The 113,968-nt window shown below is 58.8% G+C and carries 109 protein-coding genes, 2 riboswitches and 1 other annotated feature (1 of these 112 cut by a window edge); of the genes, 87 read left to right on the top strand and 22 right to left on the bottom strand.

What is annotated here, in order from left to right; translation table 11 throughout:
- Positions 1–682 precede the first annotated feature (682 nt).
- From ACFFT4_RS28225 to ACFFT4_RS28235, 3 genes are all read left to right on the top strand, one after another.
- Positions 683–1,630: an ABC transporter permease gene (locus ACFFT4_RS28225; protein WP_378052426.1), complete on the top strand. Its 948-nt coding sequence runs from the start codon at positions 683–685 to the stop codon at positions 1,628–1,630.
- Between the two features lie 39 nt (positions 1,631–1,669).
- Positions 1,670–2,584, top strand: coding sequence for a carbohydrate ABC transporter permease (locus ACFFT4_RS28230; RefSeq protein WP_378052427.1), 915 nt, complete (start codon positions 1,670–1,672; stop codon positions 2,582–2,584).
- Positions 2,585–2,647: 63 nt separating this feature from the next.
- Positions 2,648–4,357, top strand: a complete 1,710-nt coding sequence (locus tag ACFFT4_RS28235; RefSeq protein WP_378052428.1) for an extracellular solute-binding protein — start codon at positions 2,648–2,650, stop codon at positions 4,355–4,357.
- Between the two features lie 237 nt (positions 4,358–4,594).
- On the opposite strand, the gene ACFFT4_RS28240 is transcribed toward ACFFT4_RS28235, so the two are convergent.
- The 4 genes from ACFFT4_RS28240 to mnmL form a co-directional block, all read right to left on the bottom strand.
- Complete coding sequence (locus tag ACFFT4_RS28240) at positions 4,595–5,104, bottom strand: hypothetical protein (RefSeq protein ID WP_378052429.1); 510 nt, start codon at positions 5,102–5,104, stop codon at positions 4,595–4,597.
- A 122-nt stretch (positions 5,105–5,226) separates the two neighbouring features.
- Positions 5,227–6,195, bottom strand: coding sequence for a type I phosphomannose isomerase catalytic subunit (locus ACFFT4_RS28245; RefSeq protein WP_378052430.1), 969 nt, complete (start codon positions 6,193–6,195; stop codon positions 5,227–5,229).
- Between the two features lie 28 nt (positions 6,196–6,223).
- Complete coding sequence (gene mnmM, locus ACFFT4_RS28250; RefSeq protein WP_378052431.1) at positions 6,224–6,802, bottom strand: tRNA 5-(aminomethyl)-2-thiouridylate-methyltransferase MnmM; 579 nt, start codon at positions 6,800–6,802, stop codon at positions 6,224–6,226.
- A 479-nt stretch (positions 6,803–7,281) separates the two neighbouring features.
- Positions 7,282–8,244, bottom strand: a complete 963-nt coding sequence (mnmL, locus tag ACFFT4_RS28255; protein WP_378052432.1) for a tRNA modification radical SAM protein MnmL/YtqA — start codon at positions 8,242–8,244, stop codon at positions 7,282–7,284.
- A 322-nt stretch (positions 8,245–8,566) separates the two neighbouring features.
- Here mnmL and ACFFT4_RS28260 point away from each other — a divergent pair, with 322 nt between their 5' ends.
- From ACFFT4_RS28260 to ACFFT4_RS28275, 4 genes are all read left to right on the top strand, one after another.
- Positions 8,567–8,752: a hypothetical protein gene (locus ACFFT4_RS28260; RefSeq protein WP_378052433.1), complete on the top strand. Its 186-nt coding sequence runs from the start codon at positions 8,567–8,569 to the stop codon at positions 8,750–8,752.
- 142 nt (positions 8,753–8,894) lie between these two features.
- Positions 8,895–9,266: a GntR family transcriptional regulator gene (locus ACFFT4_RS28265; protein WP_378052435.1), complete on the top strand. Its 372-nt coding sequence runs from the start codon at positions 8,895–8,897 to the stop codon at positions 9,264–9,266.
- Positions 9,263–10,156, top strand: coding sequence for an ABC transporter ATP-binding protein (locus ACFFT4_RS28270; protein ID WP_378052436.1), 894 nt, complete (start codon positions 9,263–9,265; stop codon positions 10,154–10,156). Before ACFFT4_RS28265 ends, ACFFT4_RS28270 begins: the two co-directional genes overlap by 4 nt.
- Entirely contained in the window at positions 10,153–10,833 is a 681-nt protein-coding gene (locus ACFFT4_RS28275; protein ID WP_378052437.1) for a hypothetical protein, read from the top strand. The genes ACFFT4_RS28270 and ACFFT4_RS28275 overlap by 4 nt, the downstream gene beginning before the upstream one ends.
- A 230-nt stretch (positions 10,834–11,063) precedes the next feature.
- Here ACFFT4_RS28275 and ACFFT4_RS28280 read toward each other — a convergent pair whose 3' ends face one another.
- Positions 11,064–11,864 (bottom strand): YitT family protein, encoded by an 801-nt coding sequence (locus ACFFT4_RS28280; protein ID WP_378052438.1) that lies wholly within the window; start codon positions 11,862–11,864, stop codon positions 11,064–11,066.
- A 103-nt stretch (positions 11,865–11,967) separates the two neighbouring features.
- Complete coding sequence (locus ACFFT4_RS28285; protein ID WP_378052440.1) at positions 11,968–12,330, bottom strand: hypothetical protein; 363 nt, start codon at positions 12,328–12,330, stop codon at positions 11,968–11,970.
- 87 nt (positions 12,331–12,417) lie between these two features.
- Between ACFFT4_RS28285 and ACFFT4_RS28290 the strand changes: the two genes are divergently transcribed.
- Positions 12,418–13,053, top strand: coding sequence for a phosphatase PAP2 family protein (locus tag ACFFT4_RS28290; RefSeq protein ID WP_378052442.1), 636 nt, complete (start codon positions 12,418–12,420; stop codon positions 13,051–13,053).
- Between the two features lie 244 nt (positions 13,054–13,297).
- Here ACFFT4_RS28290 and ACFFT4_RS28295 read toward each other — a convergent pair whose 3' ends face one another.
- On the bottom strand, positions 13,298–13,699 hold the full coding sequence (locus ACFFT4_RS28295) for a cupredoxin domain-containing protein (RefSeq protein WP_378052443.1): 402 nt from the start codon (positions 13,697–13,699) through the stop codon (positions 13,298–13,300).
- Between the two features lie 139 nt (positions 13,700–13,838).
- Between ACFFT4_RS28295 and trmB the strand changes: the two genes are divergently transcribed.
- On the top strand, positions 13,839–14,606 hold the full coding sequence (trmB, locus tag ACFFT4_RS28300; protein ID WP_378052444.1) for a tRNA (guanosine(46)-N7)-methyltransferase TrmB: 768 nt from the start codon (positions 13,839–13,841) through the stop codon (positions 14,604–14,606).
- Positions 14,607–14,917: 311 nt separating this feature from the next.
- Here the strand turns inward: trmB and ACFFT4_RS28305 are convergent, their stop codons facing one another.
- Positions 14,918–15,442: a phosphatase PAP2 family protein gene (locus ACFFT4_RS28305; RefSeq protein ID WP_378052446.1), complete on the bottom strand. Its 525-nt coding sequence runs from the start codon at positions 15,440–15,442 to the stop codon at positions 14,918–14,920.
- Here ACFFT4_RS28305 and ACFFT4_RS28310 point away from each other — a divergent pair.
- The 5 genes from ACFFT4_RS28310 (at position 15,441) to rplT (ending at position 18,731) form a co-directional block, all read left to right on the top strand.
- The gene (locus ACFFT4_RS28310) at positions 15,441–15,860 is read left to right on the top strand and encodes a hypothetical protein (protein ID WP_378052447.1); all 420 of its coding nucleotides are present in this window, start codon (positions 15,441–15,443) and stop codon (positions 15,858–15,860) included. The genes ACFFT4_RS28305 and ACFFT4_RS28310 overlap by 2 nt on opposite strands.
- An 88-nt stretch (positions 15,861–15,948) precedes the next feature.
- Positions 15,949–17,187 (top strand): glycosyltransferase family 2 protein, encoded by a 1,239-nt coding sequence (locus tag ACFFT4_RS28315; RefSeq protein ID WP_378052449.1) that lies wholly within the window; start codon positions 15,949–15,951, stop codon positions 17,185–17,187.
- 239 nt (positions 17,188–17,426) lie between these two features.
- Positions 17,427–18,017, top strand: coding sequence for a translation initiation factor IF-3 (gene infC / locus ACFFT4_RS28320; protein WP_378052451.1), 591 nt, complete (start codon positions 17,427–17,429; stop codon positions 18,015–18,017).
- Positions 18,018–18,033: 16 nt separating this feature from the next.
- Positions 18,034–18,234 (top strand): 50S ribosomal protein L35, encoded by a 201-nt coding sequence (rpmI, locus tag ACFFT4_RS28325; protein WP_094045461.1) that lies wholly within the window; start codon positions 18,034–18,036, stop codon positions 18,232–18,234.
- 137 nt (positions 18,235–18,371) lie between these two features.
- Positions 18,372–18,731: a 50S ribosomal protein L20 gene (gene rplT / locus ACFFT4_RS28330; protein ID WP_378052452.1), complete on the top strand. Its 360-nt coding sequence runs from the start codon at positions 18,372–18,374 to the stop codon at positions 18,729–18,731.
- 163 nt (positions 18,732–18,894) lie between these two features.
- On the opposite strand, the gene ACFFT4_RS28335 is transcribed toward rplT, so the two are convergent.
- Both ACFFT4_RS28335 and ACFFT4_RS28340 read right to left on the bottom strand, forming a co-directional pair.
- Positions 18,895–19,524: a YfbR-like 5'-deoxynucleotidase gene (locus ACFFT4_RS28335; RefSeq protein ID WP_378052453.1), complete on the bottom strand. Its 630-nt coding sequence runs from the start codon at positions 19,522–19,524 to the stop codon at positions 18,895–18,897.
- Between the two features lie 117 nt (positions 19,525–19,641).
- Positions 19,642–20,385 carry a sulfite exporter TauE/SafE family protein gene (locus ACFFT4_RS28340; protein WP_378052454.1) on the bottom strand — a complete coding sequence of 248 codons (744 nt, stop codon included), beginning with the start codon at positions 20,383–20,385 and terminating at the stop codon, positions 19,642–19,644.
- Between the two features lie 206 nt (positions 20,386–20,591).
- Here ACFFT4_RS28340 and ACFFT4_RS28345 point away from each other — a divergent pair, with 206 nt between their 5' ends.
- A complete protein-coding gene (locus ACFFT4_RS28345; RefSeq protein WP_378052455.1) occupies positions 20,592–20,858 on the top strand; it encodes a hypothetical protein in 267 nt (88 codons plus the stop codon).
- A gap of 48 nt (positions 20,859–20,906) precedes the next feature.
- Here ACFFT4_RS28345 and ACFFT4_RS28350 read toward each other — a convergent pair whose 3' ends face one another.
- The gene (locus ACFFT4_RS28350; RefSeq protein WP_378052456.1) at positions 20,907–21,347 is read right to left on the bottom strand and encodes a GNAT family N-acetyltransferase; all 441 of its coding nucleotides are present in this window, start codon (positions 21,345–21,347) and stop codon (positions 20,907–20,909) included.
- Between the two features lie 504 nt (positions 21,348–21,851).
- Between ACFFT4_RS28350 and ilvB the strand changes: the two genes are divergently transcribed.
- The 13 genes from ilvB to ACFFT4_RS28415 all read left to right on the top strand — a co-directional run bounded on the left by ilvB (position 21,852) and on the right by ACFFT4_RS28415 (position 36,939).
- On the top strand, positions 21,852–23,597 hold the full coding sequence (gene ilvB, locus ACFFT4_RS28355) for a biosynthetic-type acetolactate synthase large subunit (protein WP_378052457.1): 1,746 nt from the start codon (positions 21,852–21,854) through the stop codon (positions 23,595–23,597).
- On the top strand, positions 23,594–24,079 hold the full coding sequence (gene ilvN / locus ACFFT4_RS28360) for an acetolactate synthase small subunit (RefSeq protein WP_378052458.1): 486 nt from the start codon (positions 23,594–23,596) through the stop codon (positions 24,077–24,079). Before ilvB ends, ilvN begins: the two co-directional genes overlap by 4 nt.
- A gap of 153 nt (positions 24,080–24,232) precedes the next feature.
- On the top strand, positions 24,233–25,225 hold the full coding sequence (ilvC, locus tag ACFFT4_RS28365; RefSeq protein ID WP_378052459.1) for a ketol-acid reductoisomerase: 993 nt from the start codon (positions 24,233–24,235) through the stop codon (positions 25,223–25,225).
- Between the two features lie 135 nt (positions 25,226–25,360).
- On the top strand, positions 25,361–26,911 hold the full coding sequence (locus tag ACFFT4_RS28370; RefSeq protein WP_378052460.1) for a 2-isopropylmalate synthase: 1,551 nt from the start codon (positions 25,361–25,363) through the stop codon (positions 26,909–26,911).
- Between the two features lie 19 nt (positions 26,912–26,930).
- Positions 26,931–28,127 carry an aminotransferase-like domain-containing protein gene (locus ACFFT4_RS28375; protein ID WP_378052461.1) on the top strand — a complete coding sequence of 399 codons (1,197 nt, stop codon included), beginning with the start codon at positions 26,931–26,933 and terminating at the stop codon, positions 28,125–28,127.
- 1,041 nt (positions 28,128–29,168) lie between these two features.
- Positions 29,169–30,248, top strand: coding sequence for a 3-isopropylmalate dehydrogenase (leuB, locus tag ACFFT4_RS28380; RefSeq protein ID WP_378052462.1), 1,080 nt, complete (start codon positions 29,169–29,171; stop codon positions 30,246–30,248).
- Between the two features lie 188 nt (positions 30,249–30,436).
- On the top strand, positions 30,437–30,862 hold the full coding sequence (locus ACFFT4_RS28385) for a hypothetical protein (protein ID WP_378052463.1): 426 nt from the start codon (positions 30,437–30,439) through the stop codon (positions 30,860–30,862).
- A 371-nt stretch (positions 30,863–31,233) separates the two neighbouring features.
- Positions 31,234–32,613, top strand: a complete 1,380-nt coding sequence (locus ACFFT4_RS28390) for an ATP-binding protein (protein WP_378052465.1) — start codon at positions 31,234–31,236, stop codon at positions 32,611–32,613.
- A gap of 74 nt (positions 32,614–32,687) precedes the next feature.
- Positions 32,688–34,007 carry an MFS transporter gene (locus ACFFT4_RS28395; RefSeq protein WP_378052466.1) on the top strand — a complete coding sequence of 440 codons (1,320 nt, stop codon included), beginning with the start codon at positions 32,688–32,690 and terminating at the stop codon, positions 34,005–34,007.
- 205 nt (positions 34,008–34,212) lie between these two features.
- Entirely contained in the window at positions 34,213–34,587 is a 375-nt protein-coding gene (locus ACFFT4_RS28400) for an IDEAL domain-containing protein (RefSeq protein WP_378052468.1), read from the top strand.
- Between the two features lie 150 nt (positions 34,588–34,737).
- Positions 34,738–35,013, top strand: coding sequence for a HesB/YadR/YfhF family protein (locus tag ACFFT4_RS28405; protein ID WP_378052469.1), 276 nt, complete (start codon positions 34,738–34,740; stop codon positions 35,011–35,013).
- A 108-nt stretch (positions 35,014–35,121) separates the two neighbouring features.
- Positions 35,122–36,090: an aldolase catalytic domain-containing protein gene (locus tag ACFFT4_RS28410; RefSeq protein WP_378052470.1), complete on the top strand. Its 969-nt coding sequence runs from the start codon at positions 35,122–35,124 to the stop codon at positions 36,088–36,090.
- A gap of 192 nt (positions 36,091–36,282) precedes the next feature.
- Entirely contained in the window at positions 36,283–36,939 is a 657-nt protein-coding gene (locus ACFFT4_RS28415; protein WP_378052472.1) for a hypothetical protein, read from the top strand.
- On the opposite strand, the gene ACFFT4_RS28420 is transcribed toward ACFFT4_RS28415, so the two are convergent.
- Positions 36,936–39,368, bottom strand: a complete 2,433-nt coding sequence (locus tag ACFFT4_RS28420) for an MMPL family transporter (protein WP_378052473.1) — start codon at positions 39,366–39,368, stop codon at positions 36,936–36,938. The genes ACFFT4_RS28415 and ACFFT4_RS28420 overlap by 4 nt on opposite strands.
- Before the next feature lie 425 nt (positions 39,369–39,793).
- Here ACFFT4_RS28420 and ACFFT4_RS28425 point away from each other — a divergent pair, with 425 nt between their 5' ends.
- The 14 genes from ACFFT4_RS28425 to zapA all read left to right on the top strand — a co-directional run bounded on the left by ACFFT4_RS28425 (position 39,794) and on the right by zapA (position 60,076).
- Entirely contained in the window at positions 39,794–41,908 is a 2,115-nt protein-coding gene (locus ACFFT4_RS28425) for a putative bifunctional diguanylate cyclase/phosphodiesterase (RefSeq protein ID WP_378052474.1), read from the top strand.
- A 368-nt stretch (positions 41,909–42,276) separates the two neighbouring features.
- The gene (locus ACFFT4_RS28430; RefSeq protein ID WP_378052476.1) at positions 42,277–43,950 is read left to right on the top strand and encodes a copper resistance CopC/CopD family protein; all 1,674 of its coding nucleotides are present in this window, start codon (positions 42,277–42,279) and stop codon (positions 43,948–43,950) included.
- Between the two features lie 52 nt (positions 43,951–44,002).
- Positions 44,003–44,872 carry a sensor histidine kinase gene (locus tag ACFFT4_RS28435; RefSeq protein ID WP_378052477.1) on the top strand — a complete coding sequence of 290 codons (870 nt, stop codon included), beginning with the start codon at positions 44,003–44,005 and terminating at the stop codon, positions 44,870–44,872.
- Positions 44,869–45,552 (top strand): response regulator, encoded by a 684-nt coding sequence (locus tag ACFFT4_RS28440; RefSeq protein ID WP_378052478.1) that lies wholly within the window; start codon positions 44,869–44,871, stop codon positions 45,550–45,552. The genes ACFFT4_RS28435 and ACFFT4_RS28440 overlap by 4 nt, the downstream gene beginning before the upstream one ends.
- Positions 45,553–45,688: 136 nt before the next feature.
- Positions 45,689–46,324: a YcnI family copper-binding membrane protein gene (locus ACFFT4_RS28445; RefSeq protein WP_378052479.1), complete on the top strand. Its 636-nt coding sequence runs from the start codon at positions 45,689–45,691 to the stop codon at positions 46,322–46,324.
- Positions 46,325–46,383: 59 nt separating this feature from the next.
- Positions 46,384–46,487, top strand: a riboswitch (TPP riboswitch).
- A gap of 311 nt (positions 46,488–46,798) precedes the next feature.
- Complete coding sequence (gene thiC, locus ACFFT4_RS28450; protein ID WP_378052481.1) at positions 46,799–48,562, top strand: phosphomethylpyrimidine synthase ThiC; 1,764 nt, start codon at positions 46,799–46,801, stop codon at positions 48,560–48,562.
- Positions 48,555–49,862, top strand: a complete 1,308-nt coding sequence (locus ACFFT4_RS28455) for a ThiF family adenylyltransferase (RefSeq protein WP_378052482.1) — start codon at positions 48,555–48,557, stop codon at positions 49,860–49,862. Before thiC ends, ACFFT4_RS28455 begins: the two co-directional genes overlap by 8 nt.
- On the top strand, positions 49,840–50,760 hold the full coding sequence (gene thiE, locus ACFFT4_RS28460) for a thiamine phosphate synthase (protein WP_378052483.1): 921 nt from the start codon (positions 49,840–49,842) through the stop codon (positions 50,758–50,760). The genes ACFFT4_RS28455 and thiE overlap by 23 nt, the downstream gene beginning before the upstream one ends.
- Before the next feature lie 14 nt (positions 50,761–50,774).
- On the top strand, positions 50,775–51,587 hold the full coding sequence (locus ACFFT4_RS28465; RefSeq protein ID WP_378052822.1) for a thiazole synthase: 813 nt from the start codon (positions 50,775–50,777) through the stop codon (positions 51,585–51,587).
- On the top strand, positions 51,584–52,900 hold the full coding sequence (gene thiO, locus ACFFT4_RS28470) for a glycine oxidase ThiO (protein ID WP_378052484.1): 1,317 nt from the start codon (positions 51,584–51,586) through the stop codon (positions 52,898–52,900). The genes ACFFT4_RS28465 and thiO overlap by 4 nt, the downstream gene beginning before the upstream one ends.
- The gene (thiD, locus tag ACFFT4_RS28475; RefSeq protein ID WP_378052486.1) at positions 52,897–53,763 is read left to right on the top strand and encodes a bifunctional hydroxymethylpyrimidine kinase/phosphomethylpyrimidine kinase; all 867 of its coding nucleotides are present in this window, start codon (positions 52,897–52,899) and stop codon (positions 53,761–53,763) included. The genes thiO and thiD overlap by 4 nt, the downstream gene beginning before the upstream one ends.
- A gap of 47 nt (positions 53,764–53,810) precedes the next feature.
- Positions 53,811–54,080 (top strand) — a binding site (T-box leader).
- 43 nt (positions 54,081–54,123) lie between these two features.
- Complete coding sequence (gene pheS, locus ACFFT4_RS28480; RefSeq protein WP_378052488.1) at positions 54,124–55,158, top strand: phenylalanine--tRNA ligase subunit alpha; 1,035 nt, start codon at positions 54,124–54,126, stop codon at positions 55,156–55,158.
- A 37-nt stretch (positions 55,159–55,195) separates the two neighbouring features.
- Positions 55,196–57,637 carry a phenylalanine--tRNA ligase subunit beta gene (pheT, locus tag ACFFT4_RS28485; protein ID WP_378052490.1) on the top strand — a complete coding sequence of 814 codons (2,442 nt, stop codon included), beginning with the start codon at positions 55,196–55,198 and terminating at the stop codon, positions 57,635–57,637.
- 111 nt (positions 57,638–57,748) lie between these two features.
- Positions 57,749–60,076, top strand: a complete 2,328-nt coding sequence (gene zapA / locus ACFFT4_RS28490; protein ID WP_378052491.1) for a cell division protein ZapA — start codon at positions 57,749–57,751, stop codon at positions 60,074–60,076.
- 147 nt (positions 60,077–60,223) lie between these two features.
- Here zapA and ACFFT4_RS28495 read toward each other — a convergent pair whose 3' ends face one another.
- Positions 60,224–60,598, bottom strand: a complete 375-nt coding sequence (locus ACFFT4_RS28495) for a cupredoxin domain-containing protein (protein ID WP_378052492.1) — start codon at positions 60,596–60,598, stop codon at positions 60,224–60,226.
- A gap of 202 nt (positions 60,599–60,800) precedes the next feature.
- Positions 60,801–61,157 carry a phage holin family protein gene (locus ACFFT4_RS28500; protein WP_378052493.1) on the bottom strand — a complete coding sequence of 119 codons (357 nt, stop codon included), beginning with the start codon at positions 61,155–61,157 and terminating at the stop codon, positions 60,801–60,803.
- 138 nt (positions 61,158–61,295) lie between these two features.
- Here ACFFT4_RS28500 and ACFFT4_RS28505 point away from each other — a divergent pair, with 138 nt between their 5' ends.
- The 4 genes from ACFFT4_RS28505 (at position 61,296) to cysK (ending at position 65,659) form a co-directional block, all read left to right on the top strand.
- Positions 61,296–63,662: an endonuclease MutS2 gene (locus ACFFT4_RS28505; protein WP_378052494.1), complete on the top strand. Its 2,367-nt coding sequence runs from the start codon at positions 61,296–61,298 to the stop codon at positions 63,660–63,662.
- Between the two features lie 15 nt (positions 63,663–63,677).
- Complete coding sequence (locus tag ACFFT4_RS28510; protein WP_378052495.1) at positions 63,678–64,097, top strand: DUF350 domain-containing protein; 420 nt, start codon at positions 63,678–63,680, stop codon at positions 64,095–64,097.
- Between the two features lie 111 nt (positions 64,098–64,208).
- Entirely contained in the window at positions 64,209–64,739 is a 531-nt protein-coding gene (locus tag ACFFT4_RS28515) for a hypothetical protein (protein WP_378052496.1), read from the top strand.
- Positions 64,740–64,741: 2 nt separating this feature from the next.
- On the top strand, positions 64,742–65,659 hold the full coding sequence (cysK, locus tag ACFFT4_RS28520; protein ID WP_378052498.1) for a cysteine synthase A: 918 nt from the start codon (positions 64,742–64,744) through the stop codon (positions 65,657–65,659).
- 66 nt (positions 65,660–65,725) lie between these two features.
- On the opposite strand, the gene ACFFT4_RS28525 is transcribed toward cysK, so the two are convergent.
- Positions 65,726–66,391 (bottom strand): transposase, encoded by a 666-nt coding sequence (locus ACFFT4_RS28525; protein WP_378052499.1) that lies wholly within the window; start codon positions 66,389–66,391, stop codon positions 65,726–65,728.
- Between the two features lie 670 nt (positions 66,392–67,061).
- Between ACFFT4_RS28525 and ACFFT4_RS28530 the strand changes: the two genes are divergently transcribed.
- The 15 genes from ACFFT4_RS28530 (at position 67,062) to ACFFT4_RS28600 (ending at position 79,435) form a co-directional block, all read left to right on the top strand.
- Entirely contained in the window at positions 67,062–67,196 is a 135-nt protein-coding gene (locus tag ACFFT4_RS28530) for a hypothetical protein (RefSeq protein ID WP_378052500.1), read from the top strand.
- Between the two features lie 171 nt (positions 67,197–67,367).
- On the top strand, positions 67,368–67,589 hold the full coding sequence (locus ACFFT4_RS28535) for a hypothetical protein (RefSeq protein WP_378052502.1): 222 nt from the start codon (positions 67,368–67,370) through the stop codon (positions 67,587–67,589).
- Between the two features lie 18 nt (positions 67,590–67,607).
- A complete protein-coding gene (locus tag ACFFT4_RS28540; protein ID WP_378052504.1) occupies positions 67,608–67,970 on the top strand; it encodes a spore coat protein in 363 nt (120 codons plus the stop codon).
- Positions 67,971–68,104: 134 nt separating this feature from the next.
- On the top strand, positions 68,105–68,596 hold the full coding sequence (locus ACFFT4_RS28545; protein ID WP_378052505.1) for an Lrp/AsnC family transcriptional regulator: 492 nt from the start codon (positions 68,105–68,107) through the stop codon (positions 68,594–68,596).
- A 38-nt stretch (positions 68,597–68,634) separates the two neighbouring features.
- Positions 68,635–69,864, top strand: coding sequence for an aminotransferase class I/II-fold pyridoxal phosphate-dependent enzyme (locus ACFFT4_RS28550; protein ID WP_378052507.1), 1,230 nt, complete (start codon positions 68,635–68,637; stop codon positions 69,862–69,864).
- Positions 69,865–69,970: 106 nt separating this feature from the next.
- A complete protein-coding gene (locus ACFFT4_RS28555) occupies positions 69,971–70,225 on the top strand; it encodes an aspartyl-phosphate phosphatase Spo0E family protein (protein WP_378052508.1) in 255 nt (84 codons plus the stop codon).
- Between the two features lie 44 nt (positions 70,226–70,269).
- Complete coding sequence (locus ACFFT4_RS28560) at positions 70,270–70,953, top strand: P-loop NTPase family protein (RefSeq protein ID WP_378052509.1); 684 nt, start codon at positions 70,270–70,272, stop codon at positions 70,951–70,953.
- Complete coding sequence (locus ACFFT4_RS28565; protein WP_378052510.1) at positions 70,928–71,506, top strand: cob(I)yrinic acid a,c-diamide adenosyltransferase; 579 nt, start codon at positions 70,928–70,930, stop codon at positions 71,504–71,506. Before ACFFT4_RS28560 ends, ACFFT4_RS28565 begins: the two co-directional genes overlap by 26 nt.
- A 4-nt stretch (positions 71,507–71,510) precedes the next feature.
- Complete coding sequence (locus tag ACFFT4_RS28570; protein ID WP_378052512.1) at positions 71,511–72,482, top strand: RluA family pseudouridine synthase; 972 nt, start codon at positions 71,511–71,513, stop codon at positions 72,480–72,482.
- Positions 72,483–72,518: 36 nt separating this feature from the next.
- Positions 72,519–72,869 (top strand): arsenate reductase family protein, encoded by a 351-nt coding sequence (locus tag ACFFT4_RS28575; protein WP_378052823.1) that lies wholly within the window; start codon positions 72,519–72,521, stop codon positions 72,867–72,869.
- Positions 72,854–74,056: an aminotransferase class I/II-fold pyridoxal phosphate-dependent enzyme gene (locus ACFFT4_RS28580; RefSeq protein ID WP_378052513.1), complete on the top strand. Its 1,203-nt coding sequence runs from the start codon at positions 72,854–72,856 to the stop codon at positions 74,054–74,056. Before ACFFT4_RS28575 ends, ACFFT4_RS28580 begins: the two co-directional genes overlap by 16 nt.
- Before the next feature lie 14 nt (positions 74,057–74,070).
- Positions 74,071–74,955 carry a 5'-3' exonuclease gene (locus ACFFT4_RS28585; protein WP_378052514.1) on the top strand — a complete coding sequence of 295 codons (885 nt, stop codon included), beginning with the start codon at positions 74,071–74,073 and terminating at the stop codon, positions 74,953–74,955.
- A gap of 345 nt (positions 74,956–75,300) precedes the next feature.
- Complete coding sequence (locus tag ACFFT4_RS28590) at positions 75,301–76,593, top strand: Gfo/Idh/MocA family protein (protein ID WP_378052516.1); 1,293 nt, start codon at positions 75,301–75,303, stop codon at positions 76,591–76,593.
- Positions 76,594–76,608: 15 nt separating this feature from the next.
- Entirely contained in the window at positions 76,609–78,015 is a 1,407-nt protein-coding gene (gene uxaC / locus ACFFT4_RS28595; RefSeq protein WP_378052517.1) for a glucuronate isomerase, read from the top strand.
- Between the two features lie 55 nt (positions 78,016–78,070).
- A complete protein-coding gene (locus tag ACFFT4_RS28600; protein ID WP_378052518.1) occupies positions 78,071–79,435 on the top strand; it encodes a phosphodiester glycosidase family protein in 1,365 nt (454 codons plus the stop codon).
- Positions 79,436–79,625: 190 nt separating this feature from the next.
- On the opposite strand, the gene ACFFT4_RS28605 is transcribed toward ACFFT4_RS28600, so the two are convergent.
- Both ACFFT4_RS28605 and ACFFT4_RS28610 read right to left on the bottom strand, forming a co-directional pair.
- Positions 79,626–79,901, bottom strand: coding sequence for a hypothetical protein (locus tag ACFFT4_RS28605; protein ID WP_378052519.1), 276 nt, complete (start codon positions 79,899–79,901; stop codon positions 79,626–79,628).
- Positions 79,902–79,966: 65 nt separating this feature from the next.
- Positions 79,967–80,263, bottom strand: coding sequence for a DUF3055 domain-containing protein (locus ACFFT4_RS28610; protein WP_378052520.1), 297 nt, complete (start codon positions 80,261–80,263; stop codon positions 79,967–79,969).
- A 245-nt stretch (positions 80,264–80,508) separates the two neighbouring features.
- Between ACFFT4_RS28610 and ACFFT4_RS28615 the strand changes: the two genes are divergently transcribed.
- The gene (locus ACFFT4_RS28615; protein ID WP_378052521.1) at positions 80,509–81,504 is read left to right on the top strand and encodes an HRDC domain-containing protein; all 996 of its coding nucleotides are present in this window, start codon (positions 80,509–80,511) and stop codon (positions 81,502–81,504) included.
- Between the two features lie 100 nt (positions 81,505–81,604).
- On the opposite strand, the gene corA is transcribed toward ACFFT4_RS28615, so the two are convergent.
- Positions 81,605–82,540 carry a magnesium/cobalt transporter CorA gene (gene corA, locus ACFFT4_RS28620; protein ID WP_378052523.1) on the bottom strand — a complete coding sequence of 312 codons (936 nt, stop codon included), beginning with the start codon at positions 82,538–82,540 and terminating at the stop codon, positions 81,605–81,607.
- 371 nt (positions 82,541–82,911) lie between these two features.
- Positions 82,912–83,025: riboswitch (SAM riboswitch) on the top strand.
- Between the two features lie 92 nt (positions 83,026–83,117).
- Here corA and metA point away from each other — a divergent pair.
- The 4 genes from metA to mqnC all read left to right on the top strand — a co-directional run bounded on the left by metA (position 83,118) and on the right by mqnC (position 87,879).
- Positions 83,118–84,050 carry a homoserine O-acetyltransferase MetA gene (gene metA, locus ACFFT4_RS28625; RefSeq protein ID WP_378052525.1) on the top strand — a complete coding sequence of 311 codons (933 nt, stop codon included), beginning with the start codon at positions 83,118–83,120 and terminating at the stop codon, positions 84,048–84,050.
- 16 nt (positions 84,051–84,066) lie between these two features.
- A complete protein-coding gene (locus tag ACFFT4_RS28630) occupies positions 84,067–85,224 on the top strand; it encodes a PLP-dependent transferase (protein WP_378052527.1) in 1,158 nt (385 codons plus the stop codon).
- Positions 85,225–85,246: 22 nt separating this feature from the next.
- Entirely contained in the window at positions 85,247–86,434 is a 1,188-nt protein-coding gene (locus tag ACFFT4_RS28635; RefSeq protein WP_378052528.1) for a MalY/PatB family protein, read from the top strand.
- 308 nt (positions 86,435–86,742) lie between these two features.
- The gene (mqnC, locus tag ACFFT4_RS28640; protein ID WP_378052529.1) at positions 86,743–87,879 is read left to right on the top strand and encodes a cyclic dehypoxanthinyl futalosine synthase; all 1,137 of its coding nucleotides are present in this window, start codon (positions 86,743–86,745) and stop codon (positions 87,877–87,879) included.
- 241 nt (positions 87,880–88,120) lie between these two features.
- Here mqnC and ACFFT4_RS28645 read toward each other — a convergent pair whose 3' ends face one another.
- Positions 88,121–89,233 carry a GGDEF domain-containing protein gene (locus ACFFT4_RS28645; RefSeq protein WP_378052530.1) on the bottom strand — a complete coding sequence of 371 codons (1,113 nt, stop codon included), beginning with the start codon at positions 89,231–89,233 and terminating at the stop codon, positions 88,121–88,123.
- A gap of 118 nt (positions 89,234–89,351) precedes the next feature.
- Between ACFFT4_RS28645 and ACFFT4_RS28650 the strand changes: the two genes are divergently transcribed.
- The 19 genes from ACFFT4_RS28650 (at position 89,352) to ACFFT4_RS28740 (ending at position 110,429) form a co-directional block, all read left to right on the top strand.
- Positions 89,352–90,245 carry a putative sporulation protein YtxC gene (locus ACFFT4_RS28650; protein ID WP_378052531.1) on the top strand — a complete coding sequence of 298 codons (894 nt, stop codon included), beginning with the start codon at positions 89,352–89,354 and terminating at the stop codon, positions 90,243–90,245.
- A 371-nt stretch (positions 90,246–90,616) separates the two neighbouring features.
- The gene (gene thrS, locus ACFFT4_RS28655; RefSeq protein ID WP_378052532.1) at positions 90,617–92,557 is read left to right on the top strand and encodes a threonine--tRNA ligase; all 1,941 of its coding nucleotides are present in this window, start codon (positions 90,617–90,619) and stop codon (positions 92,555–92,557) included.
- Positions 92,558–93,438: 881 nt separating this feature from the next.
- Positions 93,439–93,960: an RNA polymerase sigma factor gene (locus ACFFT4_RS28660; RefSeq protein WP_378052533.1), complete on the top strand. Its 522-nt coding sequence runs from the start codon at positions 93,439–93,441 to the stop codon at positions 93,958–93,960.
- A gap of 45 nt (positions 93,961–94,005) precedes the next feature.
- The gene (locus ACFFT4_RS28665) at positions 94,006–94,134 is read left to right on the top strand and encodes a hypothetical protein (protein ID WP_378052535.1); all 129 of its coding nucleotides are present in this window, start codon (positions 94,006–94,008) and stop codon (positions 94,132–94,134) included.
- A 127-nt stretch (positions 94,135–94,261) separates the two neighbouring features.
- Positions 94,262–95,719 (top strand): methyl-accepting chemotaxis protein, encoded by a 1,458-nt coding sequence (locus tag ACFFT4_RS28670; RefSeq protein ID WP_378052536.1) that lies wholly within the window; start codon positions 94,262–94,264, stop codon positions 95,717–95,719.
- A gap of 178 nt (positions 95,720–95,897) precedes the next feature.
- Positions 95,898–96,995 (top strand): cell wall-active antibiotics response protein LiaF, encoded by a 1,098-nt coding sequence (gene liaF, locus ACFFT4_RS28675; RefSeq protein WP_378052537.1) that lies wholly within the window; start codon positions 95,898–95,900, stop codon positions 96,993–96,995.
- 3 nt (positions 96,996–96,998) lie between these two features.
- Positions 96,999–98,075: a sensor histidine kinase gene (locus ACFFT4_RS28680; RefSeq protein WP_378052538.1), complete on the top strand. Its 1,077-nt coding sequence runs from the start codon at positions 96,999–97,001 to the stop codon at positions 98,073–98,075.
- On the top strand, positions 98,072–98,743 hold the full coding sequence (locus ACFFT4_RS28685; protein ID WP_378052539.1) for a response regulator: 672 nt from the start codon (positions 98,072–98,074) through the stop codon (positions 98,741–98,743). Before ACFFT4_RS28680 ends, ACFFT4_RS28685 begins: the two co-directional genes overlap by 4 nt.
- Before the next feature lie 228 nt (positions 98,744–98,971).
- On the top strand, positions 98,972–99,385 hold the full coding sequence (locus ACFFT4_RS28690; protein ID WP_378052540.1) for a YugN family protein: 414 nt from the start codon (positions 98,972–98,974) through the stop codon (positions 99,383–99,385).
- Between the two features lie 248 nt (positions 99,386–99,633).
- A complete protein-coding gene (locus ACFFT4_RS28695) occupies positions 99,634–101,118 on the top strand; it encodes a S1C family serine protease (protein WP_378052541.1) in 1,485 nt (494 codons plus the stop codon).
- 82 nt (positions 101,119–101,200) lie between these two features.
- Positions 101,201–101,887 carry a response regulator transcription factor gene (locus ACFFT4_RS28700; protein ID WP_378052542.1) on the top strand — a complete coding sequence of 229 codons (687 nt, stop codon included), beginning with the start codon at positions 101,201–101,203 and terminating at the stop codon, positions 101,885–101,887.
- A 2-nt stretch (positions 101,888–101,889) separates the two neighbouring features.
- Positions 101,890–103,407 carry a sensor histidine kinase gene (locus ACFFT4_RS28705; protein WP_378052543.1) on the top strand — a complete coding sequence of 506 codons (1,518 nt, stop codon included), beginning with the start codon at positions 101,890–101,892 and terminating at the stop codon, positions 103,405–103,407.
- Between the two features lie 176 nt (positions 103,408–103,583).
- Positions 103,584–104,543: a 4-hydroxy-3-methylbut-2-enyl diphosphate reductase gene (locus tag ACFFT4_RS28710; RefSeq protein WP_378052544.1), complete on the top strand. Its 960-nt coding sequence runs from the start codon at positions 103,584–103,586 to the stop codon at positions 104,541–104,543.
- 42 nt (positions 104,544–104,585) lie between these two features.
- Positions 104,586–105,077, top strand: coding sequence for a DUF2062 domain-containing protein (locus ACFFT4_RS28715; RefSeq protein WP_378052545.1), 492 nt, complete (start codon positions 104,586–104,588; stop codon positions 105,075–105,077).
- Positions 105,078–105,238: 161 nt separating this feature from the next.
- The gene (gene aroF / locus ACFFT4_RS28720; RefSeq protein ID WP_378052547.1) at positions 105,239–106,300 is read left to right on the top strand and encodes a 3-deoxy-7-phosphoheptulonate synthase; all 1,062 of its coding nucleotides are present in this window, start codon (positions 105,239–105,241) and stop codon (positions 106,298–106,300) included.
- A 427-nt stretch (positions 106,301–106,727) separates the two neighbouring features.
- On the top strand, positions 106,728–108,152 hold the full coding sequence (gene glnA / locus ACFFT4_RS28725) for a type I glutamate--ammonia ligase (RefSeq protein ID WP_378052548.1): 1,425 nt from the start codon (positions 106,728–106,730) through the stop codon (positions 108,150–108,152).
- A gap of 214 nt (positions 108,153–108,366) precedes the next feature.
- Positions 108,367–109,455 (top strand): 3-phosphoserine/phosphohydroxythreonine transaminase, encoded by a 1,089-nt coding sequence (serC, locus tag ACFFT4_RS28730; RefSeq protein ID WP_378052549.1) that lies wholly within the window; start codon positions 108,367–108,369, stop codon positions 109,453–109,455.
- Positions 109,456–109,545: 90 nt separating this feature from the next.
- Complete coding sequence (gene trmL, locus ACFFT4_RS28735; RefSeq protein WP_378052550.1) at positions 109,546–110,007, top strand: tRNA (uridine(34)/cytosine(34)/5-carboxymethylaminomethyluridine(34)-2'-O)-methyltransferase TrmL; 462 nt, start codon at positions 109,546–109,548, stop codon at positions 110,005–110,007.
- A gap of 179 nt (positions 110,008–110,186) precedes the next feature.
- Positions 110,187–110,429, top strand: coding sequence for an AbrB/MazE/SpoVT family DNA-binding domain-containing protein (locus ACFFT4_RS28740; protein ID WP_378052551.1), 243 nt, complete (start codon positions 110,187–110,189; stop codon positions 110,427–110,429).
- A 111-nt stretch (positions 110,430–110,540) separates the two neighbouring features.
- Here the strand turns inward: ACFFT4_RS28740 and ACFFT4_RS28745 are convergent, their stop codons facing one another.
- Positions 110,541–110,690, bottom strand: a complete 150-nt coding sequence (locus tag ACFFT4_RS28745; protein ID WP_378052837.1) for a hypothetical protein — start codon at positions 110,688–110,690, stop codon at positions 110,541–110,543.
- 154 nt (positions 110,691–110,844) lie between these two features.
- Here ACFFT4_RS28745 and ACFFT4_RS28750 point away from each other — a divergent pair, with 154 nt between their 5' ends.
- On the top strand, positions 110,845–111,984 hold the full coding sequence (locus tag ACFFT4_RS28750) for an aminotransferase class I/II-fold pyridoxal phosphate-dependent enzyme (RefSeq protein WP_378052552.1): 1,140 nt from the start codon (positions 110,845–110,847) through the stop codon (positions 111,982–111,984).
- Here ACFFT4_RS28750 and ACFFT4_RS28755 read toward each other — a convergent pair whose 3' ends face one another.
- Together ACFFT4_RS28755 and ACFFT4_RS28760 are read right to left on the bottom strand one after the other, a co-directional pair.
- Positions 111,985–112,299, bottom strand: coding sequence for a Rieske (2Fe-2S) protein (locus ACFFT4_RS28755; protein ID WP_378052554.1), 315 nt, complete (start codon positions 112,297–112,299; stop codon positions 111,985–111,987). It lies immediately after the preceding gene.
- The gene (locus ACFFT4_RS28760) at positions 112,274–113,176 is read right to left on the bottom strand and encodes a DUF2161 domain-containing phosphodiesterase (protein WP_378052555.1); all 903 of its coding nucleotides are present in this window, start codon (positions 113,174–113,176) and stop codon (positions 112,274–112,276) included. Before ACFFT4_RS28760 ends, ACFFT4_RS28755 begins: the two co-directional genes overlap by 26 nt.
- A gap of 172 nt (positions 113,177–113,348) precedes the next feature.
- Here ACFFT4_RS28760 and ACFFT4_RS28765 point away from each other — a divergent pair, with 172 nt between their 5' ends.
- On the top strand, positions 113,349–113,968 hold the 5' end (the start) of the coding sequence (locus tag ACFFT4_RS28765) for an ATP-dependent protease PrkA (RefSeq protein WP_378052556.1). The gene runs 1,276 nt beyond the window's last position; only the first 620 of its 1,896 coding nucleotides appear in the window; it begins with the start codon at positions 113,349–113,351; its stop codon lies off the right edge, out of view.

Here is a 113,968-nt window from a genome sequence, read left to right on the forward strand (position 1 = left end):
ATCTGCCCTACATCCCCTCATATGATCTGACATCTAAACCCTGTGAAATCCTGCGAATGAGTGAGCATTCGTGAGAAAACCCCCTAAACCCGAGGGACGGTCTGACAGACCGTTAAGCAAGCCCATTCGAACAGTTGCCTACATTTAGCGTTCTGGGAGGCCGTTAAGCAAGCCAATTCGAGCAGCTACCCACTTTTAGCGGTCTGACAGACCGTTAAGCAAGCCCATTCGAACAGTTGCCTACATTTAGCGTTCTGGGAGGCCGTTAAGCAACCCCATTCGAGCAGTTGCCTGCTTTTAACGGTCTGACAGGCCGTTACACAGGCCAATTCGAGCAGCTACCCACTTTTAGCGGTCTGACAGACCGTTACTGGGCGGCTTCGACCGATTTTTTCCTCGATCTTTGCGCGCAGTCCGATCCCGCACAGCAACGGATAGCCGACCCAATAACCCCCAAATACATACCAATATAGATATAACGCACATATTACCCATATAAAAATCGAAAAAAAGACCATTTCCATAAGTCCTTTCACCTAATTTATGGGGTTAATTAAGAAAATGAGTAAATTGTTTTTATTTAAACGCTTGATAAGATATATTGAATATATTATACTATAATAGATTAGTGTAATCGCTTTCATATTGACGATGGCCGAATTCTGCAGGAGGTGGAGGAACAATGATTGTGAAGGAAGCGGCAACCGGGGTCTTGCCGATGAGAAAGAACAAGACATGGTCCAAAGTATGGAGTTTCAGACACATCTACTTATTCATGCTTCCCGCAATCGTCTGGTACCTGGTGTTTTGCTACTACCCGATGTACGGCATTTTGATCGCATTCAAGGATTTCAAATATAACATGGGGATCGTCGGCAGCCCCTGGGCGGGTTTCCGCTATTTCGAGCAGTTTTTGAACGATTCCAGTTTTTATTCGGTGCTCTACAATACGTTGTCGATCAGCGCCCTTAAGCTGCTGTTCGGATTTCCGGCGCCGCTGATTCTCGCTTTGATGCTGAACGCGGTCATGCGCAACAAAATCAAACGGATTTTTCAGACGATCTCCTATCTTCCGCACTTCGTATCCTGGGTAGTCGTCGTGACATTGATGCAGAAAATACTTTCGCCCAACGTGGGGCTGATCAACGATATCCGTGAAAAAATGGGACTGGACCCGATCTTCTTTATGGGCATGACGTCGTTGTTTTACCCGCTGGTCATCATTTCGGATATTTGGAAGGGGATCGGGTGGGGATCGATCATTTATTTGGCCGCCCTGACCAATATCGATCCGCACTTGTACGAAGCGGCGGAAATGGACGGCGCCGGCCGCTGGAGCACGCTGTTCAAAATTACGCTGCCCTGCCTGACGCCGACGATCGGCATCCTGCTGATCTTCTCCCTTAGCGGCATCCTGAACGCGGGCTTCGACCAAATCTGGCTCATGCAGACGCCCGCCACGATCAGCGTCGCGGAAATATTGGACACCTACGTGTTGAAAACGGGGATCCAGCAGGGGCAGTTCGCTTATTCTACGGCAATCGGCTTGTTCAAATCGTTCATCTCGCTGCTGCTGATCGTGGCCGTCAACAAAATATCCAAAAAGGTAAGCGACGTGTCGCTGTGGTAAGCGGACGAACACATCCAATGAACCGAAGGAGGCGCGGGTATGGGCGTAAGAAGAATGTCGGCAGCCGACAAAATCTATTCAGCCTTTAACTATGCGGTGCTGGTCTTGTTTTGCCTGACGGCCGTTTATCCCTTTATTTATTTTCTTGCGCTTTCGTTTAACGACGGCTACGACGCCATGAAGGGCGGCATCTACTTTTTCCCGCGGGTATTTACGTTCGAGAACTACAACAAGGCGTTCAACAATCCGCTGATCCTGAATTCCTTCATGATCTCCGTTTCCCGGACGTTTATCGTCACCGCAGGCTCCGTTCTGCTGACGGCTTTGCTCGCCTACGGGCTTTCGCGCAAAGGACTGCCGGGAAGGAAGTATATCGTCTTCTTCTTTTTCTTCACCACGCTGTTCAGCGGAGGGTTGATTCCGACCTTCATCATGTACCGGCAGCTGAACATCCTGAATACGTATTGGGTGCTCGTCCTGCCGATGCTGTACAACTTTTTTAACGCGATTATCATGAAAACCTTTTTCGACGGAATCCCGGACAGTCTCTCGGAATCGGCCCGGATCGACGGGGCCAGCGAGTTGTCGGTATTCGCGAGAATCATCCTCCCCCTGTCGCTGCCTGTGCTGGCTACGATATCCTTGTTTGTCGGCGTCGGCGTCTGGAACGATTGGTTTACCGGACAGTTTTTCATCCAGAATCAGGACCTCTACCCCGCGGCCACGTTCCTGAACAAAATGATCAGCGAAGCGTCCTTCCAGACCATGACGGGATCGGGCGGCGGCTCCAGCATCCAAAATATGAGCCAGTCCCAGATGGGGCTGCGCGGCGTAACTCCGGAAGCGCTCCGGATGACTTTTGTCATCATTATTACGACTCCGATCATCTGCGTGTATCCGTTCCTTCAGAAATATTTCGTCAAGGGCGTACTGGTAGGTTCGCTGAAGGAATAGCCGGCGGTATAAAAGGCGTGGCCTTTTATATAAAAAAATGAGCACACGAAAGGGGCTTGTCAAATGCGGAAGACAAAGTTGAAAAGTTCGCTTGGCATGACGCTTGTTATCTCACTGCTCTTACTGACTGCGGCGGCATGCAGCGGTGGCGGAGAAAGCGGCAGTTCGGGGACTCCCTCGGAAAGCGCGGCGACCTCGAGCGGCACGGAGCAGCAAGGATCGGAGGCGCCCAAACCGGCTACTCTGACCTATCTGAGCGCCTGGAACGGCGGCGGCGGAGCTTTCCCGCAGGATCAGGAGAACAACATCGTCGCCAAGACGATTCGCGAGAAAACCGGCGTAACGTTAAAGCTGGAATCGATTACAACCAGCGAAGTCGAAAAGCTGAACACGATTTTTGCTTCGGACACGGTGCCGGATCTCGTCAACGCCCCCTTCTGGTCGACGACGACAGGGGAAGGACAGGTCATCAAAAAAGCCGCCATGGAAGGGCAGCTTCTGGATTTGACTCCGTACCTCGATAAATATCCCAACGTCAAGAAATTGATGACGACCGGCGTGTCCAAGGACTTTTACGAATTCGAAATGAACAGCCCCGAGTTCGAGGGCAAGCAATATTTTATTCCGACGGAGACGCCGGACGGTACGCTGGAAAGCATTCATAACTGGAACTACGGTCTCTATGCCCGAGGGGATATTCTGAAGGCGCTAAACGTCAAGCCGGAGGATATCGATACACAGGATAAACTGTTTGATCTGTTGGTTCAGATCAAGAACGGCAACTTCAAGGATATCGGCGGAAAAGCGGTTATTCCTGCCGGCACCATGCACAACGGCTGGGATTACAACCGTTTCCTGATGGGGTGGTCGGATTACAACATTTCGGATTTCCGCGAAGAAGGCGGGAAGCTGACGTATTGGACCCTGGGCGAGGATCAAGAACCGAGACTGATGTTTATGAGAAAGCTGATCTCGAACGGTCTGTTCGACCCCGAAGCCTTCAGCAACACCGATACGACGGCCAACGAGAAGCTCGCTACCGGCAAGATGGCCGTGTTTGGAGCCCAACCCATATCGGATCAACTGGTTAAAACGCTCTATAAGACGAACCCGGAAATGCAGTACGAATTGCTCGGTCCCACGAAAAATAAAAAAGGGGAAATCGCGACGCAGGTAGAGACGCCCGGACGCGGCGGATTCCCGATCATTTTCCTGAGCGCCAAAATCAAAGATCCCGACGCGGCGCTGCGCTACCTCGATTATGTCAACAGCGAGGAAGGCCGTCTGCTCGCTTACTGGGGCATTGAGGGACAGACGTATACGATGGAAAACGGAATGCCTCGGTGGATTCCCGAAGTGAAGCAGAAGTATGACGATAATCCGGATTTGAAGCGCGACGAAGGCCTTAACTTCCTGCCGGGCAGATTTATTGGCGCCTTCTCGGACAATGTAACTTGGCCGCAGCCGGAAGACCAAAAGTCGCAGTCGAAAAAGCTGGAGGAAAGCTTCTCGCAGAGGTTGCCGATCAAAGTCATCGACAAGTCCAGAGCCAACTACCTGGCCAGGGAATGGCCGCAGTACGAGAAATTCCGGGAAACTACTAGCGTTTTGAATTTTGACACCGAGTTCCGAAAAGCCATCTTCGCGAAATCCGATGAGGATGCGCTGAAAATACTGCACGACATCCAGGACAAGTTCAGAGCCGCAGGCGCGCAGGAGATGGCCGATTTCGTAGCCGAAAAAGCTGCGGGGCGCGACGACATCGGTTTCTAATAACATGTAAAGAGGCTGTTCCATAAGACAATCAAGTTGCTGTAAAAGATAATCGATGAACAAGGTGCAAGGGGTATGTACCTCCTTCCGATGCTATACGCTCCTGAAATGAGAATGGTAAACCCGTGACAGGGTGATTTCAGGAGCGTATGAGGCAGTCTCCAGGAGGTACATACCCCTTCTTTGTCTATCGATTATCTCAAGCAACTCTGCTTATAGGACAGCCTCTTCGACATGTTACAGCGAGGAGGGAGGAGTAGCGGACGGCTCGTTCGGCTCGATCTCTTCGGCGGCGGGATCGGCAGCGTCGGTCGGCTCCTCGGCTTTCGCCGGCTCCTCGATTTTCGCCGGTTCCTTCACGATCCGGTCTATGGCGGCCGGAACGATCAGCGTCAGGACGTAAGCGAAGGTCATCCATACCGCATAAGCGTGATGCTGTCCCTCGGTGAACGAGGAGAACACCGAGCTGCGATGCCAGATGACGAACGCGTTCAGCAGCAGTCCGATAACCGCGGCCGCATACCCGAACCGGGAGGCGGAGCCGCGCTCTTTGACGAGCCGCAGTCTGACGATCAAGGCCAAGCCGATCAACAGCAGGAACGACAGCATTTCGAGCAGGAACAACGAAGTTCCGAAATAAGCTTCCCCGACTTCAAGCAGCACCCAGTCCCCGAACAGAAGGAAGAAAAGGGTGGGCACGGCCCATACCGCCAATCCGAGCCCCGCAATGATCAGTCCCTGCCGCATGGTTCATCTATCCTTTCGCAAATGGTCTGTCATTCTGCCCTATATTCGACAAGGCCGGACAAATTCCTTTCGATCTTGCGATTAGCGGAATGGGAATGGAACGGCCGCGTGCGCGGGCCGGTTCAAGGAACCAGGCTGCGAAGCACGGTCATCGAGCCGTCCAGCGTATAACCGCCCAGATTGGCGGGCAGCAGGAAGCAGTCTCCCGCTTGGGCGTCGACCATGCCGCTCTCCCAGCCGATCGTGCCGCTGCCTTCGCAGACGATGACGATGACGAAGCTGTCGGGCGTCGTGGACAGCGACCACGATCCGCTCACGATGCCTTTGTCCGTCTTGAAATAAGGCGATTTCGCCAGCGTCAGCCACTCTCCCGGGACGGCGGAGGACGTATCCATGCGTTCGGCGCCCGCGCCTTCGTAGGCGGTAACGTTCAGCGAGTCTTCGATGTGCAGCTCGCGAGGCTTGCCGTCGAGGCCCGGACGGTTGTAATCGTACAGCCGGTACGTCGTATCCGAGTTCTGCTGAATTTCCGCCACGAGCACGCCCGCGCACAGCGCGTGCACCGTTCCGGCCGGAATATAGAACGTGTCGCCGGCCTTGACGGATACCTCCTGCAAGCAATCCATGATCCGGTCTTCCTCGATCGCCTTCGCCATGGCTGCCCGGTCGACGCCCGGCTTCAGGCCGTAAATGATTTTCGCGTCCGGCTTGGCGTCCAGCACGTACCACATTTCCGTTTTGCCGAGTTCTCCTTGGGGGAGCTTCTCGTACGTATCGTTAGGGTGAACCTGGATCGACAAGTCGTCGTTGCAGTCAAGCAGCTTGATCAGCAGAGGGAAGCGGCCGTTGCCGGAAGCGCCCTTCGATCCGAACCAGGCTTCGCCGACCGCTTCGCGAATTTCGTCCAGCCCTTTGCCGGCGAACGCGCCGTTCGTGACGTGCGATACGCCGTTCGGGTGATCGGCGATCATCCAGCCTTCGCCGATCGCGCCCGCGGGTACCTCGAAGCCGAATTTCTCCAGCGCGCGGCCTCCCCATACTCTTTCCTTGAATTCCGGTTTAAAATGCAGCGGATAAGGTTGTACGCTCATTGTGTTATAGCCTCCTGATAGATGAATGTTATCGTTTGTTCAATGCGACCAGATAAGGCGAAGCCGGCTTTTGCGGAAAACGGTAGACGACCGCCTGCGCGACCGTCTGCGGAAGCCGGGCCGCCCAGCCTTCGACGGCGTCGGCCTCGTCCCTGCCGCCCTCGTGGCCCGGGTAGACGACGGCGGTCAGCGCTCCGCCGCTTCGCAGCAGCCGGATTGCCGCCTCCAGTGCCGCGAGCGTCGTGCCGGGCAGCGTAATCAAGGGAGACGAAGCGCCCGGCAAATACCCGAGGTTGAACATGACGGCGGCCACGCGGCCGTGCAGTTCGGCCGGGAGCGTCTCCTCCATCGTCTCGTGCCCGGCCAGGACAAGCTCCGCCGGAGCCAGCGTCCCGGCGTCCGGGTCGCCCGCCAGTCTGCGTCGCGTGCTCTCCAGCGCCTCCGCCTGCACGTCGAAGGCGAACACGCGGCCCCGCGGTCCGACCGTCCGGGCCAGGAACAGCGTATCCGAGCCGTTGCCGGCCGTCGCGTCCACGACGCAGTCTCCCGGCCCTGCCCGATCCTTTACCCAGCGCTGGGCTTGGCTAAGCACCGAGAGGAAGCCCATCAGCCTCGTCCCCTTTCCTAAGAGGTTCTTCAAAAAATCCGATTTTGATCACGAAGTAGTTCGGGAAGCAGGTTCGACATCGAATCTTGGACTCAGCCGGTTCTTCCGGTGCTCACGTAGCTTCCACTACGCTCCGCTCCTCATACCCGGTCTTCATCCAACCTTCTCGGTGCTGAAAACCGGACTTTTTGAACCTGGATTTGAAGAGGTCCTTCAAAAAATCCGATTTTGATCACGAAGCGGTTCGAGAAGCGGATTCGACATCGAATCTTGGATTCAGCCGGTTCTTCCGGTGCTCACGTAGCTTCCACTACGCTCCGCTCCTCATACCCGGTCTTCATCCAACCTTCTCGGTGCTGAAAACCGGACTTTTTGAACCTGATTTGAAGAGGTCCTTCAAAAAATCCGATTTTGATCACGAAGCGGCTCGGGAAGCGGATTCGACATCGAATCTTGAATTCAGCCGGTTCTTCCGGTGCTCACGTAGCGGCTTTCCAGGCTTTGCCCTGCCAGCTGTTGCGGCGGACGAGCTCGTCGTCGATGGCGTTCAGCACTTCCCACTTGCGCAGGCTCCACATCGGCCCGATCAGCAGGTCCCGCGGAGCGTCGCCCGTCAGCCGGTGCACGATCATGTCCGGGGGGAGCAGCTCCAGCGAGTCGACGACCAGCGATACGTATTCGTCCATATCCAGAAAACGCAGCAGCCCATCCTTCCATTGGCGAACCATCGGCGTCTTGCGCATCAGATGGAGCAGATGGATTTTGATGCCCTGCACGTCCATCCCGGCGACGGTCCGGACGGTGTCCAGCATCATCTCGCGCGTCTCTCCCGGCAGACCGTGGATAATATGCGCGCAGACGCGGATGCCCCGTTCCCGCAGCCGGCGCACGGCGTCGACGAAGCACTCCGTGTCGTGCGCCCGGTTGATGAGCCGCGAGGTCGATTCGTGAATCGTCTGCAGTCCCATCTCGATCCACAAATACGTGCGTTCGTTCAGCTCGGCCAAATAGTCGACGACATCGTCCGGAAGGCAGTCCGGTCGGGTCGCGATGGATAGGCCGACGACGCCTGGCTGCTCGAGAATGACCTCGTAATACTCGCGCAGCGTCTCCACCGGAGCGTACGTATTCGTGTAAGCCTGGAAGTAGCCGATGTATTTCGCTTCGGGCCACTTCAGATGCTGGCGGTCGCGGATTTTGTCGAACTGGGAGACAAGATCGTCGCGTCGGCTGCCCGCGAAATCCCCCGAGCCTCTTGTGCTGCAGAACGTGCAGCCGCCCGCGGCGATGCTGCCGTCCCGGTTCGGGCAAGTAAATCCGGCATCGAGCATCACCTTGAAAATTTTCGTTCCGAACGTCTCGCGCATTTCGTAATTCCACGTATGGAATCTTTTGTCCGTCCAAAGCAGGGGTGTGCGTTGGTCCGTTTCGGTTAAGGTCATCGTTGCATCCGTCCTTTGCAGAAGTCGGTATTATTGTAGCGAATATCGGGCCAAAATGCGAGAGGGGTCGTCGGCGGATGCCGCCATTCATTCCGAATTCCGATGGATCCTGCGCGGTTCCATTCCAAACGAACATCGATAACCGGACGGAAACCGCCGCTTTAAACTTGCAATACCTGACATGGTGTGTTATATTGAAAAAGCGACAAATCAACAAATAAACCTGACATCGCACAAGTTTTTGCAGCTTATTTCATGTCGGTTCCATATCTCGGGCAAGCTAGAAGCAAACCCACTATATCTACTTGGAGAGGTGAAGGCAATGAACGCAAGCGTACGGATTCCTCAAGGGGACGATACGGTCAAAGTCGAGTTGACGGTCAAAGAAATTATGGCGCTCGCAGGAGCCAAGTTTCCGAATAACCACAGCATCGAGATTTCGGCCAGGAAGAAGCTGAACCACGCCATCGAGGATCGTTACCTCGAAGAGAACAAGCAAACGCACTAACCGATCAAGAATACGCAATCAAAGGGCTAATTCCTATAAATTGGGGATTGGCCCTTTTTTGTTGTGCTTGCTTGACAGTTCGCTCCTTCGCATATATAGTTAACTACATGAGTAACTAACCGAATAACATGGTGGTGAGAAAATGTCTTTTCCGATGGACGACAGCCGCCCCATCTTCGTACAAATCGCCGAACGGGTCGAGAACGACATTCTGGAGGGCAGATTGCCGGAGGAGTCCCAGGTGCCCTCGACCAATCAGTTTGCGGCGTTCTATCAGATCAATCCGGCAACGGTCCTCAAGGGGATCAACTTGTTAGTGGATCAAGGAATCTTGTACAAAAAGCGAGGGATCGGCATGTTCGTGGCGACAGGGGTCAGAGAGATCATCATGGGCAAGCGGAAGGAACAATTTTACGAGCAATACGTCGTGTCGATGATCAAGGAAGCGGAAAAGCTCGGCATCACGACCGAGCAATTGACGGATATGATCAAGAGAGGGGCGAAGGAGCAATGACGACAATCGTAGAGATCAACGGGCTGTCGAAGCATTACGGCAACGTGAAGGCGGTGGACAACGTCAGTTTTAAGCTGGAGGAAGGAAAAATCTACGGACTGCTCGGAAGGAACGGCGCCGGCAAGACGACGATCATGCATATGCTGACGGCGCAAATCTTCAAGACGTCCGGCGAGCTCAAGGTATTCGGCGAGGAGCCTATCGAGAACGAAAAGGTGCTGAACCGAATTTGCTTCATTAAAGAGAGCCAGAAGTATCCGGATGCGTTCCGGGTGAAGGACGTGCTGAACGTATGTCCGCTGTTTTTTCCGAACTGGGATCGGGAATTCGCGTTGGCGCTCGTCGAGGACTTCCGTCTGCCGCTCAAGCGCAGAATGAAGAAGCTGTCCAGAGGGATGCTCTCCGCCGTCGGCATTGTCGTCGGATTGGCGAGCAGGGCTCCGCTGACGATTTTCGACGAGCCGTATCTCGGCCTGGATGCCGTCTCGAGAAATCTGTTTTACGACAAACTGCTTGAGGATTACGGGGAATACCCGCGCACGATCGTATTATCCACGCACCTGATCGACGAAGTGAGCCAACTGCTCGAGCACGTTTTGGTCATCGATGCGGGCAAGCTGCTGCTGAACGAAGAAGCGGAGACGCTCAGGGGCAACGCGTCCAACATTGTCGGAGCCGCCGCCCAGATCGAGCCATTCCTCAGCGGTAAAAAAGTCATTCATCGCGCCCCGTTCGGCGGCCTGCTGTCGGCGACGGTGCTGGGCCGGCTGAGCGAGCAGGACAGAAAGCGGGCGGCGGAGCTGGGACTGGAGATCGGACCGGTCTCGCTGCAGCAGATGGTCGTTCACATGACGGGCAGTAATGGCAATTACGAGGAGGTGGCGAAATGAACAGAGTTGCGGGTATCGTTAAGACGCATATGACCGACGCGTTCTCTTGGCTTATGCTTCCCTGGATCATTCTGGGCTCGAGCTTCGTGATCAACGTCATTATCGGAAGCCTGAGCGGCGAAGAGATCAAGACGGGCGGACTGGCGTCCATCTTCATCTATATGCTGGTGATCGGCATCATCAGCGTAGGACAGACGTTTCCGTTCCTGATCAGCTTCGGGGCCCGGAGAACGGATTATTTTCTCGGCACGACGGCGACGGCCGCACTGGTCAGCGTCGTCACGGCGGTTCTTCTGCTCGTGATCGGCTTCATCGAACGAGCGACGGGACATTGGGGCATCGACCTGTATTTCTTTAACGTCCCTTACTTGACCGACGGTCCGCTGCTTACGCAGTTCTGGGTTTTCTTCATCATTATGATGAATCTGTTTTTCTTCGGTTTCGTGATCGCCGCCATCTATCGCAGACTGGGCCGCAACGGAATGTTCGGGGTCTTCCTCGGAGTGGGACTCGTATTTACCGTCGCCTTCTACCTGATCAGCTATTACGACAATTGGGAGCCGATCTGGAACTGGATATGGGGCATATCGGTGCTTGAGCTGGCGAATCGTCTGCTCGTCCTGACTTTGCTCTACGCCGGCCTGTCCTATCTGCTGCTTCGCAGGGCGACGGCGTAAAGACGACGGGGCTGTCTTCAAAGCAATAGGCGAACAAGATTATCGATGACAAGAAAAAGAGCATCTATCTCCTGGAGCCTGCCTCATACGTTCCTGAAATTCCCCCCTTACGGGTTTACCAGTTCAAATTTCAGGATCGTATAGCAGCGGAAGGAGATAGATGCCTTTCAACATGTCCATCGATTATCTTCCAGTACGCCTTTGCTTATTTCCAAGACAGCCCCGTCGTCTTAGCGGTGAGCCGTGTGGAAGGCCAACGAACAGTCCGGATCGAGCGAACGGATGCAGCGGACGACGGACGCCTGCTCCATGCGGCTTACCGTGCACAGCATCAATGTTCCGCCGGCGGCTTTCTCGCTGTCCAGAAGAATGACCTCTTTTCCGTAGTTGCTGCGCAGCGCCTCGCGAATCTCGTCGCCGAACTCGCTCGTAATCCAGATCATCCGCGTCAACGAAAATCCGCTGAGCGCAAAATCGGAGCAGCGATAGGCCAGCAGGAAGGCGATAACCGAGTACATCGCCTCGTTCCAGCCGAAGACGAAGCCGCCGGCGAGCAGCACCGATCCGTTAAAGATCCAGTAGCCCCTGCCGATTCGGCCGGGGGCTTTCGCGTCCGACGTCATCGCCAAGCCATCTGCGGCGTCGAGGAAGCCGCCGTAACGCAGGACGATGCCGATTCCGAAGCCCAGGGCGACGCCGCCCGCCGCGGTCGAAGCCAGCGTGTGGTCGAGCGCCGCGGGAGCGGGATGCAGGAAGAAGGCGCTGAGCGACAAAATGGCCAATCCGCTAAAGGTCATCAGACGGGTCTGAACGTCCATCCTGCGGTAACGAAACAAAATAAACGGCAGATTAAGCAGGAACAGAAACAGTCCCAGACGCATTTCCGACAGGTAAGAGAAGATGGCGGAAGCGCCGGTCACCCCGCCGACGATCATGTTATGTGGGACGAGGAACAGCTCCAAGCCGGCCGCGCACAGGAGCGATCCGAACGTTACCCAGGCAAGCCGGCTTAAGATGCGCATGTTGGTCATGTCGGCATTCACCCTTTTCACCCTTGCGGGAATATTTGGTTTTATGGCGAAACGGCATTCCAAATAAGCTTCCCCAAGCTTGTCGGAGACGCAGGGGAACGTGCTAGATTCGTCCTAGTGAAGTCGTGAGTTTGAGCGGCATGAGCAGGAGCTTGCGCAATTCGGGCAGGTAAAGCGGAAGAGAGACGCATCTGCGCGCCGGGAAGGAGTATGAGGGATAAGCCGTAAAAATAAAACGGAAAATCAAAATCAGCAGAACGGCAAACGCCGCCTTGCCGATCTTGGATACGTTCGCGCGCTTGGTCGCTTTGACGCTGTTGGGCACGTCGTGGGCCAGAGAAGAACTCTCGGAGGTCAGAAAGTTGTCGCCGATCGAGACGGTCGGCATACAGAGCAGCACGAAAGCGGCCAGCAGGAAGAGGACGAACGATTTGCTGCGAAACGGCTGTAGCGTCGCGGTCGTCATTCCCGTGCCCCCTTTTATTTTCCGATAATCTTATGATACCATACGGAAGGCAAAATCCTCAATTCAATCGGGGCAAGGAGCGAGCGCGTGGAAGAGAAGTTGTATCGCAGGCCGTACCTGTGGACCCTGTTGGCCGTTCTATTATTTATCGCCGTCAGCTGGCTGGTCATGAAGGACAAGCTGGCGAGCTTCGACTCCGCCATTATCGGGGTCGTCCAGGGCTGGGAGTCGCCGGGGGCGACGCGAACCGCCGAGCTGTTCAGCCTGATCGGATCGACGGAAGGCGTTATCGTAATCGTCGTCGCAACCGCAATATTCCTGGCGTTCTCGCTCGGACATCGCAAGGAGCTGCTGCTGCTCGTGTTTTGCATCGGAGGGGCTCCTCTGCTGAATACGGCGCTCAAAATGATTTTTCGAAGAGAGAGGCCCGATCTGCACCGTTTGGCGGAAGAGCTGGGGTACAGCTTTCCGAGCGGACATTCGATGGCGGCGTTTGCGCTTTACGGAGTTTTGGCTTATTTGCTGTGGAGGCATGTTCCGGGAACGAAGGGGAGGTTTGCGCTGGTGTCGCTGGCCGCGCTGCTGGCGTTCTTCATTGGGCTGAGCCGGATTTACCTCGGCGTTCATTATCCGAGCGACGTGCTGGCCGGCTATTTGGCGAGTACGGTCTGGCTGGGGCTGGGCATAGGGCTGTTTGGCGCCTGGCTTCGCAAGCGGGACTAAAGAATTCAGCCCGACTGAAGGGGTTGTCCCGTAAGTCAGGTCGTACAAGATGATCGATGGGAAAAGAGAGAAGCATCTATCTCCTGGAGACTGCCTCATACGGTCCTGAAATCACCGATTAACGGGTTTACCTTTTCAGATTTCAGGATCGTATAGCATCGGAAGGAGATAGATGCGACTTGCACCCTTCCATCGATCATCTTTCGGTACGGATTTTTACTTACGGGAACAGCCCCTTCCAGGCTTATTCGACGACGATAAAGCCGGTCATCGCATCGTGGCCTTGTCCGCATTGGATCGAGCAGTGGAATTCGTAGCTGCCCGGCTGGTCGAGCTTGATTTCCTTCGTTTCGTTGTTCTTGAGCGAAACGTTCAGGTCGCTGACTTCGATGCCGTGAGCGCCTTGCGTATTTTCCAGCGTAAGCTTGAGCGTATCGCCCGCCTTGACGCGAATTTCCGCCGGCTCGAACTTCCAGTTGCTGGCCTTGATCGTGACCTCGTTGGCGGCTCCCGCTCCGCCTTCCGCGGGCGTCGTCGGACTGGGGGAGGGAGACGCTCCGTTGTTGGCGTTGTTTCCTCCGCACGCTCCGAGCGCAAACAGAGCCGCAAGCGCGCCTATCGCGATGATTCGTCGGGTCGTGTTCATTTGTAAGTATGGCCTCCTTAATGAATCCTTTTTCGTTAATATACCCCGGTTGCTCCCTTTACAACCGCCTGCAGTTTGGTCACAATAGAAGGCATTGAACGCTAAGCGGCTTATGGGGCCGCAGGAGGATAACGGACAGATGAGACTTCGCGGCAGGAAAAGCATGAGAGAAGATTTGGAGCGCCAGACCGATTTGATCGTATTCGAGCCTCGCAAGCTTAAGGGGCGGTGGAACGAGTTTTTCGGCAACGATCGGCCGATCCACATCGAATGCGGCATGGGCAAAGGCCAATTTATCAGCCGGTGGAGCGTGAACAATCCGGCTGTTAACTATATCGGCATGGACATGTACGACGAGCTGCTCAGCCGTGCGAGCGAGAAGGCGAGAGCGTTCTGGCGGGACGAAAGAAATTCCGATACGGTGCCGAATTTGGCGCTGGTCAGAGGAAACGTCGAATTTCTGGAGGAGATGTTCGAGGAGGGCGAGCTGGAGCGCATTTATTTGAACTTCAGCGATCCGTGGCCGAAGTCGAAGCACGGCAAACGCCGGCTGACGCATCCGCGTTTCCTGATGAAGTACAAGCGCGCGCTGAACGAGATCGGGGAAATCCACTTCAAGACGGATTCCCTAAGCCTGTTCGAATTTTCCTTGAACAGCTTTTCCGACGTCGAGCTGCAGATGCGCAGCATCTCGCTGGACCTGCACCGCGGCGGCGTTCGCGAAGATCTGGTGCTGACGGAGTACGAGGCCAAATTTATCGGGCAAGGAAAGCCGATTTACCGTCTGGAGGCGGTCGTCGGCGACAAGGTTCGCGAGGAGCACCGCCGCCGCGTCGCGGAGGAACTGGAGAAGCAGCTCAGCCGCGGCGCGACCCGCGACTTCGAAGCGGAAGACGATAACGAATAGGCCTGGAGTCGCAAAAGGGACCGCCCTGCAAGTCAAGGCAACATAAGATATCATCGAGAAAAAAAGAGGGGTATGTATCTTCTGGAGAGCGGAGCGCCTGCCTCATACGGTCATGAAATTACCCTGTCACGGGTTAATCCATTCCTGATTTCATGACCGCGCTTCGGGGTCCCCGGAAAGTAATCGGAATAAGCTACGAAGCTTCCCGTCACTTTCTGGGGTACATTGTAGCGTAAGAAGATACATACCCCGGTACCTATTTATCGATGATTCTATGATTGCTCTCTGACGACTTGCAGGGCGGTTCCTTTTTATATCCAGATGGACAGAAGAAATGCGGTCGAGACGCCGAGGAGGGCGCCCACGGCCGTGTCGCTCGGAAAATGCAGGCCGAAATAGACGCGCGACAGCGCCACGCCGATGCCGATCGGCAGCAGCGTCGGGATGAGCACCGGCGCGGCCATCATCCACGGCGTCAGCATGGCGAACGCCGCCGTCGTGTGCCCCGAAGGGAAGGAAGGGTCCTTCAGCGGGCGGCGGTTCGTATTGGCCTGCGGAAAAACCTGGTAGGGGCGCAGGCGCGGAGCGCTCCGCTTGGCGATGGCGACAGGAATATGGCTGAGCACGACGGAGGCGAGCGCCAGCTTCCCGGCTCCGCTCCAGGGCTCGGGAGCCAGCAGGGCGGCCAGCAGAGACAGGCTCAGGCTGAACGTCGCTCCCGCAATCAGGGAAAGCGCGTGAAACAGCCAGCTCAAGAAAGAACGGTTCCAACGAATATTGACGTATAAAAACAAAGGACGTTCGACTTCCTGGAGCATGCGGTAGATCCGGCTCATGGGCTCCATCTCCTTCGGTACGGGAATGTCTTATCCGTTCTCAGCATACAATGCGATTGTCACGGCAGTATTAAGTCGTTTTTCGTTTTACAAACGGGCGCGATGGGTAAACTTTCAATGGAGAGATCCGGCTATCGATCGAAAAATGTCTGGTTTTGGCAGCAACATTCCGGCTCTCCCAGACGTTAACTTTTTTAAACCCGGGCTTAGGTCTGAGGATAGAAAAAGCGAGAAAATCGGAGGAAACGATGCTGGGAAAGAGCAAATGCTCCTGCGCGGGCGGCTTGTCCGACGCCATTCCCGCATCCCGGGATACGGCCGCTCAAACGGCGATCCTCCCGTTTTGACAAAAGGCAGCCAAGGCAACAAAATCAAGATTACCTCTCCGGAGGAAACGCAGGAAGGAAGGGAGGGCTAGCACCAGAATAGCATTGACTGCAGCGCTTGCACAACCACAGAGAAAATAAAGAGAAAAGAAAAAAGGGATCTAGGGGGTACAACCGAATATGTTCAACGACGTTCTTTTGGTCATTCAAGCGCTTGCCGCGGCCATTGGCGTGTATCAGATCATTCTGTCCTTCTTCGGCTGGTACCGGAGAAAAGAGCGGATTACGCACAAGCCGACGAAATCGTTCGCGCTGATCGTCGCCGCTCACAACGAAGAAGCCGTCGTCGGGGCGTTGATCGAGAACCTGCTGAAGATGGACTATCCGCGCGAGCTGTTCGATATTTTCGTCATCTGCGATAACTGCACGGACGCCACGGCGGACATCGTTCGCGGCTACGAAGGGGTGTACGCCTGCGAGAGAACGAATCCGAACGAGCGGGGCAAAGGCTTCGCCATCGAATGGATGCTTAAGGAATTGTGGAAAAATCCCCGCCAGTACGATGCGATCGTCATGTTCGACGCCGACAACCTGGTGGCGACGGACTTCCTGCAATATATGAACGAGGATCTGTGCAACGGATATCGCGTCGTCCAGGGCTACCTGGATACGAAAAATCCGCACGATTCGTGGATCAGCGCCGCCAACGGCATTACCTACTGGTTCTGCAACCGGCTGTGGCAGCTGCCGCGCTACAACCTGAAGCTGTCCAACTTCCTCGGCGGCACGGGGATGTGCTTCGAGACGAAGCTGCTGAAGGAGATGGGCTGGGGAGCGACGAGCCTTGTCGAAGACCTAGAGTTTACCGTCCGCTGCATTCAGAGAGGCATCTATCCGAAATTCAACTACGACGCACGGGTGTACGACGAGAAGCCGATTACGTTCCGGGCGTCCGCCCGCCAGCGACTGCGCTGGATGCAGGGACACTTCGACGTATCGCGCCGCTACATGCTTCCGCTGCTGTGGCAGGGGATTCGCACGGGCAGTATCGTCAAGGTCGACGCCGCGCTCTATATTTTCAACGCGTTTATTTATTTGATCGGCTTCCTCGTGACGCTGGCGCTCTGGTTCGACATGATGCTCCCGGGCGACCCGCACCTGACTTCCATCTATGCGAAGATGCCGCTCGGACTGTCGCTGACGATCGTGCTGTACGGTTACCTGCAATGTCCGATCGCGATGCTGATGGAGAAGGTCAACTGGAGAATGTACTTGAAGCTGCTGCTGTTCCCGGTGTTCTTCCTGTCCTGGTGGCCGATCGCGTTCTACGCGTTCTTCACGCAGAACAACAAGACGTGGAGCCATACGCAGCATACGCGGGTGATTCGTCTGGAAGAGGTGCAGGGCAAGCAGATGTAATTGCAGGTCCGGCCGCTGCGCGAAAACAAAGCTGCGAAAACGAAGCGGCAGGTTGACATACCGCGGCCGGCGTGGTAAAGTGGTCGATGTGACTGTTTATGAAAATTATTCAGCACGCGCAAGCAGAAGCGCCCGCTTCTCACCCGATCGGCTATCGCTGACGGGTCAGCGTAGCCGACGAACGGCAAGTGCGACGGGAATTTCGGTTTCCGGGCACGGACGTTAACGTGAGGACTGGAATGCGGGCCGAATGCGGCTCGCATTTTTTTGTTTGTGCATACCTTAAGTTCGGCAGACTATTTCGGAGGTGGAACGTTATTAGCAAGGATCATCAAATCAACGAGGAAATCCGGGCGAAGGAAGTCAGGCTGGTCGGCCCCGAGGGCGAACAGATCGGAATCAAACCTTTTCGTGAAGCGATGCAGATGGCGATTGACGCGAATCTTGACCTGGTCAACATAGCGCCGCAGGCGAAGCCGCCGGTGTGCCGCATTATGGACTATGGCAAGTTCCGTTACGAGCAGCAGAAGAAGGAAAAGGAAGCTCGGAAGAATCAGAAAATCGTCGATCTCAAAGAAGTTTGGTTTCGTGCGAACATCGAGGAACACGATTACCAGACGAAGTTTCGCAACGTTGTGAAATTTTTGAACGACGGCGACAAGGTGAAATGCTCCGTGCGGTTCCGCGGTCGCGAAATTACGCATGCCAGACTCGGCCAGAAGATTCTGGAGCGAGTGGCCGGCGAAGTCGCCGATATTTGCATCGTAGAGCGGTTGCCCAAGCTGGAGGGCCGCAGCATGATTATGATTCTGGCGCCGAAACCCCACTGACAGGAGGATACTATCCATGCCTAAGATGAAAACGCACAGCAGCTTGAAAGACCGTTTCAAAGTAACCGGAACGGGCAAAGTCAAACGCTTCAAAGCCTACAAAAACCACTTGCTGTCCCACAAGTCCGGACGCCAGAAGCGCGTTCTGGGCACGCAGCCGCTGGTTGCCCAAGGCGATGTGCGCCGCATGCAGCAGCAAATCGCCAATTTGAAATAATAATCAAGTTCAAAGGTTCGGTCTTCAGCCCGGCTGAATGCAGGATTCGACGTCGAATCCGCTTCGGGGGATATCGCTTCGCGATCGAAATCGGACGTTTGAACCTCATATCGAATACTTTCGGGAGGTAATGAATCATGGCAAGAGTCAAAGGCGGATTCGTCACGCGCCGTCGTCGCAATAGAATGTTGAAGTTGGCTAAAGGTTACTGGGGCGCGAAACACCGCCTGTTTAAGAAAGCTAAAGAGCAGGTCATGAAATCCTTGATGTACGCATACCGCGACCGTCGTCAGACGAAGCGGAACTTCCGCAAATTGTGGATCGTGCGTATCAACGCCGCAGCTCGCCAGAACGGCCTGAGCTACAGCAAAATGATGCACGGCCTGAAGCTGGCCGGCATCGAAGTGAACCGCAAAATGCTTGCCGATCTGGCCGTGAACGACATCAGCGCGTTCAACTCGCTGGCCGGCGCAGCCAAAGAGAAAATCAACGCGTAATGGACGCGCTTAGACAAGCCTTGGGTAACCGGGGCTTGTTTTTGTTTTAAAAAAGACGAACGGAAGAACCGGAAGGAAAAGGGGTGAACGGAAGGGCCGGAAGGAGGTGAGAGGAACGAAAAGGGGGGAAGACCTGGGAGCTTCGTTTGGGCCGGAAGGCCGGTTAAGAGGCAAGCGCTTCGTTGGTGATTTGCTCGATGTCGATCGGGGATCGCGAGCCTTCGCTGACAAGATCGGGGAGGATGTTCCGCAGAAAATAGTCGACGCAGTGCAGCTTGATTTGTTTGATTTTGATCAAGGCGTTCCGGTACATGACGATAAATTCCTTTTCCATGTTCCCCCGCTGCAGCTCCGCAAAGGCCTCGTAAATCTGATCCATTTTGTCGGCGACCTCGAGAATCTGGCCTTCGACCGTTTCGTCCTTGCCCTCGCGCAGCTGTCTGCGGAAAATCGGCTGGAATTCGGCGGGAATGTGCTCGTCGATGAAGTGATCGACCATGCCTTCCTCGACCTTCTGCAGCATGGCCCGCAGCTCCAGCGAATAATGCTTGACGGGCGTCTTGATGTCGCCGATGAAGATTTCGCCATAGTCGTGACTGCTCGTAATTTCGTAGAGCTTCTTCCAATCGACGGCGACTCCGTTGCTCTCCTCGATGTCGGCCAACGTTTTGGCGTACTGCACGACCTTCCAGGAATGCGCCGATACGCTGTGCTCCTGAAACTTGAATTTTCCCGGGCAGCGGATAATCCGCTCCAGGTCGGTCAACGATTGAAAATACGCGTGAATGCCCATAGACTTCAGTCCTTTCGTATAACGGGATGTCAAAGCGAATCGCTTTACGTCCAGTATACAATCGGATTGTTAAGGGAGGATTAACTGCGGCTGCGGGAGACGCCCGGGCTGTTTTCTTCAGAAGAAAATCAGCTTAAGAGCTCCCGCCGCCGACAGCGCGAGCACGCAATACTGGAACCAGCGGTCGGGCAGCTTGGCCAACACGCGAATGCCGATCCAGGCGCCGATCAGAATCGGAACGATCATCAGCGCGCTGAAGAGCAGCGAATCCCGGGTGATCATGCCAAGCTGCACGGAGAAGGGTACCTTCAGCAAATTGACGAGGAAGAAAAACCAGGCTCCGGTTCCGACGAACACTTCCTTGGGCAGCTTCTTGGCCAGCAGATAGATCGACATGACGCCTCCTGCGGCATTGCCGATCATCGTCGCGAATCCGGCCGTTCCCCCCAGCACCGGATTCATCAAGGAAGCCGCGGGCCCTTGGTCGGCGAACTTGACTCCGAACCGCTCCCGAACGAGATGCAGCCCGATTAGCGCGAGCACCAGCCAGCCGATGGTCAGCTTGAGCTGATGGTTGTTGACGACGGCCAGGAAGAAATAGCCGGCGACGACCCCGGCCAGCACCCACGGGACAAGCACGACGAGGTATTTCCAGACGACCTTGCGGCGGTAATAGGCGACGGCGACGATATCTCCGAAAATCAGCATCGGCAGAATGATGCCCACGGAATCCTTGGCGGAGAAAACCATCGCCATCAGCGTTACGGCAAAAATTCCCGAGCTGGGAATCCCCGTCTTCGAAAATCCGATCATCAAAGCGGCGGCGGCGCCGATCGCAAGTTCCAGTCCATCCAGCTGCACGAAAGCTCTCCCCGATCTCGTTGTTTCGTTCATTGTAACACGAAAAGCGCCTCTATTTGCGGAAAAACGGACAGCGGTACAAGCACGACAAGCCTTGCGGCCATACACTGCAGGATGGCGGACAACCGGAATACGGCGCCTGCGCCCGCTCCCGGGCGACGCGGCGGTACAAGCTTTGTCCGTGCTGAGAAAGGAGAGAGTGCGAGATGGCGCGAATAACCCGTTCGCATGCGCAAAAGCTGGTTGGCCAGCACGTATACGCGGTTCGCAAGGACGGTACGGTCGCTACGGGCAAGCTTGTCCGGATTGCCGGGGACAAGCTGATTCTGCAGCAGCCGCGAGGCAAAAAGGCAAGAACGCAAGCGATCCTTCCGCTTGCTCTGTTCGACCTGCTGGCGATAGGCACGGTGGCCGGCGGCTTCGGCTGGGGCGGCTGGGACGGCGGCTTCGGTTGGGGAGGCGGCTGGTGGTAAATCGGGCTTCCCCGGCCGCGAGGAAGGGAATGCCGAAGAGCTTGCGCATTATAGAGATTTGACAAGCTCGACGGCCTGCAGGGACGGAACGGCGCTAAAAGCGGCGTAGCCCAATCGGCGATAAAACCGCAAAGCCCGGTAGTTGAGCTCGTCGACGAACACATAGGCTGCCGTACAGCCCCGGCTTCGGCCGTAAGCCTCGGCACGGGCCATCAGCGCCGTTCCGAGCTTTTTGTTCTGATGCCGGGGATCCACGGCCAGCAGATCGATGAACAGCTTCGAGCCCCGAAATTCCATATGGAGAAAACCGATCGCCGGACTTCGGTTCGTTCGCGAGGCGACCAGCGTAGCGCCTTTGCGCAGGCGCCTGACGATATCGGTATGCAGCCTGCGGTCCCGGGGATGCTGCCAGGGAGAGATCGGAACGAGCTGCGTGCGCACGAGCTCCACGATGGCTTTGTCGTCGCGAAATCTTCTCCAGCGGATCATGTCTTCATTCCTCCTTGTCGTAGGAGACGCAACCAGGTTCGGCAGCCGCGCAGGGCGGCGTTATAAGGTTTTATAACCTATGAACAAGTCGTTCCGCGCGGAACGGCGAAGATGTGTATTGACGAATGTCCCGGAGGGGAATATAATAAATGCTAAATCGACTGAACATTCAATAGCCGTGATGAGGAAAAAGCGATAGGGCTCTTATGCTCAGAGAGCGTCGGGTTGGCTGAGACCGATGCCTTAATCCCTGTTAGCGAAGTCTCCTCGGAGCTGTTCCCCTGAACCGCCGAAAGGCCCATTAGGGAGAATCGGGTTAGCGCACGTTATTGCGCTTGGAGTACGCAGGCTGCATGATGGCCTCGTACTTTATAAGGCCGTCATCGCGAGGTGACCGGCAAACTCGGGTGGTACCGCGGAAGCTATTATTAGCCTTTCGTCCCTTGACGCCATATTGGCGTCGGGACGAAGGGCTTTTTGATTTGTTGAAAGGAGGAAAAAAAGATGAGCGCACAGGGAACTACCATCAAGTCCAAGGAAGAATTGATCGCAAAATGGAGCAAGCCGGAAGTGATCTCCGGGTCGGAAATGCTGCTTCGCAGTCTGTTACTGGAGGGTGCGGAATGCGTCTTCGGTTATCCGGGCGGCGCCGTGCTCTATATTTACGACGCGATGCACGGCTTTGACGATTTCAAGCATTTGCTGACGAGACACGAGCAGGGCGCCATTCACGCCGCCGACGGCTATGCCCGTTCCACCGGCAAAGTCGGCGTCTGCATCGCAACCTCGGGACCGGGGGCGACGAACCTGGTCACGGGCATCGCGACCGCCTACATGGACTCGGTGCCGCTGGTCGTCATCACGGGCAACGTTGCCACGCATCTGATCGGTACGGACGCCTTCCAGGAAGCCGATATCGTCGGTATCACGATGCCGATTACGAAACACAGCTATCTGGTGCGCCAGGCGGAGGATTTGCCGCGCATCATTCACGAAGCTTTCCATATTGCCAACAGCGGGCGCAAAGGCCCGGTGCTTATCGACATTCCGAAGGACGTATCGGCGCAGAAGACGCTGTTCCAGCCGGTATCCGGCGTTCAGCTTCGCGGCTACAACCCGACGGTGCAGCCGAACAAAAACCAGTTGGACAAAATGCTTCGCGCCATCGAGAACGCGGAGAAGCCGGTCATTCTGGCCGGCGGCGGAGCGGTCTACTCCGGAGCGCACGAGGAGCTGTACGAGTTCGTCACGAAGACGGGCATTCCGACGACGACGACGCTGCTCGGCCTCGGCGGTTTCCCGAGCGGCAACGAGCTGCACATGGGCATGCCGGGCATGCACGGAACCTGGACCGCGAACATGGCGATCCAGTCGGCGGATTTGCTGATCAGCATCGGCGCCCGCTTCGACGACCGGGTAACGGGCAAGCTGAAGGGCTTTGCACCGAATGCCAAAATCGTTCATATCGACATCGACCCGGCGGAGATCGGCAAGAACGTTCCGACGGACATTCCGATCGTGGGCGACGTCAAGGCGGTGCTGCAGCAAGCCAACGCGCTCGTCAAGCCCGCGGCCAAGGCGGACGCCTGGCGCAAGCAGATCCAGGAATGGAAAGCGGCCAAACCGTATTCCTTCGTCGATTCCGATACGGAGCTGAAGCCGCAGTGGGTCATCTCGATGATTCACGAGACGACGCGCGGCGACGCGATCGTGACGACGGACGTCGGGCAGCATCAGATGTGGGCGGCGCAATATTATCCGTTCAACAAGCCGCGTTCCTGGGTTACCTCCGGCGGCTTGGGCACGATGGGCTTCGGCTTCCCGTCGGCGATCGGCGCCCAGATGGGCAATCCGGACCGGACGGTCGTCTCGATCAACGGCGACGGCGGCATGCAGATGTGCGCCCAGGAGCTGGCGATCTGCGCGATCAACAACATTCCGGTCAAGATCGCCATTATCAACAACCAGGTGCTCGGCATGGTTCGCCAATGGCAGGAGCTCATTCACGAGAACCGTTTCAGCCATATCGACCTGGCCGGCAGCCCGGATTTCGTCAAGCTGGCCGAGGCCTACGGAGTGAAGGGGTATCGCGCCTCCGGCAAGGACGACGCCCTTCGCGTATGGAAGGAAGCGCTCGAGCATCCGGGTCCGGCGGTCGTGGAATTCGTCGTCCGCAGGAACGAAAACGTCTATCCGATGGTTACCCAAGGTAGCACGATCGATCAGATGATCATGGGGGATGCCGAATGAACCGTAAATTTACGATAGCGATACTCGTCAACGACCAACCGGGCGTGCTGCAGCGGGTTTCCGGCCTGTTCGGCCGCCGGGGCTTCAATATCGAGAGCATTACCGTCGGAGCCTCCGAGGAGCCGGGACTGTCCCGCATGGTGATCGTGACGACGGGCGACAACAATACGCTGGAGCAGATTCAGAAGCAGCTCTACAAGCTGATCGACGTCATCAAGGTCATCGACGTCAGCGGCAACCCGATGGTCGGCCGCGAGCTCGCCCTGATCAAGATCAGCGCGGAGCCGTCGATACGTCCGGAAGTGCTCGGCATCGTCGAGACGTTCCGCGCGGCCGTCGTCGACATCGGCCCGTCGAGCCTGATCGTTCAGGTCGTCGGCGATTCCGACAAGATCGACGCGATGACCGAGCTGCTTAAGCCGTACGGCATCCGCGAGCTGTCGCGGACGGGCGTGACGGCGATGAACCGGGGCCTTAGATAAAAAGGACCCGTTCGGCCTGGACAAGCAATCGGGCCCGCGGAGCGGGCTTTCGAGGAGAGAATCCCGGCGTGCGGCAAGCCGGACCTTCTCTCTTGGAACGCCCGCTTCGAGGGTCGACAAATATTGACTTATTTTAAGGAGGAACACAGTTCAATGGCAGTTAACTTGTTTCATGAGAAAGATGCCGATCTCGGCGCTCTTAAAGGTAAAACGATCGCAGTCATCGGTTACGGCAGCCAAGGCCACGCGCAAGCGCAAAACCTGCGCGACAGCGGCCTCAGCGTAATTATCGGCCTTCGCGAAGGCAAATCCGCGGAGAGCGCGCGCAACGACGGCTTCGAAGTGCTGTCCGTCGCCGACGCTACCCGCAAAGCGGACGTCGTGCAAATTTTGATGCCGGACGAAACGCAGGCAAGCGTATATAAAAACGAAATCGAGCCGAACTTGAAGAAGGGCGCCGCCCTCATGTTCTCGCACGGCTTTAACGTTCACTTCGGTCAGATCGTCGCTCCGGCGGACGCGGACGTTCTGCTCGTCGCTCCGAAATCCCCGGGCCACATGGTTCGCCGTACTTACGTCGAAGGCTTCGGCGTTCCGGGACTGATCGCCGTTCACCAGAACGGCACGGGCAAAGCGTTCGAGATCGGCATGGCGTATGCCAAAGGCATCGGCTGTACACGCGCAGGGGTTATCGAGACTTCGTTCAAGGAAGAAACCGAGACCGACCTGTTCGGCGAACAAGCCGTGCTGTGCGGCGGCGCTTCCGCGCTCGTCAAAGCCGGCTTCGAGACGCTTGTCGAAGCGGGTTACGCGCCTGAGATGGCTTACTTCGAGTGCTTGCACGAGCTGAAGCTGATCGTCGACCTGATGTACGAAGGCGGCCTGGCTTCCATGCGCAGCTCGATCTCCAACACGGCGGAGTACGGCGACTACGTCACCGGACCTCGCATCGTAACGGAAGAGACGAAGAAGGAAATGAAGCGCGTGCTGTCCGATATCCAGCAGGGCAAATTCGCTCGCGACTTCATCCTCGAAAACCAATCCGGACGCGCCTTCCTGACGGCTACCCGCCGCAACGAAGCCGAGCATCCGATCGAAGTCGTCGGCTCGCAGCTGCGCGGCCTGATGCACTGGATCAAAAAGTAAGAACCGCCCCGCGCGGATACGAAAACCCGGCAACGGCATAACGCCGCCGGGTTTTTTGTTAAATAACGACAGCCGGTATGCTATAATCTGAAGATAGCTTAGATCGCTTCAGGAGGTGCGGGTAATTCCCCCGAGATGAGAAAAATTTATATTTTCGACACGACGCTGCGCGACGGAGAACAGTCGCCGGGCGTAAACTTGAACACGCAAGAGAAGGTAGAGATTGCGCTGCAGCTCGAGAAGCTGGGCGTGGATCGCATCGAAGCGGGCTTCCCGGCGGCGTCCCCGGGCGACCTGGCCGCCGTCAACGCGGTGGCGAAGGCGGTCAAGAATGCCACGGTTATCGGCTTGGCCCGCTGCCGGGAGCAGGATATCGACGCGGTGAAGGAAGCGCTTGAGGGGGCGAAGGACCCCGGCATCCACCTGTTCCTCGCCACCTCTCCGATCCACCGCCAGCACAAGCTGCGGATGGATAAGGACCAGGTGCTGGAGACGGCGGACAAGGCGATTCGCTATGCGAAGCAATACTTCGATAAAATCGAGTTCTCTCCAGAGGATGCGGGCCGCACCGAGCTGGACTACCTGTGCCAGGTGACGGAGATGGCGATTAACGCCGGAGCGACCGTCGTGAACATTCCGGATACGGTCGGCTACATGACGCCCCAGGAGTTCGGCAATATTTTCAAAGTGCTGAAGGAGACGGTGCCGGGCATCGAGCGGATTCAATTGTCCGCCCACTGCCACGACGATCTGGGCATGGCGACGGCCAACGCGCTGGCTGCGATTCTGAACGGAGCCGACCAGGTGGAAGGCACGATCAACGGCATCGGGGAACGCGCGGGCAACACCTCTCTGGAGGAAGTCGCGCTGACGCTGGCGACGCGCGCGGAATATTTCCAGGCGACGACCACGCTGAATCTGAAAGAAATCGCCCGTACGAGCCGGCTCGTCAGCAAGCTGACCGGCATGGTCGTTCCCGGCAACAAAGCGATCGTCGGCGCGAATGCGTTCGCGCACGAGTCCGGCATTCATCAGGACGGCGTGCTGAAGGAGAAGACGACGTACGAGATCATCTCTCCGGAGACGATCGGCCTGCGCGATAGCAAGCTCGTGCTCGGCAAGCACTCCGGGCGCCACGCGTTCCGCGAGAAGCTGATCGATCTCGGCTACGAGCAGCTGACCGAGGATCAGGTGAACGCCGCGTTCGGCAAGTTCAAGGATCTCGCCGACCGCAAGAAAAACGTCAGCGACGAGGACATCCGCGCGCTGCTGGAGGAGAAGCTCGTCGAGACGCCGGAAGTGTTCGCTCTGGAGAAGCTGGTCGTATCCTTCGACAGCCACGCGACCCCGACGGCGACGGTTACGCTGAAGACGCAGCAGGGCATCGCGAACAAGGAGTCCGAAGGCAACGGGTCCGTCGACGCGATCTACAAGGCGATCGACGCGCTGACGGGCGAAGCCGCGGAGCTGGACGATTACACGATCAAATCCGTAACGGACGGAACGGACGCGCTCGGCGAAGTCCATGTCGTGCTGAAGCAAGGGGATCTCTCCGCGCAGGGGCGCGGGGTCAGCACGGACATTCTCGAGGCGAGCGCGCGGGCTTACGTCGACGCGCTGAACCGGCTCGTCGACAAGCGCAATGCACCCGCTCGCAACAAGCGCGACAACGTTACTCTGATCTAACAGAAATGGGGAGCTTCGGATGAATTATCGGTATTCCACAAGACTGGACTCCTTTTCCTCGTCGGCGGTTCGCGAGATTCTGAAGCTGACGCAGAGAAAATCGATTATTTCCTTCGCCGGCGGCTTGCCCGCGGAGGAGCATTTTCCGGTCGCGGCGATCGGGGAAGCGTTCGACCGGGTGCTCGCGGCGGGCAACAAGGCGCTGCAGTACGGCTTGACGGAAGGCTATCTCCCGCTGCGGGAAAGCATCTGCAAGTGGATGGCCCCCAAAGGCGTAACGATTACCCCGGACGACCTGCTCCTTACGACCGGCTCGCAGCAGGCGATCGACCTGCTCACGCGGATCTATATCGATCCGGGCGACGTCATTCTGGTCGAGAAGCCGACTTACTTGTCGGCGCTGCAGGTTTTCCGTTCATACGGCGCCGAGCTCGTCTCCGTCGAGACCGACGAGGACGGTATGGTGCCGGACGATCTGGCGGCCAAGCTGAAGCGGTATTCGCCCAAGCTCGTCTACGCGATCCCGACGTTCTCCAACCCGACGGGCAAGGCCTGGAGCCTGGAGCGGCGCAAGGGCGTGTTGGAGCTGTGCCGCGCGAACGACGCGCTTATTCTCGAGGACGATCCGTACGGCGAGCTGAAATTCGGCGACGCGTCTGTGACCTATCCTTCTTTGTTCGCGCTCGATCAACATCCGCAAGGGTCGTGCGTCGTCTATACGAGCACGTTCTCGAAGACGGTTGCCCCGGCGCTGCGCACCGGCTGGGTGATGGCCGATCCGGAGGTGATCCGGCATATGGCCCGCGCCAAGCAGGCCGCGGATCTGCACTCGAGCTCGCTCGACCAGCAGGCGCTGCATCAGCTGATCGAGCATTTCGATCTGGCCGGTCACATCGAGTTCGTGCGCAAGGAGTACGAGGCTCGCATGCGCCAGATGGCCGAGCTGCTCTCGCAGCAGCAGTGGCCGGGCGTGACATGGAACGAGCCGAAGGGCGGCATGTTCTTCTGGCTGACGCTGCCGGAGTCGGTCGACACCGCGGAGCTGCTCAAGACGGCTGTCGATCTGGGCGTGGCGTTCGTGCCGGGCGTCTCGTTCTTCGCGGACGGCTCGGGCCGCAACACGATGCGCCTCAACTTCACGCACAACGACTTCGAGGGCACCGTCGCCGGCATGAAGCGTCTTAACGAGGCAATGGAAACCGTGTTGGTGAAGTAGGGAGGGCGTGCGCGTCGCCGGCTTAGCCTGAGCCGGTCAGGCCGGCTGGCTTGGGCTTTTGACGCTATCCCCTTGGATCAGGGGCGGGCTATCACAGGCCGCCCCTGCAGGTCCGGGACCCCGGTAATAAGCTCGCCCTGTGGGCTTAAAGGTTCCCTCGTGGACGGTGGCATGGTAAAAAGCTCGCTTCGTGGGCTTAAAGGTTCCCACGTGGGCGGGGAACCGGCAATAAGCCCGTCCTGCGAGCTTAAGGGTTCCCTCGTGGACGGAGACCCGGTAATAAGCCCGCCCCGTGAGCTTAAGGTGCCCCCGTAGACGGAGAACCCGGCAATAAGCCCGTGCCATGTGCTTAAGGGTCCCCTCGTGGACGAGGACCCGGTAATAAGCCCGCTCTGTGGGCTTAAAGGTTCCCACGTGGGCGGGGAACCGGCAATAAGCCCGTACCATGTGCTTAAGGGTCCCCTCGTGGACGGGAGGCACGGTAATAAGCCCGTCCCACGAGCTTAGGGGTTCTCCCGCAGACGGAAATTCGGTAATAAGCCCGTCCTGCGAGCTTAAGGGTTCCCTCGTGGACGGAAATTCGGTAATAAGCCCGTCCTGCGAGCTTAAGGGTTCCCTCGTAGACGGAGACCCGGAAATAAGCCCGTGCCATGTGCTTAAGGGTCCCCTCGTGGACGAGGATCCGGCAATAAGCCCACCCCGCGAGCTTAAGGTGCCCCCGTAGACGGAGAACCCGGCAATAAGCCCGTGCCACGAGCTTATGGTCTCCCGGTAGACGGGGGTACATGAGCGTTCTGCCGGAGCGCACTGCAAGCCTGACGCCAAGCCCAAGGCAGCCCAAAGATGGCCTCGCCGGGCTTGGCGAGTCGGCCTGCCCGTTCGTATGGACGGGCCTGTCGCGTGCTCCGAATAGGCGTTGCCTATAGAAACGATAGATATTATATATTTTCATTCGTGGGCGAAGTGTACTACAATTGAGAGAAAGTCTCATTGGACAACAATATGGACAATAATAACCTACAGGTGGAGTGGATACGAACGATGTCAGAAGTGAAGAAAATTGCCGTCATCGCCGGAGACGGAATCGGTCCGGAGGTCGTCGCGGAAGCAATTAAAGTGATGAAGAAGACGGAGGAGCTGTTCGGGTACAAGTTCGAATTCGAGCACGGCCTGTTCGGCGGAATCGCGATCGACGAGAAGGGAACTCCGCTGCCGCAGGAGACGCTCGACATCTGTCAAAACTCCGACGCCGTATTGCTCGGAGCGGTAGGCGGACCGAAATGGGACAACAATTCGAAGGAGCTGCGTCCGGAGACGGGCCTGCTCGGCATCCGCAAAGCGCTCGGCCTGTTCTCCAACATTCGTCCGGCCGTCGTGTTCGATTGCCTGAAGGACGCTTCCACGCTGAAGCCGGAAGTGTTGGAAGGCACCGACCTGATCGTCGTTCGCGAGCTGACGGGCGGCATCTACTTCGGCGAGAAGTTCCGCCGCGACGGCGAGCAGGGCCAGGAAGCCGTCGATACGTGCGTTTATAACGTAACGGAAATCGAGCGTATTGTGCGTCAGGCATTCGAAGTGGCGCAGAAGCGCAGCAAGCGTCTGGCTTCCGTCGACAAAGCGAACGTACTGGAGACGTCCCGCCTGTGGAGAGAGACGGTTAACCGCATCGCTCCGGAATATCCGGACGTCGAGCTGGAGCACGTGCTCGTCGACAACTGCGCCATGCAGCTGCTGCGCCGTCCGTCGAGCTTCGACGTCATCGTGACGGAAAACATGTTCGGAGACATTCTGAGCGACGAAGCGGCCATGCTGACCGGTTCGATCGGCATGCTGTCGTCGGCGTCGCTGGGCGAAGGCAGCTTCGGCCTGTACGAGCCGGTGCACGGCTCCGCTCCGGACATTGCCGGCCAAGGCATCGCGAACCCGATCGCGACGATTCTGTCTGTCGCGCTCATGTTCCGCTTGACGTTCGGTTACGAAGACGCGGCCAACGCCATTGAAGCGGCCGTCAAAAACGTCCTCGACGCCGGTCACCGCACCGGAGATATCGCGACCGACAAGAGCAAGGCGATCGGCACGACCGCAATGGGCGACCTGATCGTCGCGGCTTTGACCAAGTAAGCGAAAGCTTTGTCGAGAAAATGAGAAAAAAGCACGAGACGATATAGTCCTTGTCGACTCCCCGGGCGGAAGCCCGGGGAGTTTTTAACCCTTTTGCCGCTCATTTCCGGCAGGAATTGTGATCATGTGCAGAGAATATAGTGAGAAGAATAGGGAGTATCGATTGACCGATTCAGGGGGGGAAGACGATGAGCTTCTGTTGTGGAGCTAGCATGATCGGGACGAAGGGAACGCTGAAACATTACCGGACGAGAATTCACAACGTGCCGATCTTGTTTTGTCCCGTATGTCACCGGGTAGAGGTCCACTATTTAGTGGAGAACGAATACGAAATTTTGGCCGAATATGCGCATGGCGACGGAGCGTCTGAAGTCGACTTCCAGGATTACGTCGATGAATCGGATAAAGCGCTGCACGAAAATTGCGTGAACAACGAAGAGGAAGACCCGATGGTCGTCGTGCAGAACCAGATCGATATGTCGCTCGATCTGCTTACGTTTGCCAAGGAGCTCGGCGACGAGGAATGGGAGCAGCAGCTGAAGAAACGTCTGATCGTGCTCAGCCAGCGGCGGCACAAGCTGAAGCTGAAGAGGGCTCCGGGCGGAGCGGTCTAGAAGGCTGGGGCTGCTTTCCGGCTGACGGACCAAGGGGCTGCGGGAATGCCGGAGCCGGAAGGCCTGGGTGAAGCGGTCTGGGGCTGTGGGAAATGTCCGGGCCGGAAGGTCTGGCGGAGCGGTCTAAGGCTGCGGGAAATAGCTAGCGGAACGGATTCGGGGGCTGTCCGGCTGGTCGTGGGAATACGGCCGGGACCGCCCCCGTTTTTTTTGCGGAACGATTCGACAGGACCGCCTTCTCGAACGGCAATTCGTTCGTCATGGCTCGACAACTTTTCCGATTGACATCCGCGTTCGTTAATAGATATGATTTGGTTAATTTGAAAGCGAATAAGGTTCCTGAGACGGCTCTGATAATGGAGGGTTCTCGTATGAACGGGTGGAAAACGCGTTATTTTCCGATTCTTGCGGAGTTCGCCCGAAAAGGCGGACACGTCGTTCAACCGGATACGAAGGAACTGATGAGCGCTATGGTCGGTCTGCCGGCGTCCGTCATTCTCAGCCACCATGAAGAGAGCGTGAAGTTTCTGCTTTCCTGCGCGGAACCCGAAGACCGCATGACGCTGGTTCACTGGTCTCTGTTGTTTATTACCGAGGTGTTCGTGGCTTTGCGCTTGCCGGAGGTGTCCGCGGCGAGCGAGCGGCGCCAGGCGGACAAGCTGTTGTACAGCGCAAGCGCGATCCACTCGGAGCACATGAGGGAGACCCGCTCGAATAAATTCGAAACCGTCCTGCAGCACATGGACAGCGGCGTCGCCTTATTCGATGCCGCGGGCAACCTCCGCTTCGTGAACGTTCAAATGTCCAAGCTGCTGAAAGCCCCCCGCAAAGCGTTGATCGGCAGCAAGCTGCGCCGGCTTTTTTTTCACGAAAGCCTTAGCCTGACGACTCGCAAGCACATTCTGAGAATTTATCAGGGACTGGCGAAATACCGGCGTTATCACGACGAGTTTCAGGATGCCGGAGGCCGCCATCTGCTGGTCAGCATCTCGCAGCCGTCCGAGCTGGACGGAGATTACCTGGTCAGCGTGAAGGACGTGTCGGAGTACAAGCAGATTGAGCAGGCCGCGTTTCAGAACGACAAGCTGGCGATGCTCGGCAAGATCGCCGCGGCGATCGCGCACGAAATTCGTAATCCGCTTACATCGATCAGAGGGTTTATTCAGCTGCTCAATCCGTATTTGGCGGAAATCGGCAAACAGGAGTACGGGCGGATCATTTTGTCGGAGATCGACCGGGCGAACGATATTATTTACGAGTTTCTGAACTCGTCGAAGCCGTCGGCGCCGATGAAGCAGAAGGTTCCGGTGGATCTGCTGCTCAGGGAGACGATACTGCTGTCCGAGAGCGAAGCGCATATGAAGGGCTGCGAAATCCACTACGAGAATTTCGCTCCCGGCCTGACCGTGGCCGTCGACGTGAAGCAGATCAAGCAGGTGCTGCTGAACATGATGAAAAACGCGATGGACGCCATCCAGGACGTGATCGGGGAGCGGAAGGGAGCGATCGAAATTTCGGCCAGGCCGGACGGGCGCTTCGCCGCGATCTCGATCAAGGACAACGGTAAAGGGATAGAAAAAAGGATACTGAGCCGGCTGTTCGATCCGTTCTTCACGACGAAGGAAGCGGGGACAGGATTGGGGCTGTCGGTCAGTTACCGGATTATTACCAATCACGGCGGAACGATCCAGGTGGACAGCAAGGTGCGCGAAGGAACCGAGTTTATGATTTATTTGCCTAATGTCGAATAATCGGAGTAAAATCGGGTGTAGGCGGAGCGGGGCTCCAGTGCAGTGACTCTGGCACAACATGGGGGAACATCGGAATGAGCGGCTGGCTCGACGGAATGAAACGCGTGCTCGCAATCCGCAGAGGCGAATCCGAAAGCCGCAGAGGCTTGCGGAATTCGTTGATCGAGGGCATACCCGCAAGCATTTTGGGCAATCTGTTAGGCGGTCCGCTGCAGACCGTCTATTTATCGTACCTTGGGTTTTCGGCCTTTCATATCGGCATCGTGCTGGCCATTCCTCCGTTCGCCCTGCTGATACAGGTGCTCATCGCCTTCGCGATGCAGAGCTGGCACAACCGCCGGTTTTTCATCTCGCTGTTCGGGATCGTTCATCGGACGATGTGGGTGGGGACCGGGCTGATCCCGCTGGCGTTCCCGGAGGATGCCTGGGTTCCCGTTTATTTGGCGATGTGGCTGGTCTGCATGACTGCCGGCCAGGCGGCCGGCGTCGTCTGGACTTCCTTGATGGCGGATATCGTTCCGGCAAGCGTCAGGGGAAAATATTTCGGCATTCGCAATACGGTTCACTGGGCCGTCGTCTGCTTGACGCTTCTGCTCGGAGGGCAGATTATGGAGTGGTTTCCGGGGGCGCAAGGTTTTGTCGTGCTGTTCGGGATCAGCGTCGGCTGCGTCGTCTGGAACGGCTGGTCGCTGACGAGATACCCGAATCCGCCCTTCCAGCGGTCAGAGAGCGGCAAGTCGCTGCGGATGTTCGCGCGTCCGTTCTCGGATCGGCGCTTTATGACGGCGACGCTGTTTATCGCCCTGTTTATTTTGCTGCAAAACGTCGTCATCCCGCTGTTCTCTTATGTCATGCTCGAAGTGATGAAGCTGAGCGCAAGCAAGGTGACGCTCATTATTATGCTGCAAAACCTGGTGATGATGATCAGCTACTATTATTGGGGGCTGCTCAACAGCCGGTATTCGGCGAACGCGCTGCTGCTCTGGACGTTCCCGATGATTGCCGGCTCGTGCGCGCTGTGGGCGGGGATGGCCGTTCTGCCCGCGCTGCTCGTTCTGATCGTCGTTCATGCGCTGCTGGGCTTCGGGCTGGCCGGCTACAACCTGCTCGTATTCAATTTTCTGATCGGCGACTCTCCGAAGTCGGAGCGGCCGATGTACGTCGCCGTCTTCTCGGCGCTGACGGGCATCGCCGGTTTTATCGGGCCGATCGCGGGCGGCTGGCTGTACGACAAAGCCGTCGGCGGACCGTCATGGTTGCAGACCTACGGCATTGCCTCGTTTGCGGGCGCGGCGCTGCTGGCGCTGTCGTTCGCCGTCGCTCCGTTCGTGTTCAAAACTCGTCCGCCCGGGCCGAAGCCTATACCCCGTTCCGGCGAAGTGCATAAAGTATAGCATACGGGCCGACGGCAGCCGCATGCGAGGCCGGTGATCGGCGAATTGACAATTCCAACTGTAATCATTATAATTACAGTACGGTGGTTGGCGAAAATAGACGGCGAGCAGGCAGCAATGCGGATCGCCGGTTTTTTTCTCCCAAGTGTAATATAATGAGTTACAGTTTGTCGATTCTATTCTATAAGACGGGCGGGTGGATCCTATGAAATTCGAAATTGGCGATTGGGTGCAAGCGAAAACGAGAAACGGAGAATTCGTGCACGGCTTTATCGAGTCGATAGATCAAGCGCAAGGCATGGCGAAAGTGTTCGTCGTCCGTTCCGATAACGAGCAGTCGGCGGGCAAGACGACGACCGTGCTGGAGCACTGGCTCCGGGAGCTGCCTGCTTATGCGCCGGAGGAGGAAGACTCGCTGTACAGTCTGATCGATCTCGCGCTGGCGACCCGCGACGAAGCGTGGTTCATGGAGCTGACCCGTTCGCTGCCGGCGAGCTCCGGGCGCGAGCGTCAATCGGGCGGTTTGTCCTATCGCCGCCGGACTCCCGTTAACCGGCTCGGACATACGGCGAGATCCTGACGGACGTTCGCGTCGGCCAACCGCACGGGGGCCGCAAGGAGCGAATAGATGATAGCAGGGCCGGATCGGGTGTGATCCGGCTCATTTCTTTATTGGGGAAATGGATGTAGAATAAAAAGGAACCCAAAATTGAAAAATGAGGTGTTGGATATGGAACTGACCGTTACGCCTTCCGCGCTGTCATGCTTCAAAGGGGAATGGGGAATCGCCGCAGGGGAAACGGTGAGGGTGTTCGTGCGCTACGTCAGCGGAGGAGAGCTTCCTTTTGCCTTCGGCATTACGCGGGATACGCCGATCGACGCTGCGGTGACGACGGTCGCCGACCAGGTGACCTTCTACATGGAGAGCAAGGACGTCTGGTTTCTGGAAGGGCGGAGCCTGCGCATCGACTGCCTCGGGGAAGACATCGTGTTTCAGTTTTCGTGACGCGGATAGAATAGAGGTAGCAAACCGGGACGGTTTGTTGTAAACTAATAATCATTATATTTCGACACAGGTGACCGGGCGGGGCCAAGAAAAGGAGAATTCGGAAACATGACGGTACATAGCAAGACGAACCATTGCAAGATCGTAGACTGCACCGTACGCGACGGAGGGCTTGTCAACAACTGGGATTTCAGCGTGGAATTCGTGCAGGATTTGTATGAGTCCCTGAACGCGGCCGGCGTGGAGTATATGGAGATCGGCTACAAAAACTCCCCCAAGCTGCTGAAGAGCGAAGGCAAGGAAGGACCCTGGAGATTCCTGAACGACGATTTCCTGCGCAAGGTGATCGGGGAGAAGAAACGCACGAAGCTGTCCGCTCTCGTCGACGTCGGACGCGTGGACGAGAACGATGTGCTCGAGCGCAGCGAATCGATGCTCGACTTGATTCGCGTCGCCTGCTACGCCCGCGACACCGCGAAGGCGATCGAGCTCGGCACGTTGTTCCATAAGCGCGGCTACGAGACGACGATCAACATTATGGCGCTGTCGGGCGTCATGGACAACGAATTGAACGAATCGCTGGCGATGATCAACGACAGCCCGATCGACGTCGTCTACATCGTCGATTCCTACGGCAGCCTGGACCCGGACGATATCCGCTATCTGGTGGACAAATTCAGCCGCACGCTGAAGAACAAACGTCTGGGCGTGCACACGCATAACAATCTGCAGCTCGCCTTCGCCAACACGCTGGCCGCGGCCCAGCTCGGCGTCGAGCTGCTCGACGCTTCCGTCTTCGGCATGGGCCGCGCCGCGGGCAACACTCCGACCGAGCTGCTGCTCGCCAAGCTCACCCGTCCGGAGTACAGCCTCCGTCCGGTGCTCGGCATGATCGAGAAGCACATGGTCAAGCTGCGCGAGAAGGAAGAATGGGGCTACCTCATTCCCGACATGATTACCGGCACGCTGGACGAGCATCCGCGGTCGGCCATGGGCTGGAGAGCTTCCGACAAGCGCGATCTGTTCACGGAGTTTTACGACAAGATGACGACTCCGGAAGTCTACCAGAGCAAATAAGCGAGAATCGGGGAAATCCGTACTGCAAGCCTTCCGGGCTTCGCGGTGCGGATTTTTTTGGAATGGACTTCCTTCTCGGAGGTTTGACCTATCCAGGCAGCATAAGGTCGCAGTCCGACAGACGAAGAGTTTTGACAAAAATCGTTAAGTAGGCTATTGTCTTGTCAAAACATGGCAGGGAGGGCGCGAAGGATGAAGGATATGGAGCGGAAGGACGAGATGCGGGGCGCTGCGGAGAAATCCGCCGAAGCCGCGTACGCGGCTCGCCTCGCGAACGTGATTCGCAGGCTGGGCAACCGGGGAGGCTTGCCGCCGCTGTTGCCGGACGGGCCGTGGCACCCGGGAATAGACGACGAGCTGGCCGACTTGCCGCCGGAATGGCTGGCGGGAGGCCGAACGGACGGAGTGCCGTCCGCCGTCGCTTATTTGGCCGCCTTGCATCTGTGGAACGACAATCTCGGCAGGGCGCACGACCGGGTCGAACGGCTCGAGACGCCGACGGGAATGCTGGTGCACGGCATCATCCACCGGCGCGAGGGAGATTTCGACAACGCGAATTATTGGTTCCGCCGGGCGGGCAATCATCCCGCCTACCACGGCTTGCAGGCGCGGGCGGCGGCCTTCCTCGGCGAGCATCCGATCGCAAGCGGACCGGCGCGGGAGGTCGCCGACCAGATCGCCGCGCAGGGGAGCTGGAACCCGTATCTGCTTACGACCGCCGTCGCCATGCTCGCTCGCCGAATCGGCGACGACGAGGCCCGCGGCAAGCTGGAATACGTGCAGCAGCTGGAGCTGGAAGCGGTTCTGCGTTACCTCGAAGGCAATCTCGGAGCTCTGCGCGACGATTAGCCGGTCCGGCTGCGCCGCGGGCCGCGTTTGCGGCCGGTCAGATGAATCAGGGCGGGCACGATCAATCCCATGAACAGCGTGGCGTACAGCAGCAGGCCGATCAGTGCCCCGGAGCCGATCTGGACGAGCGTGTCCATGCCGGAGAAGGTCAGCGCGCCGAACGTGCCCGCCATGATGACCGCCGCCGAGCGGACGATGCCGCCGGTGGCCGACAGCGAGGCGGCCATGGCGTCCGCCGTACCGGAGCGCCGGGCTTCTTCCTTGAACCGGGCCATCAGGAAGATGCTGTAGTCGACGCCCAGCGCCACGATGATAATGAACACGAAGAACGACACAGTCCACGATAGTCCGGCATAGCCGAGCACCCTCACGAACACGAACTCCAAGATCCCCATCGCGATCAAGTAATTCAAGCCAAGCGACAGCAGGATGCACAGAGGCTGGAGCAGCGAACGGAGCAGCAGCGCCAGCACCGCCGCGATTCCGGCAAGCACGAGAAGTCCGGTGCGGGCGAAATCCCGCCAGGAGATGTCGCGCAGCTCTCCGTATTTGGCCGTCACGCCGGTAACGAACGCCCGGGGCTCCTCCAGCCACGTTTTTTCCATGCTGGTGCGCGCGAATCGCGCGAGCTCCGGGATTGCGTCCATCGCTTCGTCGGAGTAAGGATGGGGGACGAGCAGCAGCTCGAACTTCGCCGTTCGTCCGTCGGGCGCGATATAGTAGTCGAGCGCCTGCTCGGCGGCGCTTGCCGCGCCGTCGTTCGGGCCGGGATTGGCGAGCTCCAGCCGGTCGAGGCTGCCAAGCTGGGACAGAAGGAGCCGGCCAAGCCCGTCCTGCAGCTGCTTGACGGACGACAGAATGCCGAGCATGCCTTGACTTAGCGGGGCGGAGTGCAGCGCGATCTCCTTAAGGCCGTCGAGCAGCATCCGCTGCTCGCCCATTAGCGATTGGACGAGCTTGCCGACGTCGGGGCCTTTCAATCGCCCGGGCACCGTCAACTGCTCCGGCTTGCGGCCGAGCGGCCGGACGGCGCTGCGCACCTCGCGGACGAACGGCAGCCGCTCCAGCTCCGAGCTGACCTGCTCGAGCGCCGCCAGCCCGGACGTCGTGCGCATCGATTGCTTGGCCGTGACCGCAATCGTGACCGGAAATACTTCGCCCGCGCTGAACGCCTTTTCCGCTTGCCGGAAGCCGACGACGGAATCCAGCCGGGGATCGATCTCGGACAGGTCGTCGAACGTTCGTTTTCCTTGAAACAGCAAGGAGAGCGGCGCAAGACAGACGACCGAGACGACGAGCACGAGAACCGTCCTCTTGGCGGCCAGCGAGGCCAGCCGGTCCCAGAACCGCGACGGTTGGCCGGCGGGGGCGCGCCGGGCGGGCCAGAAGATCGCCGGGCCTGCCGCGAGCAGCAGGGCGGGCGCCAGCGTCAGCGCGGCGGCGACCGTAACCAGAACGCCGAGCGCAACGCCGACGGCGGAGCGATACAGGCCGAATTCCGCGAAGCCGAGCAGCAGGAAAGCGGCGAATACGGTGCCGGCCGAGTAGACGATCGTGCCGCTTACGCCGGCCATCGTGCGAACGAGCGCCTCGACGCGGCTGCCGTCCTCCGCTCCGGCGGACAGCAGTTCTTCCCGGTAGCGTTGAATCAGCAGGATGCAATAATCCGTACCCGCGCCGAACAGGACCGCGATCAGGAACGATTCGGTAAAGTGAGATACCGGAAGCTTCCATGACGCGAAGGCGGCAAGCATGCCCTCCGATACGACGAAGCCGATTCCGATCGTCAACAGCGGAAGGAGCGGCGTTACCGGAGAACGGAACAGCATCAGCAGTATGGCCAGCACCAGCCCGATCGTCAGCAGCTCGGTCCGCCGCAGGCCGCTCTCGGCGGAGCGTTGGAAGTCCTGCGACAGCGGCGCGCTGCCGGTCAGGATTGCCTGCGTACCCTCCGGCGCCGAGCCGAGCAGGCTCTCCAGACGGCCGAGCGTCGCCTGCGTCTCTTGGTCGAAGTCGGCGCTCGGCATGCCGAGCAGCGCCAGCCGGGTCGTACCGTCCGCGCTCCGCAGACGCTCCGCGAGCTCGGGCTGGGATAAAGCGGAGACGACGGAGGTTACGCGCAGCTCGGACGCCCGGTCGCCGATCTCGGCAAGCACCCGGTCCATCCAGGCGTCGTCGGATTCGCTCAGCCCCTCTTCTCTGGAGAAGACGAGAACGGCTTCCGAGAGGGAGCGTTGTTCGGGCGCGATGTTCTGCAGCAGGCGCGTCGCCTGCACGGAGTCCGCGCCGCTCGGCAGGAAGCGCTGCTCCGAATGTCTGAGAATCGACTGCAGGTCCGGCAGCGCGAACAAGGAGAGGAGAGCCGCCGCCAGCCAGGCCGTCAGCACGACCCAGCGAAACCTGGCGATCGCTCGCGTCCACTTTTCCAAGATGCGGATTCCTCCCTTCTGCGTTCGTAACGGCCGGTCCCGTCCGGAGTTCGGGCGGCATGGGAAAGGCCGATTTCCCGTCGGCGCTGGGCTTGACGAAAATCAGCCTTTCCGGTTTGGCTTTCTATGGCAGGGCGCGGTGCGGCCCGGGAATCTTGTCGATGGTATAATTGTACCGTGATCCTTGAAATCGTTGCAAATGAAAGTTGCGAAAGGGGGTTTGTCGAGAGCTAAAAGGGACGTTCAAGCCATTCAAATAGGGAAGGAGGCGAATAATGTCGAATGAATGTCGAATAATCGTTGCGGTATGCAGGAAAACAGGCAAACATGTGGAAATTTAACAAGGAGAGCCATGAGTCGTAGTTCTAAAGAAGTCTTTTTTGGAGAGCGGAGCAAAAGATTAGGTAAATCGTCGGAGGCTGGGTATGTCGATTAATCGCATGGAATTGAAGACGGCATGGACGGTCGCTTTGGCGGTCGCGGCGTTCGCAGCCATTCAGTGGAAGGGCGGATGGCTGCAAGCGCCGTTCGACGCGGTCGACCGTTATGCCATTCATTTGATTTTGGAAGCTTTGGCCTTTGCGATCTGTTTTGCTCTGCTTATTCTTGGCTGGATGGTATTCGTCCCGACGCTGTGCCGGCACAGGCTGATGACCGCCGCGCTGTTCTCGGCCGTCGGCCTGCTCGGTCTGCTTCACGCCGTCAGCGCTCCGGGCATGCCTCTGTACGACGCCTCCGTCGGGGAAGCGCCCAGCATGCTGCTGGAGTGGATCGCGGAGTGGACGGGAGCGATCGGCCTGCTCGCCGTGTTCTCGCTGCGCAATGCGATCGTTAAGCCGAAAACGCGGATCGTGGCGATCATTCCCGTCATCGTGACGGTCGCCGTCGCTTCGGCGTTCGTCTTTCGCGCGGGTAGCTGGAGCGCTTCGGCCGTCGAAGCGGTCGAGCCGTTCCAGCAGGCGTTGACGCTGCTCGGCTACGGGGCCGCGATCGCCGTCCTGCTCTACCGCAACCGGATCGAGCGTCCGGAGTCGGTATTGACGATCGTTCAGGCGCTGATCTGGATGCTGCTGGCCAAGATGGAGAAGACGCTGGGGTTCGGAATCGCTTCGCCGCAGGACCTGTTCGGCGAATGCTTCAAGCTGATCGGCTATTATTTTCTGCTGAAGGGCATCTATTTCGTCCTCATCGAGGAGCCTCACAAACGGCAGAAAAAGACGGAAGCCCGCATCCAGTACATGGCTTACCACGACGAGCTGACCGCCCTGCCCAACCGCCGGCTGTTTTCAGAGCGGGTGCGGGCCGAGATGGCGCGGTCGATGCACGGCGGCGGCAAGTTCGCGCTGCTCTGGCTGGACATCGACAGGTTCAAGACGATCAACGACTCGATGGGGCACTCGTTCGGCGACCGGCTGCTCGTCTCCGTCTCCAAGCGGCTGACGGAGCACGCGGACAAGCCGGAGAACGTGTTCCGGCTCGGCGGCGACGAGTTTACAGTGCTTCTGAGCGACATTCGCAGCGAGCGCGAAGCGGAGGCGGCGGCCCAGAGGCTGGTCGACCTGTTCGATCAGCCGATCAAGGTCGGCCCTTCCGCCTTCCACATTACCGGCAGCGTCGGGGTGGCGATCTATCCGGAGGACGGGAGGACGCTCGATCTGCTGCTGCAAAACGCGGACACGGCGATGTACGGAGCGAAGGAAGCGCGCAACGGCTGGAAAAGGTACGAAACCCGGATGAACCTGAAGGCCAAGGAACGGCTGCTGCTGGAGAACGATTTGCGCATCGCGCTTGAGCTTGGGCAGTTCCATCTCGCGTACCAGCCGCTCATCGATCTCGAGGGCGACTATCTCGTCGGAGTCGAAGCGCTGCTCCGCTGGCGGCATCCGCAGAGAGGGGATATCCCGCCGTCGGAATTTATTCCGCTCTGCGAGGAGAACGGCTTTATTTTGCCGCTGGGGGAATGGGTGCTGCGCAGCGCCTGCGAACAGATGAAGCTGTGGCACGACAGCGGGCTCCCGCCGATCGTGCTGTCCGTCAACTTGTCGATTCGGCAATTCCGTCAACACGACCTGTGCGCGCGCATCGAGAGGGTGCTGGCCGAGACCGGCCTGGCGCCGCAATGGCTGGAGCTGGAAATTACCGAGAGCATCATGGCCGACGTCGCCTATGCGACCGAGATGCTGAAGCAGCTCAAGAAGCTGGGCGTAAGGATCAGCATCGACGATTTCGGCACCGGCTACAGCTCGCTGTATTACCTGAAGCGGTTCCCGATCGATAAGCTGAAGATCGACCGTGCGTTTGTGGGTGACGTGCTGACGGACCGCAACGACGCGGCGATCGTATCCGGCATATCGGCGATGGCACGCAATCTGGAGCTGAAGGTGACGGCCGAAGGGGTCGAGAACGAGGGCCAGGTCGCGTTCCTGAAGCAGCTGAAATGCCAGGAGGCGCAAGGGTTTTATTTCTCCAGACCGGTCCCGCCCGATCAGTTCCAACGCTTGTACGAGCAGGATACGGCCAAGCGGCAATCCGCGGGATAGCGCCCGCGGGTTCCGGCAGCGGCGGAAGCGTATAACGCAGCATAACGAGAGGCTGTCCCGGTTCATCCTGGCGATGATCGCGGGAGCGGCCTCTTTTTTTCGCAAAGGCGGGCAGAGGTGGAAAAGGAGGACAGAGGCAGACGCAGGGCCACAGGGGCCGGACAGAGGGGACCGGAGAACGGACAGAGGCGGCGGGGGCGGCTCAGGGCTCCAGGTTATGGCGAATAAAGAACAATTGCGGCGGAAGGAACGGTGTTGCCGGCGTTCGCGGTTGAAGCGAGCCCGACGCATCGGGTACGATAGAGTTGCCGTGCATCAGGACTCGTTAACGATACCTCGAAAAGAATCGCAGGCTGGAGGTTGTATAGATGTCATTATTCAAGTTATGGATCGCAAACGCGAGATTGTCCGAACGGAGGGCATCCGTCCCGATGCTGCTGACGGCGGCGCTCGTGCTGCTGGCCCTCTTCGGAGCCGCCGGACAGGCGCATGCGCATGCCGTGCTGGAGCAAGTGGTTCCGCAAGCGGATTCCCGGATGGACGTCGGTCCGGAATCGGTCGAGATCGTCTTTAACGAAAGATTGGACACCGGGGGAGCGAAGCTGCTCGTCCTGAACGAAGCTTCGCGCAACGTCGCCAAGGGCGAGCCCGAGCGGATCGAAGAAGGCAAAGGCATTCGGATCGGGCTGCCGAAGCTGGGGGAGGGGCATTATACCGTCTCCTATTCGGTAATCTCGGCGGATGGCCATCCCGTCTCCGGGGCTTACGTGTTTACGGTCGGGAATCCGGCGCCGCTCGACAGAAGCAAGCTGAACCCGCACGAGCAGGTCGGCCATGCTCACGATCACGGCGGCAGCTCGGGGCTGACCGCCGACGCGTTCCTGCTCTATGCGGCGAGAATTCTTTATTACGCGGGACTTCTCGCGACGGCCGGACTCGCGCTGTGGAGTCTGCTGCGCAGCATGTCGCCGACGGTTCGCGGCACGCATTCGGGGGCGCTCGGCCTGGCGGGGAAATTCGCGCTGATCGCCACGCTCGCCTTCGTTTTTTTCAGCCTGCGCGATCTGGGCCAGGGGGAGCCGCTGTCCGAATGGGGACGCATTCTGACGGAGACGACGATCGGCAGATTGTACATCGCCGAGCTGCTGCTGGCGCTGGCCGCTCCGCTGCTGCCTGCGCTGGGAACCGTTCCGCGCGCGGCGTGGGCGGCGATCGCGCTGTTCCTCGAGGCATGGTCGGGACACGCGGCGGCGTTCACCCCGATCTCTTACACGATAGGACTGGATTATGCGCACCTGCTGGCCGCGGCCCTGTGGAGCGGAGGCTTGCTGCTGCTGCTGGCGGTCTGGTTCAAGGAGCGGCCGGAGGCGGGCCGCTTTGCGCTCGTGTTCTCCAAGTGGGCGCTGATCTCCTTCCTTGCGCTGTGGGTAACCGGCATTCTGTCGACGCTGAAGTACGTGCCCTCGTTGGAATATTTGATGTACACCGCTTGGGGAAAATGGCTGATCGCCAAAGCCGCCGTCTCCTTGCTCGTGGCCGTCACGGCGTTCCTGATCCGGCTGCGGCTGAAGAAGGGCGAGCTGCCCCGCGGCGGCCTGCTGAAGGTCGACGTCGGTCTGCTGGCGGGCATCGTGCTCTGCGTCGGCGTTCTGACGTATCAGACGCCGCTGCCGGTCAACGAGCCGCTTAATTTTCACAAGATGGGCACGGACATGCACGTGACGCTGCGCGTATCGCCCAATGCGCCCGGGGACAACCGGTTTACGCTCAAAATCTGGCTGCCCGAGTGGGTCGGCGAAGGCGAGGCGAAAAGCGTCCAGTTGCGGCTGCTCCCGCTCGATAAGGAAGATATGGGCTTCATAGACGTTCCGCTTCAACCGTACGAGGACGAAGAGCTGGACGCGTTTCCGGATTACAAGAAATCGACGTATACGGCGCAGGGACCGTATTTGCCGTTCGCGGGACAGTGGAAGGCGCAGGTCCGTGTCACCGATTCGGAGGATACGGAGCGGGTTGTCGAAACGACCTACCGGATATACTGATCCCGGGCAAAAGGCGGCGGCGTAAGGTCTGTTTTCGGTGAAAGGGGCGTGCATGCGCAGAATGGATAACGGGAACAAGGACAGAAGGATCAAATGGCTGATTCTGCTCATTCCGACGATTACGATCGGCCTGTGGGAATATGTGCGGCACGCCTTCCTGCTCCCCTATGTGTCGATGGATCTGGGCAACCTGCTGGCTCCGTTTATCGTGCTTGCCGTCACCTTGACGCTGGTGCGCAGCCTGTTTACGCGGATGGAGCAGTCGCAGATGGCGCTGCAGCGGGAGAAGGAAGCCAAGGCGGCGCTGGAGGAACGGGAGAGTCTGGCCCGCGAGCTGCATGACGGCATCTCGCAATCGATGTTCCTGCTCGCGGTCAAGCTGGACCAGTTGGACGAGCTGAGCCGGGAGGAGCCGGTGCGGGAGCTGGCCGGAGGACTCCGGGAGACGGTGCGGGTCATGCACGAGGACGTCCGCCAGGCGATCGCCAATCTCCGTCAGCCGCCGTCGCCGGAATCGGCCGCCTGGGTCGTGCCGCTGCGGGAGCTGCTCGGAGAGACGGCGGAGCTGACCGGCGCGCGGGCGGAGTTCGTCTGGACGATCCGGGACGACGGGTTGACCGACAAGGAGAAAATCGAGCTTCATGCCTGCGTTCGGGAGGCGCTCGTCAACGTAAGGAAGCATGCGCGGGCCTCCCATGTGTACGTCATCGGGGAACCGGACGGCGCGGGAGGCTTTCGCTGCCGCATCGAGGACGACGGCGTCGGGTTCGGCGGCGATCCGCTTCAGGCGCAGGGACGTTTCGGACTGCGCATGGTGAGGGATCGGGCCGAAGCGATGGGCTGGTCGTTCCTGGCTGAACGCCGGGGGGATCGCACGGTCGTAGAACTCGCGAAACGCGGAAAGAGGGCGGAACAACCATGAGCGAAGCCAGAGCCGTTCGTCTGCTGCTGGCCGACGACCATCGGCATGCCAGGGAAGGAATGAGGACGATCGTGTCCGCGCTGGAGGAGTTCGTCGTCGTCGGGGAAGCGGCCAGCGGAGAAGAGGCGCTCCTCATGACGGAGGAGCTGGCGCCGGATATGATTCTGATGGACATCAACATGCCGGGAATGGGCGGGCTGGAAGCGGTCAAAGCGATCAAAGCGGCTTTTCCCGCGGTGAAAATCGTTATGGTCACGGTATCCGACGACGTCGCGCACCTGTTCGAGGCGCTCAAGAAGGGCGCGCAAGGGTACCTGCTGAAAAATTTGAATCCGGCGGCCTGGCGCGATTACTTGCGCGCGGTCGCTTTCGACGAGGCGCCGCTTAATCCGGAGCTGGCGATGTCGATTCTTCGCGAGTTCGCCGAGCGCAAATCAAGCTCTTCGGCAGGCGCATCCAGAGACCGGACCGCGGACGACGGAGGGTTGACGCCGCGCGAACGGGAAATTTTGCAGGAGGTCGCGCGGGGGCAAAAAAACCGCGAAATCGCCCTGTCCCTCGGCTTGTCCGAGCATACGGTCAAAAATCACCTGAAAAACATTTTGCAGAAGCTTCATCTCGACAACCGGGTGCAGCTGACGCGTTACGCGTACGAACGGGGAATCGTCGAGCCGGACTAGGCGCGGCGGACTTGTTTCAATATTGTCACAATGAACGGCCCGAAATGACTCTTTCGGGTCATGCGCATTCGGGAAGGAACGGGCTATACTGGGGAATATCGGAAACGAATCGAATCAGGAAGGTTGGATATTCCCTATGAAAAAAAGCGTATCTTTGCTGCTCGCTCTTATGCTGTCGCTCGGCTTCGCCGGCTTGGCCAGCGCCCATGTGACGGTTCAGCCGAGCTCCGCTCCGGCGGGCTCCTATCAAGTGTTCACCGTTCGCGTGCCGTCCGAGAAGGACGCCGCGACGACGCAGGTGAAGGTGGCGATTCCGGACGGCGTCAACATCAGCCGTTTCGAGCCCAAGGCGGACTGGACGTACGAGGTCGAGAAGGGCGCGGAGGATAAAATCGTCAGCGTCACCTGGAAGGCGACCGGCAGCGGCCTGGGCGCCACCGAATTCGGCGAATTCCGCATGCAGGGCAAGGTTGCCGACGACGCCAAGGAGCTGAGCTGGAAGGCGTACCAGACGTATTCCGACGGCGACGTCGTGGAATGGACCGGCGCTCCGGACGCCGACAAACCGGCTTCCGTGACGACGGTAACGGCGTCGACCGGGGACAGCCACGGCGACGGGCACGGCGCTTCGAGCGGAGCTTCGGCGAGCGGCGGCGCAGCCGAGGACGAGGGCGGCCGCGATGCGCTGACGCTGTCGCTGGCGATCGCGGGGCTGGCCGCGGGCGTTCTGGCTCTGATCGTGGCGATCGTGCGCAAGCCGAATAAGGGTTAAAGGATTCCGGCGGAACCGGGGGGTTGACAGGAGCTCCTTTCGGCTGTACAGTTTTCATAGAATTCCACTAGGGGCGCCCGCAAGGGCTGAGATAAGGCGATGCCTTGGTCCCTTTGAACCTGATCTGGGTTATGCCAGCGTAGGAAAGTGGGCAATGTACGTCAGACTTTGGAAGGCGATGGCCGCAGGCTTCTTCATGCTTGCGTCAGGGCTTTCCATGGGCACGACACATTCAGCCGCTCCCTGCCGGGGCGGCTTTTATTATGCGGCGGGACGCCGCGGACAGGCGCAACGGCTGGAGCGGACCGCGCGTATTCGCCGTCCGTTGCTCGCCGTCGTATCGACATCGGCGGAGGTATCGGCATGCACGCGCCTGAAGTGGAGTCGTCGCCAAGCCTGTCCGTCGTTTCTTATCTTTTCCCATGGCCTCCTAGCGGAATTTGACATTACGTCCGCTTAAGGAGGTTTTTTGTTATGGCAATTATGACGACGCCGCTGCCGGGAAGCCGCAAGGTATACGCGACGGGAGACAGGGAAGACATTCGGGTGCCGATGCGCGAGATTGCGCTGGCGCCGAGCTCGGGGAGGAATGGCCGGGAGGAGCCGAACGATCCGCTTCGGGTGTACGACGCCAGCGGCCCGTATACGGAGGAGGGCTTTCAGGCCGACGTGCGGCGGGGACTGCCCTCCGTTCGGGGACGCTGGATTGCGGAGCGGGAGGATACGGTCGAGTACGAGGGACGCGAGGTGCGGCCCGAGGACAACGGCTTTATGACCGTCGAGACGGCGGAGCAGAAGGGCGCGGAGGTGTTTCCCAAGCCGCATAACCGCTGCTTGCGGGCGGCGGAAGGACGCAGCGTGACGCAGCTGCACTATGCCCGCCAGGGGCGGATTACTCCGGAGATGGAATACATTGCGCTGCGCGAAGGGATGAGCGCGGAATTCGTGCGGGCGGAGGTGGCCGCGGGGCGCGCGATTATCCCGGCGAACATCAACCATCCCGAGTGCGAGCCGATGATTATCGGACGGCATTTTCACGTCAAGATCAACGCCAACATCGGCAACTCGGCCGTCGCTTCCTCGATCGAGGAGGAAGTCGAGAAGATGACGTGGGCGACCCGCTGGGGAGCCGATACGATCATGGACCTGTCCACCGGCAAAAACATTCACACGACCCGCGAATGGATCGTTCGCAACGCTCCGGTCCCGGTCGGCACGGTGCCGATCTACCAGGCGCTGGAGAAGGTCGGAGGCAAGGCGGAGGAGCTGAGCTGGGAGGTGTTCCGCGACACGCTGATCGAGCAGGCGGAGCAGGGCGTCGATTATTTCACGATCCATGCCGGAGTACGGCTGCGTTACATTCCGCTGACGGCGAAGCGGGTGACGGGCATCGTCTCCCGCGGCGGCTCGATTATGGCGGCCTGGTGTCTGGCCCATCACAAGGAGAACTTCCTGTATACGCATTTCGAGGAGATCTGCGAGATTATGAAAGCCTACGACGTCAGCTTCTCGCTCGGGGACGGTCTGCGGCCCGGTTCGATCGCCGACGCCAACGACGAGGCGCAGTTTGCCGAGCTGGATACGCTCGGAGAATTGACCGAGATCGCGTGGCGGCACGATGTGCAGGTGATGATCGAGGGGCCGGGCCACGTGCCGATGCATCTGATCAAGGAAAACGTCGACCGGCAGATGGAGGTGTGCAAGGAGGCGCCGTTCTATACGCTGGGGCCGCTGACGACCGACATCGCTCCCGGGTACGACCATATTACGTCGGCCATCGGCGCCGCGATGATCGGCTGGTTCGGCACGGCGATGCTCTGCTACGTGACGCCGAAGGAGCATCTCGGCCTGCCGAACAAGGAGGACGTCAAGGACGGCGTCATCGCCTACAAGATCGCCGCCCATGCCGCCGATCTGGCGAAGGGACATCCGCGGGCGCGGCTGCGCGACGATGCGCTGTCCAAGGCGAGATTCGAATTCCGCTGGAGAGACCAGTTCCATCTGTCGCTCGATCCGGAGCGCGCCATGGCGTATCACGACGAGACGCTGCCGGCGGAGGCGGCCAAGTCGGCGCATTTCTGCTCGATGTGCGGGCCGAAGTTTTGCAGCATGCGCATCACGCAGGACATTCGCGATTACGCGGAGAAGCGCGGCGTGGCGGAGGAGGAAGCGCTGGAGGCCGGCATGCAGGAGCAGGCGGAAGCGTTCAAGGCCGGGGGAAGCCGGATCTATGCTTAGGGAAGCGGAGACGGAGGCGGAGGAGCGCTACTCCCGGCAGATCCGCTTCGCTCCGATCGGCGCGCAGGGCCAGCGGCGGCTCGGCGAGGCGAGCGTGCTTGTCGTAGGCGCCGGGGCGCTGGGCGCTTCGCTCGCCCAGCATATGGTCCGGGCCGGAGTGGGCCGCCTGCGCCTTGTCGATCGGGACTATGTGGAGCTGAGCAATCTGCACCGTCAGACGCTGTACGACGAGGAGGACGCGGAAGCGGCGCTGCCCAAGGCGGTCGCCGCCGCGGCGAAGCTGCGCCGGGTCAACGGCAGGGCGCGGATCGAGGCCTTCGTGGCCGACGTGGATCGGCGCAACGCGGAGTCGCTGGCGGCGGACGTCGACCTGGTGCTCGACGGCACCGACAATGCGGCGACCCGGCTGCTGCTCAGCGACGCCTGCTTCAGCCGCGGCATTCCGCTCGTGTACGGCGGCGTCGCGGGCTCCGGGGGAATGACCGCGCTGCTCGTTCCCGGCGACCACTGCTGCCTGCGCTGCCTGCTTGGCGAGGAGGCGCCGGGCGGCGAAGACGGGCCGACCTGCGATACGCTCGGCGTCATCTCGCCCGCGGTGGAGATGGTGGCCGCATTGCAGGCGGCGGAGGCGCTTAAGGCGCTGACGGGAAATCGAACGGCGCTGCGCGGGACGTGGCTGACCGTGGACGCGTGGCATTTCTCCGTCAAGGAGTGGCAGCTGCCGACGCCGGTTGAAAGGTGCCCTTATTGCGGGTGGGGAGAACTGCCGGTTGCTGTCCGTCGGGAGCCTGCGGAGCATGGCGGCTTCGTCCGCCTCTCTGTGAACGGCGGACGGGCCAAGGAGCGGGATGAGGCGAAGGCGGCTTTTCTCGGCGACGCGGCGGAGGGGGCGGGAGCAGATACTTTGCTCGGCGGCGGTCTGAGGGAGGCTACGCCGGAAAATGCCTCGATTGCCAACAGTCCAAGGATCACGACGGAAAATGCTTTGCTCGGCGACGAACGGGAGGCGGCAAAGCTGGTCGTCCTGTGCGGAAGGGATACGTTCCAGGTCGCGCTGAAGCCGTCGGTGTCGCTCGCAGAGTGGAGAAGGCGGCTGGTTGCGGCAGGCTGCGCCATTACCGCCGACAACCGCTATCTGCTGCGCGCCTCTACGGCGGCAGATGAGCGGATCGTCATTTTTGCGGAAGGCCGCGCGCTGATTCAAGGCGCGGGCGAGTCCGAACGTGCGATGGACATTTATCGGCATTATTTGAGCGACGAGACGAGGAGGGAAGCGGATGAACCGTCCGTTGGATTTTAAGCTGTACGTTATTACCGGCGAAAACTATCATCCCGGGCGCGGCATGATGGAGGTGATGGAGGCGGCTCTAAGAGGAGGAGCCGATATCGTGCAGCTTCGGGACAAGACGAGTCCGAAGCGGGAACTGATCGAGAAGGCGAGGCGGCTGAAGGAGCTGACCGCCAAATACGGCGTGCCGCTCATCGTCAACGACCATCCGGACGTCGCGCTTGCCGCGGACGCCGACGGCGTTCATCTGGGGCAGGACGACCTGCCGATCGAGGTGGCGCGCGAGCTGCTCGGTCCGCGGCGGATCATCGGCATCTCCACGCACCGGATTGAGCAGGCCCGCGCCGCGGAACGGGCGGGAGCGGATTATATCGGCGTCGGTCCCGTCTATCCGACGGGCACCAAGCCGGGACGGCAAGCGGTGACGACCGCTTACGTCGCGCAGGCGGCCGCAGAAATCCGCATACCGTTCGTCGCCATCGGCGGCATTACGGAGACCAATGCGGAGGAGGTGCTGCGGGCAGGGGCCAGAAGATTGTGCGCGGTGTCCGCTATCGTCGGCCGTGACAATCCCGAAGCGGTCTGCCGCAATCTGCTGGGGAAGATTAACGCTTGGACGTCGGGGGAGCAGGCAGCATTGGCAGAATCGGTGTCGCTATCCGTACCGGTATCCTTGTCGCTATCGATGCCGGCTCCCGGGGACGTCCGGGAGGTCGACGTTGTCGTCAACGGCCGCAGCGAGCGGACGCAGGCGGCCACGCTGCTGGAGCTGGCGGCACAATACGAGTTGGAAGGCCGCAGCGTCGTCGCCGAGCTGGACGGGACGGTCGTTCCGCGCTCAAGGTGGGAGATAACGCCGCTGCGCGGCGGCTGCTCGGTCGAATTCGTTCATTTTGTCGGGGGAGGCTGAGCGTGGGGATGGAAATGGATACAATTGTGCAAGACGGTATGGTGATCGGGGGAAGGAAGCTGAATTCGCGCTTTTTTCTGGGGACGGGCAGGTTTCCGAGTCCCGCCGTTTTTCTTCGGGCATTGGAGGCGTCCGGCGCCGAGGTCATTACGTTCGCGGTGCGCCGGATCAATCTGGACAACCATGAAGACGACGGCGTGCTGCAGCATGTGGCGGGCAGGGAGCTGATCTACTTGCCCAATACGTCGGGGGCCGGCGACGCCGACGAAGCCGTAAGAATTGCCCGGCTGGCGCGCGCCGCGGGCCTTGGCGAGTGGATCAAGGTGGAGATCAGCGCCAATCCCCGCACGCTGCTGCCCGATCCGGTGGAGACGCTCAAGGCGACGGAACGGCTGGCCAAGGAAGGCTTCACCGTGCTGCCCTATACGTCGGACGATCCGGCGCTGTGCCGCAGGCTGGAGGATGCCGGAGCGGCGGCGGTCATGCCGGGCGGGGCCCCGATCGGAACGGGGCTTGGCATTCTGAATCCGTACAACCTGAGCCTGATTGCCGAGGAGGCGCGGGTTCCCGTCATCGTGGATGCGGGACTCGGCTCGGCCGGGGACTTCGTTCAGGCGATGGAGCTGGGCGCGGACGGCATTCTCGCCAATACGCCCGTCTCCAGAGCGGTGGACCCGGTGACGATGGCGCGGGCGATGAAGCTGGCGATCGAAGCGGGGCGGCTGTCCCGGCTGGCCGGACGCATCCCCCGGAAGCGCTACGCCTCCGCCAGCAGCGAGCCGGAGGGGCGGCTGTTCGGACCCGGAGCCCGGGAGGGGAAAAGATGAGCGGTGTGTCGGAAGGAAGCATGGAAGCGAAGCCCGCGACGGGGAGCGCGAAGTCGGCCCAATCGGCCGGGGGTGTGAAGTCGGCACAATCGACAAGGAGCGCGAAGTCGGCGCAATCGACGGGGAGCGCGAGATCGGTGCAATCGGCCGGGGGTGTGAAGTCGGCGCAAACCGCGGAGGTGCTTATCCTTGGAGGCGGCATCATCGGGCTGTCCAGTGCATGGGAGGCGGCCAAGCGGGGCTTCCGCGTCGCGGTGCTGGAGGCGGAGGCGTTCGGCGGCCAAGCCTCCGGAGCGGCCGCGGGAATGCTGGCGCCGTTCTCGGAAAATCCCGAAAGCCCGGACGCGTTTTTCCGGCTGTGCGCGGACAGCCATTCGCGGTATCCGGACTGGGTTCGCGAGCTCGAGGAGCTGACGGGTCATACGGCCGAATTGCGGCGCAGCGGGAGCCTGAACGTCGCGTTTCACGAGGCGGATTTCCTGTCCCTGCGCGCCAGGCTCGAATGGCAGAGCCGGTACGGGTCCGGATTCGAGCTGCTCGGCGCGTCGGAGCTGCGCCGCCTGGAGCCGGAGTTGTCCGAACGGGCGTTAGGGGCGCTCTATTGTCCCGGCGAGAGCCATGTGTTCGCCCCGAAGCTGGTCGGAGCGGTCGAAGAAGCGTGCCGCCGGGCCGGCGTTCGGCTCGTGGCCCATGCCGGAGGCGTTACGGGTTTGGAGCGAGTTGCCGGCGCGGGCGTCGTCGTCCGAACCGCGGGCGCGGGAAGCTGGCTGGCGGATCGGGTCGTCGTATGCGCCGGAGCCTGGAGCGGATTCGTGCGGGAATGGCTGTCCGTCGACGTGCCGGTTCATCCGATCCGGGGGCAGATTTGCGCATACGACGGGAAGGGCGACCGCATCCGTCATATGATTTTCACCAGCCAGGCCTATTGGGTCGGCAAAAAAGACGGAAGCCTTGTATGCGGAGCCTCGGAAGATGTCGCGGGTTTCGAGCGGAGCGTCACGGAGCAGGGCATCGGACGGCTGACGCGCTGGAGCGGCAGCGCGCTGCCTTTCCTGGGCGATACCTCTCCTTCGCGAGGCTGGGCGGGCTTGCGTCCCGCGACGTTGGACGGCCGGCCGCTGATCGGCTCCGTCCCCGGCGTCCCGGAGCTGGTGCTGGCGTGCGGCCATTATCGCAACGGTATTTTGCTGGCTCCGGCGACGGCGGCGCTGGTGGGAGATCTGTTGGAAGGGAAGATCGGCGAAAACGGGTACGGGAACGCCTTCGGGATCGAGCGGTTCAATTTTGCGGGGACGAGGAGGGGCTTAGGGTGAGAGCGGGCGCTCGTTCGTCCGGGGAAGCTTCTGCCCCTCGCCGTCCGCTGGTTTTGACGGTCGCCGGCTCGGATTCCGGCGGAGGAGCGGGCATCCAGGCGGATTTGAAGACGTTTCAGGAGCTTGGCGTATACGGGATGAGCGTCGTGACGGCGGTGACGGCGCAGAACAGCCTGGGAGTGCAGCGCGTGGAGAACGTCTCTCCCGGCATGGTGGAGGCGCAGCTCGAAAGCGTGCTGTCCGACATCGGAGCCGATGCCGTCAAGACGGGAATGCTGCCCGCGGCCGCCCATGTCGAAGCGGCCGCCAGTTCGTTCGCGCGGCATCGGGTCAAGCGGCTTGTCGTCGATCCGGTGGGCGCCGCTTCGGACGGCTCGCCGCTCATGGACGGCGGCGCGTTCGACGCCGTGAAGCGTCTTCTGCTGCCGATGGCGGAAGTCGTCACGCCGAACTTGCCGGAAGCCTGTCGGCTGCTCGGCGTCTGTTCCGACGACATTCGAACGCTGGCGGACATGGAGCGGTTGGCGAAGCGTCTGCTCGCGTTGGGCCCCAGGCATGTGTTTTTGAAGGGCGGGCATTGGAGCGGAGAGGAGGCCGTCGACGTATTCGTCTCCGCCGAGCGTCCCGAGGAGACAAAGCGGTTCGCCGGGCCGAGGTACCCGACTCCCCATACGCACGGCACGGGCTGCACGACGGCGTCCGCCATCGCCGCCCTGCTGGCAAAAGGAGCTCTGCCGGAGGAGGCCTGCCGGGAAGCGAAAGTGTTCGTGGCCGCGGCGATTTCGGAAGCATTTTCGCTCGGGGGAGGAACCGGCTCTCTCTGGCACGGCGCATTTGCGGAAAAGAGGCGGGTTTTGCGTTAATCGGCTTGCTTGCGGTTCTCCGATCCCCTATAATGGTCAATAAATGCACAAATGCGACGATGGAGAAAAGTAAGCAGTGCCTTCTTACAGGGAGGGAGCGCCGAAGATTGCGAGCGTTCCTAAGAAACCAGGCTGCCGAAGTTCGCTCCGGAGCAGATCTCTGAACATGCGGCTGCGGCCGTTCAGTAGGAGATACCGGCTTGCGGCCCGTTACGCCGTACGAAGCGGGAATGTTCGAGCGTCGAATAAGGCGTGTGTCCGATGGCGGGCAAGGGGCGTTCCAACAAGGGTGGTACCACGGTCTTTTCGTCCCTTACGGGAGAAAAGGCTTTTTATTTTGTCGCGAGAAGGAGAATGGTGATGAAGGAACGATTAGAGGCTTTGCGGAGCGAAGCGCTGGATCAGCTGCAAACCGTGGCGGACGCCGCGGCGTTGAACGATCTCCGCGTGCATTACTTGGGCAAGAAGGGGCGGCTCACCGAAATTTTGCGCGGCATGGGCTCGCTCAGCGCCGAGGAGCGCCCGATCATCGGGCAGGTCGGCAACGAGGTTCGCGCGGCGATCGAAGCGGTAATCGCGGAGAAGCAGGCCGGGTTTGAAAAGGCCGAGACCGCGCGCCGCCTGCAGGCGGAGACGATCGACGTTACGCTGCCGGGCAAAGCGGTCGCCGCCGGCGCCGTTCACCCGCTGAACAAGATCGTCGAGGAGATCGAGGATATTTTCATCGGGATGGGCTATACGGTGGCGGAAGGACCGGAGGTCGAAACCGACTTCTTCAACTTTGAAGCTTTGAATCTGCCGAAAAACCACCCCGCGCGCGATATGCAGGATTCCTTCTATATTACGGACGAGATTTTGCTGCGCACGCAGACGTCTCCGGTGCAGATTCGCACGATGAAGGCGGCGAACGGCAAAACGCCGGTCAAAGTCATCTGTCCCGGCAAGGTGTATCGCCGCGACGACGACGACGCGACGCATTCGTTCATGTTCCATCAGATCGAAGGGCTGGTCATCGGGCCGAACATTCGGATGAGCGACCTGAAGGGAACGCTGCTGCAGTTCGTGCAGGAAATGTACGGGCCGCAAATGCAAATCCGCCTGCGTCCGAGCTTCTTCCCTTTCACCGAGCCGAGCGCCGAGGTGGACGTCACCTGCGCCCAATGCGGCGGCAGCGGCTGCCGGATGTGCAAGCATACCGGCTGGATCGAAATTCTCGGCTGCGGCATGGTGCATCCGAAGGTGCTCGAATACGGCGGCTACGATCCGCAGGAAGTGACCGGCTTCGCGTTCGGCATGGGCGTGGAACGGATCGCGCTGCTGAAGTACGGCATCGACGACATCCGTCATTTCTACGCGAACGATACGAAGTTCCTGAGTCAATTCGCCAAAATGTAGCCTGAAAAATTTTACGATAAAACGAGGGGAGTTTCCCATGAACGTATCCTATCGATGGTTATCCGATTATATCGATTTGAGCGGCATTCCCGCCGGGCAATTGGCGAAGATGATGACGCGGGGAGGCATCGAGATCGATTCCGTGCCGTCCCGCAACGCGGGCGTTACCGGCGTGGTCGTCGGCTATGTGAAGAAGAGAGAGAAGCACCCCGACGCGGATAAGCTGAGCGTCTGCACCGTCGACGCCGGAACGGGCGAAGATTTGCAGATCGTCTGCGGAGCGCCGAACGTCGGAGCGGACATGAAGGTGCCGGTCGCCGTCGTCGGCGCGAAGCTGCCGGGCGGCCTTAACATCAAGCGCGCGAAGATGCGCGGCGTGGAGTCGCAGGGGATGATCTGCTCGGCGCGCGAGCTCGGCATCAACGACAAGCTGCTGCCGAAGGAGCAGCAGGAAGGCATTCTCGTGCTGCCGTCCGACACGGAGATCGGACGCGACATTCTCGACGTGCTCGCCTTGGACGACTCGATTCTCGAGCTCGACCTGACGCCGAACCGTTCGGACTGTCTCAGCATGCTCGGCGTAGCCTATGAGGTGTCGGCGCTGACGGGCCGCCCGCTGAATTTGCCCGACACGGGCATACACTCGGCCGCGGAAGTTACTTCGGATTATGTCCGCGTATCGATCGGCTCTCCGGAGCATTGCTCGCTGTATACCGCTCGCTACATCAAAGGGGTGAAAATCGGCCCTGCACCGCAGTGGATGCAGAACCGTCTGATCGCGGCTGGCGTTCGTCCGATCAACAATATCGTCGACATTACGAACTACGTCATGCTCGAATACGGCCAGCCGCTGCACGCGTTCGATGCGGCGCAGGTTGCGGGCGGACGCATCGACGTTCGTCTGGCACGGGCCGGCGAAACCTTGGAGACGCTGGACGGCCAGGAGCGGAAGCTGGAGCCGCACATGCTCGTCATCGCGGACGCGGAGAAGGCGATCGGCCTGGCCGGCGTGATGGGCGGCGCGAACTCAGAGGTGTCGGAGGGCACGACGGACATCATTCTGGAATCGGCGAAATTTGACGGCAGCACGATTCGGCGCACTTCGCGCCAACTGGGTCTGCGCTCGGAGGCGTCGGCCCGCTTCGAGAAGGAAGTCGATCCGGACCGGGTGCGCGCGGCGCTGGATCGCGCGGCGGGACTGATGGCCCGTTACGCGGAAGGGCTCGTAACCGAAGGCGTCGCCGAGGCGGAGGTATCGACGCGGCAGCCGGCCGTGATCGAGCTGTCGCTGTCCCGGGTTAATAGCATGCTCGGCACGGAGCTGTCCGCGCTGGAGATCAAGACAATTCTGTCCCGGCTGCAATTCAAGGTCGAGACGAGAGGCGAAGACGTATGGAAGATCGCGGTGCCGTCCCGGCGCGGCGACATCTCCCGCGACGTCGATCTCGTGGAGGAGATCGCCCGTCTGCACGGCTACGACGAAATTCCGACGACGCCGATCGAAGGGCCGACGACGCCGGGCTCGCTGACGAAGCCGCAGGCGATTCGCCGCAAATTGCGGACGATTCTGACCGGCGCGGGGCTGCACGAGGCGATCAGCTATTCCGTAACCTCGCTGCCGAGAACGGAGCTGTTCGCGGAGCTGGCGGCGGGCGCCAAGCCGATCGCGCTGGCGATGCCGATGAGCGAGGAGCGCAGCGTGCTGCGTACGACGCTGATCCCGAGCCTGCTGGAAGCGGCCGCCTATAACCTGAACCGGAAAAACAACGATATCGCCCTGTTCGAAATCGGCAACGTGTACCACACGGACGAGACGACGCTGACTCGCCTGCCTCACGAGAAGCCGAGAGCCGCGCTGCTGCTGCTGGGCAACCGCCGTACCGCCGCATGGAACCGGACCGCGGAGCCCGTCGATTTCTACGATGCCAAGGGCGTTCTGGAGCAGGCGTTCGACCGGCTCGGCCTGTCCGGCCGCATTTCTTACGAAGCCGCACGGCCTGCCGGCTTCCATCCGGGCCGTACCGCCGCGATCGTCATCCGCACGGAACGAGGCAGCGAGACGATCGGTTACGTCGGCCAAGTGCATCCGGAGACGCAGCGGGAATTCGACTTGCCCGACACGTACGTGGCCGAGCTCGAGCTTGGACCGATCTACGAATATGCGGATGCCGGCATTGAATATCGCATCCTGCCCCGTTATCCGGCGATCGAGCGCGATATTGCGGTCGTCGTGGACCGCGGCGTCGCCGGCGGCGCGCTGACGGCGACGATCGCCGCTTCGGCGGGCGAGCTGCTGGAGTCGGTTAACGTGTTCGACGTGTATACCGGCGAGCGGATCGGCGGGGACAAGAAGAGCGTGGCGTTGGCGCTTGTCTATCGGCACGCGGAGCGTACGCTGACGGACGAGGAAGTCGGAGAGGCGCATGCCCGCGTGCTTGCGCAGCTGGAACAATCTTACGGCGCAGAACTTCGGAAATAGGCAGGAAACGATATGGGAGGCAGCGAATACATCTAGACGCCGGCTGGCGGAAGATGGTTCGCTGCTTTTGTTAACAACCTATTAATGAGAATGCAATGGGGGGATCACGCCGTGAGCAATCAGGACAAAACGCGTGTCACCGTCGACATATACGGAACGCAATATACGATAACGGGGCATACAAGCACGGAATATATGAAAAGAGTCGCCGCGCTCGTCAACGATCAGATGAACAAGGTGAACGTCGGTTCGCCAAGGCTCGATCTTCCGAAGCTGGCGGTGCTTGCGGCCGTCAACATTTCGGACGAGCTCCTTCGCTTGCGTAGAGAGAACGAACAACTGTTGAAAATCGAACACGACCAGCAGCTGCAAATCAAGGAGCTGGAAGAGGCGCAGTCTTCGCTGTCCCAGGAGCTGGAGACGCTTAAAGAGCGCTCCGCGCTGGAGCTGGAAGAAGCGAAGTCCTCGCTGTCGCTAGAGCTGGAGGCTCTTAGAGAGCGCTCCGCGCAGGAGCTGGAAGAAGCACGAACTTCGTTGTCCCAGGAGCTCGAGGCTCTTAAAGAGCGGTCGGCGCGGGAACTGGAGGAGGCGCGGACCTCGTCGTCGTTGGAGCTTGAGGCGCTTCAAGAGCAATCCGTGCAGGAATTGAAAGCAGCGAAGGAGCAGGCGGCAGCGGAGCTTGATGCGTTCACGAAGGAGGCGGAGGGCAAGCTGCAGGCCGTTCAGTCGCGAACCGCAGAGGAGCTGGCCCAGGCGAAGCGGCGGGCGGAAAACCTCGGCGCAGAGCTGGAACGGCAGAAGCAGACGGCGGCCCAGACGCTCCAATCCGTTCGGGCGAAAGCCGCGCAGGAGCTGGAAGCGTCCAAATCGCAAGCGGCTCAACAATTGCAGGCCGCCAAGGCGCAAGCCGAGCGGGATGTGGCGGCGGCCAAGGAGCAGGCGGCAGCGGAGCTGCAAGCGGTCAAGCGGCAAGCGGCGGAAGAGCTGGGCCTGGCGAGACAGCAATCGGATGCGGAACTGCAAGCTGCGAAGCAGCAGGCGGAAGAGGAGCTCCAGTCGGCGAGGCAGCAGGCGGAAGAGGAAGTCCAGTTGGCGAAGCAACAGGCGGAAGCGGAATCGCAGGCGGCAAAGCAGCAAGTAGAAGAGGAGCTGCAAGAGACGAAGCGGCAAGCGGAAGCGGAGCTTCAGGCGGTGAGACTGCAAGCGGAAGAAGAATTGCAAGAGGCGAAGGAGCAAGCGGCGGCGGAGCTGGAGCTGGCGAAGCAGCAAGCCGAGGCGGACTTGAGCGAGGCGAAGAGACAGGCCGATGACGAGCTGCAGGCCGAGAGGCGCAAAACCGCGTCCAGGCTGGAGGAGCAGCAGTTGGAGGCCGAGCTTGAGCTTGAACAGGCCAAGCTGGACGCGGCTGGCGCGCTGAAGGCTGCTCGCGAGGAAGCGGAGAGCCGTTTTGCCGCCGAACGCGCCGAGTTCCAGGAGGCGTTGGCCGCCGAGAGAGCCCATGCGGCTGCGGAGCTGGTAAAGGCCCAAGAGGAGACGGACCGGCGATTGGCGGAGGAGCTCTCCCGGGAGCGGGCGGCTTTGGCCGAACGGCTCGCCCGAGAGAAGCGGGAAGCGGAGGCCGAGCTCATTCAGGTACATAGCTCCGAGGTTGAAGCGCTCAAGCTGCTGCACTCGGCGGAGCTAAGCGCCTTGTCGGAAGCGAAGGCAGCCGAGCTTGCGGAGGCGAAGGCTCGTGCCGCCGTCGAGCAGCAAGAGCTCGAGGCGATCTATTCGGAAGAGCTGGAAGCGGCGAAAGCCGAGCTTGAGACATTGGCGTCCGAGCAAGCGGAGTGGCGTTCCAAGGAGAAGGAATGGCGGCAGCTGCGCGAACGGTTGGAGCACGACGCGGAGCGGTGGGCGACGGAGGCGGAAGACCAGAGGAGAACCGTTCTTGAGCAGCAGGAGATGCTGCAGGAAGTGGAGCTGCAGACGAACAAGCGCTTCGGGGCGCAGCAGGAAACGTTGGAGGAGACGCGGCGGGAGAAAGACGAGCTGGCCCGGGAGCTGGCCGAACGGGATGCCCAGGAGCAGAAGTGGGGCGACACCATTCGGGAGCTCCGGGAGCGTCTGGCCCAGTCTCAGCAGGACCGGCAGTCCTCCGCGGAACGAATCCGGGAGCTGGAGGCTCGGGTTTCCGATTTGGATCGTTCCCGCTCAGCGCTCACGGAAGCCGTTGAAAGCGCGGAGCAGGAGCTGGAGGCGGCTCGATCGGAAGCGGCCGCAGCGCCTTCCCAGACGGACGTTGCCGCTCTGGACGAGCTGCGCGAGCAAGCCGCGCAGGGAACGCGTCTTCATACGGAGCTGCAGCAGCTCCAGGCTGAGCATTCCAAGCTGCACGAGGAATACAAAAAGCTCCAGAGCGAATACAATGAATGGATCGAGATGCTGGAACAAGAGTAACGCGATCGAACGGGGAGTTGGCGAACGATGCAGGCCCGAAAGGGCCGCCTCGTCAGCGGCGGCAACTTACGACGGCGGATTATGCACAAAAAAGGCGATTCCTTCCGATTTATTACCGGGAGGAATCGCCTTGACGTTAGCGAGAGTTTAGCTTACGACAAGCTTCGTGATCATCTTCGCGTGGCCTTGTCCGCACATAATGTTGCACTTGATTTCGTAGGTGCCCGCGGGCAGAGTGATCACCTTGGATTTGTTGCCTCTGAGCGTAATGTCTTGTCCCACAATTTCGATTCCGTGGGCTCCGCTCAAATTTTCCAAAGTGAGCTTGACAGGGGTGTCCTTGGGAAGCGTATATTCCTGCTGATCGAATTCCCAGTTGCTTGCTTTGATAACGACCTCTTCCGAGTAAGACTCTTCGCTTGCCGAGGAGCTGTTTCCGGATTTTGTATCGTTGCCGCCGCACGCCGATAAAGCCAGCGTCAATGCCGCGAGGGCGAGAAAATAGACGATTTTTCTTTGCATGGCCAATGACCTCCGTACCCATGAAATGAAAGACGGAAAGCTCTGTTTAAGATTCCGCCTGCCCACATTGTACCATAAGGCCGCCGGCGCTTAATCCTCAATCTATGGCAGAGTCATGACATTATTTTAAAAGGGACGGAACCCGAAATGCGCGCAAAGCCCCTTCGCCGTTCGCGAAGAGGCTTTGCGCGCGCTTGCTTCGTTACGATCTTTGCTTGCCGGCTTCGTAAGGAGAAGCGATCGGAATAAACAGATCGATAATCCCGATCACGAGCGCCGCCAGCAGCGAACCGATAACCGTCACTTCGACATGGCCTACGACGAATTGAGCCAGCCAGATGACGAGGGCGCTGCATAGGAACCCGACGATTCCCCGTCCGAACGGAGTGACCTTTTTACCGAAGATGCCTTCGATGATCCACCCCAATACGGCGATGACGACCGCGAGCATAAGCGCGCTCCAGAACCCGCCCACGGAAAATTGAGGGACGAGCCAACCGACGACCATCAATACGATGGCAGCGACGATAAAGCGAACGATCGTGCCGATTACATTCATGTTTTTCGACCTCCTTTGGAAGTAGTTTATCCCGAGATTCGTTCCGTATGAGTGATCGGTCAAAAAGTCGGCAAATCCGTTGCTTTCGCTTGAATGAAGGATTCGGCTATAATATAGGCGAAGGAGTTGACAGTTGCCGTGAACGAGAAGGCTTTACATACACTGGAGTACGATAAAATCATTCGCAAGCTGACCGGACTCGCTTCGACCAGCTTGGGCAAAGAGGAAGCGGAGAAGCTGACTCCGAGCCGCGAGCTAGAGATCGTAAAACGCAGGCTGGCTGCGACGGACGAAGCGTCCCGGGCCGTTGGCCTGAAAGGGACGCCCCCTTTTGGCGGGATAACGGACATCCGCGCCTCCCTCCAACGCGCCAAGCTGCAGGGGATGCTTCAGCCTCCCGAGCTGATGGAGGTCGCCCAATTCATTCTGGGATCGCGCCGGTTGAGCCGCTTCATCGCCTCCGCCGGGGAGGAGACGGAGCTCCCGCTGCTCTCCGATCTGTGCGAACCGTTGACCGATTATAAGGCGTTGGAGGACGAGATCCGCAGATGTATCGACGAACAGGGAGACGTGCTCGATTCCGCCAGTCCGGAGCTGGCTTCCGTGCGCAGGGACATCCGAATCAATGAAGGACGAGCCCGGGAGAAGCTGGAAAGCTTGATCCGTTCCTCGTCGGTTCAGAAGATGCTCCAGGAAACGTTGATTACGATGCGCAACGACCGCTATGTGATTCCGGTCAAGCAGGAATATCGCTCTCATTTCGGAGGCATCGTCCACGATCAATCGGGAAGCGGCGCTACGTTATTCATTGAGCCTGAAGCCGTCGTGCAGATGAACAACAAGCTGCGCGAGCTTAAGATCAAAGAGCAGAACGAGATCGAACGCATTCTGCGCAAGCTGACCGCCGATATCGGCGAACGCGCGGATTTGCTCGCCGGGGACGCGGAGATTCTCGGCTTGATCGATTTTATTTTCGCCAAGGCGTTTCTGGCGCATGCCATGTCCGCCTCGTTGCCGGCCATGAACGAAGAGGGCAAGCTCCTTCTTCGCAAAGGCCGACACCCGCTCCTCGACATGAAGACGGCTGTGCCGATCGATATCGAACTTGGCGAGAGCTATTCGTCGATAATCGTCACCGGCCCGAATACGGGGGGCAAGACCGTCTCTTTGAAGACGATCGGATTGCTCAGCCTGATGGCCATGTCCGGCTTATTCGTGCCGGCCGAAGACGGCAGCCATCTCTGCGTGTTCGACGGCATTTACGCCGATATCGGAGACGAACAGAGCATCGAACAAAGCTTGAGCACATTCTCCAGCCATATGACGAACCTGATCTCTATGCTCGGACAAGTAACAAGCCGCAGCCTGGTGCTGCTCGACGAGCTCGGCGCCGGGACGGACCCTGCGGAGGGGTCCGCTCTGGCCATCGCGATTTTGGAGCATCTCCAGAAAATCGGCTGTCGCTTGATCGCTACGACGCATTACAGCGAGCTTAAGGCTTACGCTTATAACCGCGAGGGCATTATTAACGCCAGCATGGAGTTCGACGTGGCTACGCTGCGCCCCACTTATCGTCTGCTGGTCGGCGTTCCGGGAAGGAGCAACGCGTTTGCGATCGCGGAGAGGCTTGGGCTTCCGAAAAGCATCATCGATCATGCGCGAGGCGAAGTGAGCGAGGACGAGCTGAAGGTCGATTCCATGATCGCTTCTTTGGAGCAGGATCGTCTGCAAGCCGAAGCGGAAAGACGTTCGGCGGAAATTTTGCGACTTGAGACGGAGAAGCTGCGTAAAGAGATAGAGGAGGAACGCTTTAAGCTCCAAGAGCAGAAGGCGAAGCTTCTGGAAGCGGCGCGCGAGGAAGCGCGTCAGCAGGTCGTCAAGGCGAAGCGGGAAGCCGAGGAGATCATCTCCGATCTCCGCAAGTTGGCAATGGAGGAAGGCGCTTCCGTCAAGGAGCACAAGCTGATCGAAGCCAAGAAGCGGCTGGAGGAGGCAGTTCCCGATCCTGTCGCCAAGCCCTCTCGTCGCGCCGGGGCGAAGCCGGTTAAGATCGAGGCGGGAGACGAAGTGAAGGTTCACAGCCTTAACGGACAGAAGGGGCACGTAGTCGAACTCACCGGGAGCGGGGAGGCCGTCGTTCAGCTTGGCATTTTGAAAATGAAAGTTTCTCTAGCCGATCTGGAACCGATGCGCGCGGCTTCGGCCGGGAAGTCGCAGGTTCAGGCGCAAGCGACAACGGTCAAGCGTTCCCGCGACGAAAATATCCGCACCGAGCTGGATCTGCGCGGAATGGCGCTGGACGAGGCGATTATGGAAGTGGACCGTTTCCTCGACGAAGCGTTTCTTGGCAATCTGGGGCAGGTTTATATCATTCATGGCAAAGGAACCGGCGCTTTGCGCAGCGGGATACAGGATTTTCTGCGGCGGCATAAGCATGTCAAAAGCTACCGGTTAGGCCAATTCGGGGAAGGCGGCGCGGGCGTATCCGTGGCCGAGCTTCATTAACGGGAGGTCTCGCAAATGCAGGATGTTGTCGATTCCATCATGTCTCAGCCTATTCTTGCGGTATTGGCTTACTTCTCCGTAGGAATTTTGGCGCTGATCGTCTTTCTCTCCTGCTTCGAATGGGTGACGAAGTATGACGGATGGAAGGAAATCGGCAGAGGCAACTTGGCGGCAGCGATGGCGACCGGCGGTAAAATTTTCGGAATATGCAACATCTTTCGCTTTTCGATCGAAGCCAACGATACGATTTATCAGAGCATTTTATGGTCGGCCATCGGGTTCGTGCTGCTGCTTGTCGCTTACTTTCTGTTCGAGTTTTTTACTCCGGTATTCCGGGTCGATGAAGAAATCGGGAAGGATAATCGCGCGGTAGGTTTGCTGTCTCTCGTGCTGTCCGTTTCTTTGTCTTACATTATCGGCGCTGCCGTCATCTAAGCTCGGAGGGAACGAAATCATGAAGTACTTGTGGGGAACTCTGCTTGCCTTGGCGATTTTGTTTATCGCGGTCGGCGTATTCTATATGATGAAGGAGGCTTGAATTCCAACATGTCGGTTATCATTTGTCCTTGGTGCCAGAGCGAGATCATTCAGGAAGACGGGGAAGAGCCGGAGAAAATATGCCCGGTATGCGAGAATGAGCTCGACGGTTATCGAACGCTGCAATTCAATATCGGGGAAGACGACGAAGAGGATGAGATGGAGGACGAGGAAGAAGAACGCTCGATCTCCATTGACGACAACGAGGATTTGAGCTGGATGGACGACGAAGAAGAAGCGGAATCGAGCGATGAACTGCGGCGCTTCGACGAAGCGCTGGAAGAGCTTTACGACGAACAGGACCTCGTTCCCGAATGCCCGCTGTGCCATGAGTATATGCTGGAGGCCGGAGAGCGTCTCGTGGAGGCGTCCGAATTTTCCCCTCGCGTGCCGGGATTAAGCGGGGAACCCTTGTTGGAAGCGCCATTTAAGCTTAGAGTCTACGTATGTCCGTCTTGTTTTACGGTGCATTCGTTTCTCGGAGACGAGGATCGTCAACGAATGGTGCGCCGCTTAAGCCAAAGCGATAAGGAGAACTGAGAATGACCCGCATTGTCCATTCCGTGATCGATCTGATCGGCAATACGCCCGCCGTTCAATTACGCCGCTTGGTCGGACCCGAGGATGCCGAAGTATTCGTCAAGCTGGAAAAAATGAACCCAAGCGGCAGCGTCAAGGACCGCGCCGCTTCCGGTCTGCTAAAGGATGCGGAAGAGCGCGGATTGATCGCCCCGGGAAGCTTGATCGTCGAGCCGACCAGCGGCAATACGGGCATCGGACTGGCCATGTACGCAGCCGCTCGGGGTTACCGGCTTATTCTCGTCATGCCGGATAATATGACGGCGGAGCGCATCTCGCTTCTCCGCGCCTACGGAGCGGAAGTCGTGCTGACTCCGGCCGCGGAACGGATGCCGGGCGCAATCGCCAAAGCCCGCGAATTGCTCGAACAAAATCCCGGCAGCTATATGCCGAATCAATTCGAGAACGCCGCAAACCCGAATATTCACCGGACGACAACCGCTCTGGAAATTCTCGAGCAGACGGAAGGCCGGTTGGATGCGTTCGTCGCCACTTCCGGTACCGGAGGAACGATAACGGGAACCGGAGAGGTGCTGAAGGAGAAGCTTCCGGGTTTATATGTGGCCGTCGTGGAGCCGGCCGGCTCGCCTGTTCTGTCCGGCGGTCAGCCCGGTCCTCATAAGCTTGTCGGGACAAGCCCGGGATTCGTTCCGGCTATTTTGAATACTTCGGTATATGATGAAATCGTCCAAGTGAAGGACGAGGATGCGCTGGAGACGACAAGGCGCCTTGCCCGCCTTGAAGGTCTGCTCGTAGGACCTTCGTCCGGAGCGTCCGTCTGGGCCGCGCTGCAGGTCGCCCGGCGTCTGGGACCCGGCAAACGCGTGCTCTGCATCGCCCCCGATACGGGCGAGCGATATTTGAGCATGGATATTTTTTGAAGCCGGTCTCTATAGGGAAAGATAGCGCTCGCGAATGTCGCGGGCGTCTTTTTATTTATGGGCCTGTCAGGTTGTTATGGAGCTTGTTGGCAGCCTTCGCTCGCGGAGCATCCCGTATTCGTTAAGCGTGTAAATCGTCGTGCAGGCGCTCAGAATCAGCTTGCTGAGCGCGGCGATCGGATTACAGTCGTTGCTGCTTCGAAAACGATATTCGTAATAGTAGTACAACCGGTTCCATTTGGAGACGCGTTTGCCGTAATACTTCCGAATGAAGGCGCGGGCCTTCCGGTACATCAGCAGCATAGCCCTCCGTACGATCGGCAGCTGCTCCGAGCGCTTCTCTCGCCTCCAGAAATCGAGCATGGGGATGCGTTCCGACTTGTGCATGGCCAGCCGGATCTTGCGAAGCAGCCTGTCGGCGGTTCGCTGCTGAATGCGCAGCGTCCGGGCCAGCTTGCGCGCGGAACAGGGAAACCCGGAGGCGACCCAGTAGAGAGCCACCATCCAGTAACGCAGAGGCAGCTTGGTCCGGTGCATGAGGGTGTTGGAGGTAATGGAGGTTTGCGTCTTGCAGTTGGCGCATTCGTAGACGTTCCGCGTTTTGATCAAGCAGTAACGCATCTCGCCACACTTGGTGCAAATAAAACCGCGAGGCCAACGTGCAGCAAACAAATAGTCCCTGCAGGCCTGCTCGTCCGGAAAGAGAGCCATAAACTTGCGAATGGACGCCATCGGATCATCCCCTCCCTACGACTCGAACGTTTGTTCTCTTTTTCTCATCATACCAAACATACATTCCCATTTCAACTCATATGCCATGATTTTCGTGAAATTTCGGATAATTCCCTGAATTTTCCTATTCTCCACGAACGTCATTGTATCTCAAATTCGGCTTCCCTGAGTGAATGGCAGATAGGGAGGAGAGATGCGCTAACTTGGGCTTAGGAGGCTAGCTTTGGCAATAACAGATGGAGGACTAAGCAGGATTTTCGTACGGATGAATATCGACGGCATGAGAGGAGATGAAGAATGTTCCATTAAGAAGGTGACGTAAAGTGACGGGAAAGGCAAGGAATGAAAAGATGGCGCTAAGGCGACTTGAGAGAACAGTAGTGAGAAAGGCGATGGACGAGAAAATTAACGGGAAAGGCAAGCACTGAAAAGATGACGCTAGGCGACGTACGGGACAAAATGATGAGAAGACAATGAATGGAAAATGACGAGAAGATAATGTGCGAGAAAGTGAGGTAAGCGGGGAAAAAGAAAGTATCTGCAGGTGACTCAGGTGAGGAAAAAATGAGATACATTTAGAAATGGGAAGTTAGAAAATGGAAAAAGGCTGTGGAATTAATATGTAAAATAATGGGCGTTAGAAGGGGAGGGGGAGTAAGAGGGATTAGCATTGAAGGAGGCGAGCGGAAGAAGAAAGGGAAAAGAGGGGGCGGTAAAAGAAGGCGCGGGAAAAGAGGAAGCAGTAAAACAGGGAGGAAGAAAAGAGGAAGCAGGAAACAGGGAGCGGGAAAAGAGGAAGCAGTAAACTGGGAGCAGGAAAAGAGGAAGCAGTAAAACAGGGAGGAGGAAAAGAGGAAGCAGGAAACAGGGAGCGGGAAAGAGGAAGCAGTAAAAGCGGGGGTGCATAGCAGGGAGGAAATCAAGGAAGACTATGGTGCGATGTGCCAAAGAAACGATTGGGAGGTAATGAGACGAAATGCAAGCCATCACAGCGAAGGAATTGGAATACATCGTCGATTCGATGTCGAACGAGGATTTGCTGATTAAGCAGTGCACGATCGGAGCGGCAACGATTACGAACCAGCAGCTTAAGCAGGCGTGTTCTCACATGATTGACGTGCATACGCAGCATTACAACACGCTGCTCAGCTCGCTGCAGCAGCATCAGCCGCTCGCCCCGGCCCAACCCCAAGCTTAAAAAAAGGAGGTTTTCACGATGTACAACAATCCGGCGCTTCCCGACGAGGATATGGCTTATACGATTTTGGCCGATCTCAAACGCGTTACGCGCGAATATGCGACGGCGGCAACCGAATCGGCTTGTCCGGTCGTCCGGCAAATGTTCACGCAGTTGCTCGACGATACGCTCAAGGTACAGGGCGAGCTGTTCAACGCGATGCAGCAAAATAACATGTACAGCCTGCCATCGCAAGCTCTCAAACCGGAGATCGACAAGCAGTTGAAGCAGGGTCAGCAGACCCAGCAGAAGACGGGGCAATTCGTTCAGCAGACGCAATCGGCCCAGGCCGGCATGGCGGCGAACGCCCAGAACGGCGCTCAGGCGCCCGCCTATCAATAACGCTTTATCTCCGCGAAGCTCCCCGGTCGGCAATCCATTTGCCGATACGGGGATTTTTTAGACCATCCTTGGAATTCACTATCCATGCAGCCTGTTTTTGATGTATCATGAAGAGTAATTCAGGAGGGATTAGGATGAACGAATTGAAGCTGAGCATCTTGGACCTGCTCAAAGAGGACGCACGCTTATCCGCCGCAACGATCGCGACGATGTTGGGGACTTCCGAAGAGGAGGTGGCTGCGGCGATCTCGGAACTGGAGCGGGATCACGTCATCGTCAAATACGCGACGGTTATCAATTGGAGCAAGGTAGACGATGAGAAGGTTACGGCGTTGATTGAGGTGGAGTGCACTCCGGAGAGAGGGCGCGGATTCGAGAATATCGCCGAACGCATTTATTTATACCCCGAAGTGAAATCCGTCTATCTGATGTCCGGAGCCTTTGATCTGCTCGTTGAGATCGAGGGTAAAAACCTGAAGGAGGTCGCTTCGTTCGTCTCGAATAAACTGTCGACGATCGAGTCGGTCATCTCCACCAAAACGTTCTTTATTCTAAAGAAATACAAGCAGGACGGTATTATTTTCGAAGAGTTCGAAGACGATCAGCGTTTGCTCGTATCGCCATAAATCCGTAGTCCAACGTAAACGTAAAGGAAGTATGCCAGATGATTAAAGATGAGGAAAAGCCGAAAATCGCGGTGGCCGATTCTTCGCAAAGCGATGGGATGCAGCGCTATTTGGCTTCTCATGCCCGCGAGATTCCGCCTTCCGGAATTCGTCGCTTCTTCGATTTGGTCAGCGCCAGCAAGGACAAAGACATCATTACGCTAGGCGTCGGGGAACCGGATTTCGTCACGCCTTGGCGGGTCAGGGATGCAGCGGTGTATTCCCTGGAAAAGGGCAAAACCCAGTATTCTCCGAACGCGGGGATGCCGGAGCTGCGCGAAGCGATCGGGCAATATTTATCCGATCATTTTAGTTTGACCTACGATCCGGGCAAGGAAATGATCGTTACGGTAGGAGGCAGCGAAGGGATCGATCTGGCGCTGCGGGCGCTGATCGAGCCGGGAGACGAGATTCTCGTTCCCGAGCCTTGCTATATTTCCTATTCTCCGATCACTTCTTTAAGCGGCGGCGTGGCGGTAGGCATCGAGACGTTCGCCGAAGACCAGTTCAAGCTGACTCCGGAAAGCTTGCGCGCGGCGATTACGCCGAAGTCGAAAATTCTTGTGCTGTGCTACCCGAGCAATCCGACCGGAGCGATCATGACATACGAGGAAATGCTTCCGATCGCCAAAATCGTCGAGGAGCACGACTTGATCGTCATCTCCGACGAAATCTATGCGGAATTGACTTTTAACGGCAAGCATGCCAGCTTCGCGTCTTTGCCGGGCATGAAGGATCGGACGATTCTCGTCAGCGGCTTCTCCAAGGCGTTCGCGATGACCGGTTGGAGAATGGGCTACGCATGCGGACATCCCGATCTGATCAGCGCCATGCTCAAAATCCATCAATATACGATTATGTGCGCACCGACGATGGGACAGGTGGCCGCTCTCGAAGCGCTGACCAAAGGCGGTCTCGAGGAGAAGGACCGCATGATGGAATCGTATAACCAAAGAAGGCGCCTGGTCGTGCAAGGCTTCCGCGATATGGGGCTGGAGTGCCACGAGCCGCAAGGCGCGTTCTACGCATTCCCATCCGTCCGCTCGACCGGCATGACCTCCGAGCAATTCGCCGAGAAGCTGCTGCTGGAGGCCAAAGTCGCGGCGGTGCCGGGCCATGTGTTCGGCAAGGGCGGGGAAGGCTTCCTGCGCTGCTGCTACGCGACCTCCGTCGCGCAGCTGAACGAAGCGTTAGAGAGGATTCACCTTTTTCTTAGAAGTTTGGAATAAAAATGAATATTTTACAAAAGTCATATTCAAATGAATCGTGTTTTGCTATAATAACCATGATTTTCGACCCGCCGAGTTTCATTTCGACATGAGAAGGGGGAGTTACATGGCTGCGGCAAAACATAAATCGAAAAAAATGTCGTCGTTACAAGCCGATTTACCCATCCATTCTCATTACTCGGGCCGAGCGGCAGCCGAGCTGGCGGAAGAGATCGACCATTTGCGGCAGGTAATGACCGATGCTTTCCTGCAGGAGCGTTCTCTGGTCGCCGATTCCGTCATGGAGCTGAGCCGGCAGTTGGATCGAAAGATCAACGAATATATGAAAGTCGTTCTTTTGGGCAGGGAGCAGGCGCGGTGACGAGCTCACCGGCCTCTTTTTTCTATTGAAGGAGGGGAAGCAAGATGTTATGGCTCGTGATCGGCGGGATCGCCTGCGGAAAATCCGCTTTCGCGGACGAGCTCGCGCTCGCCGTTGGACGCGAAGGCATTCGCTTGTCTTGTCCTTCTTTCCCGGGCGGGGAAGCGGCTATTCCCGCGTTGTCCGACAGCCCGGGCTTCTATAGAACAAGGTCGGAGGCGGACGAGACTCTGCCGGGCAAAATTGAAGCGATTAATATGGAATCGAACTTTTTTCGCGCGGAGCGGAGGGTGGTCGTCGTCGACAGCTTGTCGGGGTGGCTTAGAGCATCGTTTGCGCGATCGACCGGACAGGGAACCAGACACGCTTCCGACGGGCTTTCTGGGACGGGGCTGGAAGCGGCACCCCATGCCGCCGGGCTTGCTGGGACGCAGCCGGGAGTGACACCCGATGCCGCCGGGCTTGAAGCCGCAAGATGGCGGGAAACGATCGATACGATACTGGCGTTCGAGGGCAGGATCGTCGTCGTGACGGAAGAACCGGCCGCCGGACTGGCCCCGACTTCCCGGGAGCTGGAATACGCCGGGAAGCTGGCGGAAGCGAATCGCGTTTTGCTCCGGGCAAGCCATTCCGTCTACCGGATGACGGCGGGGATGGCTGTGGAAATGAAAGGGTACCGATTAAAAGGGGGAAACGACCGCAATGAAAATTTATACGCGGACCGGTGACGGCGGCAAAACGTCGGTCATCGGCGCGCGGGTCGAGAAAGACGATGCCAGAGTGGAGGCTTACGGCACGATCGACGAGCTGAACAGCTTCGTCGGACAAGCGGCGGCGGTTATCGCCAGGCTGCAGGACGGCGAGTGGAGCGATCGGCTGGAGCAGCTCACGATCATTCAGCACGAGCTGTTCGACTGCGGCTCCGATCTGAGCTATGCTTCTCCGGACCCCGGCAAGCTGAAGGTAACGCCCGGGATGACAGAACGACTGGAGCGCTGGATCGACGAGCTGGAGGCGGTCAATCCGCCGCTTGAGAAGTTTATCCTGCCTGGGGGAAGCGAGCCGGCGGCGCTGCTCCACGTCTGCAGAACCGTCTGCAGGCGGGCGGAGCGAAGGGTTGTCTCTCTGTCGCAGGAGCAGGAATGTCCGGGCGAGGTGCGCAAATATTTGAACCGTCTGTCGGACTATTTTTTCTCGGCGGCCAGGGCGGCCAACGCCCGGTTAAACGTGACGGACGTTGAATACGAACGGAGCGCTCCGGTGTTTCGCCGGAGGTCGTAGCCGGATGGACGAAGCAAGCAAGTCTGTGGAATATTATGCGCCGATCGAGTTTGTCGCGGAGGCGGGAGACGAAGGGCGCTCGCTAAGGGACGTGCTGCGCAAGCGGATCGGCATCTCGCGCAGGCTGATGGTGCGGCTCAAGACGTCGGAAGAAGGGTTGTCCGTTAACGGGCAGAAGGTATGGCCGAACCATAAAGTGGCCGAAGGGGACGTGATCTCGCTGCGGATGGAGGCGGAGAGCTCGGAGACGATCCTGCCGCAGCCGATGGAGCTTGACATCGTGTTCGAGGATGAGCATCTGCTCGTGCTGAACAAACCGGCAGGCCTGATCGTCCACCCGACGACGGGACATTATTTGAATACGCTCGCCAACGGCGTTATGCATTATTGGCAGGAGAAGGGCGAACGGATCAGGTTCCGGCCTGTCCATCGGCTGGATGAGCATACGTCGGGCCTTGTCGTCGTAGCCAAGCATTCGCTTGCGCAGCAGCAGCTGTCGGCGCAGATGGCCGAGGGGACCGTCGTCAAGGAGTATCGAACGTACGTCTACGGCCGCCCTCCGGCGGCGGAGGGACGGATCGACGCGCCGATCGGAAGGCAGACGGAGGATCCTCACCGGCGCGTCGTACGCGAGGACGGAGCGCCTTCCCTGACGTTCTACCGGGTCGTCGAAGCGTACGGCGACCTGGCCGCCGCCGTCGACGTTCGTCTGGGGACGGGCAGGACGCACCAAATTCGCGTGCATATGACGCATATCGGCTGCCCGATCATCGGGGACGGCTATTATTCCGAGCAGAGTTGGAACGAATCGGAGCTGGCGCGCAGAGCGGCGGGGCTGATCGAGAGGCAGGCGCTGCATGCTTGCAGGCTGAGCTTCCGCCATCCGGTGACGGGAGAAGAGCTGCGGCTGGAAGCGGCGCTGCCGGAGGACATGAGGCTGCTCGAGCGGGAGCTCGGCAAGCTGAAAAAAGATTGAGCGAAGGGGTTAGTTGAAGTGGCGAAAGCGTTAAAGATGTATCATTTGCCGACCTGCAGCACCTGCAAGGCGGCCATTAAAGCTTTGAAGCAGCGCGGCCGCGAGCCGGAGCTGCACGATATTCGCGAGACGCCGCCTTCGGCCGAGGAGCTGGGCAGGCTGATCGCGTCCAGCGGACTGCCGATCGGCAAGTGGTTTAATACGTCGGGCGAAGCGTACCGCGAGATGGGGCTGAAGGATAAGCTGCCCTCGATGTCCGAGGAGGAGAAAATTCGGCTGCTCGCTTCGAATGGCATGTTGATCAAGCGCCCGATCGTCTCCGACGGCGTCCAAACGACGATCGGCTTTAAGGAGCAGGATTTCGGCCCGGCATGGTACAAGGCATGAAGCAGCTGAATGTGCGCGCGCAGAAGCTGAGCCGGCTCGGCTCCGCGATTTTCGCCGAGGTGTCCGGCTGGAAACGGGAAGCGCGGGATAAAGGGCTGTCCGTCATCTCGCTGGACATCGGCAGCCCGGATCGAGCGCCCCAGGAGGAGCTGCGCGGCGTTCTGGCGTCCGCAAGCCTGCGGGCGGATGCTTACCGCTATCCCGGAACGGAAGGCACGCTGGCGTTCCGGGAAACGGTGGCGAAGTGGTTCGACCGCAGATTCGGGGTGCAGTTGGACCCGCAAAGCGAGATTCTCTCGCTGATGGGCACGCAGGACGGCCTTGCGCATCTGCCGCTGGCGATTGCCGACCCGGGAGACGCCGCGCTGCTGCCCGATCCCGGTTATCCGGTGTACGGCGCGGGGCTGGCCGTGGCGGGAGTCGAGGCGATTCCGCTTCCTCTGCTGGAGGAGAACGGCTATTTGCCCGATTTCGAGGCGGTTCCCCAGGCCGTCTGGGACAAGGTTAAGTTTATGATTTTGAACTATCCGAGCAACCCGCTCTCGGCGATCGCCGATCTGGCGTTCTTCGAGCGGGCCGTACATACGGCGCGCAAGCACGGCGTGCTGCTCGTCCACGACAACGCCTACAGCGAGATGGCCTTCGACGGCTTCCGCCCGCCCAGCGTGCTGGAGGTGCCGGGCGCGTTCGACGTCGCCATGGAATTCCACTCGCTGTCCAAGTCGTATCATCTGGCCGGCACGAGGCTCGGCTTTGCGGTCGGCAACCGGGAGGCGCTGTCCAGCCTGCGCGATCTGAAAAACAACATCGACTTCGGTGTGTTCCTCGGGACGCAGGAAGCGGGAATCGCCGCGCTGGAGCTGGACATGAATGCGCCGAAGCCGATTTCCGGCCTGTACGAGCGCCGTCGCGACGTATTCGTCCGGGCGCTTCGCGAGCAGGGCTGGAATGTGCCGTCTCCGCAAGCGACGATGTTCTTGTGGGCGCGGGTTCCCGAAGGATGGTCCTCGCGCAGCTTCTCGCAGTCGCTGCTGACGGAGACCGGCGTGGCATCGATACCGGGCAACGCGTTCGGGGAGCGGGGAGAAGGCTTCGTCCGCTTGGCGCTGGTCGAGGAAGAGGAGATTTTGGCGGAGGCCGCGAGAAGAATCGGCGAATTTGTTCGCGGCGCCGAACCGGGGAAATGAAGGGGGAAACGGCTATGTCCGAACCAAAGGTGATGCTCGTCGACGGAATGGCGCTGCTGTTCAGGGGCTACTATGCCAACGCTTACGGAGGCTACATCCGCAAGACGAAAGCGGGACTGCCGACGAACGCGGTGTTCGGCTTCGTGAGGTATTTGCTGGATGCTTGCCGCACATTCGGTCCGACGCATATTATTTGCTGCTGGGATATGGGCAGCAAGACTTTCCGGACCGACAAGTTTGATGCGTACAAAGGCAATCGCCCGGAAGCTCCGGCGGATCTGATTCCGCAATTCGACCTCGTCAAGGAAGTAACGAGCGGGCTGGGGATTTCGAACGTCGGCATCGCCGGCTACGAGGCGGACGATTGCATCGGAACGCTGTCGAAGCAATTCGGCCAACATATGGACGTCTACGTGCTGACCGGCGATCACGATATGCTGCAGCTGGTCGACGAGCGGGTTAAAGTGGTGATCATGAAGAAGGGACCGTCCAACTATGCGGTCTACGATCCGGAGATGCTGCTCGTAGAGAAGCAGTTAACGCCGAAGCAGTTCATCGATCTGAAAGGATTGATCGGGGACACCTCGGACAATTATCCGGGTGTTAAAGGCATCGGGGAGAAGACGGCCACGAAGCTTCTTGTAGAGTATGGTTCTATCGACGGTATCCTGGAAAACCTGCATCTGCTGCCGAAGGGCGTCAAAGCCAAAATCGAAGCGGACATCGAGATGCTGCACCTGTGCCGCGAACTGGCGACGATCCATTGCGAGGCGCCTGTCGCCTGCACGGTCGAGGATTCGCATTGGCGGCCGAATCAGGCTCAAATCGCCGCTCTGTTCGAGGAATTGGAGTTTAACAGCCTTGTCAAAGAGATCGGCAAGCTGTTTGTGGTATCTTAACCCTTTTCATCCGAAAGCTCCATTCTGTAGACTCACAGTCAAATCGGGAGAGAAAACGCAATATTCCAATGAAGCCTTCACAGCGCATAATGTGCTATTGTAGAGAGGCGGCGCTATGTTCCCAGCGATAATCCCGGGCGGAAGCCCGGGTTATTTTTTTGACCGTTTGGCCGAAGCGGGAGAAGCTGCCGAAGCCGGTTTCTTCCCGTTCGCGAGGTTTATTGCGCATTATAGCAAAATATGCGGGGTTTTTGCGGGATTGAGCAGGAAAGCAGGAGAAAACGTTTCTTGTTTGCTATAAGTTACTCTTATCAGGAAAACAAACCACGATGAGGGTGAGCGAAAATGAGCAAAAAGAAAACGTATGTATTGGTCGGTTCGGGCGGACGAGCGGAGTTTTTCTACTCGGCGATCGCGACGTCTTACCGCGAGACGTCCGAGCTGCTGGCGTTCTGCGACACGAACCAGACCCGGATGAATTACGCCAACCGGCAGCTGACCGAGCGTTACGGCTATCACGCGGTCGCGACCTACAAGTCCGAGCAGTTCGAAGAGATGATCGCAAAGGAGCGGCCCGACGCCGTCATCGTGACGAGCATGGACCGTACTCACCATAAGTACATCATCCGGGCGATGGAGCTGGGCTGCGACGTCGTGACCGAGAAGCCGATGACGGTCGACGAGAAGAAGTGCCAGGACATTCTGGACGCAGTCGAGCGCACCGGCCGGAACGTGCGGGTGACGTTTAACTATCGCTACGCGCCGCACCATACGAAAGCCCGCGAGCTGATCGAAGACGGCACGATCGGCAAAGTCACCTCGGTCCATTTCGAATGGCTGCTGAACACGCAGCATGGGGCCGATTACTTCCGCAGATGGCACCGGGACAAAAGGAACAGCGGCGGCCTGCTCGTCCATAAGTCGACGCACCATTTCGACCTCGTCAACTTCTGGATCGGCTCGGAGCCGGAGACGGTGTTCGCTTTCGGAGATTTGCTGTTCTACGGCAAGGAGAATGCGGAACAGCGCGGAGTCACCCAATTTTACGACCGTGCCACCGGGAATCCGAACGCGAAGGGCGACCCGTTCGCGCTGCCGCTCGACGAGAACGACAACCTGAAGGCGCTCTATCTGGACGCCGAGCATGAGGACGGCTATCGCCGCGACCAGAGCGTGTTCGGGGACGGCATCAGCATCGAGGATACGATGGGCGTGCTGGTCAGATACAAGAACAATGCCATCCTGACGTATTCTCTCAACGCGTATCTGCCTTGGGAAGGCTACCGGATTGCGTTTAACGGGACGAAGGGCCGGATCGAGATGACGATCGTCGAGCAATCGTACGTGAATTCCGGCGGCGAAAAATCCGAGGAAGGCGCGCTTAAAGCCAGGTCCATTACGGTGTTCCCGATGTTCGCGGCCCCTTACGAGGTGGAGGTCGAAGAAGGCGACGGCGGACACGGCGGCGGCGATCCGGTGCTGCTGAACGATATTTTCGGCGTTCCGACGGAGGATCGGTTCAAGCGGGCGGCGAATCATATCGATGGGGCGAAAAGTATTTTGACGGGGATCGCGGCCAATCGTTCGATCCGGACGGGGCAGGCGGTGCGCGTCGACGAGCTGGTCAAATTTCGATGAAGGAGCGATAACGAAGTGAAGGAGTTTCTGGACGATCACTTTTTGCTTCAAAATGAGGTTTCGCGGCGGTTGTATCACGATTACGCGGCGGGGCAGCCGATTATCGATTATCACTGTCACTTGAATCCGCAGGAAATCTACGAGGACAAGCGTTTCGGCAATCTCGCGGAGATTTGGCTGTATGGGGATCATTACAAGTGGAGAGCGATGCGGGCGAACGGGGTTGAGGAAGCGCTCGTGACCGGGGGACCGGGAGTGGACGACTACGATCGTTTCCTCGCCTGGGCGAGAACGGTTCCCGCCACGCTCGGCAACCCGCTGTACCATTGGTCGCATCTTGAGCTGAGGCGTTATTTCGGCATCGAGGAGCCGATCAACGAGAAGAACGCGCCGGTCATTTGGGAGAAGGCGAACGCGGTGCTGCGTTCCGAAGGCTTTTCCGTCAGGAGACTGATCCGGGATCAGCGCGTGCGCGTCATCTGCACGACCGACGATCCGACCGATACGCTGGAATATCACGAAGGCATCAAGGGCATCGCCGATTTCGACTGTCTTGTGCTCCCGTCGTTCCGGCCCGACAAAGGGCTGGAAATCCGCCGCGACACGTTCGCGCCTTGGGTGCGCAAGCTCGGAGAGGCGGCAGGGACCAACGTCGATACGTACGAGGGGTTCCTGGCGGCGGTGGACAGCCGCATCGCTTTCTTCGCGAAGGTCGGCTGCAAAGTGTCGGACCATGCGCTCGATCGCGTGCTGTACGCCAAGACGAGCCTGGGAGAAGTGTCCGACATCTACGCGAGGGCGCTTGGTGGCGAGACGCTGACGCTGGAAGAGGAGAGCAAGTACAAGACGTACACGCTGCTTCACTTGGGCGAGCAGTACAGCAAGCTCGGCTGGACGATGCAGCTGCACATCCACGCTTCCCGGAACAACAACAGCCGCTCGTTCTCCCGGCTCGGACCGGATACCGGCTTCGACTCGATTCACGACGGGGAGCTGGCGTATCCGCTGACCAAGCTGCTTGACGGCATTGACGCCAAAGCGGGCTTGCCGAGAACGATTTTGTACTCGCTTAATCCGAAGGACTACTATGTGCTGGGCACCGTAATGGGCAGCTTCCAGGGCGGCGGCATTCCCGGGAAAATCCAGCTTGGCTCGGCCTGGTGGTTCAACGATACGAAGGACGGCATGCTGGAGCAGATGAACGCGCTGGCCAATCTTGGCCTGCTGTCCCGTTTCGTCGGTATGCTGACCGATTCCCGCAGCTTCCTGAGCTATCCGCGCCATGAGTATTTCCGCCGGATTTTGTGCGACATGCTCGGCGAGTGGGTCGAGCGCGGCGAAGCGCCGCACGACATGGAACTGCTCGGCGGCATGGTGGAGGACATCAGCTACCGCAACGCGAAAAATTATTTCGGCTTCTAAACAATAGGCCTCTTCCGTCCGAATATAACGTTATTCGGAATGGAGGGGTCTTTTTTTGTTGGGTAAAACATTCGGTTTCTTGGTAAAAACAGCGGGAGCGGGACTCCTTGGATTAAGTCTGATGGGGGCGGCTGCCGGAACGGACGAGCCCGCGGCTGCGCCGGCTCCTCAGGAAGAGCCGGCGGCGGGAAATCGGCTTGTCTGTCCGCGGGAGACGGTAAAGCTGCCGATGAACGCCAGGGCGAGCCTGGATGCGCTGTTTCAGTACGAGCCGTATTTGTACTATGAGCTGGCAAACCCGAAGCTGGCCCGCGTGACGTCGCAGGGCATCGCCGTTCCGCTGGCGAAGGGGACGACGCAGGTGGAAGTCACGGCGTCCGGATACGAGCGTGCCTCCGCCAGCTGCAGCTTCCGGCTGCAGATCGTCGATCCCGTTAAGTTCAAGCCGTCCTCCGCGCCTAAGACGGAATCGGGCCAAACGAAGGCGAACGGCCGGAAGACTTACGTCAATACGATCGTGCTGCCGCAAGGCATGCCCGCCGGTCTGGGGCTCGGGAAGGATGCGCTCGGCAACGCGGAAGCGATGAAGGCGATCGCAACGAGGCGTCAGGCGAGCTATGCGATTAACGGCACTTATTTTGCGGCTTATAACGACGAAGTGCCGCTTCCTTACGGAACGCTGGTCAAGGACGGGGAGCTGCTGTTCAACACCGGCAGCGTGGGGACGATGATCGGCTTTGCCGCGGACGGCAGCGCGCGGCTAGATGACGTGTCTCCAAGCGTCGCGGGCGGCTTCGACGGACTGTACGATTCGGGGCACCGCTGGACGGCAAGCTACGTGAACCGCCGCGCGGGCAGCGGAACAACGATCTATACGCCCGACTACGGCGCGAGAATCGGCACCGACAAAGGCGTCATGATTATCGTCAGAGGCGGCAAAGTCGTGAAGGTGGTCAAAGGAGAAAACGTCCAAATTCCCCGCGACGGCTTCGTGATCGTGAATCAGCGCGAAAGCTTGGCGGAGTTGAAGGAGACGTTCAAGGTCGGCAGGAAGGCGCATTACCGCGTGACGTATTCCAACGCCAAGGGACGCCTTGCGGAGTGGAACGACGTTGTGACGGCCGTGCAGGCTTGGCCGAAGCTGATCGAAGGCGGCAAGATCGTCGAGAAGGACGGAGCCGACGCGAAGCGTGCCGCCCGCAGCGGCATCGGGATTACGAAGGACGGCCGCGTCGTCCTGGTCACGACCGGCTCGGCGACGCACGGGGAAGTCGCGGAATTGCTGCGGGCCAAGGGAGCCGTGGAGGCGATGAGCCTGGACGGAGGCGCGTCCGCCGGCATCTACTCGCAGGGCGTTCAGCTGTTCACGCCGGGACGGAACCTCAGCAACGTGCTGCTGTTCGGCCCGAATTTGCGATAAAACCAGCTGGACGATGCGCGGATGGCGCTGGTAGTCCGCAAAATGCTTGATAAAGGCTTGGCGGCCGCGCAGATTGCGGATATGCTCGATCTTTCTCTGGACGAGGTGCAAAAGCTTAGCAAGAGATAAGAGATCGGGCCCGGGAAGATCGGCGGGAATGCCGAGTCCAAAATCCGGGCCGAACGAGCGGCTAAGGATAATCCTCCTCGACGACCTCGTCCGGGGCGTCGACGTCGCCCGGGTAGCCGCGCTCCATGCCGGCGTGGAATTCGCGGTTTTCGTAGGAGAACGGATTGGGCGGACGCTGATCGTCGCGCCAGGGCGAGCTCTTGCCGATCGCGTACATCGGAGCGGGGGAGCCGTAGGGCCCTTCCGGAAACTCCTCCGGGATGAGATCGTTGCGCTGCGACTCTACCGACGCCAGATCGGTCGTCGGTTGTTTCTTCTCGGGACGGAACGGGGACATGGGCGGAATCTCCTCTCCTTCGCGGGCGGGTTTGATTCCGTTAGCATGTCCCGATCGCGCTTCCGTTAGTCGGTAAAGTTGACCGCTCCCAGGACGAGCGTCAGGAATTGGGCGAGCTCGGCGGCTTCCTCCTCGTTGATGCGGAACGCGGCTTCGAGCACGCCTTCCGCCTCCAGATCGTCGGGTCCGAGAATGGCGCTGCGCCCGAACATCAGGTCGGTGACCAGCTTTTTGCCGTAAAAACGGTTTGTCGTCAAAATCGCCAGATCGAAGCGCTTAAGGCCGGGCGTAATAAACGTAACGAACCGGGTCGACGTCTGCTCCGTCGAATCGGACAGAAAATCGTAATCCTTCAAAACCATGCGGATAAGTCCTCCTTGTAACGGCTGCTGATCATACGAAAGCTAATGACTTTATTATAAATGATCGAAGAGGTCTTGCCTAACCTGGATAATTTTGATAATCTTAAGTTGTTCATATTCGCTCGATTGAGGAAGCACCTCATCGCCAAACCGGCGGGGGTGCTTTTTTTGCTGTTGTCCCGAACCGGCGCTGCGGGGTGAACGCATACGATAAAGCCGCGGGACGCGGCCAAGGAGGAATCGGGATGCAAGTCGTGTTTCTGAATCAATTCGAGCGGGTGACCGGGCATGCGGACGAACGCGCGCAGGTGTTCATCGGCGAGCTGCAAGGCATCTGGAGCGTCGGCTGGCGGGCGCTGCAAGCCGAGGCGTCGGAGGTGCAGGATCTGTGGTACGAAGGGATGAGCTGGGAGGAGCTGCTGGCGGCATTCCGTCACGGGGTAGCGGTCAAGATGAAGGAAGGCTTCAGGCCTCTTCTGGACGGCATGCTGGAGGAGGTGCCGTTCTGGGAACGGCGTCAAGCATTGCCGCAGCTGTTGCAGTGCTATGCGGACATCCGCGAAGCCGAAGAAACGGTATCCCCGCTGCGGGCCTGGCGGAGAGCGAAGGCGATCGAAGAGAAGAAGTCGGCTTACCTGATCGCGACGAACCGGGAGCTGCAGATGCTGGCCGTCTATTTGCCGCATACGTTGGAGGAACTGGGCGAGATTCCGGGCTTCGGGAAAGTCAAGACCGAGCGGTACGGCAAAGAGATCGTCGCGTTGCTGCAGGGGATGGAGAGACAGCATACGTTCCCGCTCGGCGAATGGGTTCCCGGAGCGGTGACCGCGGATCAACTGTCGACCTGGATGTTCCGGCTTCAGGAGGAGAAGTACGGCAAGAGGCTGGCAGTCGTCAAGGAGAAGCGTTCTCTTCTGGAAGGGATTCGCAGCGGCAAGACGCTTGAACAGTTGGAGCGGGAGCTGGGCTGCTCGCGGCGCGCGCTGATCGAGCGGATCGAGCATCTGGACGAGGAGGGTTACGACGTGCTGCCGATCGTGGAACGGGAGCTCGGCGAGCTGAGCGCCGAGGAAGCGCTGCAATTCGAAGCGGCGATCAGCGAGCTTGGGGATCATTACTTGAAGCCGCTTCTGCGGAAAATATACGGGGAGTCGGTTTCCGCCGACGAGGTGGAGACAAAATACGCGAAGCTGCGCATGATGCGGATCCGACGTCGCCGGTCGGCCGGTCAAGCCGTCTAACTCTCGCGTTCGGAGCCGGTTGCCGTTTCTTGCGGAACGCAGCCGGCTCACGAACGCCCGGTTCGCTTGATCCCGTCCGAGCCCGAACCCGAGTCCGCGATCATAGCCAGTCCTTCTTGCGGAACAGGTAGAACATGCCGAAGCCGATAACGGCCATGCAGACGAGCAGGACGACCGAGCCGTAGGCGAAATGCATGCCCGGGATGTAATCGAAGTTCATTCCGTAAATCCCGGTAATGAACGTCAAAGGCATGAAGATCGTCGTCAGGGCCGTGAACACCCGCATGATTTCGTTCGCCCGGCTTGCCAGGCTGGATTGGTAGGCCTCGCGCAAGTTGCCTGTCAGGTCGCGGTAAGTTTCGAAGGTCTCGTAGATTTTAACCGCGTTCTCGTGGATGTCGCCGAAATATTTTTGCAGGTCGTTATCGATCAGGCGCAGATCCTTCTTGTTGAGCGTAGCGATCAGATCGCGCTGCGGGCCGAGCGCTTTTTTCAGCCACAGAATTTCGCTTCGGAGGCCGATAATCTCGGTCAAATGGGATTTCTTCGTATGCACGAGAATCGCTTCTTCGAGGCTTTCGATGCGGGCCTCGACCCGGTCGCCTACCGTAATGTAGTTGTCGACGACGAGGTCGATGAGATGGTACAGAAAACGGTCGGCGGTGTCGACTTCCTGCTCCCACAGAATCGGCTTGACGCTGCGGAGCTCGTTGATCTTCTGGCGGGTCACCGTGATCAGGTAGTGGCGGCCGAGAAACAGGTTCAGCGCGCGCAGGAAAATTTCTTCGTCGTCGAACCGGATGCTGTTGATGACGAGAAAATATTGGTTTTCGTAAATTTCCAGCTTCGGCCGCTGCTCCTCTTCCGTCAAGCAGTCCTCGACGGCCAGATCGTGCAGCCCGAACAGAGGCTGAAGCACGACCAGATCGTCCACGTCCGCGTCGATCCAGTAAAAGCCGTTCTCAGGCGGCAGCAAAGCCTCTTCGATTTTCTCTACAGGCGTAAATACGCCGTTGTTAACCAGTCTGATTTTCATGGGAATCGCTCCTTCGCATGTCCTTTTCCGATCATGCAGGACGATTTCCGCCGGAACCTAGTTGAAGCCCTGGCCGAAGAAGCCGGACACCGCAAGTTTCCTGGCGACGGAAGTCGATCCTGCCTTGCGTATGTGATCGCCGTCCGGCTTCGGTTTATCGCCTTCCATGTCCGACTCCCCCCTTTTGCAGTCCTTTGGACTTTGTCGATAATTGCAGTTAACGTGATAAGTATAAGCCCCACCCCCCGAACGTTTCAAGGAGAAAATCAAGCGCTTCGGGCGAAGCGCGGACATGGAAGAGATCCCTTGACTGTCTTCGCGATTTCGGGTACATTAAAAGTAGTTTTCCCGACAACCGAATAAAGATGGCCATCTTATCAAGAGCAGGCGGAGGGACTAGCCCTATGAAGCCCGGCAACCGGCGTTGTTGTTTAGACGTACGGTGCTAATTCTTGCGGAAACGTATCGTTTCTGATAGATGAGAGGGGCGCGCGTACGATTGATGGTTACACGACCCTGAACTCATTTTGGGGTCGTTTTTTATTTGGCGTCGCTCCAAAGCAAAGGAGGAATGAACATGCCGATTAAAGTACCGGACAACTTGCCGGCCAAGGAAGTGCTGGCGCAAGAGAACATTTTCGTGATGGACGAAAGCGTTGCGTACCATCAGGATATTCGCCCGCTGCGGATTGCGATCTTGAATTTGATGCCGACGAAGGAAACGACGGAAACCCAATTGCTTCGCCTGATCGGGAATACGCCGCTGCAATTGGAGGCGGTGCTGCTGCACCCGAAGACGCACACGTCCAAAAATACGTCCGCCGATCATCTGACGAGCTTCTATAAAACGTTCGACGACATTAACGGCGAGAAGTACGACGGATTTATTATTACCGGAGCTCCGATCGAGCATCTGGAGTTCGAGGAAGTCGATTATTGGGAAGAACTGAAGGACATTATGGACTGGACGGTCGACAACGTGACGTCCACCTTCCATATTTGCTGGGGAGCCCAGGCCGGCCTCTATCACCATTTCGGCATTCCGAAGCTCCCGCTTTCCGAGAAGCTGTTCGGCGTATTCCCCCACGGGGTCTCGAAGCCGAACACGCCGCTTATGCGCGGCTTTGACGAGGTGTTCTACGTGCCGCAGTCCCGCCACACCGAGGTGCTGCGGGAGGACGTGGCGAAAGCGCCGGGATTGGAAATTCTGTCCGAATCGGAAGAAGCCGGCGTCTATATCGCGGCGACGACGGACGGGAAGCAAATTTTCGTCACCGGGCATTCCGAATACGATCCGCAGTCGCTGAAATGGGAGTACGACCGCGACAAAGCCAAAGGGCTGAGAATCGACGTGCCGAAAAACTATTTCCCGAACGACGATCCGGCGAAATTTCCGACGTCCACTTGGCGAGCCCATGCCAACCTGCTGTTCTCCAACTGGCTGAATTATTATGTTTACCAAGCTACGCCATACGAGCTCGGCAAAGCCAAGCCGCATATGATTCGTTAGGAGGCAAATGACCGATATGAAAATTGAAAGTCGCCTGGCCCAAATCGGGTCGCAGAACGATCCTCAAACCGGGGCGGTAAGCTTCCCGATCTACCATTCCACCGCTTTCCGCCATCCCCGGTTAGGGCAGAGCACCGGCTTCGACTACTCCCGTTCGAAGAGTCCGACCCGGGCCGTTCTGGAGGAAGCCGCGGCCGATCTGGAGAGCGGCGACGCGGGCTTCGCGACGAGCTCGGGCATGGCCGCGCTGCAGATTATTTTCGCCCTGTTCAACCAGGGGGACCATCTGCTCGTATCGCTCGACTTGTACGGGGGCACGTATCGTTTGCTGGAGCAGGTCATGTCGAGGTTCGGCGTAACGGCGACTTATCTCGATACGAACGACCTGGATGAGCTGGAATCGCATCGCAAGCCGAATACGAAAGCGGTGCTGATTGAGACGCCGACAAATCCGCTTATGATGATTACGGATATCGCCAAGACGGCCGCATGGGCGAAGAAGAACGGGCTGCTGACGATCGTGGACAATACGCTGCTGACGCCTTTTTTCCAGCGGCCGATCGAACTCGGCGCGGACATCGTCATTCACAGCGCGAGCAAGTATTTGGGCGGGCACAACGATTTGCTGGCGGGCTTGATCGTAACGAAGGGCGAGAAGCTGTCCGCTGACGTGGCCTTCCTGCACAATTCGATCGGAGCGGTGCTCGGTCCGCAGGATTCCTGGCTGCTGATGCGCGGCATGAAGACGCTCGCGCTGCGGATGGAACGCCATCAGGAAAGCGCGACGCGGATCGCAGAGTGGCTCCATGGCCACCCGGCGGTCGAGGCGGTCTATTACCCGGCGCTGCCGGATCATCCCGGACATGACATCCAGAGTGCCCAGTCGTCCGGCAATACGGGCATTTTTTCCTTCAGAATGAAGGATGCCCGCACGATCGAGCCGATTTTGCGCCATATTAAGCTGATCGCTTTCGCGGAAAGCCTGGGGGGCTCGGAGTCCCTCATGACCTATCCGGCCGTGCAGACGCACGCGGACATTCCGGAAGAGATCCGCAAGGCGGTCGGCGTGGACGATCGCTTGCTGCGCTTCTCCGTCGGACTCGAGCATGCGGACGATTTGCTCGAGGATCTTAAACAGGCGATCGAAGCCGCGGAACGGGAAATCAACCGGTAGAACGAATCGGAGGGAACACGGCATGAAATACGATTTCGACAGGCGAATCGATCGAACGGGGACGGCTTCGTACAAGTGGGACCAGTCCGAGAAGCTGTTCGGACGCAGCGATATTTTGCCGCTATGGGTAGCGGATATGGACTTCGAACCGCCGAAGGAAGTCGTGGACGCGATTAAGAGCCGGGCGGAGCACGGCATATACGGATATACGGTACGGACGCAAGGCTATTACGATGCGATTACGGGCTGGCTGTCGCGGCGGCACGGATGGCGGATCGAGCAGGAATGGCTTTCCTCGAGCCCCGGAGTTGTGCCGGCCTTGAGCCTGGCGGTGCAGACGTTTACGGAACCGGGGGACGGCGTTATTCTGCAATCGCCGGTCTATTATCCGTTCTACGACGTCATTCGAATGAACGGGCGCAGCGTCGTCGACAATCCGCTGATTCTGCGCGACGGCCGGTACGAGATCGATTTCGCGCTGCTTGAAGAGCAGGCGGCCGGCGGCGCGAAGCTGCTGCTGCTCTGCTCGCCGCACAATCCCGGCGGCCGCGTCTGGACGCGCGGGGAGCTGGAGCGGATCGCGGAAATTTGCACGAAGCACGGAGTGTTCGTCGTCGCGGACGAAATCCATCACGATCTCGTGTTCTCCGGGCACAAACATATTCCGTACGCCTTGCTGTCGGAGGCGTGCGCGCAAAACTCCATCACGTGCATCGCGCCGAGCAAAACGTTTAATTTGGCCGGCCTGCAGGCGGCCGCGGTCGTCATTCCGAACGCGGACATCCGCAAGAAATACAACGCCGCGCTCAAGACGCTGTCGATTCACATGGAATCGTATTTCGGGCTGACCGCGACCGAGGCGAGCTACGCGCACGGAGACGAATGGCTGGACCAACTGCTCGTCTATCTGGAGGGCAACCGGGACGCGCTGCTCGCCTACGTGAAGGAGCATCTGCCTCAGGTGAAGGCCATGTCGCCGGAAGGAACGTACATGGTCTGGATGGACTGCACGGCGATTTCCAACAAGCCGCAGGAGCTTAAGGAGCTTATGTTCGACAAAGCCGGCGTTGCGTTCAGCGAAGGCTCCGTATTCGGCAAGCAAGGGGAAGGTTACTTGCGCGTGAATCTGGCGTGTCCGCGCTCCTTGCTCATGCAGGCGTTGGACAAGTTCGCCGCGGCGGTGCGCGACCCGGCCGGATCGCGGCCATAGACGAGCGAAGAGGCAGTCCCCCATAAGTAAGTCGTACAAGATGATCGATTAAGAAAAAGGGCATGGCATGGCAGCATTTTCTATCGATTATCCTTTGTACGACTCTTTTTTACTTATGAGACTGCCCCTTTTTGATCGTCGGCTTTGCTTGAGCCGGGGGGGCGCGAAGAATCGAATTCGAAACCGCTGTGAACTTGCAGTGAACTTGTCGCGGACTTGCCTTCTCTTAGGTGACTCTCGCGGTATTTTTATGTTACGATGGGATAAGGATTGAAGGACAGCAGTCCAGCGAGGAGGAGGGTCCGAACATGAGTCAGGTGGACCGAATTTTGGAAGACGCTCTCCAGGGCAAACGGCTCCAATTGGAAGAGATCGTAGCTTTGTTCGAGAGCGATGAGATAGAAAAGATGGGGCATGCGGCCAACCGGATTATGCTGGCCAAGCATCCCGAGCCGATCACGACGTTCGTTGTCGGCCGCAACGTCAACTACACGAACGTGTGCGACGTGTACTGCCGGTTCTGCGCGTTCTATCGCGCGCCGGGCTCCAAGGAAGGCTACGTGCTGCCGGACGAGGCGATCTTCCGCAAAATTCAGGAGACGATCGACGTAGGCGGCACGGAAATTTTGATGCAGGGCGGCACGAACCCGGATTTGCCCTTCAGCTATTATCTGGATTTGCTGCGCGGAATCAAGCAGCGGTTCCCCGGCATTACGATGCACTCGTTCTCTCCGGCGGAAATCCGCAAAATGCAGGTCGTCGCCGGCAACATTCCGATCGAAGACGTCGTCAGACAGCTTCACGAGGCCGGTCTGGACTCGCTGCCGGGCGGCGGCGCGGAAATTCTCGACGACAGAACGCGCAAGAAGATCAGCCGCTTGAAGGGCTCTTGGAAAGATTGGATAGAAGTGATGACGACCGCGCACAAGGTCGGCATGAACACGACGGCGACGATGGTCATCGGCTTCGGAGAATCGATGGAGGAGCGGGCGCTGCACCTGCTGCGCGTGCGCGACGCCCAGGACGAATGCTTGAACAACGGCTATCCTTCGCCGGGGTTCCTCGCCTTCATCCCGTGGACGTTCCAGCCGGACAATACGAACATGAAGCGCGAGAAGGCGACGCCGGAAGAGTATCTCAAGACGCTGGCGATCAGTCGGATCGCACTCGATAACATCAACAACTTTCAATCGTCCTGGGTGACAATGGGGCCGGAGGTCGGCAAGCTGTCCCTGCAGTACGGCTGCAACGACTTCGGCAGCACGATGATCGAGGAGAACGTGGTGTCGGCCGCCGGCACGACGCATAAGGTCAACATCGAACTGATTCTTAAGCTTATTCGCGAGAGCGGCAAAATTCCCGCCCAGCGCAATACCAAGTACGAGATCCTCAAAGTATACGGCGAGAACGAGACGGCCGCGAAAGATTACGTCATGCAAAACTAATCCATAACGAAGAAGGGGCTGTCCCCTAAGTCAGGCGTACAAGAGGATCGATGAAAAAGAAGAAGCATCTATTTCCTGGAGACTGCCTCATACGTTCCTGAAATGACCCATTTACGGGTTTACCCCTTCAAAATTTCAGGATCGTATAGCAGCGGAAGGAGATAGATGCGACTATAACATTCCATCGATCGTCGTTCGGTACGACTCTGTTTACTTAGGGGCCAGCCCCTTTTTATGTATGTTAAGCGCGAGCGTGCTCGGCCGTCTGCTTCGCCTTGGCGATGACGGTGCGGTTTTTGCCGGACAGCTTGGCCTCGTAGAGGGCGGCGTCCGCGAGCTTGAACAGCTCCTCCTTGCCCATCCCCGGCTCGTAAGCGTTCAGACCGACGCTGACGGTGACGTTGCACCCGTTAAGCGCCTCGTGCGTCGCTGCCGCGATTTTCATCCGTATGCTCTCCACCGTGTCGTATGCTTCCTGAAAGCTTTTCTCCGTAAACAGTATGACGAATTCCTCTCCACCGTATCTGGCGACGAAATCGTTGCCTCCGGTTTGCGACTTGGCGATCGAGGCGACCTTCTGCAATACGGCGTCCCCGGCTTTATGACCGAACGTGTCGTTCACTTTCTTGAAGTTGTCGATATCCATAATGGCCAGATGCAGCTGGAGCCCCCCGTTGTCCGCCTGAGTGACGAGGTTGTCCTTGTATTCATGGTAGGCCATGTGATTGTAGGTGTCCGTCAAAGCGTCCGTCTTCGCCAGCTTGTCCATCAGGATCGTGCGGACGAGCAGCTCCTGATTCGATTCGTAGGAGCTGTGCAGATGCGTCAAAATCTCGCGTCCTCTGGCCAGAATGCCGAACCCGATGCCGCTGAAGACAAGCAAAATAACCGCCATCGTTAACGTGCCGGTTACGGATATGTTTTCCGAGATCGCTGTGTTGCAAACGAACAGAACGACGAAGGAGATTCCGGTAAGCAGGACGGCGTACAGCAATTTCTTGTATTGGAAGTAAAAAATGCTGATCAGAATCGGGAAAAACAGGAGAAACAGGAGATATTCCAAGGAGGAATGGATAAACGTAATCGTACCCGTCATGAAGGCGGCGGTCGTAATGAGGATGTAATCGTGGTGCCTGGGAAGGTAGCGGATACCGACTTCGGCGGCAAGCAGCACGATTCCCATAATGACCGTCGGCCTGATGATGTACAGGCGTATAAACTCGGCGTGCGGAACCTGGGTGACCTGGAGGAAGAGCAGCTCCAGAGCGACGGACAACAAGAACACGACCCAGCAGCCCTGAAGCAGCAGCCGGTTCCAACGTTCTTGACGTATTGAAAAAAGTGGCAAAGACATAGGAACGTCCTTTCTCGATCAAACTTCATAAAATATACCATAAACGTTCTGCCATCGTATATCCCTTTTTGGGCCACCATATAGTTAAGTAACGAGTCGGAAGAATGGAGGCGGGGAATTGAAGAAAAAGATGGAGTTCGTCGTGGCCTATGCGAGCGATCCTCCTTCGCTGGAACGGCTGGCGGGGATGCTGAGCCGCACGTTCGTCGACGCGAAAAATCCGGTGGACAGCGTGCAGTGGGAGCTGAGCCAGGAAGACGGCGTCATACGCTGTCAATTTCCGGTCGGACCGGGCCCTCACGGCAAGAAACATTCTTGCGATCGCGTCGGTAAAGTGCTGGCGGAATATACGTTGTCGGAGCAGGAGCCTGCCCTATTGAGAAAGCTGTTTCGGACGAATTTCGGCTTGCGGGACGAGGTGGAGACCGACGCGCTGATCGCGGAAGCCGTGTCGCTGCTCGACGGCGAACCGGACGCGACCGGTGTCGGCTGGATGGGCCGGGGGCGGGAGCGGCGGCTGCAGAAGCTCGCCGCCAAGTTTTCGCGGTACCTGGAGGAGCACGAGCGCTTGAACCTGGAAGGGTTCCTTCGTTTTCGCCTCGGGGACTACGGGGCCGAAGTGAAGGAAGCCGCGGAAGCCGCGATCGAGGAAAGAATGATGGAACGCCAATATCAGGAATTCATGTCCTTGCTCAAGTCGATGGTGGAATGGCAGGAGACGCGCACGTCCACGATCCATGTTCTTCATTCGGGCGGGCATGCTTTTCGTTTGCTGGACGAGGAGATGAAGCCGCTCGAGCAGGAAGGCGATCTCGGACCGGAAGCGTTCGGCCTGCCGGATTCCGGGGAGCCGGAAGCGGAGGAGGAGAGCCTGGTCGTCAGCCGCCTGCTCGCCGCTTCGCCCCGCCAGCTGTATATCCACACGCCGGAACCGGAATCGCAGGTTATTCGCACGATTATCGGCATTTTCGGAGATCGGGCTGCGCTGTACCCCGACTTGCCCGCTCATTGAGGAAGGGGAGAAGCTTGACGAATTACGGCGGCAATCGCTATAATGAACGGTATGAATCCACAAGCCAAAAGCGATGAGAAAGACAACGCTGTCTGAAACGGACGGTCCAGAGAGAGGAACCCCGGGCTGCAAGTTCCTTCCGCCACCGCCAGACGGATACCCCTTTCGAGCTGCAGGAAGGAATCGAACGGCCTCCATCGGCCTTTCCAGTATTTCCTGCCGGGTCATGACCGTTAACTTCATGCCAGAGGATCGGCGCGAGCGCCGATTGACGGAGGGTGGAACCACGGGCCGCATACAGAGCACCCGTCCCTTTAGGGACGCGGTGCTTTTTTTGTTTCCCCCCGACAAGAAGAAGGAGGCTTTCGAAAATGTCAGTACAGGTAAAATTTCCGGACGGAGCCGTGCGCGCTTACGAGGCAGGAGTTACCGTCGAAGAGGTAGCGCAATCGATCAGCCCGGGGCTGCGCAAAGCCGCGGTCGCCGGCAAGGTGGACGGCAAGGTTGTGGATCTGAACACGGCGATCGAGAACGACGCCGCGCTCGAAATCGTGACGCTCGACAACGCGGAAGGGCTGGAAGTCATGCGGCACAGCACGGCGCATCTGCTCGCGCAGGCGCTGAAGCGGGTATACGGAGCGGACAAGGTCAAGCTTGGCATCGGGCCGGTCATCGAAGACGGCTTCTATTACGACATCGACATGGAACAGTCGATTACGCCGGAGGATCTGCCGGCGATCGAGAAGGAAATGGAGAAGATCGTCAAGGAAAACTTGCCGATCGTTCGGCGCGAGGTAAGCCGCGAAGAAGCGCTTCGCATTTTCGAGGACATTCAGGATCCGCTGAAGCTGGAGCTTATCCGGGACTTGCCGGAAGGCGTCGCCATAACGATCTACGATCAAGGCGAATTTTTCGACCTGTGCCGCGGGCCGCACCTGCCGTCCACGGGCCGCATCAAGTCGTTTAAGCTGCTGAGCGTGGCGGGCGCTTATTGGCGCGGCGACAGCAAGAACAAGATGCTGCAGCGGATTTACGGCACGGCGTTCGCCAAGAAGGCGGAGCTGGACGAGCATCTGTATTTCCTAGAGGAAGCGAAGAAGCGCGATCACCGCAAGCTGGGCCGCGAGCTGAAAATGTTCTCGTTCTCCCGCGAGGTCGGCCAAGGGCTGCCGCTCTGGCTTCCGTACGGTGCGAAGCTGCGCCGGACGCTGGAACGATACATCGTCGATCTGGAGGAAAAGCTCGGTTATACCCACGTCTATACGCCGGTTTTGGCCAACGTGGAGCTGTACAAAATTTCCGGGCACTGGGAGCATTATCAGGAGGATATGTTTCCGAAAATGGAGCTCGACAACGAGGAGCTCGTGCTTCGTCCGATGAACTGTCCGCACCATATGATGGTGTACAAGAGCGACATGAGAAGCTACCGGGAATTGCCGATCCGGATCGCCGAGCTCGGCACGATGCACCGCTACGAGATGTCCGGAGCGCTGACGGGCCTGCACCGGGTGCGCGCGATGACGCTGAACGACGCCCATATTTTCTGCCGTCCGGATCAGATCAAGGAGGAGTTCACGCGCGTCGTGAACCTGATCCGCCAGGTGTACGAGGACTTCGGCATCAAGGAATACCGCTTCCGGCTGTCTTACCGCGATCCGCAGGATACGGAGAAATATTGGCCGGACGACGAGATGTGGGAGACTTCCCAGCGGATGCTGCGCGAGGTCGTCGAGGAGCTCGGCCTGCCGTTCTTCGAGGCCGAAGGAGAAGCCGCGTTCTACGGTCCGAAGCTGGACGTGCAGATCAAGACGGCTCTGGGCAAGGAAGAGACGCTGTCGACCGCCCAGCTGGACGTTCTGCTGCCCGAGCGGTTCCAGCTCGAATACGTCGGCGACGACGGCAAGAAGCACCGCCCCGTCGTCATTCACCGCGGCATTATCAGCACGATGGAGCGCATGACCGCGTTCCTGCTGGAAAACTTCGCGGGCGCTCTCCCGGTCTGGTTATGCCCGGTTCAGGCGAAGCTGATTCCGGTTAACCCGGTGTACGAGCCTTACGTGAAGCAGGTGGAAGAAAAGCTGCAGCTGGCCGGCATCCGCGTCGAAGCGGATTTGCGGAACGAGAAGCTGGGCTATAAAATCCGCGAGGCGCAGCTTGAGAAGATTCCATACATGCTCGTCATCGGCGAGCAGGAATCCGCTAACGGCACGGTTTCCGTGCGCCGCCGCGGGGAAGGGGACCTCGGCGCCCAATCGGTCGAGGAATTCATTGCCCGCATCGCCGGAGAAATTTCCAGCAAACGGACCGACTGATCCTATTCGGAAAGCGGCTGCTCCCTAAGTTAGGGCGTACAAGATGATCGATGAAAAAGAAGAAGCATCTATCTCCTGGAGACCGTCTCCAGGAGATAGATGCCCCTCCACCTTCCAGCAAGAATAAATCTCGTTTATAAAACCTATCAACAAGATAATCAGGCCACCGATAAGCCCGTCCGGCGAGCTAAATCCGCGCCCCTAGGACGGTTCCGGGCCGATAAGCCCGTCTGGCGAGCTAAAACCGCGCCCCTGAGCCGATTCCGGGCCGATAAGCCCGTCCGGCGAGCTTAAACTTCGCCTCTGGGACGGTTCCGGGCCGATAAGCCCGTCCGGCGAGCTAAATTCCGCGCCCCTGAGCCGGTTCCGGGCCGATAAGCCCATCCGGCGAGCTTAACCCTCGCCTCTGAGCCGGTTCTGGGCCGATAAGCCCTTCTGGCGAGCTTAACCATCACCCCTGGGTCGGTTCCGCGCCGATAAGCCCGTCCGGTGAGCTTAAACCTCGCCTCTGGGTCGGAAGCAAATCATCTCCTATTATGCAATTTTGTTCAAAATCGAGTTTTCCAATTATTTGGAACCGTTATGGGTCATGATTAGCCTGGAGACTGCCTCATACGTTCCTGAAATGACCCTGTGACGGGTTTAGAAGTTCAAAATTTCAGGATCGTATAGCATTGGAAGGAGATAGATGCGACTACATCATTCCATCGATCATCGTTCGGTACGACTTATTGTTTAGAGGGCAGCCGCTTTTTACCGCTGCCCGCATGGGCGGGGAGTTTGTCGGGAATTCCGGCAAAATGTAAATTATTCTCTTTTTATCGCGGTTATGATAGAATAGGAATACTTCAATATCGCACCGTTTAGGGGTGGCTGGATTCATGAACTTCCTCCGCGATTCTCAATTGCCGGAATCTTTCCGATCGGAAGACGAAGTGTTGGTCGAGCTTTATTCCCAGATGTTAAAGGTCGTTCGCCATAAGCTCCTGCATAAAGGCGACGCGGTGGATGTCGTGCAAGAAGCCTGGGTGCGCATTTTGGAGAAGAGTTCCACGCTAAGGGACAAGGAGAAGCTGATTCCCTGGGCGAAAGCGATCGCCTACAATCTCGCTTCGAACGCGAACCGCGCCAGACGGCACGAAGCCAATTACGAAGATCTGGAGAACGAGCTTGCCAGCCCGACGTTCGCCTTCGAGCCGGAGTCGATGACGGAGCTGTCCGACCTGCTCGGACGGTTGGATCCGACGACAAGAACGCTGCTGCTTTACAAGTTTTATTACGGATTGAAGGATGCCGAGATCGCCGCGGCGTTGGATCTTCCGGTCGGTACGGTCAAGGCGCGTATTCATAGAGGCAAAGCCAGGCTTAGAACGCAAGCCGAAGACGAGAACGGGCATACATAAAGCCGTCTTCCTCTGTCCATGCTATGGGTGGAGGTGAGGGAGACAGTGGCAAAGAACAAGAAGCAGAAGCTCGGCAACTCGAATGCCTATCAGGAAGAGTTCGCTGCGGAGCAGAACGAAACGAACTCTGCGGCTAACGCCAAGGCGCCTCAGAAGAACGCTTCCAAACGCTAAGAAGCAAGCGGCATTCGCGTCGGCCGGGCGGGCCGAGAAGCTTGATGAAATACGGAATAACAAGAGGGGACCGCGCAGGTCCCTTTCTTTTTGTCAAAAAATCCAATATAATGTTAGAAAATCTAACATGATGGATGGATTTGAGGTGGCGGAGATGGGAGATTGGCGAAGCTGGGTGAAACGCGAGGGAAGCAAAGAGGACAGAACGGGCCGTTCCGGGAGCTCGGAAGGCGCTGTCGGGCTTGGCACGGAGGCGAATCCGGAGGCGCTTCGGCAGATGATCGAAGAGGCGATCGTCATTGCGGACCGTCTGCAGGCCGCGGTATCGGAAGTGGACGCCAGCATCGGCCAGCTTGACGGGATTGCCGATCGGGCCGCGGTTCAGGAAGAGAAGCTGAGGCAGCACGCCCAGACCGCGAGATTGCGGCTGGAAGAAGCTTTCTCTTCTCTGCAGGAGGTGGCCGCTTCCTCACGGGAGATTCGCGGCGTTACCGAAGATTTGAGCGCGCAGAGCAAGAAGACGCGGGACGTCGTCGTCGAGGTCACCCGTTCGTTGACGCATACGGACGAGGTAATGAACGACTTGTCTCGCAACCACGGAACGATGGAGAAGCGGGTTAACGATCTGATCGCGCAGGCGTCCAAAATCGGGGAGATCAACGCATGGGTGCAGGAGATCGTCTCCCAGACGTCGCTGCTGGCCCTCAACGCGGCGATCGAAGCGGCGCACGCGGGCGAGCACGGGCGCGGCTTCTCCGTCGTCGCCCAGGAAATCCGCAAGCTGGCCGAGGAAAGCGCGCAAGCGATCAAAAACTCGACGGGCATCGTCCAAAGCATCGAGGCGGGAATCCGGCAGGTCGTCGCTTCGGTGGAAGGAGAGAAGAAGTCCGTAACGCGCGGCTTGGAGGAAATGAGCAGGACGCGCGAGCGGATGGATGTCATTTTCAATTCCTTCCTCGGGGTGGACGAGCACGTCGGCGCAACGCTGGAGCACGCGATCGCGCAAGCCCAGCGGACGACGGCCACGAGCGGGCTGCTCGAGGAGGTCGTGGACTCCGTCGGCATTACGCTGGGCAGCGTCGACGAGACGCTGGCGCGGAACGTGCGGCAGCGGGCGGAGATCGCCAGCCTGTCCCGCGTATCCGAGGAGCTCAGGGAGTCTTCCGACGAGCTCGCGGCCGCCGTCCAGAACGCCGGAGGACGCGTATGGGAAGGCGCGGTCGCGTCCGATACGGCGAAATGGACCGGGCTGCTGCGCTCGATCGTCTCCGATCCCGAGCTGACGGCGATGTCCGAGGAGGCGCATCGCGGCGTGCTGGGCGGGTGGCTGAAGCGTTCGCCCGGCATGGAGGCGATCTGGTCCAACCGCGACGACGGGTCGTTCGTGTTCTCGGAGCCTGCCGCCGGCTTGCTCAACGCCCGAAGCCGCGAATGGTGGAAGCGGGCGATGGCGGGGGAGACGTTCGTCTCGGAGGTATACTTGTCCGCGATTACGAAAAAACCGTGCCTGACCGTGTCGATGCCTCTGCACGGAAGCGACGGGACGGCGCTCGGCGTTGTCGGAATCGATATTGCGGTATCCTGAATTACAGGCTGCTCCGGATGGTCGTCAAGACGATCCCGGGCAGCCTGTATTCGTGCCAAGCGGCCTCGGTCTGCAGACCGAGGCCGACTTCCACCCCGCGCCGCTGTTGTGGGGACGGGACAATTCGTTATACTGGTAACAACAAGCGATTATCAGCAACGAGTTGGAGGACAGGGCTATGAATTCATCGATCGTTCACCGGCTGCTATGGGGAGCTTTTATCGTCGTCGTAGGCGTCGTGTTTTTACTGAATCAAGTCGGGCTGATCTCCATGGATATCGGGGAGTTGTTCCGCACCTACTGGCCGGTATTCCTCATCGTGTTCGGCTTGCAGGGCATGCTGCTGCAGCAAGTATGGTGGAATCTGCTGACCGTGATCATCGGCTGCTATTTCCTGGGGAGAAACCTGGGGTATCTCGACTGGAGCTTCGGCGACTTCGCCCGAATTCTGGGGCCGATCGCGATTATTTTATTCGGACTCAGCTTGATCTTCCGGGGGAATCGCCCGGGCTGCGGCAACCGTCATTCGAAGCACGAAGGCTGGAATCCCGTGCACCCGGGCTCTCCGTACGAGCCGCCCGAGCCGAACGAGCCGCAAGTGCCGCCCGTACCTCCGGGACCGCCGCCGGCGCCTCCCGAGCTGGAGGAATTCGAACGGCGCTCCTCGATCAATCTGGACAAGGAGCCGCAACAAGAGCGGCCGAACGACTACGGCTTTTCCCGAGGGGAGCGCACGCCCCCGCCGCCGAACCCGGGCCCGGACCCGGCGGATCCGTACGACAGCTGGCCGAACGGAGCCGGCCGCAGGGAATGGCGGGACTGGAAGCACGCTTACAAACATGCTCACAACGCTCACAGACACGCCCATAACGCTCACAGGCACGCCCATAACGCGCACAGACATGAACACAGCCGCTTCATCGGGGACGTTCACCTCGGCAACGATTACTGGGAGCTGCGGCCGATGAACATCTCTCATTTTATCGGAGATACGACGCTGGACTTGACGAAGGCGCAAATTCCGGTCGGCGAAACCCGCGTTTACGTATCTTCGTTTATCGGCGACGTCAAAGTGTTCGTGCCCAACGATCTCGGCGTCGGCATCCAGGTCGTATCGAGCAGCCTGATCGGCGACGTGAAGGTGCTGGGCCAGAAGCGCGGCGGGCTGTTTAACCAGATGACCGTGGAAACGCCGCTGTTCCCGGACGCGGACAAGAGGGTCGTGCTGATCGTCAGCAGCTTTATCGGCGACGTGCGCGTGACGAAGGTAGGTTAATCGATGGTCAGAAAAGTTCGCACGAGCAAATGGGCTTCGTCGATCTATACCGGACTGGCTACGATCGTTCTCATGTTCGTTCTGTATTACGCCGTGGTCGTATTCACCGATTCGACGCCGAACCTCGAGGTCTGGGGAACCTGGACCGCAAGCCTGACCGTGCTGCAGATGGCGATCGCTTACCAGATCGGCCAGCGCACGCAGCGCAAAATCGATCAGCTGCAGCTCGCGCTGAAGCATGCCTCCGCCGGCAACTGGGGCTATCGGCTGCCGGAGGAGGAGGGCGACGCCTTCTCGGGCGTCTATCGCGAGGTCAACGCGATGATGGGGCAGCTGGAGTCGCGCATCAAGCTGCTGCAGCGGATGGGCGAGAAGGAAGCGCTGGAGGAGATGATCTCGACGGAGGACGCCGTGCTCGAGGAAAGAAAACGTCTGGCGAGAGATTTGCACGACACGGTCAGCCAGCAGCTGTTCGCGCTGCATATGTCGGCCTCCTCTCTGCCCAAGCTGCTCGAGCGGGACGCGAAGCATGCGCAGCAGGTGATGGAGCAATTGATCGCGATGTCCTCGACGGCGCAGAAGCAGATGCGGGGCTTGATCGCGCAGCTGCGGCCGATGGAGCTTCAAGGCAAGACGCTGGAGGAGGCGCTGAACCGCTGGTTCCCGGATTATTGCCGGCAGAACGGGCTTCAGGGCACGCTGGACATTCAGGTGGGAGAACGCATCTCGGAAGCCAAGGAGCATCAGCTGTTCCTTATTATTCAGGAAGCGATGGCGAACGTCGTCAAGCACGCGGAGGCGCAGAGCGTCCGCTTGCTGCTCGGGGACACCGGCGCGCAGATCACACTGTCCGTCGAGGACGACGGGCTCGGCTTCAAGGGCGGACAGGTCAGGCCGGGAGGCTACGGCTTGTCCACGATGCGGGAGCGCGCGCAGAAGCTGGGCGGGGACGCGGAAATCGTGACGAAGCCCGGCTCGGGCACGAGAGTGCGGGTATGGCTGCCCAAATTCGCGCCGGAGCCGGACGAGCCGCGGGGGACCGAAGAAGAAGACAAGGAACAAGGAGCGGGTGCCAAGTGACGGAAACCGGGACAAGCTGGAAAGTGCTGATCGTGGACGATCACGAGATGGTGCGGATGGGACTGCGCACGTATTTGATGCTGGATTCCCGCTTCGAAGTGATCGGCGAAGCGGGCGGCGGCCGGGAAGCGATCGAGAAGCTGGAGCGGGGCGGCTTCGACGGGCAGATGCCGCAGATCGTTCTGATGGATTTGATGATGCCCGAGATGAACGGCGTAGAGACGACCCGGGAGCTGCTGGCCAGACATCCGGGCTTAAAGATCGTGATTTTGACGAGCTTTCTCGAGGACGAGAAGGTCGTCGAAGCGATCGAAGCGGGCGCGGTCAGCTACGTGCTGAAGACGGTATCCGCCGACGAACTGATCTACGCGATGCAGGGCGCGGTCAAAAATATGCCGGTCATGAGCGGGGACGTCTCCCAGGCGCTGACCCGCGGTCTTCGCAAGCGCTCCGCGAGCACCGAGGTCGAAGGGCTGACCGAACGCGAGCGCGAAGTGCTGCTGCTCATTGCCGAGGGACGAAGTAACAAGGAAATCGGCGACGAGCTGCACATCAGCATCAAGACGGTCAAGACGCACGTCAGCAACCTGTTGATGAAGTGCGAGCTTGAGGACCGCACCCAGCTCGCTATTTTCGCCCACCGCAAGGGCTGGGTCAAGGAAGCTTGACTGCTAGGGCGTGTATGCATACTCCGAGGATAGCAGATATTGCCGAATTTTCGTTCCATGCAAGGAACTTTTGTGAAGGCGTACCGGGGGTACGTCAAGCAAAAGTGACGCAGCAGGGGGCGAAAAGGCGGTGATAGATGCCCCCGAGCGGGTTTGCATACACGCCCCAAGAAGGATAAATCGCCGGGGTGCGGGAAACCTAGTCAATAAAAAAGGCGGTATCCCGGCATGCATGTTCTTGATTCATCCCTGACCTCGCAGGTTCACGATTACGGCATTTCGCACAAGCTGCTGGCGGAGCGGGGCTTTGCGCTGGGCGGCGGTTGGGATTACGATCGCGGCTCGTTCGACTGCGCGCTGGACGAGGCCAGCAAAGTCTGGCTGAGATTGCCGTTCGACGTGACGACGGGAAGGCTCGACAGCGAAGCGGAACCGCTGGATACGGAAATTCGCTTCGGTCAACCCTACGTGCTGAAGCACGTCTACAACGAAGGCTTGAACGAGAGCGCCCGCGCGGGCACGTTCGGAGGGCTGATCAACCAGTTCTCCGATCCGGCCGATCCGGACGACGGCATCAAGCGCGAATGGATCGAGAAAGCCCGGCGCAAGCTGGAGGAGATCGAAACCCTCTACCCCGAATGACAGCCCGAAACGGGACGGCGGCCGCCTGCGTTCTCCGCGCGGCCGGCCTTCGCCGAACCTTTTCGACAAAAAACGTCTTCTCCGTTCGTTCCATGGACGCCGAAGGCGTTTTTGCATGGTTATTTTCTCCCGGCTTTTACTTCGTCTTCATTTCCGTTTAAGATAGTTTTAAGGAAACGGGTTTATGATACGGTTACAAGATCAGAACGACGACAGCCGGCAAAGGCTGCGCGAGGGAGGTAATTCCTATGGAAGATGAAAACAAAAAACCGGAACAGCCGGAAGGTTTCGCATATGGAGAGGAGAAGCGCAACGACCCTTACGGGGAGACGCGCAGGGAGACGGAGCCGTACACGTTCGGCCCGTTCGGCGGAGCCGGACGACCGTACGGGGAGGAGCCGGCCAAGCAGGAGGACGCCGGCATCGTGGAGGTTGCGCCCACGGCGGCGAAGGAATATCGGCCGTTCACCGTATCGGGCGGGCCGGCCAAGAGCGATTGGGGGGCGAAGCCCCCGCGCAGAACGTCGTTCCGCGCCGTCTTCGCCTCGTTCCTGGCGGGCGTCATCGTCGTTGGCGCGTTGATGTATACGGCCGATCGGCAAAACTGGTTTACGGGCGAGCTGTTCGGCAGCGCGCCGCAGGTTCAGGACACGTCGGTGAAGCCGGTCAACAATCCGGTCGGCAACAGCGAGGACGTCGTTCGCCCGAACAACATCGCCAAAATTTTCGAGCAGGCTTCGCCCGCAGTCGTTAAAATTGAGACCTATGCGAAGGCCCGTCAGGGAACGACGTGGGAAGACGAGTTTTTCCGCCAGTTTTTCGGAGACAACTACAGAAGCAACAGAGGAGACGAAAGCCAAGGCGATCTGCAGGAGAGCGGCATGGGCTCGGGCTTCCTGTTCGACTCCACCGGCTACATTTTGACGAACCAGCACGTCATCGACGGGGCGGATCAGATTAAGGTGACGGTCGAAGGAACCGAAGAGCCGTACACCGCCAAGCTGCTCGGCACAAGCCCCGAGCTCGATCTGGCCGTGCTGAAGATCGAAGGCAGCAGCTTCCCGACATTGAAGCTGGGCGACTCCAGCAGCATGAACATGGGAGATTGGGTCGTCGCCATCGGCAACCCGGTCGGCTTCGAGCATACGATTACGGTCGGCGTGCTCAGCTCCAACGAACGCGAAATTTCGATTCAAGACGGCAACGGAACGCGTAAATACCAGCATCTGCTGCAGACGGACGCTTCGATCAACCCCGGCAACTCGGGAGGTCCGCTGCTGAACCTGAACGGCGAAGTCATCGGCATCAATACGGCGGTCAGCACGCAGGCGCAAGGCATCGGCTTCGCCATCCCGACGAGCACGATCACGGAAGTGCTGGAAAACCTGAAGACAAACACGAAAATTCCGCAGAAGCCGGTTCCGTTCATCGGCGCGACCTTGATGGACGTTAACGAGGAAATCGCCCAGCAGCTCGGCATCGACAAGGACACGAAGGGATCATTCGTGCGGGAGGTCGTGTTTAATTCTCCGGCATACAGAGGCGATCTGCGGCAGTACGACGTCATTACGGGCATGGACGGCACGGCTTACAAGAACAAAGAGGATTTGATCGCGGCGATCCAGAAGAAAGAAGTGGGCGCCCAGGTTACGCTCGACGTGCTGCGCGGCGAGAAGAAGCTGGAGATCGCCGTCCAGATCGGCGACAAGAACGAATTTAACATTCAGGAGTAAGCCCGGTTAGGTTCATAAGCACGGAGGAGCGGGAGTCCGATAAGGGTATCCCGCTCTCGTTGGGTAGAGGAGGACATTCCCTGTGAGACCCCATATTGCGGTCATTGACGACGACGAGAAAATTACGGCGCTGCTTCGGCGGAGCCTGGCATTCGAAGGTTACGAAGTAACGACGGCGGCGGACGGCGCGGAAGGACTGAGGCTGCTCGGACAGAAGCAGGCCGACCTGGTCATCCTCGACGTGATGATGCCGAAGATGGACGGCTGGGAGGTGTGCAGAAGGCTGCGCGAGGCGGGCATCGTCTCGCCGATTCTGCTGCTGACCGCCAAGGACGAGGTGTCGGACAGAGTGCGCGGGCTCGATCTGGGCGCCGACGATTACCTGGTGAAGCCGTTCGCGCTCGAGGAGCTGATGGCGCGCGTCAGGGCGCTGCTGCGCCGGCGGCCGGACCGGGCCGAGGACGGCGGGCAGTTCCGTTACGAGGACTTGATCATGGACGTGGACGGAAGGGAAATTATGCGGGGCGATCGCCGTATCGAGCTGACGGCCAAGGAATTCGACCTGCTGCATCTGTTCATGCAAAATCCGAAGCGCGTGCTGTCGCGCGACCTGATCATGGAAAGAATATGGGGCTACGATTACAGCGGAGAATCCAACGTGCTTGAGGTATACGTGGCGATGCTCAGGCAGAAGCTCGAAGAGAACGGGGAGAAAAGGTTGATTCAAACCGTCAGGGGAGCCGGGTACGTCCTGAAGGGAGACAGCTGAGCATGTCGATCCGGCTGCGGTTGACTTTGTGGTATTCGGGACTGCTGGCGGTCACGCTGGTCGCCTTCGGCGTCACGATCTACGGAATCGTTCAGAATAATACGATGTCGTCGCTGAAGGAGCAATTGCGGCGCATCAGCGAGGAAACCCAGATCAGAAGCCAGGGCATTACGGGAGGTCTGAGCGGGGTGCTGAGAAGCGCAATCGATTACAATTCCTTCTTCATCCAGATCGTCAACTATATGCCGACGATCGAAGGGGTCGTCGACGACAAAACGCCGAACATGCGGGCGTCGACGAACCGGCCGGAGCTGACGTTCCCGTATCCGCGACAGAACGAGGTTCGCTCCGGCAAGTACGTTTTCACGAAGCGCGAAGTCGAAGGTATTCCCTTCCTCGTGCTGGAGATACCGATCGGCAGCGACGTCGTCGGCCTGCTGCAGGTCGGCGCCTGGACCGGGCGGGAGGAGCAGCTGCTGCACCAGCTTCGGACGATTCTGTGGTTCGCCGGGGCCGCGGGCCTAATCGCCGCGTTCCTCCTCGGAATGTTCCTCTCGCGCAAGGCGCTGATGCCGATCAATCGCGTGACCGAGGCGGCGGAACGCATTCAGAGCGGCTCGGAGCTCAGCCTCAGAATTCCCAGGGAGAAAGCCAACGACGAGATCGGCCGGCTTACCGACACGCTTAACGCGATGCTGTCGGGCGTGGAGCGGGCGTACAAAAACCTGGAGGATTCCAACGCGGCCCAGAAGCGGTTCGTCTCCGACGCATCGCACGAGCTGCGCACGCCGTTGACGACGATCCGGGGCAACGTGGACCTGCTGGAGAAAATTTGGTCGGACGTCGAGGGGGGACGCCGCGCGACAGAGGATGAAGACGAGGCCGATATGCCGCCGTCCGCCGCTCTGTCCGACATCGAGAAGCGCGACATGTCGCTCGAATCGATTCGCGATATCGCCGACGAAGCCCGCCGCATGAGCGGACTGGTCAATCATCTGCTGTCGCTGGCCAGGGCGGACGCGGGCTACGTGATGGAGATGAGCGACGTCGAGCTGCAGCCGCTGGCGGAAGAGGCGGCAAGAAGGGCCGCGTTCCTTCCGAGAAGGGCGGAGTGGGCGGTCGGCCCGCTGGATGCGCTCGACGGCGTTAAAGTTCGCGGCAATCGCGACTACCTGCTGCAGCTGCTCTTCATCCTGATCGAGAACGGCTTCAAGTACACGCCGTCCGGCAGAGTCAGGCTGTATGCGACGCGGCGGGACAACGCGGTCGGATTGTCGGTGGCCGACACCGGCATCGGCATCGCGGCGGAAGAGGTGCCGCATATTTTCGAGCGTTTCTATCGCGTGGACGTGTCGCGCGGCGAAACGTCGGGCACGGGGCTGGGGCTGTCGATCGCCAAATGGATCGCGGACATGCATCACGCCCGCATCGAGGTGCAGACAAGGCTGGAAGAAGGCACGGTGTTTACGGTGTGGCTGCCTGTTCGAGAGGCGGCCGGACCCGACGGCAAGCTTGCATGATCGCATGGAAAGGGCAGTCCCTCCTTACGGGACTGCCCTTTTTTGCATTCCGGCGACGCTCCTTTCCCCTGTATCGCGAATAGGCTATAATAGATTGCAAGAGAGTCGGAACGCCTACGACTTCGGACCTCTTCGAGGTCGCGCAACAATAAGGGGCGAGAAAGCGGGCGCGGGCAATGCAAGTCGTGAAAATATCGCCGAGGGGCTACTGTTACGGCGTCGTCGATGCGATGGTGTTGGCGCTTCAGACGGCACGCAATCTGGAGCTGCCCAGGCCGATTTATATATTGGGCATGATCGTTCATAATAGTCATGTTACGGAAGCGTTCAAGGAAGAAGGCATCATTACGCTGGACGGCCATGACCGCCTCGATATTTTGGAGCAGATCGACAGCGGCACGGTCATCTTCACCGCTCACGGCGTATCCCCGGAGGTGCGGAGACGGGCCAAGGAGAAGGGGCTGACCGTCGTCGACGCGACGTGCCCGGACGTGACCAAGACGCACGATCTGATCCGGGAGAAGGTCGGAGAAGGCTACGAGGTCGTCTATATCGGCAAAAAGAACCATCCGGAGCCGGAGGGCGCGATCGGCATCGCGCCCGGGCACGTGCACCTGATCGAGCGGGAGGACGATATCGAGAAGCTGGAGCTGAGCACGGAGCGGATTATCATTACGAACCAGACGACGATGTCCCAATGGGATATCCGGCATCTGATGTCGCTGCTGCTGGCCCGGTTCCCTACCGCGGAAATTCATAACGAGATTTGCCTGGCGACGCAGGTTCGCCAGGAAGCCGTTGCCGGGCAAGCCGGAGAAGCGCAGCTGTGCATCGTCGTCGGCGACCCGCGCAGCAACAATTCCAACCGGCTCGCGCAGGTATCCCAGGAGATCGCCGGCGTTCCCGCCTATCGCGTCGCGGACGTCTCCGAGATCAAGCAGGAATGGCTGCAGGGACTCGAGCGCGTGGCCGTCACCTCGGGAGCTTCCACGCCTACCGCTCTGACGAAGGAAGTGATCGCCTATATCGAGCAGTTCGACTCCGCGGACCCGTCGACCTGGCCGATCAAACGAACCGTTAATCCGAATAAGCTGTTGCCGAACGTCAAGGTCAAATCAGCAGGGACGAGTCAGTAAGGGCGGCTTCGCGGTCGTCTGCGTCATGGAAGGGAGCATCCTATGCGTCGGCTACATTCGGTTATGCGCTGGTTGAAATACAAATATATTATGCTGCTCAGGGCCAAGGGCGGCGCTTCGATCGTCGCGATGGGCTTCGCGATCGGCATCGCCGTCGAGATGTTCACGCTGCCGACGCTCGGAGTCGCCTTCGTGTTGATCTTCCCGCTCTGCGTCCTGCTCAGAGGCAATTTGCCGGCGGCGCTGATCGGCTTCGTCATCGGCAAGATCATCTACATCCCGATGATGTATCCGAATTCCAAGGTGGGGGGCTGGATTCTGCCGAAGCATCTCAGCATTCATCTGCCGCTCGTGCCGGAATGGATCAATCGCCTGCTGTTGACGAATCTCAAGCTGATCGTCGGAGGGGCGGTCGACGGCGTGCTGCTCGGACTGCTCTGCTATTTTCCCATCCGCTACAGTCTGAACGTCTACAAGGCCCGGCGCAGAGATAAGCGCAAGCTGATTCGCGCCCGCATGGAGGCCAAAGTATAGGAGCGAAGCTTCGAAGCGATTACGGCAACGAGAAGACGAAAGGGCTCTATGCACTTAAGGGTTGACATGGAGCCCTTTTATCCTCTATATTTACTTTAGTGCTTAAAAGCGTATAAGCGTCACAGCGTATACGCGTTAAAATATTCAGGAGAGTGAATGTCATGATCGTGATAACTTCCCCGCATATCTCAGAAGAGCGGATTACCGAAATCGTACGCCACATCGAGCAGTCCGGCGTGCAGGCGCACGTGTCCCGCGGAACCGACCGGACCGTCATCGGCATTATCGGCAAAGCGGAGCCGTCGCTCGCTGAACATATTCGTTCGATGCAAGGCGTAGAGAACGTCATTAAAATCTCGAAGTCCTATAAGCTCGCAAGCCGGGATTTCCATCCGGACGATACGATCATCGAGATCAAGGGCGTCAAGATCGGCGGCGACAATCTTGTCGTTATGGGAGGCCCCTGCGCCGTGGAGACGCCCGAGCAGATCGACGAGATCGCCCGTCTCGTCAAGGCGGCGGGCGGCCAGGTGCTTCGCGGCGGGGCGTTCAAGCCGCGCACCGGTCCTTACAGCTTCCAGGGCATCGGCATCGAAGGACTCAAGTGGATGAAGGAAGCGGGAGAGAAATACGGGCTGATCACGATTACCGAAGTGATGGCGCCGGAATTCGTCGACGTCTGCGCGGAGTATGCGGACATTATGCAGGTCGGAACGCGGAACATGCAGAACTTCGACCTGCTGCGCAAGCTGGGGACGATTCAAAATCCCGTCCTGCTCAAACGCGGCTTCAGCGCGACCTATGACGAGTGGCTTAACGCGGCCGAGTACATCTTGGCGGGCGGCAATCCGAACGTGATGCTCTGCGAACGCGGCATCCGCACGTTCGAGACGTATACCCGCAACACGTTCGATCTGACGGCGATCCCGGTCGTTCAGCAATTGTCCCATCTGCCGGTCATCGCCGATCCGAGCCATGCGACGGGCCGCCGCGAGCTGGTCGAGACGATGACGAAAGCCTCGGTAGCGGCGGGGGCGAACGGCCTTATCATCGAAATGCACACCGATCCGGACAATTCCGCGACGGGAGACGGCGTGCAGTCGCTGTTCCCGGACCAGTTCGCGAACCTGTTGAAGGAGCTCGAACAGCTCGCTCCTCTGCTCGGCAAAAGGTTCGACACGGAGAAGGCGCCGGCCGAAGCCTTCGCAACCTGGATCAAATAAAAGAGGAACCATCTGAAGAGTCGTCCGTTTTTCGGAGCCATCCGAAAATGCGGCGGCTCTTTCGCATGATCGGGGATGTTCGTTCGGAAAGCGGGGGAACGGATGAGGGGAGGGAAGCTGACGGGGGATAGATAAACACGGCAAACCGCCGAAAGTCGAATCTTTCGAAAGGCGGCAATGTCAGCTTTTTCACGTTTATTTTCGTAAGCGCATACATAAAACGGACGGAATCCAGCCGCGGCTTCCGGCGTCCGGTATGGAATTTGTCTATTTTGTAAGAATTGCTAACATGAACGAAAAAAATACCTGACATAAGTATTGACGCTCATTTTTCAGGGTTTTATAATAACTTCATAAAGTTCGGCGAAAACTTGAACGTTCTTTAGGGTAAATGAGCCGAATGTTCGGATATGGGGAGGAAATTCAAATGTCAGCGCAGCAAGTATTGGAACTCATCAAAGAAAAGAATATCGAATTCGTAGATTTCCGGTTTATCGATCTTAGCGGACGCGCTCATCATATTACGGTGCCTGCTTCCGAAGTGGAAGCGGAAACGTTCGAGAACGGGGTCGCTTTCGACGGTTCCTCGATTTCCGGCTTCCGCGGCATCGAAGAGTCGGACATGGTCATGATGCCCGATACCGAATCCGTCTACGTCGATCCGTTCACGGCGCATTCGACCCTGATCGTCGTTTGTAACATTCATACTCCGGATGGGCAGCGCTACGATCGCGACCCGCGTTCGATCGCCCATAAGGCTGAAGAATATTTGCAAAAATCCGGCGTGGGATCGGCCGCGTTCTTCGCTCCGGAATCCGAATTTTTCATTTTCGACGACGTCCGTTACGAGTCTTCGATGAACGCATCCTCTTACTTCGTCGATTCCGAAGAGGCGGCATGGAACACGAATCGCAAAGAGGAAGGCGGCAACTCCGGCTTTAAGGTAGGCGTGAAGGGCGGCTACGTTCCGGTATCCCCGATCGATGCCCAGCAGGACATCCGCAGCGAAATGGTCCGTCAATTGCAGGAAAGCGGTCTTCGCGTCGAACGTCACCACCACGAGGTAGCGACGGCCGGCCAGGCGGAAATCAACTTCCGTTTCGATACGCTGACGAAAACGGCTGACAACCTTATGAAATATAAATATATCGTGCATAACGTAGCCCGCCAGTTCGGCAAAACGGCTACGTTCATGCCGAAGCCGCTGTTCGGCGACAACGGAAGCGGAATGCACGTTCACCAATCGATCTTTAACGAAGGCGAGCCGCTGTTCTACGAGAAGGGCGGATACGCGAACCTGAGCCAGATGGCGCTGCATTACATCGGCGGCATACTGCACCACGCGCCGGCGCTGATCGCGATCACGAACCCGTCCACGAACTCGTTCAAGCGTCTGGTGCCCGGTTACGAAGCTCCGGTCAACCTCGTGTATTCGAAGGGCAACCGCTCCGCCGCGGTTCGGATTCCGGTTGCGGCCGTTACGCCGAAAGGCTGCCGCATCGAGTTCCGCACGCCGGACTCCACGGCCAACCCTTATCTGGCGTTCTCCGCGATGCTGATGGCCGGCCTGGACGGCATCAAGCGCAAAATCGATCCTTCGGCGCTGGGCTTCGGTCCGTTCGACACGAACATCTACGAGCTGTCCGAAGATCAGAAGAAAGAGATCCGCAGCGTTCCGGGCTCGCTGGACGAAGCGCTTGACGCGCTGGAAGCCGACCACGACTTCCTGACGGAAGGCGGCGTATTCTCCAAGGACTTCATCGAGAACTACGTGAGCTTCAAGCGCGCGGAAGCCAAAGCGGTCGCCATTCGGGTTCACCCGCACGAGTTCAGCCTGTATTACGATTGCTAATCGCATCAACGCCCTTGCACTGCGCAGTCTTCCTCCTCCGGGAGGGGGGCTGCGTTTTTAAATTGCACAAAAGACGAAAGTTTCATAATGTTGGTATCGCTTTCGTTCGGAAATACGACGATATTTTGGGGGATTACGACGGATAAAGGTTGCCGAGCGGCGCAAAGCTTTGATATGATTAGCCTATTATGAATTCAAACAAGGTGGGGACGAGATGGCCAACCGCGCTTACAATTTTAACGCCGGCCCGGCGGCATTGCCGCTCGACGTGCTGCAGAACGCGCAGAAGCAATTTGTCGAATACGGGGACAGCGGCATGTCTTTGATGGAGATGTCCCATCGGGGAGCGATCTACGAGAAAGTCCATTTCGAGACGGAAGCGCTGCTGCGGGAGCTGCTCGCCATTCCGGAAGGCTATAAGGTATTGTTCGTCCAAGGCGGGGGCAGCACGCAGTTCGCCATGGTGCCGATGAACCTGCTGCGCGCGGGCTCCGCCGCAGCTTACGTGGCGACGGGAAGCTGGGCGACGAAAGCGATCGAAGAAGCGAAGCAGTTCGGAGAGGTCGCGATCGCCGCTTCCTCGGAAGCCGATTCGTACAAGCGTATCCCCGCGATCGGAGAGCTGAAGGTGCCGGCCAACGCCGCTTACTTGCACCTGACGTCCAACGAAACGATCGAAGGAACGCAGTGGACGGAGTTTCCGGATACGGGCAGCGTGCCGCTTGTCGGCGATATGTCGAGCGATATTTTGTGCCGTCCCCTCGACGTGTCGAAGTTTGGCCTGATCTACGCCGGCGCGCAGAAAAATCTCGGACCTTCCGGCGTGACCATCGTCATTATCCGCGAGGATCTGATCGCCAAGCCCGAAGGCGTCGTGCCGACGATGCTGCGCTACGCGACGCACGCCAAGGCGGATTCGCTCTACAATACGCCTCCTACGTTCGCGATCTATATGGTAGGCGAAGTGCTCAAATGGGTGAAGGCCAACGGCGGAGCGGCCGGCATGGAGGCGCGCAATCGCGAGAAGGCGGAGCTGCTGTACGATACGATCGATACCAGCGGCGGTTTCTTCCGCGGCTTCGCGGAAGCCGGCAGCCGTTCGCTCATGAACGTCACGTTCCGTATGGCGAGCGAGGAGCTGGAGAAGCAGTTCGTCAAGGAGTCCGAAGCCCAAGGCTTCATCGGGCTGAAGGGACACCGCAGCGTCGGCGGCTTGCGCGCTTCGATCTATAACGCCGTGCCGCCGGAGAGCGTCCAGGCGTTGGCGGGCTTCATGCGCGATTTCCAAAGCCGCAACGGTTAAGCAGCGCCGATTAGTCGGGCTTCCTCCGGTCGTCGCTTGATGGCGGAGGACAGTCCTTCGAGTTTGGATGCGGGAAGAGAGGCGACAACGATGCCGTTTCACATTGTGCTCGTGAATCCGGAAATTCCGGCGAATACGGGCAATATCGCCAGAACCTGCGCCGCTACCGGAACGCATCTTCACCTGGTGCGGCCGCTCGGCTTCTCGACCGACGACAAGGTGCTGAAGAGGGCGGGACTGGACTACTGGCATTCCGTTCATATCACCTATTACGACTCGTTCGAGGAAGTGACGGAAGCCCATGCCGGAGCCCGGTTTTTTTTCGCGAGCACTCGGGTGACGAAACGTTACACGGACTTCGAATTCCGCGACGGAGATTTCTTTGTTTTCGGACGGGAGACGAAAGGGCTGCCGCAGGACATGCTGGACGCCCACGCCGATACGTGCATGACTATTCCGATGACGGACAAGGTTCGGTCGCTGAACCTGGCCAATTCGGCGGCAATTGTCGTATTCGAGGCGCTGCGGCAAAACGATTTCCCTTTAGCGTGACGTCCTTATTCGACATTATTCCCGAAATTTCGAGATTAAATGTCGAAAATTGCATAATTCTAAGCAAATTGGATAAACGGAAGGGAATCGGAAGTGGATATAGAACGGTATAAAGTGGTCAAAGAGGCTAAAAGGTTTCGAGACACCAGCAAGATTAGCGTATGAATGGAGGAACTGCATTGAAACCTGCAGGCGTAGTTCGTAAAGTGGATCAATTGGGGAGAATTGTTCTTCCGAAATCGTTGCGCAAACGATACCAAATGAATGAAGGGGACCCCGTAGAGATATTGGTTCAAGGCGATCATATCATATTGGAACGTTACCGGCCCCGCTGCGTGTTCTGCTCTTCGATGGAAGGCGTCGGAGAATTCAAGGAGCGCTACGTATGCGCTGCTTGCGTCAAAGAAATGCAAGGGCTGTAAACATAACCGACACGAAGAAAGCCGTCCTCGTCCGAGGGCGGCTTTCGTCTATGTACGCGCACAAAAAACAAGACCGGAACCTTCCGGTTCCGGTCTTGTCGGCGGCTATGATCAGAGGCCTTTGGTTTTATCATCGTTATACGAAGACGTCAAAATGGAACCGATGAACAACGCCATGATGAGAACGACGATCCAGAATTTGTGGGACATCCCGAAGATCATCACCTGCTGCGCCGCTTCGCCTGCTGTCGAAAGGAACATATCCTACACCTCCGATTAACTACCCTTTATTATAACCAACCCTTGTCAAAAAGAAAACGCAAAAAGTTGTGAACAAACTCGAATAGTTGATGATCTCCGTTCGCCGGGCATATAAATGAAACCATGGCCCACATCGCAAGGGGAGGGGATCGCCGTGAGTTCAATCATTAATTGGATGGGCGGATGGCCCAAAGAAGGACTCGTCTCCGCGTCCGACTGGGAAGATCGCGTGGAAGCCGCGGCCGCGGATTTGGCGGCGGAGGAGTTCGGTTCGGGGCGGCGAGAAGCGGGCGGCTTCCGGGAAGAGAAGCTGAGGGAGCAATTTGCCGGAAGCTTGCTGCAAGGAAGGGTCGGGGGGAACGGCGGCCGCATCCGGTTTACGAAAGGGGCGGACGGAGCGTTAAGCTGGATGATCGGGGAAGCGCTGGAGCCCGGAGACGTCGTTCTGACCGAGCGGCTTACGTCGCGCACGGCTCTGCAAGCGTTTCGCAAGGCGGGAATGCGGGTGGAAGCGGTCGACGGGGACCGAAAAGGAATGGACCCGGAAGCGTTGACGAACGCCCTGTTCCGATATCGGCCGAAGCTGGTCTACGTCGCTCCGTCCTGCACGGAGCCCGAGGGGACGCAGTGGAGCGGGGAGCGGATGGCCGCCGTCCGCCATCGGTGCCGGGAAGCGGGCGTGCTGCTCGTTACCGACGACAGGCAGGAAATGCTGCTCTACGAGCCGTCTCCAAGCCATCCGGCGCAGCAGAGCCGCATGGACTCGGGCGTGCTGTCGATCGGTCAGCTTCCGCCGGGCTTGATCGCGGGCGCGCGCGTCGGATGGATCGCCGGAACCGCGGACGTTTTCAATCGGCCTTCGCTTGCGGGAGAAGAGAACGCGAGGAAATACGCGCTCGGTCCGATCGAGCAGCGGGCGCTGTCGGGCTTGATCGCGGAGCAGCCGCTCGAGCCGCTGCTGGAGATGCTGCGGATTCAATGCCGCGAGCGCAAGAGAAGGATGACGGAGCAGCTGGCCCGGCAAGACATCGAGAATTTGGGCTGGACGGAGCCGCGGGGCGGGCTTCATCTGTGGCTGACGCTTCCGCCCGGCCTGGACGGGGAAGCGCTGCTGCGCGACGCTTGGCTTAAGGGCGTGATCTTCCAGCCGGGCGCGCCGTTCTTCACCAAGGATCCGAAGCCGAACACGATCCGAATTACCCACGCCTTCGCCGACGACCGGCAGATTCGCCAAGGCGTGGCGAGGCTGGCGGAGAGCATCGGAGAGTTTACGGGGAGATGGTCGCGCAGCTGATCAGCCCGGGTTGGCCGTCGCGTAGAGGCGATCGTCCCGCACGACGACTCCGCGATTAATCAGACCATGGTCGGGATCGTTGAGGCAAGCCCCGGTCTCCCCGTGGAAGGTCCAGAAATGAAGCGGACAATAAAACACGTTCTCGTGGGGACGAATGTCTCCCCCGGCATGGGGGCAGACTGCCATCAGCAGGCGGTACTCTCCGCCGGAGCCGCGAACCAGCCAATAAGGCGTTCCGTCCACTGTCACCTCGGCGGGCAGAGCGGCATAGGCTGCCGCAGGACCGAGATCAATCGGATACGGCTCGTCGTTCATCGGCCGGCAGCTCCTTTCCTTCCGGATGGGCTTCCGGCGAACTCCCGGCATAGTCGTTCGCCCACGGGTACTGCCGCGCCCATACCCGAACGACGTGCTCGTATTCTCTTAACGCCGCTTCTCCCGTCGGCGTCAGCTCGTACACGCCCTTGCTGATCCGTCTGAACCAGCCGTAATAATTTTCGCGAAGCATCGCGCCCGCGTTGGGGCAGTTCGTCCAATCGCGGATTTGGCGCGGCGCGGAGGGACCGTGGCAGATCAGCGCCAGCGCGCACTGGATCGCTCTCTCCCGGTAGGCGGTAACGAGCTTCCGCTTCGTGCTTCCTCCGACATTGTAATCTCCGCTTCGCGCGTTGAACTCCTTCAGCAGCTTGCCCGCTTTGACCTTGTTTCGTCTCCCCGTCGGCAGGCCGTAAGCCTCCGTCGTCTCCGCCGCTCCCGCTGCCCCCGTGGCCAGGGAGAAGCTTGCGGAGACGGGAGAAGGGGAGAAGCTGCGGATTTCCGCAGGCTCGCACCAGACGTCGACGACGGGAGATTTCGTGCGGTAGAAGGTAACGGTCATAAACCCCAGATTCAGTCTTCTGCACAGCTGGGTAATCTCGTTGAACCTCTGGTTGTGCGCCCCTTTTTTTACGCGATTCCGTTCCACGGCGAGCCACACCGCCGCCCCGGTCTTCTGCCGGTCGATCCCTTGAAGGAGCAGCGGGAGCGTAAACGTTTTTTTCATTTCGACGATCGTTGCGACAGGTTCGCCTTCATCCTCGGGACGGTAGGCGACCAGGTCGCAGCCGCGGATTTCCGCTTTGACTTCGTACCCTCGGGAGGCGAAGAAGCTTTTGACCGGCGGGTACAGCTCGGTTTCCAGTTTGACGGCCAAGGCGAAATCTCCTCCTGGTCAGGTTGCGTAATTGCGATTTATCGCCATTATAGCATATGGGACATGGGCATTTGGCCATGACACCGAATGTCAGGTCAAATTCGTCCTGCTCCCCGCATAAGATTAGATTACGTCAAGTTCAGAGTAGAGAAAGCTGCGAGGAGGAAGCGGCATGGACATCTTCAGTCGGATCTCAGAGTATCGGGCCGAGAGTGAGAAGCTAGGCTGGTCGGGGACCTTTCGGGATTACATCGACATTCTTCGCCGCGACAATTCTCCGGCGATGACCGCTCACGCCCGGGTTTACGATATGATCGTGTCCCACGGGGTGGAAGAATCGGGCGGAAGCAAAAAATATAAGTTTTTCAATTCCGAGATTTTCGGGTTGGATCAGACGATGGAAAAGCTGGTGGAGGAATATTTTCACTCCGCCGCAAGAAGACTTGACGTGCGTAAAAGAATTTTGCTGCTCATGGGACCCGTCAGCGGGGGCAAATCGACGATCGTAACGCTGCTTAAGAAAGGGCTCGAACAGTATTCCCGGACGCCGAGGGGAGCCGTCTACGCGATTAAGGGCTGTCCGATGCAGGAGGACCCTCTGCACCTGATTCCGGAAGAGCTGCGGCCGGAAATCGAGAAGGAACTGGGCGTGCGGATCGAAGGGGACCTGTGTCCGTCCTGCCAGATGAGGCTGAAGACGGAATTTAACGGCGACATCGAGAAGGTCCCGATCGAGCGCGTGCTCATCTCCGAGAAAAACCGCGTCGGCATCGGCACGTTCAGCCCTTCCGA

It is taken from the genome of Cohnella cellulosilytica, from assembly GCF_042431195.1.
In the GTDB taxonomy this organism is placed as follows: domain Bacteria; phylum Bacillota; class Bacilli; order Paenibacillales; family Paenibacillaceae; genus Cohnella; species Cohnella cellulosilytica.

Bases quoted from the DNA above. Each gene is read 5' to 3' on its own strand.
- ACFFT4_RS28745 (WP_378052837.1), bottom strand. From the start codon at position 110,690: ATGTTCCTTTCGACAGCAGGCGAAGCGGCGCAGCAGGTGATGATCTTC.
- pheT (WP_378052490.1), top strand. From the start codon at position 55,196: ATGAACGTATCCTATCGATGGTTATCCGATTATATCGATTTGAGCGGC.
- ACFFT4_RS28285 (WP_378052440.1), bottom strand. From the start codon at position 12,330: ATGACGACCGCGACGCTACAGCCGTTTCGCAGCAAATCGTTCGTCCTC.
- ACFFT4_RS28500 (WP_378052493.1), bottom strand. From the start codon at position 61,157: ATGAATGTAATCGGCACGATCGTTCGCTTTATCGTCGCTGCCATCGTA.
- ACFFT4_RS28415 (WP_378052472.1), top strand. From the start codon at position 36,283: ATGAAGGATATGGAGCGGAAGGACGAGATGCGGGGCGCTGCGGAGAAA.
- ACFFT4_RS28705 (WP_378052543.1), top strand. From the start codon at position 101,890: ATGTCGATCCGGCTGCGGTTGACTTTGTGGTATTCGGGACTGCTGGCG.
- ACFFT4_RS28510 (WP_378052495.1), top strand. From the start codon at position 63,678: ATGCAGGATGTTGTCGATTCCATCATGTCTCAGCCTATTCTTGCGGTA.
- ACFFT4_RS28695 (WP_378052541.1), top strand. From the start codon at position 99,634: ATGGAAGATGAAAACAAAAAACCGGAACAGCCGGAAGGTTTCGCATAT.
- ACFFT4_RS28265 (WP_378052435.1), top strand. From the start codon at position 8,895: ATGTCTTTTCCGATGGACGACAGCCGCCCCATCTTCGTACAAATCGCC.
- thiC (WP_378052481.1), top strand. From the start codon at position 46,799: ATGGCAATTATGACGACGCCGCTGCCGGGAAGCCGCAAGGTATACGCG.
- ACFFT4_RS28395 (WP_378052466.1), top strand. From the start codon at position 32,688: ATGAGCGGCTGGCTCGACGGAATGAAACGCGTGCTCGCAATCCGCAGA.
- ACFFT4_RS28375 (WP_378052461.1), top strand. From the start codon at position 26,931: ATGAATTATCGGTATTCCACAAGACTGGACTCCTTTTCCTCGTCGGCG.
- corA (WP_378052523.1), bottom strand. From the start codon at position 82,540: ATGAAAATCAGACTGGTTAACAACGGCGTATTTACGCCTGTAGAGAAA.
- ACFFT4_RS28575 (WP_378052823.1), top strand. From the start codon at position 72,519: ATGTATCATTTGCCGACCTGCAGCACCTGCAAGGCGGCCATTAAAGCT.
- ACFFT4_RS28390 (WP_378052465.1), top strand. From the start codon at position 31,234: ATGAACGGGTGGAAAACGCGTTATTTTCCGATTCTTGCGGAGTTCGCC.
- ACFFT4_RS28425 (WP_378052474.1), top strand. From the start codon at position 39,794: ATGTCGATTAATCGCATGGAATTGAAGACGGCATGGACGGTCGCTTTG.
- ACFFT4_RS28590 (WP_378052516.1), top strand. From the start codon at position 75,301: ATGAGCAAAAAGAAAACGTATGTATTGGTCGGTTCGGGCGGACGAGCG.
- mqnC (WP_378052529.1), top strand. From the start codon at position 86,743: ATGAGTCAGGTGGACCGAATTTTGGAAGACGCTCTCCAGGGCAAACGG.
- ACFFT4_RS28755 (WP_378052554.1), bottom strand. From the start codon at position 112,299: ATGAACGACGAGCCGTATCCGATTGATCTCGGTCCTGCGGCAGCCTAT.
- ACFFT4_RS28430 (WP_378052476.1), top strand. From the start codon at position 42,277: ATGTCATTATTCAAGTTATGGATCGCAAACGCGAGATTGTCCGAACGG.
- ACFFT4_RS28605 (WP_378052519.1), bottom strand. From the start codon at position 79,901: ATGTCCCCGTTCCGTCCCGAGAAGAAACAACCGACGACCGATCTGGCG.
- ACFFT4_RS28275 (WP_378052437.1), top strand. From the start codon at position 10,153: ATGAACAGAGTTGCGGGTATCGTTAAGACGCATATGACCGACGCGTTC.
- ACFFT4_RS28400 (WP_378052468.1), top strand. From the start codon at position 34,213: ATGAAATTCGAAATTGGCGATTGGGTGCAAGCGAAAACGAGAAACGGA.
- ACFFT4_RS28670 (WP_378052536.1), top strand. From the start codon at position 94,262: ATGATGGATGGATTTGAGGTGGCGGAGATGGGAGATTGGCGAAGCTGG.
- ACFFT4_RS28345 (WP_378052455.1), top strand. From the start codon at position 20,592: ATGGCGCGAATAACCCGTTCGCATGCGCAAAAGCTGGTTGGCCAGCAC.
- trmB (WP_378052444.1), top strand. From the start codon at position 13,839: ATGAGACTTCGCGGCAGGAAAAGCATGAGAGAAGATTTGGAGCGCCAG.
- trmL (WP_378052550.1), top strand. From the start codon at position 109,546: ATGCCGTTTCACATTGTGCTCGTGAATCCGGAAATTCCGGCGAATACG.
- ACFFT4_RS28305 (WP_378052446.1), bottom strand. From the start codon at position 15,442: ATGAGCCGGATCTACCGCATGCTCCAGGAAGTCGAACGTCCTTTGTTT.
- ACFFT4_RS28350 (WP_378052456.1), bottom strand. From the start codon at position 21,347: ATGATCCGCTGGAGAAGATTTCGCGACGACAAAGCCATCGTGGAGCTC.
- ACFFT4_RS28525 (WP_378052499.1), bottom strand. From the start codon at position 66,391: ATGGCGTCCATTCGCAAGTTTATGGCTCTCTTTCCGGACGAGCAGGCC.
- liaF (WP_378052537.1), top strand. From the start codon at position 95,898: ATGAATTCATCGATCGTTCACCGGCTGCTATGGGGAGCTTTTATCGTC.
- ACFFT4_RS28580 (WP_378052513.1), top strand. From the start codon at position 72,854: ATGGTACAAGGCATGAAGCAGCTGAATGTGCGCGCGCAGAAGCTGAGC.
- ACFFT4_RS28635 (WP_378052528.1), top strand. From the start codon at position 85,247: ATGAAATACGATTTCGACAGGCGAATCGATCGAACGGGGACGGCTTCG.
- rplT (WP_378052452.1), top strand. From the start codon at position 18,372: ATGGCAAGAGTCAAAGGCGGATTCGTCACGCGCCGTCGTCGCAATAGA.
- ACFFT4_RS28585 (WP_378052514.1), top strand. From the start codon at position 74,071: ATGTCCGAACCAAAGGTGATGCTCGTCGACGGAATGGCGCTGCTGTTC.
- ACFFT4_RS28710 (WP_378052544.1), top strand. From the start codon at position 103,584: ATGCAAGTCGTGAAAATATCGCCGAGGGGCTACTGTTACGGCGTCGTC.
- ACFFT4_RS28270 (WP_378052436.1), top strand. From the start codon at position 9,263: ATGACGACAATCGTAGAGATCAACGGGCTGTCGAAGCATTACGGCAAC.
- cysK (WP_378052498.1), top strand. From the start codon at position 64,742: ATGACCCGCATTGTCCATTCCGTGATCGATCTGATCGGCAATACGCCC.
- ACFFT4_RS28570 (WP_378052512.1), top strand. From the start codon at position 71,511: ATGGACGAAGCAAGCAAGTCTGTGGAATATTATGCGCCGATCGAGTTT.
- ACFFT4_RS28465 (WP_378052822.1), top strand. From the start codon at position 50,775: ATGGATACAATTGTGCAAGACGGTATGGTGATCGGGGGAAGGAAGCTG.
- ACFFT4_RS28565 (WP_378052510.1), top strand. From the start codon at position 70,928: ATGAAAATTTATACGCGGACCGGTGACGGCGGCAAAACGTCGGTCATC.
- ACFFT4_RS28440 (WP_378052478.1), top strand. From the start codon at position 44,869: ATGAGCGAAGCCAGAGCCGTTCGTCTGCTGCTGGCCGACGACCATCGG.
- rpmI (WP_094045461.1), top strand. From the start codon at position 18,034: ATGCCTAAGATGAAAACGCACAGCAGCTTGAAAGACCGTTTCAAAGTA.
- thrS (WP_378052532.1), top strand. From the start codon at position 90,617: ATGTCAGTACAGGTAAAATTTCCGGACGGAGCCGTGCGCGCTTACGAG.
- ACFFT4_RS28615 (WP_378052521.1), top strand. From the start codon at position 80,509: ATGCAAGTCGTGTTTCTGAATCAATTCGAGCGGGTGACCGGGCATGCG.
- ACFFT4_RS28445 (WP_378052479.1), top strand. From the start codon at position 45,689: ATGAAAAAAAGCGTATCTTTGCTGCTCGCTCTTATGCTGTCGCTCGGC.
- pheS (WP_378052488.1), top strand. From the start codon at position 54,124: ATGAAGGAACGATTAGAGGCTTTGCGGAGCGAAGCGCTGGATCAGCTG.
- ilvN (WP_378052458.1), top strand. From the start codon at position 23,594: ATGAACCGTAAATTTACGATAGCGATACTCGTCAACGACCAACCGGGC.
- ACFFT4_RS28645 (WP_378052530.1), bottom strand. From the start codon at position 89,233: ATGTCTTTGCCACTTTTTTCAATACGTCAAGAACGTTGGAACCGGCTG.
- ACFFT4_RS28545 (WP_378052505.1), top strand. From the start codon at position 68,105: ATGAACGAATTGAAGCTGAGCATCTTGGACCTGCTCAAAGAGGACGCA.
- ACFFT4_RS28690 (WP_378052540.1), top strand. From the start codon at position 98,972: ATGCATGTTCTTGATTCATCCCTGACCTCGCAGGTTCACGATTACGGC.
- serC (WP_378052549.1), top strand. From the start codon at position 108,367: ATGGCCAACCGCGCTTACAATTTTAACGCCGGCCCGGCGGCATTGCCG.
- ACFFT4_RS28540 (WP_378052504.1), top strand. From the start codon at position 67,608: ATGTACAACAATCCGGCGCTTCCCGACGAGGATATGGCTTATACGATT.
- ACFFT4_RS28245 (WP_378052430.1), bottom strand. From the start codon at position 6,195: ATGAGCGTACAACCTTATCCGCTGCATTTTAAACCGGAATTCAAGGAA.
- ACFFT4_RS28370 (WP_378052460.1), top strand. From the start codon at position 25,361: ATGAGAAAAATTTATATTTTCGACACGACGCTGCGCGACGGAGAACAG.
- ACFFT4_RS28660 (WP_378052533.1), top strand. From the start codon at position 93,439: ATGAACTTCCTCCGCGATTCTCAATTGCCGGAATCTTTCCGATCGGAA.
- ilvC (WP_378052459.1), top strand. From the start codon at position 24,233: ATGGCAGTTAACTTGTTTCATGAGAAAGATGCCGATCTCGGCGCTCTT.
- metA (WP_378052525.1), top strand. From the start codon at position 83,118: ATGCCGATTAAAGTACCGGACAACTTGCCGGCCAAGGAAGTGCTGGCG.
- ilvB (WP_378052457.1), top strand. From the start codon at position 21,852: ATGAGCGCACAGGGAACTACCATCAAGTCCAAGGAAGAATTGATCGCA.
- ACFFT4_RS28680 (WP_378052538.1), top strand. From the start codon at position 96,999: ATGGTCAGAAAAGTTCGCACGAGCAAATGGGCTTCGTCGATCTATACC.
- thiO (WP_378052484.1), top strand. From the start codon at position 51,584: ATGAGCGGTGTGTCGGAAGGAAGCATGGAAGCGAAGCCCGCGACGGGG.
- ACFFT4_RS28560 (WP_378052509.1), top strand. From the start codon at position 70,270: ATGTTATGGCTCGTGATCGGCGGGATCGCCTGCGGAAAATCCGCTTTC.
- ACFFT4_RS28455 (WP_378052482.1), top strand. From the start codon at position 48,555: ATGCTTAGGGAAGCGGAGACGGAGGCGGAGGAGCGCTACTCCCGGCAG.
- aroF (WP_378052547.1), top strand. From the start codon at position 105,239: ATGATCGTGATAACTTCCCCGCATATCTCAGAAGAGCGGATTACCGAA.
- ACFFT4_RS28550 (WP_378052507.1), top strand. From the start codon at position 68,635: ATGATTAAAGATGAGGAAAAGCCGAAAATCGCGGTGGCCGATTCTTCG.
- mnmM (WP_378052431.1), bottom strand. From the start codon at position 6,802: ATGGGCTTCCTCTCGGTGCTTAGCCAAGCCCAGCGCTGGGTAAAGGAT.
- ACFFT4_RS28280 (WP_378052438.1), bottom strand. From the start codon at position 11,864: ATGACCAACATGCGCATCTTAAGCCGGCTTGCCTGGGTAACGTTCGGA.
- ACFFT4_RS28315 (WP_378052449.1), top strand. From the start codon at position 15,949: ATGTTCAACGACGTTCTTTTGGTCATTCAAGCGCTTGCCGCGGCCATT.
- ACFFT4_RS28435 (WP_378052477.1), top strand. From the start codon at position 44,003: ATGCGCAGAATGGATAACGGGAACAAGGACAGAAGGATCAAATGGCTG.
- ACFFT4_RS28385 (WP_378052463.1), top strand. From the start codon at position 30,437: ATGAGCTTCTGTTGTGGAGCTAGCATGATCGGGACGAAGGGAACGCTG.
- ACFFT4_RS28335 (WP_378052453.1), bottom strand. From the start codon at position 19,524: ATGGGCATTCACGCGTATTTTCAATCGTTGACCGACCTGGAGCGGATT.
- leuB (WP_378052462.1), top strand. From the start codon at position 29,169: ATGTCAGAAGTGAAGAAAATTGCCGTCATCGCCGGAGACGGAATCGGT.
- infC (WP_378052451.1), top strand. From the start codon at position 17,427: ATGCGGGCCGAATGCGGCTCGCATTTTTTTGTTTGTGCATACCTTAAG.
- thiE (WP_378052483.1), top strand. From the start codon at position 49,840: ATGAACCGTCCGTTGGATTTTAAGCTGTACGTTATTACCGGCGAAAAC.
- glnA (WP_378052548.1), top strand. From the start codon at position 106,728: ATGTCAGCGCAGCAAGTATTGGAACTCATCAAAGAAAAGAATATCGAA.
- ACFFT4_RS28295 (WP_378052443.1), bottom strand. From the start codon at position 13,699: ATGAACACGACCCGACGAATCATCGCGATAGGCGCGCTTGCGGCTCTG.
- ACFFT4_RS28260 (WP_378052433.1), top strand. From the start codon at position 8,567: ATGAACGCAAGCGTACGGATTCCTCAAGGGGACGATACGGTCAAAGTC.
- ACFFT4_RS28405 (WP_378052469.1), top strand. From the start codon at position 34,738: ATGGAACTGACCGTTACGCCTTCCGCGCTGTCATGCTTCAAAGGGGAA.
- ACFFT4_RS28235 (WP_378052428.1), top strand. From the start codon at position 2,648: ATGCGGAAGACAAAGTTGAAAAGTTCGCTTGGCATGACGCTTGTTATC.
- ACFFT4_RS28610 (WP_378052520.1), bottom strand. From the start codon at position 80,263: ATGGTTTTGAAGGATTACGATTTTCTGTCCGATTCGACGGAGCAGACG.
- ACFFT4_RS28495 (WP_378052492.1), bottom strand. From the start codon at position 60,598: ATGCAAAGAAAAATCGTCTATTTTCTCGCCCTCGCGGCATTGACGCTG.
- ACFFT4_RS28310 (WP_378052447.1), top strand. From the start codon at position 15,441: ATGGGCTCCATCTCCTTCGGTACGGGAATGTCTTATCCGTTCTCAGCA.
- ACFFT4_RS28230 (WP_378052427.1), top strand. From the start codon at position 1,670: ATGGGCGTAAGAAGAATGTCGGCAGCCGACAAAATCTATTCAGCCTTT.
- mnmL (WP_378052432.1), bottom strand. From the start codon at position 8,244: ATGACCTTAACCGAAACGGACCAACGCACACCCCTGCTTTGGACGGAC.
- ACFFT4_RS28225 (WP_378052426.1), top strand. From the start codon at position 683: ATGATTGTGAAGGAAGCGGCAACCGGGGTCTTGCCGATGAGAAAGAAC.
- ACFFT4_RS28515 (WP_378052496.1), top strand. From the start codon at position 64,209: ATGTCGGTTATCATTTGTCCTTGGTGCCAGAGCGAGATCATTCAGGAA.
- ACFFT4_RS28240 (WP_378052429.1), bottom strand. From the start codon at position 5,104: ATGCGGCAGGGACTGATCATTGCGGGGCTCGGATTGGCGGTATGGGCC.
- ACFFT4_RS28555 (WP_378052508.1), top strand. From the start codon at position 69,971: ATGGCTGCGGCAAAACATAAATCGAAAAAAATGTCGTCGTTACAAGCC.
- ACFFT4_RS28410 (WP_378052470.1), top strand. From the start codon at position 35,122: ATGACGGTACATAGCAAGACGAACCATTGCAAGATCGTAGACTGCACC.
- ACFFT4_RS28630 (WP_378052527.1), top strand. From the start codon at position 84,067: ATGAAAATTGAAAGTCGCCTGGCCCAAATCGGGTCGCAGAACGATCCT.
- ACFFT4_RS28715 (WP_378052545.1), top strand. From the start codon at position 104,586: ATGCGTCGGCTACATTCGGTTATGCGCTGGTTGAAATACAAATATATT.
- ACFFT4_RS28535 (WP_378052502.1), top strand. From the start codon at position 67,368: ATGCAAGCCATCACAGCGAAGGAATTGGAATACATCGTCGATTCGATG.